The organism is Paenibacillus sp. 32352, assembly GCF_002042965.1.
GTDB classification, from domain to species: domain Bacteria; phylum Bacillota; class Bacilli; order Paenibacillales; family NBRC-103111; genus Paenibacillus_S; species Paenibacillus_S vulneris.
Window position 1 is genome coordinate 1 of record NZ_MZNT01000004.1, and the last position, 115343, is coordinate 115343.

General features: G+C 46.9%; 116 protein-coding genes, 1 rRNA gene and 1 pseudogene (1 of these 118 running past the window's edge). 3 read left to right on the plus strand and 115 right to left on the minus strand.

Annotated features, from left to right (window positions below):
- The 5 genes from B1728_RS10540 to B1728_RS10565 form a co-directional block, all read right to left on the minus strand.
- Window positions 1-81, minus strand: a 16S ribosomal RNA gene (locus tag B1728_RS10540); the annotation flags it as partial.
- A gap of 713 nt (window positions 82-794) precedes the next feature.
- Window positions 795-1214: a spore germination protein GerPE gene (locus B1728_RS10545; protein ID WP_079910183.1), complete on the minus strand. Its 420-nt coding sequence runs from the start codon at window positions 1212-1214 to the stop codon at window positions 795-797.
- 172 nt (window positions 1215-1386) lie between these two features.
- The gene (gene gerPC, locus B1728_RS10555) at window positions 1387-2010 is read right to left on the minus strand and encodes a spore germination protein GerPC (RefSeq protein ID WP_079910185.1); all 624 of its coding nucleotides are present in this window, start codon (window positions 2008-2010) and stop codon (window positions 1387-1389) included.
- A 55-nt stretch (window positions 2011-2065) separates the two neighbouring features.
- Window positions 2066-2278 carry a spore germination protein GerPB gene (locus B1728_RS10560; protein WP_079910186.1) on the minus strand — a complete coding sequence of 71 codons (213 nt, stop codon included), beginning with the start codon at window positions 2276-2278 and terminating at the stop codon, window positions 2066-2068.
- Window positions 2278-2514 carry a spore germination protein gene (locus B1728_RS10565; protein WP_079910187.1) on the minus strand — a complete coding sequence of 79 codons (237 nt, stop codon included), beginning with the start codon at window positions 2512-2514 and terminating at the stop codon, window positions 2278-2280. Before B1728_RS10565 ends, B1728_RS10560 begins: the two co-directional genes overlap by 1 nt.
- A 146-nt stretch (window positions 2515-2660) precedes the next feature.
- Here B1728_RS10565 and B1728_RS10570 point away from each other — a divergent pair, with 146 nt between their 5' ends.
- Window positions 2661-3113 (plus strand): Hsp20/alpha crystallin family protein, encoded by a 453-nt coding sequence (locus tag B1728_RS10570; protein WP_079910188.1) that lies wholly within the window; start codon window positions 2661-2663, stop codon window positions 3111-3113.
- A 34-nt stretch (window positions 3114-3147) separates the two neighbouring features.
- Window positions 3148-3480, plus strand: coding sequence for a L,D-transpeptidase (locus tag B1728_RS10575; protein WP_079910189.1), 333 nt, complete (start codon window positions 3148-3150; stop codon window positions 3478-3480).
- 92 nt (window positions 3481-3572) lie between these two features.
- Here the strand turns inward: B1728_RS10575 and B1728_RS10580 are convergent, their stop codons facing one another.
- The 102 genes and pseudogenes from B1728_RS10580 to B1728_RS11085 form a co-directional block, all read right to left on the minus strand.
- Window positions 3573-3962 carry a YlbF/YmcA family competence regulator gene (locus tag B1728_RS10580; RefSeq protein WP_079910620.1) on the minus strand — a complete coding sequence of 130 codons (390 nt, stop codon included), beginning with the start codon at window positions 3960-3962 and terminating at the stop codon, window positions 3573-3575.
- 96 nt (window positions 3963-4058) lie between these two features.
- On the minus strand, window positions 4059-5534 hold the full coding sequence (gene miaB / locus B1728_RS10585; protein ID WP_079910190.1) for a tRNA (N6-isopentenyl adenosine(37)-C2)-methylthiotransferase MiaB: 1476 nt from the start codon (window positions 5532-5534) through the stop codon (window positions 4059-4061).
- A 91-nt stretch (window positions 5535-5625) separates the two neighbouring features.
- Window positions 5626-6195, minus strand: coding sequence for a phosphate propanoyltransferase (gene pduL, locus B1728_RS10590; protein WP_079910191.1), 570 nt, complete (start codon window positions 6193-6195; stop codon window positions 5626-5628).
- A 124-nt stretch (window positions 6196-6319) separates the two neighbouring features.
- Window positions 6320-7186 (minus strand): 2-oxoacid:ferredoxin oxidoreductase subunit beta, encoded by an 867-nt coding sequence (locus B1728_RS10595; RefSeq protein ID WP_079910192.1) that lies wholly within the window; start codon window positions 7184-7186, stop codon window positions 6320-6322.
- Window positions 7174-8925 carry a 2-oxoacid:acceptor oxidoreductase subunit alpha gene (locus B1728_RS10600; RefSeq protein ID WP_079910193.1) on the minus strand — a complete coding sequence of 584 codons (1752 nt, stop codon included), beginning with the start codon at window positions 8923-8925 and terminating at the stop codon, window positions 7174-7176. The genes B1728_RS10595 and B1728_RS10600 overlap by 13 nt, the downstream gene beginning before the upstream one ends.
- A gap of 228 nt (window positions 8926-9153) precedes the next feature.
- On the minus strand, window positions 9154-10098 hold the full coding sequence (locus B1728_RS10605; protein ID WP_079910194.1) for a dipeptidase: 945 nt from the start codon (window positions 10096-10098) through the stop codon (window positions 9154-9156).
- Window positions 10099-10368: 270 nt separating this feature from the next.
- Window positions 10369-10629 (minus strand): stage V sporulation protein S, encoded by a 261-nt coding sequence (locus B1728_RS10610; protein ID WP_006286829.1) that lies wholly within the window; start codon window positions 10627-10629, stop codon window positions 10369-10371.
- 119 nt (window positions 10630-10748) lie between these two features.
- Window positions 10749-11543, minus strand: a complete 795-nt coding sequence (locus B1728_RS10615; protein WP_079910195.1) for a TIGR00282 family metallophosphoesterase — start codon at window positions 11541-11543, stop codon at window positions 10749-10751.
- A gap of 89 nt (window positions 11544-11632) precedes the next feature.
- Entirely contained in the window at window positions 11633-13177 is a 1545-nt protein-coding gene (rny, locus tag B1728_RS10620; RefSeq protein WP_483310975.1) for a ribonuclease Y, read from the minus strand.
- 281 nt (window positions 13178-13458) lie between these two features.
- Window positions 13459-14172: a RecX family transcriptional regulator gene (locus B1728_RS10625; protein WP_256865327.1), complete on the minus strand. Its 714-nt coding sequence runs from the start codon at window positions 14170-14172 to the stop codon at window positions 13459-13461.
- A gap of 212 nt (window positions 14173-14384) precedes the next feature.
- Entirely contained in the window at window positions 14385-15437 is a 1053-nt protein-coding gene (gene recA, locus B1728_RS10630; protein ID WP_079910196.1) for a recombinase RecA, read from the minus strand.
- A gap of 212 nt (window positions 15438-15649) precedes the next feature.
- Entirely contained in the window at window positions 15650-16891 is a 1242-nt protein-coding gene (locus tag B1728_RS10635) for a competence/damage-inducible protein A (protein WP_079910197.1), read from the minus strand.
- A 143-nt stretch (window positions 16892-17034) separates the two neighbouring features.
- Entirely contained in the window at window positions 17035-17613 is a 579-nt protein-coding gene (pgsA, locus tag B1728_RS10640) for a CDP-diacylglycerol--glycerol-3-phosphate 3-phosphatidyltransferase (protein WP_079910198.1), read from the minus strand.
- Window positions 17610-18938 (minus strand): 30S ribosomal protein S12 methylthiotransferase RimO, encoded by a 1329-nt coding sequence (rimO, locus tag B1728_RS10645; RefSeq protein WP_079910199.1) that lies wholly within the window; start codon window positions 18936-18938, stop codon window positions 17610-17612. Before rimO ends, pgsA begins: the two co-directional genes overlap by 4 nt.
- A 125-nt stretch (window positions 18939-19063) precedes the next feature.
- Window positions 19064-19555, minus strand: a complete 492-nt coding sequence (locus tag B1728_RS10650; protein ID WP_079910200.1) for a YajQ family cyclic di-GMP-binding protein — start codon at window positions 19553-19555, stop codon at window positions 19064-19066.
- A gap of 148 nt (window positions 19556-19703) precedes the next feature.
- Window positions 19704-20564, minus strand: a complete 861-nt coding sequence (locus B1728_RS10655) for a helix-turn-helix domain-containing protein (protein WP_079910201.1) — start codon at window positions 20562-20564, stop codon at window positions 19704-19706.
- Between the two features lie 43 nt (window positions 20565-20607).
- The gene (locus B1728_RS10660; RefSeq protein WP_079910202.1) at window positions 20608-21372 is read right to left on the minus strand and encodes a DUF3388 domain-containing protein; all 765 of its coding nucleotides are present in this window, start codon (window positions 21370-21372) and stop codon (window positions 20608-20610) included.
- 109 nt (window positions 21373-21481) lie between these two features.
- Window positions 21482-22327: a hypothetical protein gene (locus tag B1728_RS10665; protein WP_079910203.1), complete on the minus strand. Its 846-nt coding sequence runs from the start codon at window positions 22325-22327 to the stop codon at window positions 21482-21484.
- A gap of 96 nt (window positions 22328-22423) precedes the next feature.
- Complete coding sequence (locus B1728_RS10670) at window positions 22424-22672, minus strand: DUF3243 domain-containing protein (protein WP_079910204.1); 249 nt, start codon at window positions 22670-22672, stop codon at window positions 22424-22426.
- A gap of 76 nt (window positions 22673-22748) precedes the next feature.
- Complete coding sequence (ymfI, locus tag B1728_RS10675) at window positions 22749-23507, minus strand: elongation factor P 5-aminopentanone reductase (RefSeq protein WP_079910205.1); 759 nt, start codon at window positions 23505-23507, stop codon at window positions 22749-22751.
- On the minus strand, window positions 23504-24790 hold the full coding sequence (gene yfmH, locus B1728_RS10680) for an EF-P 5-aminopentanol modification-associated protein YfmH (protein ID WP_079910206.1): 1287 nt from the start codon (window positions 24788-24790) through the stop codon (window positions 23504-23506). The genes ymfI and yfmH overlap by 4 nt, the downstream gene beginning before the upstream one ends.
- Window positions 24791-24792: 2 nt before the next feature.
- Complete coding sequence (yfmF, locus tag B1728_RS10685; RefSeq protein WP_079910207.1) at window positions 24793-26076, minus strand: EF-P 5-aminopentanol modification-associated protein YfmF; 1284 nt, start codon at window positions 26074-26076, stop codon at window positions 24793-24795.
- Between the two features lie 88 nt (window positions 26077-26164).
- A complete protein-coding gene (gene sleB / locus B1728_RS10690) occupies window positions 26165-26947 on the minus strand; it encodes a spore cortex-lytic enzyme (RefSeq protein WP_079910208.1) in 783 nt (260 codons plus the stop codon).
- A 151-nt stretch (window positions 26948-27098) separates the two neighbouring features.
- Window positions 27099-29636, minus strand: a complete 2538-nt coding sequence (locus B1728_RS10695; RefSeq protein WP_079910209.1) for an FtsK/SpoIIIE family DNA translocase — start codon at window positions 29634-29636, stop codon at window positions 27099-27101.
- A gap of 78 nt (window positions 29637-29714) precedes the next feature.
- On the minus strand, window positions 29715-29936 hold the full coding sequence (locus B1728_RS10700) for a YlzJ-like family protein (RefSeq protein WP_079910210.1): 222 nt from the start codon (window positions 29934-29936) through the stop codon (window positions 29715-29717).
- Window positions 29933-30667 carry a ClpP family protease gene (locus B1728_RS10705; RefSeq protein WP_079910211.1) on the minus strand — a complete coding sequence of 245 codons (735 nt, stop codon included), beginning with the start codon at window positions 30665-30667 and terminating at the stop codon, window positions 29933-29935. Before B1728_RS10705 ends, B1728_RS10700 begins: the two co-directional genes overlap by 4 nt.
- A 339-nt stretch (window positions 30668-31006) precedes the next feature.
- The gene (locus B1728_RS10710; RefSeq protein ID WP_079910212.1) at window positions 31007-32683 is read right to left on the minus strand and encodes a ribonuclease J; all 1677 of its coding nucleotides are present in this window, start codon (window positions 32681-32683) and stop codon (window positions 31007-31009) included.
- 188 nt (window positions 32684-32871) lie between these two features.
- A complete protein-coding gene (gene dapA / locus B1728_RS10715) occupies window positions 32872-33747 on the minus strand; it encodes a 4-hydroxy-tetrahydrodipicolinate synthase (protein WP_079910213.1) in 876 nt (291 codons plus the stop codon).
- A gap of 22 nt (window positions 33748-33769) precedes the next feature.
- Window positions 33770-34987, minus strand: a complete 1218-nt coding sequence (dapG, locus tag B1728_RS10720; protein ID WP_079910214.1) for an aspartate kinase — start codon at window positions 34985-34987, stop codon at window positions 33770-33772.
- A 234-nt stretch (window positions 34988-35221) separates the two neighbouring features.
- Window positions 35222-36262 carry an aspartate-semialdehyde dehydrogenase gene (locus B1728_RS10725; protein WP_079910215.1) on the minus strand — a complete coding sequence of 347 codons (1041 nt, stop codon included), beginning with the start codon at window positions 36260-36262 and terminating at the stop codon, window positions 35222-35224.
- Window positions 36263-36291: 29 nt separating this feature from the next.
- Window positions 36292-36888, minus strand: coding sequence for a dipicolinate synthase subunit B (locus B1728_RS10730; protein ID WP_079910216.1), 597 nt, complete (start codon window positions 36886-36888; stop codon window positions 36292-36294).
- Entirely contained in the window at window positions 36885-37784 is a 900-nt protein-coding gene (gene dpsA, locus B1728_RS10735; protein ID WP_079910217.1) for a dipicolinate synthase subunit DpsA, read from the minus strand. The genes B1728_RS10730 and dpsA overlap by 4 nt, the downstream gene beginning before the upstream one ends.
- 207 nt (window positions 37785-37991) lie before the next feature.
- On the minus strand, window positions 37992-38438 hold the full coding sequence (gene dut, locus B1728_RS10740; protein WP_079910218.1) for a dUTP diphosphatase: 447 nt from the start codon (window positions 38436-38438) through the stop codon (window positions 37992-37994).
- A complete protein-coding gene (locus tag B1728_RS10745; protein ID WP_079910219.1) occupies window positions 38431-39681 on the minus strand; it encodes a M16 family metallopeptidase in 1251 nt (416 codons plus the stop codon). Before B1728_RS10745 ends, dut begins: the two co-directional genes overlap by 8 nt.
- Before the next feature lie 61 nt (window positions 39682-39742).
- The gene (locus tag B1728_RS10750) at window positions 39743-40792 is read right to left on the minus strand and encodes a polysaccharide deacetylase family protein (protein WP_079910220.1); all 1050 of its coding nucleotides are present in this window, start codon (window positions 40790-40792) and stop codon (window positions 39743-39745) included.
- Between the two features lie 144 nt (window positions 40793-40936).
- Window positions 40937-43039 carry a polyribonucleotide nucleotidyltransferase gene (gene pnp / locus B1728_RS10755; RefSeq protein ID WP_079910221.1) on the minus strand — a complete coding sequence of 701 codons (2103 nt, stop codon included), beginning with the start codon at window positions 43037-43039 and terminating at the stop codon, window positions 40937-40939.
- Window positions 43040-43294: 255 nt separating this feature from the next.
- On the minus strand, window positions 43295-43564 hold the full coding sequence (gene rpsO, locus B1728_RS10760; RefSeq protein WP_079910222.1) for a 30S ribosomal protein S15: 270 nt from the start codon (window positions 43562-43564) through the stop codon (window positions 43295-43297).
- A gap of 155 nt (window positions 43565-43719) precedes the next feature.
- Entirely contained in the window at window positions 43720-44670 is a 951-nt protein-coding gene (locus B1728_RS10765; protein WP_079910223.1) for a bifunctional riboflavin kinase/FAD synthetase, read from the minus strand.
- 37 nt (window positions 44671-44707) lie between these two features.
- Window positions 44708-45634 (minus strand): tRNA pseudouridine(55) synthase TruB, encoded by a 927-nt coding sequence (gene truB, locus B1728_RS10770; protein ID WP_079910224.1) that lies wholly within the window; start codon window positions 45632-45634, stop codon window positions 44708-44710.
- Entirely contained in the window at window positions 45631-46635 is a 1005-nt protein-coding gene (locus tag B1728_RS10775) for a DHH family phosphoesterase (RefSeq protein WP_079910225.1), read from the minus strand. Before B1728_RS10775 ends, truB begins: the two co-directional genes overlap by 4 nt.
- Window positions 46632-46988: a 30S ribosome-binding factor RbfA gene (rbfA, locus tag B1728_RS10780; protein ID WP_079910226.1), complete on the minus strand. Its 357-nt coding sequence runs from the start codon at window positions 46986-46988 to the stop codon at window positions 46632-46634. The genes B1728_RS10775 and rbfA overlap by 4 nt, the downstream gene beginning before the upstream one ends.
- 5 nt (window positions 46989-46993) lie before the next feature.
- The gene (infB, locus tag B1728_RS10785) at window positions 46994-49765 is read right to left on the minus strand and encodes a translation initiation factor IF-2 (protein WP_079910227.1); all 2772 of its coding nucleotides are present in this window, start codon (window positions 49763-49765) and stop codon (window positions 46994-46996) included.
- The gene (locus B1728_RS10790) at window positions 49758-50120 is read right to left on the minus strand and encodes a YlxQ family RNA-binding protein (protein WP_079910228.1); all 363 of its coding nucleotides are present in this window, start codon (window positions 50118-50120) and stop codon (window positions 49758-49760) included. Before B1728_RS10790 ends, infB begins: the two co-directional genes overlap by 8 nt.
- On the minus strand, window positions 50077-50388 hold the full coding sequence (gene rnpM / locus B1728_RS10795; RefSeq protein WP_079910229.1) for an RNase P modulator RnpM: 312 nt from the start codon (window positions 50386-50388) through the stop codon (window positions 50077-50079). The genes B1728_RS10790 and rnpM overlap by 44 nt, the downstream gene beginning before the upstream one ends.
- Window positions 50389-50426: 38 nt before the next feature.
- Complete coding sequence (nusA, locus tag B1728_RS10800; RefSeq protein WP_079910230.1) at window positions 50427-51524, minus strand: transcription termination factor NusA; 1098 nt, start codon at window positions 51522-51524, stop codon at window positions 50427-50429.
- A gap of 39 nt (window positions 51525-51563) precedes the next feature.
- Window positions 51564-52022, minus strand: a complete 459-nt coding sequence (rimP, locus tag B1728_RS10805; protein WP_256865329.1) for a ribosome maturation factor RimP — start codon at window positions 52020-52022, stop codon at window positions 51564-51566.
- A gap of 183 nt (window positions 52023-52205) precedes the next feature.
- Window positions 52206-56510: a PolC-type DNA polymerase III gene (locus tag B1728_RS10810; RefSeq protein ID WP_079910232.1), complete on the minus strand. Its 4305-nt coding sequence runs from the start codon at window positions 56508-56510 to the stop codon at window positions 52206-52208.
- Window positions 56511-56587: 77 nt separating this feature from the next.
- Entirely contained in the window at window positions 56588-58036 is a 1449-nt protein-coding gene (gene proS, locus B1728_RS10815; protein ID WP_079910233.1) for a proline--tRNA ligase, read from the minus strand.
- Between the two features lie 185 nt (window positions 58037-58221).
- A complete protein-coding gene (rseP, locus tag B1728_RS10820) occupies window positions 58222-59475 on the minus strand; it encodes an RIP metalloprotease RseP (RefSeq protein ID WP_079910234.1) in 1254 nt (417 codons plus the stop codon).
- Window positions 59476-59643: 168 nt separating this feature from the next.
- A complete protein-coding gene (locus tag B1728_RS10825; protein WP_079910235.1) occupies window positions 59644-60786 on the minus strand; it encodes a 1-deoxy-D-xylulose-5-phosphate reductoisomerase in 1143 nt (380 codons plus the stop codon).
- A 21-nt stretch (window positions 60787-60807) separates the two neighbouring features.
- Window positions 60808-61605, minus strand: coding sequence for a phosphatidate cytidylyltransferase (locus B1728_RS10830; RefSeq protein WP_079910236.1), 798 nt, complete (start codon window positions 61603-61605; stop codon window positions 60808-60810).
- 20 nt (window positions 61606-61625) lie between these two features.
- Entirely contained in the window at window positions 61626-62393 is a 768-nt protein-coding gene (locus B1728_RS10835; protein ID WP_079910237.1) for an undecaprenyl pyrophosphate synthase, read from the minus strand.
- Between the two features lie 58 nt (window positions 62394-62451).
- A complete protein-coding gene (gene frr / locus B1728_RS10840; RefSeq protein WP_079910238.1) occupies window positions 62452-63006 on the minus strand; it encodes a ribosome recycling factor in 555 nt (184 codons plus the stop codon).
- A gap of 5 nt (window positions 63007-63011) precedes the next feature.
- The gene (gene pyrH, locus B1728_RS10845; protein ID WP_079910239.1) at window positions 63012-63737 is read right to left on the minus strand and encodes a UMP kinase; all 726 of its coding nucleotides are present in this window, start codon (window positions 63735-63737) and stop codon (window positions 63012-63014) included.
- Window positions 63738-63931: 194 nt separating this feature from the next.
- Complete coding sequence (gene tsf / locus B1728_RS10850; RefSeq protein ID WP_079910240.1) at window positions 63932-64582, minus strand: translation elongation factor Ts; 651 nt, start codon at window positions 64580-64582, stop codon at window positions 63932-63934.
- 90 nt (window positions 64583-64672) lie between these two features.
- The gene (rpsB, locus tag B1728_RS10855) at window positions 64673-65371 is read right to left on the minus strand and encodes a 30S ribosomal protein S2 (RefSeq protein ID WP_028550454.1); all 699 of its coding nucleotides are present in this window, start codon (window positions 65369-65371) and stop codon (window positions 64673-64675) included.
- 204 nt (window positions 65372-65575) lie between these two features.
- Window positions 65576-66076 (minus strand): hypothetical protein, encoded by a 501-nt coding sequence (locus B1728_RS10860; RefSeq protein ID WP_079910241.1) that lies wholly within the window; start codon window positions 66074-66076, stop codon window positions 65576-65578.
- On the minus strand, window positions 66063-66647 hold the full coding sequence (locus B1728_RS10865) for a DUF6115 domain-containing protein (RefSeq protein WP_079910242.1): 585 nt from the start codon (window positions 66645-66647) through the stop codon (window positions 66063-66065). The genes B1728_RS10860 and B1728_RS10865 overlap by 14 nt, the downstream gene beginning before the upstream one ends.
- A 42-nt stretch (window positions 66648-66689) precedes the next feature.
- Window positions 66690-67013, minus strand: a complete 324-nt coding sequence (locus B1728_RS10870) for a hypothetical protein (RefSeq protein ID WP_079910243.1) — start codon at window positions 67011-67013, stop codon at window positions 66690-66692.
- Window positions 67014-67042: 29 nt separating this feature from the next.
- Window positions 67043-68449 carry a flagellar assembly protein A gene (locus B1728_RS10875; RefSeq protein WP_079910244.1) on the minus strand — a complete coding sequence of 469 codons (1407 nt, stop codon included), beginning with the start codon at window positions 68447-68449 and terminating at the stop codon, window positions 67043-67045.
- 23 nt (window positions 68450-68472) lie between these two features.
- Window positions 68473-69258 (minus strand): FliA/WhiG family RNA polymerase sigma factor, encoded by a 786-nt coding sequence (locus tag B1728_RS10880; RefSeq protein ID WP_079910245.1) that lies wholly within the window; start codon window positions 69256-69258, stop codon window positions 68473-68475.
- A gap of 18 nt (window positions 69259-69276) precedes the next feature.
- The gene (locus B1728_RS10885; protein WP_079910246.1) at window positions 69277-69702 is read right to left on the minus strand and encodes a hypothetical protein; all 426 of its coding nucleotides are present in this window, start codon (window positions 69700-69702) and stop codon (window positions 69277-69279) included.
- A gap of 3 nt (window positions 69703-69705) precedes the next feature.
- Window positions 69706-70200 (minus strand): chemotaxis protein CheD, encoded by a 495-nt coding sequence (locus tag B1728_RS10890; RefSeq protein WP_079910247.1) that lies wholly within the window; start codon window positions 70198-70200, stop codon window positions 69706-69708.
- Window positions 70197-70784 (minus strand): chemotaxis protein CheC, encoded by a 588-nt coding sequence (locus B1728_RS10895; protein ID WP_144027850.1) that lies wholly within the window; start codon window positions 70782-70784, stop codon window positions 70197-70199. Before B1728_RS10895 ends, B1728_RS10890 begins: the two co-directional genes overlap by 4 nt.
- Before the next feature lie 37 nt (window positions 70785-70821).
- Entirely contained in the window at window positions 70822-71283 is a 462-nt protein-coding gene (locus B1728_RS10900; protein WP_079910249.1) for a chemotaxis protein CheW, read from the minus strand.
- 54 nt (window positions 71284-71337) lie between these two features.
- Window positions 71338-73398, minus strand: a complete 2061-nt coding sequence (locus tag B1728_RS10905; RefSeq protein ID WP_079910250.1) for a chemotaxis protein CheA — start codon at window positions 73396-73398, stop codon at window positions 71338-71340.
- Window positions 73399-73455: 57 nt separating this feature from the next.
- On the minus strand, window positions 73456-74580 hold the full coding sequence (locus B1728_RS10910; RefSeq protein WP_079910251.1) for a protein-glutamate methylesterase/protein-glutamine glutaminase: 1125 nt from the start codon (window positions 74578-74580) through the stop codon (window positions 73456-73458).
- Between the two features lie 51 nt (window positions 74581-74631).
- Window positions 74632-75513, minus strand: coding sequence for a MinD/ParA family protein (locus B1728_RS10915; protein ID WP_079910252.1), 882 nt, complete (start codon window positions 75511-75513; stop codon window positions 74632-74634).
- Window positions 75506-76819 carry a flagellar biosynthesis GTPase FlhF gene (gene flhF / locus B1728_RS10920; protein ID WP_079910253.1) on the minus strand — a complete coding sequence of 438 codons (1314 nt, stop codon included), beginning with the start codon at window positions 76817-76819 and terminating at the stop codon, window positions 75506-75508. Before flhF ends, B1728_RS10915 begins: the two co-directional genes overlap by 8 nt.
- Window positions 76816-78849 carry a flagellar biosynthesis protein FlhA gene (gene flhA / locus B1728_RS10925; protein ID WP_079910254.1) on the minus strand — a complete coding sequence of 678 codons (2034 nt, stop codon included), beginning with the start codon at window positions 78847-78849 and terminating at the stop codon, window positions 76816-76818. Before flhA ends, flhF begins: the two co-directional genes overlap by 4 nt.
- 23 nt (window positions 78850-78872) lie before the next feature.
- Window positions 78873-79964 carry a flagellar biosynthesis protein FlhB gene (gene flhB / locus B1728_RS10930; protein ID WP_144027838.1) on the minus strand — a complete coding sequence of 364 codons (1092 nt, stop codon included), beginning with the start codon at window positions 79962-79964 and terminating at the stop codon, window positions 78873-78875.
- A 19-nt stretch (window positions 79965-79983) separates the two neighbouring features.
- Entirely contained in the window at window positions 79984-80763 is a 780-nt protein-coding gene (gene fliR / locus B1728_RS10935; protein WP_079910255.1) for a flagellar biosynthetic protein FliR, read from the minus strand.
- An 11-nt stretch (window positions 80764-80774) separates the two neighbouring features.
- Window positions 80775-81044: a flagellar biosynthesis protein FliQ gene (gene fliQ / locus B1728_RS10940; RefSeq protein ID WP_079910256.1), complete on the minus strand. Its 270-nt coding sequence runs from the start codon at window positions 81042-81044 to the stop codon at window positions 80775-80777.
- 34 nt (window positions 81045-81078) lie between these two features.
- Entirely contained in the window at window positions 81079-81810 is a 732-nt protein-coding gene (gene fliP, locus B1728_RS10945; RefSeq protein WP_377739254.1) for a flagellar type III secretion system pore protein FliP, read from the minus strand.
- A 26-nt stretch (window positions 81811-81836) separates the two neighbouring features.
- Complete coding sequence (locus tag B1728_RS10950; RefSeq protein ID WP_256865330.1) at window positions 81837-82478, minus strand: flagellar biosynthetic protein FliO; 642 nt, start codon at window positions 82476-82478, stop codon at window positions 81837-81839.
- A 43-nt stretch (window positions 82479-82521) separates the two neighbouring features.
- The gene (locus B1728_RS10955) at window positions 82522-82884 is read right to left on the minus strand and encodes a response regulator (protein ID WP_028550434.1); all 363 of its coding nucleotides are present in this window, start codon (window positions 82882-82884) and stop codon (window positions 82522-82524) included.
- Between the two features lie 29 nt (window positions 82885-82913).
- Complete coding sequence (gene fliY / locus B1728_RS10960) at window positions 82914-84191, minus strand: flagellar motor switch phosphatase FliY (RefSeq protein ID WP_079910258.1); 1278 nt, start codon at window positions 84189-84191, stop codon at window positions 82914-82916.
- A pseudogene (gene fliM / locus B1728_RS10965) lies at window positions 84181-85180 on the minus strand (flagellar motor switch protein FliM). Before fliM ends, fliY begins: the two are co-directional and overlap by 11 nt.
- 37 nt (window positions 85181-85217) lie before the next feature.
- Entirely contained in the window at window positions 85218-85691 is a 474-nt protein-coding gene (locus tag B1728_RS10970; RefSeq protein WP_079910259.1) for a flagellar basal body-associated FliL family protein, read from the minus strand.
- On the minus strand, window positions 85692-85913 hold the full coding sequence (locus tag B1728_RS10975; RefSeq protein WP_079910260.1) for a flagellar FlbD family protein: 222 nt from the start codon (window positions 85911-85913) through the stop codon (window positions 85692-85694). It lies immediately after the preceding gene.
- Between the two features lie 66 nt (window positions 85914-85979).
- Window positions 85980-86801 (minus strand): flagellar basal body rod protein FlgG, encoded by an 822-nt coding sequence (gene flgG, locus B1728_RS10980; protein ID WP_079910261.1) that lies wholly within the window; start codon window positions 86799-86801, stop codon window positions 85980-85982.
- A gap of 89 nt (window positions 86802-86890) precedes the next feature.
- Window positions 86891-87268, minus strand: a complete 378-nt coding sequence (locus B1728_RS10985) for a TIGR02530 family flagellar biosynthesis protein (RefSeq protein WP_079910262.1) — start codon at window positions 87266-87268, stop codon at window positions 86891-86893.
- Window positions 87265-87714: a flagellar hook capping FlgD N-terminal domain-containing protein gene (locus B1728_RS10990; protein WP_079910263.1), complete on the minus strand. Its 450-nt coding sequence runs from the start codon at window positions 87712-87714 to the stop codon at window positions 87265-87267. Before B1728_RS10990 ends, B1728_RS10985 begins: the two co-directional genes overlap by 4 nt.
- 33 nt (window positions 87715-87747) lie before the next feature.
- A complete protein-coding gene (locus B1728_RS10995) occupies window positions 87748-89226 on the minus strand; it encodes a flagellar hook-length control protein FliK (RefSeq protein WP_079910264.1) in 1479 nt (492 codons plus the stop codon).
- Window positions 89227-89253: 27 nt separating this feature from the next.
- On the minus strand, window positions 89254-90177 hold the full coding sequence (locus tag B1728_RS11000; protein ID WP_079910265.1) for a MotE family protein: 924 nt from the start codon (window positions 90175-90177) through the stop codon (window positions 89254-89256).
- A 24-nt stretch (window positions 90178-90201) separates the two neighbouring features.
- Entirely contained in the window at window positions 90202-90642 is a 441-nt protein-coding gene (fliJ, locus tag B1728_RS11005; RefSeq protein WP_079910266.1) for a flagellar export protein FliJ, read from the minus strand.
- 9 nt (window positions 90643-90651) lie between these two features.
- Window positions 90652-91974, minus strand: a complete 1323-nt coding sequence (gene fliI / locus B1728_RS11010; RefSeq protein WP_079910267.1) for a flagellar protein export ATPase FliI — start codon at window positions 91972-91974, stop codon at window positions 90652-90654.
- Entirely contained in the window at window positions 91975-92793 is an 819-nt protein-coding gene (locus B1728_RS11015) for a FliH/SctL family protein (RefSeq protein WP_079910268.1), read from the minus strand.
- A complete protein-coding gene (gene fliG / locus B1728_RS11020) occupies window positions 92786-93802 on the minus strand; it encodes a flagellar motor switch protein FliG (RefSeq protein WP_079910269.1) in 1017 nt (338 codons plus the stop codon). The genes B1728_RS11015 and fliG overlap by 8 nt, the downstream gene beginning before the upstream one ends.
- An 11-nt stretch (window positions 93803-93813) precedes the next feature.
- Window positions 93814-95406, minus strand: coding sequence for a flagellar basal-body MS-ring/collar protein FliF (gene fliF, locus B1728_RS11025; RefSeq protein ID WP_079910270.1), 1593 nt, complete (start codon window positions 95404-95406; stop codon window positions 93814-93816).
- Window positions 95407-95443: 37 nt separating this feature from the next.
- The gene (gene fliE / locus B1728_RS11030) at window positions 95444-95743 is read right to left on the minus strand and encodes a flagellar hook-basal body complex protein FliE (RefSeq protein ID WP_079910271.1); all 300 of its coding nucleotides are present in this window, start codon (window positions 95741-95743) and stop codon (window positions 95444-95446) included.
- Between the two features lie 32 nt (window positions 95744-95775).
- Window positions 95776-96222 carry a flagellar basal body rod protein FlgC gene (gene flgC, locus B1728_RS11035; protein WP_079910272.1) on the minus strand — a complete coding sequence of 149 codons (447 nt, stop codon included), beginning with the start codon at window positions 96220-96222 and terminating at the stop codon, window positions 95776-95778.
- 3 nt (window positions 96223-96225) lie between these two features.
- A complete protein-coding gene (gene flgB, locus B1728_RS11040; RefSeq protein WP_079910273.1) occupies window positions 96226-96630 on the minus strand; it encodes a flagellar basal body rod protein FlgB in 405 nt (134 codons plus the stop codon).
- Between the two features lie 216 nt (window positions 96631-96846).
- Window positions 96847-97620 carry a GTP-sensing pleiotropic transcriptional regulator CodY gene (gene codY, locus B1728_RS11045; protein ID WP_079910274.1) on the minus strand — a complete coding sequence of 258 codons (774 nt, stop codon included), beginning with the start codon at window positions 97618-97620 and terminating at the stop codon, window positions 96847-96849.
- 52 nt (window positions 97621-97672) lie between these two features.
- Window positions 97673-99067, minus strand: a complete 1395-nt coding sequence (gene hslU / locus B1728_RS11050; RefSeq protein ID WP_079910275.1) for an ATP-dependent protease ATPase subunit HslU — start codon at window positions 99065-99067, stop codon at window positions 97673-97675.
- A 24-nt stretch (window positions 99068-99091) separates the two neighbouring features.
- A complete protein-coding gene (gene hslV, locus B1728_RS11055) occupies window positions 99092-99634 on the minus strand; it encodes an ATP-dependent protease subunit HslV (protein WP_079910276.1) in 543 nt (180 codons plus the stop codon).
- Window positions 99635-99847: 213 nt separating this feature from the next.
- Entirely contained in the window at window positions 99848-101176 is a 1329-nt protein-coding gene (gene trmFO, locus B1728_RS11060; protein ID WP_079910277.1) for an FADH(2)-oxidizing methylenetetrahydrofolate--tRNA-(uracil(54)-C(5))-methyltransferase TrmFO, read from the minus strand.
- Between the two features lie 32 nt (window positions 101177-101208).
- Window positions 101209-103293 (minus strand): type I DNA topoisomerase, encoded by a 2085-nt coding sequence (topA, locus tag B1728_RS11065; protein ID WP_079910278.1) that lies wholly within the window; start codon window positions 103291-103293, stop codon window positions 101209-101211.
- A 43-nt stretch (window positions 103294-103336) separates the two neighbouring features.
- Window positions 103337-104440, minus strand: coding sequence for a DNA-processing protein DprA (dprA, locus tag B1728_RS11070; protein WP_079910279.1), 1104 nt, complete (start codon window positions 104438-104440; stop codon window positions 103337-103339).
- Window positions 104441-104554: 114 nt separating this feature from the next.
- Complete coding sequence (gene sucD, locus B1728_RS11075) at window positions 104555-105487, minus strand: succinate--CoA ligase subunit alpha (protein ID WP_079910280.1); 933 nt, start codon at window positions 105485-105487, stop codon at window positions 104555-104557.
- Window positions 105488-105550: 63 nt separating this feature from the next.
- Complete coding sequence (gene sucC, locus B1728_RS11080) at window positions 105551-106711, minus strand: ADP-forming succinate--CoA ligase subunit beta (RefSeq protein ID WP_079910281.1); 1161 nt, start codon at window positions 106709-106711, stop codon at window positions 105551-105553.
- 345 nt (window positions 106712-107056) lie between these two features.
- A complete protein-coding gene (locus B1728_RS11085) occupies window positions 107057-107317 on the minus strand; it encodes a hypothetical protein (protein WP_079910282.1) in 261 nt (86 codons plus the stop codon).
- 166 nt (window positions 107318-107483) lie between these two features.
- Here B1728_RS11085 and B1728_RS11090 point away from each other — a divergent pair, with 166 nt between their 5' ends.
- Window positions 107484-109034, plus strand: a complete 1551-nt coding sequence (locus tag B1728_RS11090) for a YifB family Mg chelatase-like AAA ATPase (protein WP_079910283.1) — start codon at window positions 107484-107486, stop codon at window positions 109032-109034.
- Window positions 109035-109138: 104 nt separating this feature from the next.
- Here the strand turns inward: B1728_RS11090 and B1728_RS11095 are convergent, their stop codons facing one another.
- From B1728_RS11095 to trmD, 8 genes are all read right to left on the minus strand, one after another.
- Window positions 109139-109513 (minus strand): YraN family protein, encoded by a 375-nt coding sequence (locus B1728_RS11095; RefSeq protein ID WP_079910284.1) that lies wholly within the window; start codon window positions 109511-109513, stop codon window positions 109139-109141.
- Window positions 109506-109835, minus strand: coding sequence for an EscU/YscU/HrcU family type III secretion system export apparatus switch protein (locus B1728_RS11100; RefSeq protein WP_079910285.1), 330 nt, complete (start codon window positions 109833-109835; stop codon window positions 109506-109508). The genes B1728_RS11095 and B1728_RS11100 overlap by 8 nt, the downstream gene beginning before the upstream one ends.
- Window positions 109832-111931, minus strand: a complete 2100-nt coding sequence (locus B1728_RS11105) for a hypothetical protein (protein ID WP_079910286.1) — start codon at window positions 111929-111931, stop codon at window positions 109832-109834. The genes B1728_RS11100 and B1728_RS11105 overlap by 4 nt, the downstream gene beginning before the upstream one ends.
- A gap of 104 nt (window positions 111932-112035) precedes the next feature.
- On the minus strand, window positions 112036-112644 hold the full coding sequence (locus tag B1728_RS11110) for a ribonuclease HII (protein WP_079910625.1): 609 nt from the start codon (window positions 112642-112644) through the stop codon (window positions 112036-112038).
- 104 nt (window positions 112645-112748) lie between these two features.
- On the minus strand, window positions 112749-113636 hold the full coding sequence (ylqF, locus tag B1728_RS11115; RefSeq protein ID WP_079910287.1) for a ribosome biogenesis GTPase YlqF: 888 nt from the start codon (window positions 113634-113636) through the stop codon (window positions 112749-112751).
- A 36-nt stretch (window positions 113637-113672) separates the two neighbouring features.
- The gene (gene lepB, locus B1728_RS11120) at window positions 113673-114245 is read right to left on the minus strand and encodes a signal peptidase I (RefSeq protein WP_079910288.1); all 573 of its coding nucleotides are present in this window, start codon (window positions 114243-114245) and stop codon (window positions 113673-113675) included.
- An 85-nt stretch (window positions 114246-114330) separates the two neighbouring features.
- A complete protein-coding gene (gene rplS / locus B1728_RS11125; RefSeq protein WP_028550401.1) occupies window positions 114331-114672 on the minus strand; it encodes a 50S ribosomal protein L19 in 342 nt (113 codons plus the stop codon).
- Window positions 114673-114843: 171 nt separating this feature from the next.
- Window positions 114844-115343 carry the 3' portion of a tRNA (guanosine(37)-N1)-methyltransferase TrmD gene (gene trmD / locus B1728_RS11130; RefSeq protein WP_079910289.1) on the minus strand. Its footprint extends 259 nt past the window's final position, so the window shows 500 of its 759 coding nt (coding positions 260-759); the start codon falls outside the window, past its right edge — the gene reads right to left on this strand; the stop codon is at window positions 114844-114846.

Below are 115343 nucleotides of genomic sequence, written 5' to 3' on the forward strand. Positions count from 1 at the left end.
TCCCCGAAGGGACCGCTCGACTTGCATGTATTAGGCACGCCGCCAGCGTTCGTCCTGAGCCAGGATCAAACTCTCCAATAAAGTGTTCCTCCCCAAAAAGTGAAGCGAAGCTGCCGAAGCATATTCCGTCCGCATCAAGCCTTAGCTTGATCGGCGTCTAAACATTCTGTGAATTATATCAGTGTGTTTAGACATTACTTTTCGGGGACCCCATAACGACTATGAGGCAAATTATCAGAGCTTGTCTTAAGCTCAAAATTCAATGCTAGCGAGAATTTTCATTCTCATTAAAACATTCACTCGTTGTTCAGTTTTCAAAGGACAATTTTCCTGTTCCAATCGTGTTTTTCCTTTCAACGACCGGAATTTAAATATATCACATTTGCCTACACAATTGCAAGCTTTTATTAAAGCCAAAATTATGAAATCAAATCGTTTGAAAAATAATGTTACAAAGACATTTACACAATATATCACGAATCAAATAGTATAGCAAAGGAATTTATTACAAACCAATCATTCATACCATCTCAGGATGAACTGTATAGTTTGGGTCACAATATTAATAAAAACGGAGGTATCTTAATTGATGAACTCACAATTTTCAGTAGCACATTTAACACCTGAGGTGTTAACCCAGATTCAGCAATTAGAAAAAAAGCTTCGTACTGACGTTAACAAGAACATTGTGCTGATAGCCTATACGGATCACAACTCGGGGAATCCAAAACCCGCTTCGGCCCCAAACCCATAAAAATAGAAAGGTTGTCACCCGTTGACAACCTTTTTATTCTTTACTCTAATGTATCGTTATCCGGCTGTCCCTCTTCTTCAGTAGCCTTGGGACGAGCTCTTGTAATGAACTGGCGAAATTCCTTGACTCGTGCTTCCGACTCGATAATTTCATTCCTTCCGGCCTGAAAAACCGACGACCCGGCAATACCGATGATTCTTACAGAGCGTACTTTAATTACGCTACAATCATTGTTTACTTTCATAGAGAGCGAATCCCCGTTAGCTGGTAAAGGGATAGGCCTTGAGTAAACCGGATAATTCGTAAAATTACCTTCGTTCCCCAGATATGTGGGAACTTGTCTTACCACGGTCATGACTTTTGATACAGGATTAATGCTTCGATTATCTCCGGCTTGCAGTATGGATGCTTCCGATAAATTATATACATCGATAAAACCAACTACGGACCATCTGCTCATGCTTCGGCAGCTAATGGAAGAAGCGGCCCAACCGTAACCGATTCCGGAGGAGAGTCCGAAATAGATGAAAGAATAATTTGTTCCGTATCCCCAATCAAAAAGACCGATGACACGGATACCCCTGTTACTTTGATATCACCAACACACAATTCGTGATTAGTAACCTGAAAATTCATTTTTTACTCACATCCTTCTTCTTTAGTTTATTGAAATAAAGATCTACTGCTTTTTGAATATCTGTTTTCGTTCTAAACAAAACGGAGTCTTGAATAGAAGACAATTGATCCTTGGTAGCTCCTGGTTCCATTTGTTGAAAGTAGTACATCATTCTTTCTCTCATCTGTCTTTTTAAATCATCCAAAATCAGCATTCGATGCCAAGGGTCTAATTGGAATTCCGAGTCTTGCTCGAACTGATCTATTTGCTGTGGAACGTCTTTATCGAGATACTGCTCTAGCTCCCTCTGTACGGATTCCTGTAGTTCAGAAGTCGGTTGCGCCGGTACCTCCGACGGCTCATCCATTTGCTGATCTGAATTATTGCCTACAGCCATCTCATCTAATGATTGGGGAGTAATACCGATGTTTAAAGTACCGTCCAGCTTTTCAACTTTTAACTGATCAAATTTATATTCAATTCTATCGATATGAACCCTTTTCTGATCCTTTAAGGCGTTTAGTTCCTGCTTCACCGATTCAAGCGTTTTTTCCAACTCTGCCACTTTCTCGGCGTGAGCCAGGACATAATGATGCAAATTTTGAAAGTACTGGCTCCATTGCCACCCATTATACATCATACCAACACCTCCTTCCTCATTGTATGCAAAGGATAGGAGATGGGTGTTAGCCCAGCTAATGAGGACTTGGTAATGGAACAAGGGATGGGGTCATTTCCTCCTCTGGTTTAACAGGAGGCTCTCCTTCCTCCTTAAATCCTCCCGTATTATACTGATTGGATAATGATTTGATCATTCCCGAGCTTCCGATTTGAAGAACAGATGAATTCGTCACATTGTTCACTCGCAATTGATGGATGACAATATTTTGGTTAATGGTTAAATTCATCAGACGACACCCCTGTTCCCCAAATTCGTTTGAGTAGAATCAGCCACATCATTATCATTTGTATTCGTACTGCTAATGCCAACTCCGGTTACTGGAAAATCACCTGTATTGAATGACCCTCCCCCGGCAAACGTTTTAGAATTGCTTTCCGGCGCTAACTGAACCGCATCCCCTATATGCACAATCGAGCCGTTGTCAATGGATAATATTTTTATATTACCAACAATGGAAGGCATAGGCGTACTCCTTTGTTCTTCTTGCTACATAGTATGATGATAAGTGCCCAGTGGTACATAAGGATTGAATAGTTCTTTAGTGTATCATGACGGCCCGGGATTTCATATAATGTGTTGAACTTCTAGGCGAAAGGAGGAGATTCCAGATGAGCCGCACCAATAACAACCAATCCCGCTGGGAAGCCATTGAATCCTTACTTGGAATGAAGCTGCCTGGTTTGCCTTCTGATAAGCATTTGGAGATGTGGAAAGATACTTCTTGGGTAGAGGATTACGTTAAGCAAATATTGGAGAAAAGTCTTCCGAAGACGAGCACGTTGAAAAAAGCAGCCAATAACCCATCTGAAATATTCGAAACGCATCATTTTATCATTGTAAAAATGAAAATGGCGGACAACGCCAACCCTATTGTCAAAATCAGAACAGATCAAGTGAAGGTAGACGGGATCTCAGGTAATAATCCTCAAATCATCCGTCTCCCATGTCATATTGATCCGCGTGGCAGCAGAGCTTCCTATAAAGATGGGATTTTACAAATCAAAATGCGCAAGAAGAAAATAGATCAGACTTATCGCGAAATTTCTGTAAGATACTTATAGTACGGTCGCGAGAAAGCTTAGGGAGTTATGCCTGATGTACCAAATTGTAATTGTGTTATCGGAACGCAAGCTTCATCTATTGAAGGATAACATTGTCATTCACAGCTACCCTATAGGTATCGGTAAGGAATTGACCAAGACACCGGAAGGAATTTATACGATAATAAATAAAGCCCCCAATCCGGGCGGGCCTTTCGGCGCTTTCTGGATGGGTTTGTCCCGCCCGCATTACGGTATACATGGCACTAACGACCCATCCTCTATAGGACACGAAGAATCTCATGGCTGTGTAAGGATGTATAATCAGGATGTGCTCGCCCTTGCAGCTGTTGTTCCTATTGGGACGCGAGTCATTATTCGAAAGTGACCGTACGGACAGCACCCAACTTATCGAAATATATTTCATAATACAAAAAACCACCTTGCCGCGTTGAAAGCAAAGTGGTTCTTCATTCTAACTTATTTACCGGACTCTACGGTAATTTTGTCTGATACCGTATCCCGAATAACGGACATTACCAGCTGCAGCAAGTAATTGATGTCTTCCTGAGACTGGCGGAACTCGCTTACAATCGGAATGTTATCCAGCTGGTCCTGCAGCTCCTCAATTTCTTTCTCGATTTTTTCAACCATCTTTTTGTTCTCGAACGATTCAAACGCTACAATTTCTTTTTGTTTTTTCTTAATAGCGCTGATTAAGGTTTGAATATGATCATTGGAGGAAATTTGTTCTTCTGCTTTTTGGAAAAACTGAACCTCATTGGATGTCGAAATCAATTCAGCCAGCTCTTTGGCTTTGGCCAGAATATCTTCACGAACGATCATTTCCGTATTGGTATAGCACTCCATTTGACTGCATTGCATATGATTGTGATCATGGTCATGATCGTGATGATGTTGTCCCGACATTGCCGGTCACGCCCCTCAACATGTATATTTACTTTTTTATTGCGCAATAGCTTCCGGTACCCATTCCCCTTTGATATACCAGGTTTGAGCATCCGTAATTTTGACAGGTACAATCTTACCTATCAGTTCCTTCGGTCCTGCCAAATGAACCAGCTTGTTCGTCCGTGTACGACCGGCAAGCACTTCCGCATTATTTTTACTTTCGCCTTCAACGAGAACATCCAGAAGCTGCCCCTTCATGCTTTCGTTGCTTTCCCTGCTGAACTCTGCCAATACGGCATTCAATCGGTACAACCGCTCTTTCTTAACCTGCATCGGTACATCATCCGCCATGTCAGCGGCAGGGGTACCTTCGCGCGGCGAATAAATAAACGTATAGGCGCTATCATATTTCACTCGTTTAACCAGGTCGAGCGTTTCCTCGAACTGTTCATCCGTCTCACCCGGAAAGCCGACAATAATATCTGTCGTTAAGCTTACATCAGGAATAGCGGCTTTGATTTTGTCCACCAGGTTCAAATAGTGCTCACGAGTATACTTGCGGCTCATGCGCTTCAATATCTCATTGCTGCCCGATTGTACCGGCAAATGGATCTGTTCTACCAAATTCCCTTTTTTCGCAAGAACTTCGATCAAATGATCGTCAAAATCACGAGGATGCGACGTCGTAAACCGAACGCGCGGGATGTCTATCTTGGAAATATCGTTCATCAAATCGCCGAAGCGATACTCGATATCGTCAAAATCCTTGCCATATGCATTCACGTTTTGCCCAAGCAGCATAATCTCCTGGAAGCCCTGTCTTGCCAGATCACGAACCTCAGCCAATACATCCTCCGGTCTGCGGCTCCGCTCTTTCCCGCGAGTGTAGGGAACAATGCAGTACGTACAGAATTTGTCACAGCCATACATGATATTAACCCATGCTTTAATGCCTTCGCGCTTTTTAGGAAGATTCTCGACGATATCGCCTTCCTTGGACCATACCTCGATAACCATTTCTTTACTGAAAAAAGCTTCCTTCAGCAAATGCGGCAAACGATGGATGTTGTGAGTACCAAAAATCAGATCGACGAAAGCGTGCTTTTGCAAAATGCGGTTGACAACAGCCTCTTCCTGAGACATACAGCCGCATACTCCAAGGACTAGTGACGGCTTCTCAGCCTTAAGGTGCTTAAGGTGACCAAGCTCCCCGAATACTTTGTCTTCCGCGTTTTCACGTATGGCGCAAGTATTCAATAAGATAACGTCCGCCTGTCTGCGGTCAACCGTTGCTTTGTATCCCATTTGCTCGAGTAAACCCATAATGGTTTCAGTATCATGCTCGTTCATTTGACATCCGTAGGTTTGGATCAAATAATATTTATCTTGCCCAAACTGCTTCATGTCTTCGGGGATATCAAAGTTATAATGAACCTTGATCTCTTCCTTCCCTCTTTTTTTCGCATCGGTCAAAGAAGGAGGTTGAAAATATATAGAATAATCTTTATCAGATTTGTTCTTCGTTGTCATTGCACGTTCCTCCTGAAATAAGCTGCAAACATCATACCTTTTATTATATCATTATTGCAGCATCAATTTCAAAGAGAAAATCCTCTATCTGCTAGGACAATAGGGTGGCCATATCTCCCGTTTTTACACCGGCCGCATTAGCCTCATCCGTATCGATGTGCATATCTAACGCATATTGATCGGAAACCCGCGCCAATACATTTTCGAAAATAAGCGAACGCTCTCCTTCCACTCTAACCGTTAGCAGCTGCTTGTCCTTAATCCCCCAGTTTGCCGCATCGTCCGTATGGAAATGAATGTGGCGCGCAGCAACGATGACGCCTTCCGGAATATCAACTTGTCCGGCCGGACCGATAACGGTAATCCCCGGGGTTCCAGTAATGTTACCCGATTCCCTTACAGGAGGATTCAGACCCAATACAAAAGCGTCTGAACGCGATACCTCCAGCTGTGTCTTGCCTCTGGCAGGGCCTAATATTCTTACTTTATCAAATCTGCCCTTAGGACCAGCAACAGCCACCGTTTCAACCGCGGCATATTGTCCAGTCTGAGACAAATCTTTCAAAATGTTTAACTGATACCCTTTTCCGAACAATTGTTCGATATGTTCAACCGACAAGTGAATATGTCTTGCCGAAACGCCAATAGGTACTTGTTTCATAGCAATAACCCCCATTGATTGGACTTATGTACGTATTCATTATTTGCTAACTCACCCTGATTATAACGTACAGTAGTAAAAAAAGCATACGGCGATGCCGCATGCTTTCTTAAAGTTCATAAAATTATTTAAATTCTGCCATCAATTTCTCGAAATCTGCTTCCGAGATTTTGAGGTCTTGTTTAGCCAAAGCTTCTTGTTTAAAGCCAGAAACCAAGTTCTCATAGCTGTCTTTGCTTGTGTTTTGATAGATCAAGCCAGTAAGCAAGCCGTTGGTTTCCATGATTTTGGTCATAGCCATAACACGGTTGCTTGGATCGTAGTCAGGAGTTTCTTCCAGATCCACGATGTTTTCTTTGAACCAGTCATAAGTGTTCACTTTGTTAAAAGTAACACATGGGCTGAATACGTTGATAAAGGAGAAGCCTTTATGCTTCATACCTGCTTCGATCAAAGAAGTCAGCTGCTTCAAGTTGCTGGGGAACGATTGTGCAACAAAGGTTGCGCCAGCAGCCAAAGCTACTTCCAGCGGAGACAAGGCAGATTCGATGGAACCTGCAGGCGTACTTTTCGTTTTGAAGCCTTCAGCGCTTCGCGGCGAAGTTTGCCCTTTTGTCAAACCGTAGATTTGGTTATCCATAACGATGTAAGTAATGTCGATGTTACGACGGATAGCATGTACGGTATGACCCATACCGATCGCGAAGCCGTCGCCGTCACCGCCTGCAGCGATAACCGTCAATTCACGGTTGGCCATTTTCAGACCTTGTGCGATTGGGAGGGAACGACCGTGTACACCGTGGAAGCCATAGGCATTGATGTAACCGGAGATACGTCCGGAACAGCCGATACCGGAAACAACGCCCAATTGCTCAGGCTCCAACCCTACATTGGCAGCAGCTCTTTGGATAGCCGCTTGGATGGAGAAGTCTCCACACCCCGGACACCAGTTAGGTTTAATATTATTGCGAAAATCTTTTAACGTTGCCATACTGGACTCAACTCCTGACAAAATGTAGTGATTTCTGCCGGCAAGAATGGGTTACCGTTATATTTCAACAGACTCTTAATTTTTTCTGGGGAACCAACGTTCAATTTGATCAAGGAAGCCAATTGAGCCGTTGCATTGTTTTCGATAACAACAACGGTTTTTGCTTTTGCCATTTGAGCCTTCAGCTCTTCAGCAGGGAAAGGATGCAGCAAGCGAACCGTTACGTGATTTGTTTTGATACCTTGCTTCTCCAAACGCGTTCTTGCTTCGTCGATAGTTCCACCAGTGGAACCCATACCGATAAGCAGCAGATCCGCTTCTTCGTGAGGAGCGTCTACAAGGATCGGGTTCGTTACTTTCACGTGTTTCAATTTCTCCATACGCTTATCCATCATTTTCTTGCGGTTATCCGTGCCTTCGGATGGACGGCCTTCTTGGTCATGCTCTACGCCTGTTACGTGGTGCAAGCCGTATTTTTGACCAGGAATCGATCTTGGAGAAACGCCGTCTTCAGTAAACTCATAACGCTTGAACAGCTTGTTTTCTTCCGTCGGAGGCAATTCGCCTTGAACCAAGCGGCCGCGGTCGATAACGATTTTATTGTAATCCAACAATTCACTGGATTGTTTACCCAGGGAAAGTTGAAGGTCAGTCAACAGGATAACCGGCACTTGATATTTCTCTGCCAGGTTGAACGCCTCAATCGTATCATAGAAGCACTCTTCGATTGTGGATGGAGACAGCACGATTTTCGGAATTTCACCGTGTGTTCCGTAGATCATGGCGAACACGTCGGATTGCTCTTGTTTGGTTGGAAGACCTGTACTTGGACCACCGCGTTGTGTATCAACGATAACAACAGGAGTTTCCGTCATACCAGCAAGACCGATAGCTTCCATCATCAAGGAAAGACCAGGACCTGCGGATGCAGTCATTGTACGCACACCGCCGTAGTTACCGCCGATAGCCATAGTTACCGCTGCGATCTCGTCTTCTGTTTGAATAACGGTACCGCCAAATTTAGGCAAGGTTTTGATTAAGTACTCCATGATCTCCGATGCTGGTGTAATCGGATATGCAGGCATGAAACGGCAGCCGGCAGCTACAGCACCCAAACCGATAGCATCGTTACCGATGATGAACAGCTTTTGTTTGCCGTCAGCAGGCTCTAACTGGAACTCAGGCAATGGACCGCCGTTCATTTCGAGAATGAACTCAGCCGCTTTGCGAACCGCTTCGATATTTTTCTCTACAACTGCCGGACCTTTGCGTCCGAACTCTTCCTCAACCGCTTTATTAAACACTTCCAGTGGCAAACCAAGCAGGGCCCAAGATGCGCCGGAAGCAGCCATGTTCTTAAATAGGGATGTTCCAAGCTCTTCAGCAATCGCTGTAATAGGCACAGGGAACAAACGTGCTTTGATGCCTTCAGGCACAACAGGATTAAATTTGGCGTCTGCTACGATAACGCCATTCTCACGAAGCTCATGCGCATTCAAATCGATGGTTTCTTGGTCAAATGCAACAAGGATATCCAAATCATCGGAAATAGCACGAATCGGTTTCGTACTGATTCTGATTTTGTTGTTGGTGTGTCCCCCCTTAATACGAGAGGAGAAATGACGGTACCCGTACAAATAATATCCCAGACGATTCAATGCCGTCGAGAAGATTTTGTCGGTACTTTCAACACCTTCCCCTTGTTGTCCTCCGATCTTCCAAGATAATTGGCTAATCACCGTTGTCCACTCCTTTTAATGTCACTGACACTGCAATAGATCAACTTAAGCTTAAAAGAAATTTTACATATGGATAAAAAATTTCTTTCAGTTGTCATCCAAATCATATGACTTTACCAAGTAAAAAGCAAGTAGTTTGGTCCAAATTGAAAGATAGTATTTTTAGATGATATCCATACCGAAAAGAGATCAGTCTGCACGGCATATATCTAGATACAAGATAAAAGCTTACCGAGCCGGCAATTGCCGCTGCAAATATCGGTACCAATTTCGAAAAAAGAAGTCTTTAAGCCAGTCGTCCTTGTAGTATTTGCTTAAAAATTGCGCCAGATCGTCAAACTTCCCTGTATGCTCAAGACCCGGGATCCATTTGCTGATGCCGTCAAAGTCGGAGCCGATCACCAGATGCTTTTCGCCGCCTAACGAGCATATGTGGTCAATATGCTTTGTTAAATCGCTGAGCGAGGCGGTTCCTTGCTCGGTAACAAACCAAGGGACGAACGTGATGCCGATCCTTCCCTGCTTTTGGATTATAGCCTTGATCTGACTATCGTCCAGGTTGCGCGGATGGCTGCAGATGGCTTTGGCGTTGGAATGGGTGGCAACAAAAGGCTTCTCCGACATCATCGCAAGATCCCAGAACGATTTCTCCGACAGATGCGATACATCCATCATTATACCCAAATCGTTGCACTCTTTAATAAATCTAAGCCCTTTTCTTGAAAATCCTCCTTGTCTCGGTTCCAAAACCCCGTCCGCCGCCCAATTCCCATAATTCCAGGTAACTCCGATCAATCGAATTCCGAGATGGAACAAGGTCTGGGTAAACAAGGGGTTATCCTGAATCGCATCCGCTCCCTCCAATGTCAGAATCGCTCCCTTCTGGGGTCCGCTCATAACCTCCAGCAAGTCCGTCTGATTTTTAATCAGTCTGATTCTGGGGTCTGAAATGATTTTTTGATAAAAAATATTTATGTACTCTAAATAATGTTCAAAATATGGTTGTCGGATACTATCCGATAAAAAAATAGCAAAAAACTGGATCTTCACCCCTGCTTGCACCATTCTTTGGTAGGTTACATCCAATCCAGACACGGTCGGGTTAAAAAAATCCAGTCCCCTGTTTTCGTACATTTTGTATAGTACATCGCAATGCCCGTCAATAATTGTCATTGTTCTTCACGCTCCTCGACATGATTAATCACATGAATGCCTTTTCAAGAGAGGAATTGCCACGTTTACCTCTTTCTGGAGTAATGAAGTTAGTAAATAAAAAACCTCTAACCGGTCTTTTCCCAAAAGAATCGACCACGATTAGAGGTTCATAAATGAAAGAGCAAGGAACTACTGTTCATTGTCATGTCCGTATTGAAAAGGCACGGTAAAAAAACCTGTCTACTAAGTAAACAGGCGTTCGGTAATTATGAAGTATAGTGCTGTACTCTACCTGGGTTCCACAATGAGTTTTATAGCCGTACGATCTTCTCCGTCGATAACGATATCCGTAAATGCTGGTATGCAAATCAAATCAACCCCGCTTGGAGCCACAAATCCTCGTGCAATCGCTACTGCTTTTATCGCTTGGTTGAGAGCTCCAGCCCCGATTGCCTGCAGCTCAGCTGCACCACGTTCACGCAATACACCCGCTAACGCGCCGGCTACGGAGTTAGGATTGGACTTTGCTGAAACTTTTAATACTTCCATGAAAAGTACCTCCTCGGGAATGATGGATTGCTTCCAGTACTAATCATATTCTAGGAATTTTGCAATAATTCCTTCTTCCCGAAGATCGTATTAACTAATAATTTAGAATTATCTGATAATTATTCTATAATAAACTGATCCTCTTCCATACGGATCAATTGGATCTTCTTCCCTAGGCCTGTAGCAGGATCGAGATCTATACAAACCGCGTGGAAATGCCATTTGCCTTCGTCCACTACGAATCGAACAGGAAGCTGCGTTTTAAACTTCTGCAGTACAGCTCCTCTCTCCATGCCTAGAATACCGTCTCGCGGACCGACCATCCCAACATCGGTTACGTAAGCGGTCCCTTGAGGCAGGATACGCTCATCATGCGTCTGTACATGAGTATGAGTACCCACGACAGCGGAAACCTTGCCATCCAGATGCCAGCCCATTGCGAGCTTCTCTGAAGTAGCTTCAGCGTGAAAATCTACAAGGATGTATTTGTTCCGCTTTTTAACACCATCCAGTATCGTATCTACTTTGTCAAAAGGACAGTCCAGCGGCGGCAAAAATGTGCGCCCTTGGACGTTAATAATAACCAGTTCCTGGTCCTTTACCTTGATGGTTGTAAAGCCTCTGCCAGGTGTCCCTTTAGGGAAGTTCGCAGGACGAACCATACGTTCTTCGTCGTCAATAAAGTCAAAGATTTCCTTTTGGTCCCAGGTGTGATTTCCCATCGTTATGCCATGAATGCCCATTTCGAACAGTTCCTTGGCGATGTTGGAAGTAATCCCTCTCCCGGCTGCCGCGTTTTCCCCATTCGCTATAATAAAGGTCGGATTTAATTTGTTTTTGAGTCCGGGCAAACAGGCTTTTACCGCCTTTCTTCCGACGGACCCAACAATATCACCGATAAATAAGATTCTCATTTCTGTGCTCCCTTTCTATGTATGAACCTTTTAAGCGGAAAAGAAAAGTGGCTTATTCAGCCACTTTTCTCCTTAGTGTATGCAATTTGCTATTTCGCGTATTCTACGGCACGAGTTTCGCGGATAACCGTTACCTTGATGTGGCCCGGATAATCCAGCTCGCTCTCGATTTTTTTGGTTATATCACGTGCAAGACGGAAAGCTTCCGTATCATCGATCTTCTCAGGCTGCACCATAACACGAACTTCGCGTCCCGCTTGAATAGCGTACGACTTCTCTACGCCTTCGAACGATTCGGAAATGTCTTCAAGCTTCTCTAGACGCTTGATGTAGGTTTCCAGCGTTTCACGTCGTGCTCCAGGTCGTGCGGCCGACAATGCATCCGCGGCTCCAACGAGCATTGCGATAACGGATGTGGCTTCGCAATCTCCATGGTGAGAAGCAATACTGTTAATGACAATAGGATGCTCCTTGTACTTCTTGGCAATTTCTACGCCAATCTCAACGTGGGAGCCTTCCACTTCGTGGTCTAAAGCTTTACCGATGTCATGCAGGAGACCGGCACGTTTCGCCAATGTCACGTCTTCCCCGAGTTCCCCAGCCATCAAACCGGTTAGATAGGCCACTTCCATTGAATGCTTCAACACATTTTGCCCATAGCTTGTTCTAAATTTCAATCGGCCCAAAATTTTGATCAGGTCCGGGTGCAGTCCGTGAACGCCAGTTTCAAAAGTTGCCTGTTCACCGTATTCACGAATGCGTTCATCCACTTCCTTACGGGACTTCTCGACCATTTCTTCGATCCGGGCAGGATGAATACGTCCGTCTGCAACCAGCTTCTCAAGTGAAGTACGGGCAATCTCCCGTCGAATAGGATCAAAACCGGACAGAATCACTGCTTCAGGTGTATCGTCGATGATAAGATCGATTCCCGTCAATGTTTCCAGTGCACGGATATTTCTTCCTTCGCGACCGATAATGCGCCCTTTCATCTCTTCATTCGGCAGGGAAACGACCGAAACGGTAGTTTCTGCCACATGATCTGCAGCGCATCTCTGGATAGCAAGCGTAATAAGTTCGCGAGCCTTCTTGTCGCCTTCTTCTTTAGCCTGTTGTTCAATCTCTTTAATTAATTGAGCTGTTTCATGACGAACTTCCTGCTCAACATTCGTAAGGATGATGTTCTTGGCATCGTCCATCGTGAGCGCTGAGATTCGTTCCAGCTCCGCAACTTGATTTTTATAAATCTCATCAATTTGCGATTGTGTTTCTTCGATTCTTTTCTCTTTGTTGGCGACCTGCTCTTCTTTTTTCTCCAGAGATTCTAATTTTTTATCCAGCGACTCCTCTTTTTGCAACAATCGTCTCTCTAATCGTTGAGTTTCATTTCGACGATCACGAATGTCCTTTTCAGCTTCGGATCTGAGCTTGTGAATCTCATCCTTAGCTTCCAGAACCGCTTCTTTCTTAAGTGCCTCCGCTTCTTTCTTCGCATTTTCTTTAATCTGCTCAGCGGCTTGTTCGGCACTAGAAATTTTCGCTTCTGCAATGGACTTGCGGATAATATAACCAATCCCTAAGCAAATCACACCAACAAAGAGGATAATTAAGATCCAGATGGCCGGATTCAGCATCCAGTTCACCTCCTCGTTGTTTCTCCAAGGGGTAAGCTTGGGACAGTATGGTTTTTAATCCGTTTCACAAACGTAAGATAAAGTAAAAATTGGCGATTTTACTTTGAGACTCTTCCCGGGCGAAGTACAGCAGGAAGATTCTGTGTATAAAATTATACATGATTATTTTATCTTTTGTCGAAGAAGCTTGTCAAGGTGTCCAAGGCAGAAATGATTCATTGAACCCTGAAGTACATTCATCCATTGCAGGTATATCAAGCCGTTTGAGTCCGATAATGTCATTAATAGTCTTCAAATTCTCCAACACCAAATTCCAATTCATCGGCATTCGCAGCTCCAAATGCCTTGACCAGGTCTCGCATCACTCTCGATACCAGACTTGATGAATAGCCTCTTCTCGCCAAAAACCCCATAGCCTTGCGCCTGGCTTTCAATGAATCCTCCGCAAATTCTATGCGATATTTTTTATAGGCGAGATCAAAAGCGTGGCGATACTCTGTCTCTTCATCAACCTGGCCGAGCGCATGCACAATATGCTCCGGCTGGAGACCCTTATGCTGCAGCTCTTGCTTGACCCAATTGCGCCCCTTCTTCTGGGACCGAATCCGCTGCATCGTGAGCTGCTCGGCGAACAATCCGTCGTCAACATACCGTTCCTGCCTGAGCCTTTCAATAGTGATCGTTCTAATCGCAGGTTCATATCCTTTTTGCTTAAGACGTGCTGCAAGCTCATGCTCGGAACGAAGACGGGACGATAAGAGCCGAATGGCGTAAAGATAGGCTTGCTGCTTCTCTTGGGCATACAGTATCGCCTTGAACTCCTCGACACTGATAACCGAGCCCTTGACAAGCCTATACTTAATCAATATATCCTCATGAACCGAGAACGTATACTGTTCATCGATATACAGGTTATATCTGTCCTTGACCCGTTTTTGCCGCTCTACCTTGGTAATCGTCCCGCTGTGCATCCCTTCTTCGGTTTCTTTATCCAATCCTAAACACCTCAAACATAAAATAACCTCATAAAGCGGGAACCTCGAACCGAAGCTGATTCAGGTACTTTATGGGGAAGCATAAAATTGATAAATGCTAACATGTTAAGAAATAGAAACCTCTATTCTGGACCTTTTGTAGCTGTTCCTATATGGTAGAAAAGGCACCTTATACTTGAAGTAAAGGTGCCTTGCACTATAGTCACTCCGATTTATTCTTCAAATGCCAGCAGATCGTCCTCTTCCTCGTCTTGATCATGAAGATCAGAACCGTTGGCAATGATCAGATTGCTGTTCTCGCGAATCTTCTTCTCGATGATATCAGCAATTTGCGGATTTTCTTTCAGGAATTGCTTAGCATTCTCACGGCCCTGACCGAGTCGATCGTTGTTGAAAGAATACCATGCGCCGCTCTTCTGGATAATGTCCATTTCGCTTCCGATATCAATAATGCTGCCTTCTTTGGAAATGCCCTCTCCGTACATAATATCAATATCCGCTTGCTTGAATGGAGGTGCCACTTTATTCTTAACGACTTTAATCCGGGTACGGTTACCCACCATGTCGTTGCCTTGCTTGATTGTCTCTACGCGGCGAACATCCAGCCGAATTGTGGAATAGAACTTCAATGCGCGTCCGCCCGGCGTTGTTTCCGGATTTCCGAACATTACCCCTACCTTTTCACGAAGCTGGTTAATGAAGATGGCAATAACCTTGGATTTGTTAATAGCACCCGACAGCTTACGCAATGCCTGAGACATAAGTCTTGCCTGCAAACCGACATGGGAATCTCCCATCTCGCCTTCGATCTCTGCCTTCGGCACCAGTGCTGCAACGGAGTCGATGACGATAATATCGACAGCGCCGCTTCGAACGAGAGCTTCGGCGATTTCCAACGCTTGCTCTCCCGTATCCGGCTGTGACAGGAGTAAATCATCGATATTGATTCCCAGCTTGCTTGCATACAGTGGATCCAACGCGTGCTCCGCATCGATGAAGGCAGCTTGTCCGCCGGCCTTTTGCACTTCAGCAATCGCATGAAGGGCTACTGTCGTTTTACCGGAGGATTCCGGTCCGTATACTTCTATAATTCTACCGCGCGGAAAGCCGCCGATACCAAGGGCGATATCGAGAGCCAACGAACCGCTTGGGATAGTTTCAACTTGCATATGGGTGGATTCACCCAGTTTCATGATAGAGCCTTTACCAAACTGCTTTTCGATTTGACGGAGTGCATTCTCCAATGCTGCGCGACGATCTGACACAATGGTCACTTCCTTTTCTCTCTTATAATTACTTCCATGATAACTTGTTTTCACTCTATTGCCAAGCATTTTTTGCGAACATACATTCGATTGATAGTCAAAATAAAAACCGCAACAAGATATATGCATTGTTACGGTTCTTCCGTTAAACCTATTATATTACAACTTACGAATAAATTACAAGCACTATTTTTATAATCATCCCGAAGCTTTTATAGAAGCTTCCACAGCTGATACAGCGCGCTTTTGGCTGCGCGAAGCTTAATCAATTCGCGGTTTCCTGCAAGCTGAAGCTGCTTAATGACGGTCTCTCCCCGCTTTTGCGCAACGCCAATATAAACGAGGCCAACCGGCTTGCCTTCGGACTCTCCCGGACCCGCTACTCCCGTAATGGCAATGGCATAATCCGTATCCGACTGCTTAAGCAGGTTTTCCGCCAATAGCCGGGCCGTAACATCGCTGATCGCCCCGGGTGCGCCCGTTCCTTCCAGAACGTCCAGAGGGACGCTCAGGAGCCTGTTCTTCCACTCGTTGGTGTAAACGACTATGCCGCCCTGAAACACCGCAGAACTGCCCGGAACAGCCGTTAGAAGATCGCTGACGAGTCCGCCCGTGCAGCTTTCCGCAACGGCCAATTTCAGCTGTTCATTCTGCATAAGACGAATGATCTCTTCTTCGAGGGGGATATCCTCGTTAGAATAAATATACTGACCTAATCTGCTTCGAATTTCTGATTCAACGGGTGCCAATGCTTTCTCCGCCTCCGCCTCGGATGAGGCTCTTGTCGTCAAGCGAACCGCCACTTCACCTTCCTTGGCATAGGTGGCAATGGTCGGATCCGTTTGGTCCTGAATCAAGTCGATCAGTTCATGCTCCAGCAGCGATTCGCCAATGCCCGCAAATTTAAGCATTCGCGAATATAACGGCCGAACCTCCCCCATCTTGGCGGAAATCCAAACAGACGCATAGCGTTCAAACATGGGTTTCATTTCTTTCGGCGGGCCGGGTAAAAGAATAAAATGCGTCTGTTCGTGAGTCAGAGCCACACCGACCGCCATACCAGTATCGTTAGGCAGCGGATCGCTGCCTTCAAGCATCAAGGCCTGGCGCCTGTTGCTCTCTACCATATGGGCGCCGCGATTTCGGAAGAACGCCTCGATCTTGTCCATCGACGGTTGGTGGATATGTAATTTCTGTCCTGTATAAGCCGCTAACACGTCCTTTGTCAAATCATCCTGCGTCGGACCTAATCCGCCGGTACAAATGACCAGATCAGCTCGGCTGGAGGCGATTCGAATCGCTTCAGTCAAACGGCTCTCGTTGTCTCCTACAACCGTTTGAAAATAGACGCTTACGCCAAGATCAGCACATGCGCGGGACAAAAATTGGGCATTCGTATTAACGATCTGCCCGAGCAGCAATTCGGTTCCTACGGCAATGATTTCCGCTTTCATAGCAACAACTCCTCATAATAAAAATAACCCCACAAAGTGGGGCCTTGGATGCGAGGCGGATTCAGGTACTTTGCGGGGCGCCCTGAAATTTATATATAAGCAATAACGTGAAATAAAAAACAATAGGATACTCCTACTGTCTCTTATTCGTTAAAGTTTAAAACATGTTTATTTTTGATAAAGTAATCAAAGCCGGAGTAAAGGGTAATAATGGCAGCAACCCAGCTCGCCAGCGTATCAAAACGGAAATTGATAAATGCGAACGGAAAATTATTGATGAGCAAGGCGATAATCGCCGTAATTTGCGTCGCCGTTTTCCATTTTCCCCACTTGCTTGCCGCAATGACATGACCTTCTAGCAGCGCAATCTGCCGCAATCCGGTAACTGCGAATTCACGGCTAATAATGACAATAGCAATCCAAGCCCCTACTTTGCCCATCTCCACGAGAGAGATGAGCACTGCAGAAACCAATAATTTATCCGCAAGCGGATCAAGCAGTTTCCCCAGATTCGTCACTAATTTACGTTTGCGCGCAATATAACCGTCCAAGCTATCGGTGCTTGCCGCAACAATAAAAATAAGAGCCGCAATAATCTGGTTATAGGTGATGACGAATTGTTCTATTCGGATATGAGGAAACTTCACGTTCACCAATAAAAAAAACATGATGATGGGGACTAAAAAGATCCTCGCCAAAGTGATTTTATTGGCCAGGTTCATGCCACAACCTCCCCGGATAGATCAAACTCGAATGAGTGGGTAATACGAACCTTGGCAACTTCGCCAATTTTCAGCTGCGAACCGGTGACGAACACTTCCCCGTCAATTTCGGGCGCATCATATTGTGAGCGGCCTACATATACATCGCTGCGGCCGTCGTATTTCTCAATTAATACATCGACGATCTGACCAATCCGGCTGCCGTTACGATGATTCGAGATTTCCCGCTGAATCTCCATCAATGTATTGGCACGGAATTCCTTCACGTCATCCGGAATTTGATCCGGCAGGCGGGAAGCCGGCGTATCTTGCTCTTGCGAATAAGCGAATACACCAAGACGGTCGAATTCGACGTCCTTAATAAAGGATTTCAGATTCTCAAAGTCCTGCTCAGTCTCGCCAGGGAAGCCTACAATCAGCGAGGTTCTGAGAGAAACGTTCGGGATACGCTCGCGGATCTTTGCAATCAAGGCTCTGGCATCCTGCTGTCTGCCTGGTCTTCTCATCCGTTTCAGAATGCTGTCTTCACTGTGCTGCAGCGGCATATCGACGTATTTGCACACTTTAGGGTTGTTGGCAATAGTATCAATCAATTCATCCGTGAAAAATCCCGGATACGCATAATGGAGACGTACCCACTCAATGCCAGCGACTTCACTCACTTTATTCAAAAGAGCAGGCAGCATAAAGCCATCGTACAGGTCTGTGCCGTAATTCGTGGAGTCCTGTGCAATGAGACTGATTTCTTTGACACCCTGCGAAGCCAGCTGTTCAACCTCAGCAATAATCGATTCTATGCTGCGGCTGCGGAATTTACCCCGCATGATCGGAATGCTGCAGAAGGTACAGGCGTTATCGCAGCCCTCGGCAATTTTCACATAAGCGGTATAACGAGGCGTGGTTACTCTTCTAGGCAGAGAAGCCTCGTAGTTGAATACAGGGTTTCCTATCAAAATCGGTTTTTTGCCGGCCAATGCCTCATCCACAATATCATTGATCTTATGGAAATCCCCGGTACCGACAATACCGTCAATCTCCGGCATTTCCTTCATCAGCTCTTCCTTGTATCTTTGGGTTAAACACCCGGATACGATCAGAGCCTTCAGATTCGCTGTTTGTTTCAGATCAGCCATATCCAAAATCGTATTAACCGACTCTTCCTTGGCCGCATCAATAAAACCGCATGTATTGACAATGATCACGGTTGCTTCTTCTTTATCGTCAACGAGCTCGTAGCCACGTCCATGAATTAAACCTGACATGATCTCGGAATCAACGAGATTCTTCTCGCATCCGAGCGTAACTACCTTCACTTTCTCTGTCATGTAATATCCTCCAATGTTCAAGCCTTACTATATTAGTTTCAAGTATAATACATGGCAATGAAGCGTGTCAAAAGAGAAGCCTTGCCACTAAAGGCTCTCGACATCATAATTAGCTCACGGTAGCTTTACCGGAAATTCATGAATTGAAGCTCGAGCGGCAAGTCCGCTTTGCGAAGCAGCTGAATAATTTGTTGGAGATCATCCTTGCTCTTGCCGGTAACCCGAATTTGATCACCTTGAATCTGGCTTTTTACCTTAAGCTTGGAATCGCGGATCAGAATGTTAATTTTCTTGGCGTTATCTTGATCGATGCCTTGCTTCAGCTTGATTTTTTGGCGCACGGTTGCTGCGGATGCACCTTCAATCTTACCGTATTCGAGGTTCTTTAAGGAGATTCCGCGCTTAGCCATTTTGGAATGCAATATATCCAGTACGTTTTGCAGCTTAAATTCATCGTCCGATACGACGACCAGCTCTTCTTTTTCGAGAGATATTTTACTTTTGCTGTTTTTAAAGTCAAAGCGGTTGGCAATCTCCTTCTCCGCTTGGTTAATGGCATTGTTCAATTCCTGCATATCCATTTTGGATACGATATCGAATGAACTTTCACTGCTCATGTACGACACACCCTTCTTTATCCTATATTTTCCCTATATCGAAGAATAACATAAAAAGACACCTTCGGCTATCGCTTCCGTGGTGTCTTGATCGGCATTTCCTAACCTTACCCCAGCATAACCTTAATTCACGAAACGTAAACAGAAGCTACATTTTAACTAGATCAAGCTGGATTCTTTTGGCGTTCGGCGCATCCCCCAAAGCAATGGAAGTTCCGTTTACCGTTAGCTCCACGGCATTAGCTCTTCCAAATACTAGAAACGCAGAGCTGTCCAAATCCCACTTAGGGTTATTTCCATTTTTGTAGGTGCCTTCATCTATTGTTTTTTTGGGCTGTCCGAGCGAATCCACTTGTACCCAGCAAGCCTCCCCGGTTACTTTCATGTCGATATTCAGCTTTTCTGTATTGGAAACCGAGTAATAATCGATGCCTCCTTGGCTTTTCACCAATTTCACTTCTACGGCTGGAGCCGGTGGCGGAGTCGGCGTCGGAGTTACCGTTGCCGCTGCTTTATTATCGTTTAACGTGATTCCGTACGTATCATTGCTCACTGTAGGAGCTGGAACACTTTTATCCGTAACCCGGCTCGGCTCGCTATTAGGATTCGCTTCATTCTGGCCGCTATTGTAGTTCATATTGAGATAGTAGTAAATAATCCCAAGAATGAGCACAACGAAGGAAACCATCATCGCAGTAGATGCATACTTCCCGATTCTCTCCGTATTTCTCGTGGTTCTCTTTGCCCGAATCGGCTCAACATGCTCAGGCTCAGGAGTCGGAATTACATTCTGGTACATGCGGAGAACCTCATTTGGGTCCATGCCTACCGCTTCAGCATAGCTTTTTATAAAAGCTCTGACATAAAAGTTGCCAGGCAGCACTTTATAGTTTCCTTCTTCGATCGCTTCCAAATACCGCTTTCGAATTTTCGTCGTTTCTTCAAGCTGCTCAAGAGAAATCTTCTTCTCCATTCTCGCTTTTCGGAGCAGCTGTCCAAGATCTGACATGTTTTCACCCCTCTTCTGTAAATGTCCTTAGTTGCAAAATAGCTTAGTACTCGTCAAATCCGGTTGTAAAGCTCTCATAGGATATTTCTTCATCCGGCGTATTTCGAAGCTCGATAATATAATTGAAATCATCATAGGTATACTCGGATTCCCGAATGAATATATCCGGATGCTCAATGACTTTGGTCGATGGCATGCTCATTATTTCTTGCAAAAGCATATGATGCTTTTCATTAGAACGCAATGTAGAAACAATACCATCGATAATAAACACGTTGTTCGCGTTCATCTCGTCTTCGGATAATTGGCTTCTTACCGTTTGACGCAGCAGCGTGGACGATACGAAGGTCCATCGCTTGTTAGAACACACGCTTCCGGCAATGATGGATTCCGTCTTGCCGACGCGAGGCATCCCTCTAAGACCTACAACCTGATTTCCTTCCTGCTTGAAAATTTCGCCCAGGAAATCAACTAGCAAACCAAGCTCGTCACGAGTAAAGCGGAAGGTCTTCCGATCATCGGAATCCCTTTCAATATAACGTCCGTGTCTTACGGCCAGTATATCAACAAGCTTCGGCTCCCTTAATGCCGTTACAGTTATATTATCCACTTTTTTCAACATTTTACCCATTAAGGCAATTTTTTCATCATCATTAGTCTGAAGAAGCATGCCGCGCGTACGATCTTCCACACCGTTAATGGTTACAATATTTATGTCCAGCATCCCCATCAAGGAGGCAACATCGCCCAACAAGCCGGGACGGTTTTTGAAAATTCGATATTCCATGTACCATTGTTTCATTTCCATTTGCTCACACCTCTAACCGATGTCAAGAGACCATCTATTCATATTTTGTAACATCTTACGAAAATATTCTACAAATTTCGCATAATTCCTTCTGCATCAAGCAAAAAGTTTACTGCGGCTTTGTTACCTGCACTTCTTGCTGGGTAAAAGGGGCAATTCCCGCTTTCCATTGCTTGGATTGCATTTGAGCCAAAACGGCTTGAAGGACGGTATCCCAGTTCACATCGATGGAGGTGGAGGCCATATTGATGATGGGGACCTGTAAATTTTTCATACGCTGCAATACACTAGCCTCTAAAGGAGAATATACGGCAAGCCAATCCGGACCATGCTGCTTTACTTGAAGCTGAAATTGAGGATACCAGCCTTCTGCGTCGGACAGGGATATTCGCTCTGCTTCTTCCGAAGGGGCCCAGGCCGATGGGATAGGATTCGTGGAAACCGTCACCCATTCAAATGATTTGCCTATGGCCTGCTGCTGCCTGACCCATTCGCCCCATTGAGTTTCCATAAAGCCGGGTCCTGTCTGTTTCCATTGGATGTTGGAGGCCGAAACCTCCGCTTGGGATTGACTTATGGAATCATCGATAAAGATCCACTTTTTGTCGGGAATTGTCGATGCAAAAGACTGGAGCTGCCGATTCAATTCATTACCGGCCACTATTATGTAATCATAAGGTACCGTTTGTATTTTCCGGGACTGATCTTCCGAAATACCCGTTACATCCGAGATCCATTCAAAGGCGACGTTTTGTGTATCTCGCCAGGATAATAATGTTTTGGAGAACGCGGTTTTCGCAGGCTCTTTTAAGTTTGGCGCCGTTATGACCAGCACCGACACTTTATTTTGAAGAACTGCCGGATCAATTGCGGGGATGTTTTTGCCGCAGCCACTTATAATAAGGAATGTGCATATAAGAATTGTTATGCCTTTTGCCCATCTCAGAATACTCAAAACTAACCTTGCCGCCTTTCTGCAACATACTTTAATTAAGTATATCATGAATAGCACGGAAAAGCCTCCCATGAAGGAGGCCGCTAAAAAATCATTTTATTTATTAACAAGCTTTACCATCAGGCGAGCCATTGTCTTGCGCTCCGTCTCATCAGCTACATCCCAAAGATCCTTCAATACTCTTTCTTCATTGTTTTCCGGATCAATTTTATCAGCCAAAAATTCACCGATTTGGAATGCAATCTTGCTGATCGTTTCGTCGCTCATACCGGATTTTTGCGCTTGGTCTACGCGCTCGCCCAAAAATTCCTTCCAACGTTCAAAAACCTTCAACGCTGTTGCCATTTGAAATAGCCTCCTTTAAGTAAAAGTATCACTACGACTACTAATGTTCGCAAAAGGAGGTCTAAATATTCAGCAATCAGGTCAGCCAGCCGCCATTAGGGCTTATGATTTGTCCGGTAATATACCCTGATTCCGGAAGCGCCAAAAAATATACCAATGAAGCGATCTCATCTGGCTGCGCAAAGCGTCCTACCGGGATTTCATTCTCTAAAGCCGCTTTCTCGTCCATATCGAAATTGGCCATCATCATCGTATCTACCGCACCAGGAGCAACGGCATTAACGGTTACACCCGAAGGAGCGAGTTCTTTGGCTAATGCCTTCGTGAAAGCATTTATGCCTCCTTTAGCGGTAGAATAGATCACTTCACAGGATGCACCCGAAATCCCCCATATGGAGGATACATTGATTATTCTTCCATATTTTTGGCTTATCATCGGTTTCATGAACTGCTGAGTTGCCAAAAATACGCCCTTCAAATTGATGTCCATCACTTCATCCCACATCTCTTCCGTAACATCGGACAAAAGACCGTAGTGGGAGATCCCTGCGTTATTGACCAAAATATCCGGCATCATGTTATGATGCTCCAGTTTTTCCTGCAAGCGCAATATTTGCTCTCTGCTTCGTAAATCGGCAGCTGCTGTAAGCACCTTGGCGCCGTGCTTCATGCAGCTACGGGCTGTTTCGTTGGCAGCCTCATGAGACTGTAAATAATGAATGACGACATTCATTCCAACGGAAGAAAACCGTTCAGCAATAGCCGCCCCAATCCCTCTGCTGGCACCCGTAACAAGTACGGTCTGTTCGGTAAAGGGGCGAGGTGATGTACTCAATGTTGTTCGCTTCTTACGATGGAAACCGCCAATTGATTCCAGTCAAAATGCTGCCGCAGCCTATCATTCACTTGGGCTAACGTCAATTGCTCATAAGCCGGCAATATGTCAAAAAGATCAATTCCTTTGAACCGGTATTTCGTAAATTCATTGGCGATCGCCTCAGGTGAGTTGAGCAGCCTCATGAAACCGCCAATTTTTTTCTTGCGGCTTCTCTCGAAGCTTGCCTCCGGAATTCCCGTCGTCTTAACCTTATCGATCTCCTCTTGAACTCTTGCAATAAGACGGTCAGGGTCCTTCGTATCACCGCCGATGACTGTAAAGGCGTAGTTTTCGCCTATGTTATATTCGCTTCCAAAGTTATCGGAAATCAGCTGCTCGTCATACAGCTTTTGATAAATGTCGGAGCTAGGGCTTAACAGGACGTCCAACAGGATCTTCATCGAAAGCTCGCGCTCAAGCAGCTCCTTGCCCGCGGCGGTCTGTTCAGGCTCCTTGCAGCCGAACAAGCATTTGGGAAGCGATACAGGCAGAACCGTAACCTTCTCCTTTTGCCTTACCGACGATGGCTCGTTCTCAAAAAAGCGTTCGATTTTCCCTTGCGGCTTATAATCCTTGCCTGCCTGATTATTGCGGATCAGCTCCATAATTTCCTCCGGCTTGATCCCGCCGACGACAAACAGACTCATATTGCTCGGATGATAGAACGTATAGTAGCAATCGTACAGCAGCTCTTTGGTTATATGAGAAATGGATTCAACTGTTCCTGCAATGTCAATATGAACAGGATGCTTGTGGTACATCGCTTCGATCAAGCCAAAATAGGATCGCCAATCCGGATTATCCTCATACATTTTAATTTCCTGGCCGATGATTCCTTTTTCCTTCTCCACATTCTCATCCGTAAAGTATGGATGTTGCACAAAGTCGATTAATGTGGAGATATTTTCACGAATATGCTCCGTCGCCGAAAACAAATAAGCGGTTTTATCGAAGCTTGTAAAGGCGTTGGCGGATGCGCCGTTAGAAGCGAACACTGCAAATATATCCCCGGTAGGCTCCTCAAACATCTTATGCTCCAAAAAATGCGCGATGCCGTCAGGAACCCGCTTCTCCTCTCCGCCCAACACCTTAAAGTGATTATCGATGGAGCCATATTTAGTGGAGAAAGTAGCATAAGTCTTCTGAAAGCCTTCCTTCGGCAGAAGAAATACCGACAATCCGTTAGGAAGCTGCTCTACATATAATGTTTCATTCACATGAGGATAAGGAATTGCCTTCATGCTTATTCTCCTCCCTTCCGGTCTCGCAAAAAGTAAATCGTATCGAGCTTGACCTGATTGGCCACCTCTTGAATATCTTGTTTATCCACTGACAGCACATCCTGGATTAAAGATGGCACTGATCTCTCTACGCCCGATAATATATTGTTAAAATCAAACGCAATTAACTCGAAAGCAGAATCCTGCATTTCTCGCAAATGCCCGGTGATCATGGCCCTGGTCTGCTGAAGCTCCGTCTCGCTAATATCCCCTTTGGCCATTGCCTCCAGCTGCTGACGAATGATCGAAACGGCTTTTTCATAATTTTGAATTTCGATCCCCGATTGAATCGTAAGGATTCCTTTATGACCGTCCAGCCGCGAGGATGCGTAATAGGCAAGACTCGCTTTTTCCCGCACATTCGTAAATAGCTTGGAGTGAGGATAACCGCCCAAAATACCGTTATACATCAACATAGTCGGGTATGTAGAATCCGCATAAGTGGTGTAGGCTCTTAAGCCCATATTGAGCTTTCCTTGGTTCACATCGAGCCGTTCAACGACTTCCTTCACCTGCTCCACCTGGCGATGGCCCGGCTTGTTCGCATAGCTGCCGGTTTGAGTCCGGTCTACCGCGAAGCTTTGCTCAATCAGCGGCAGAACCTCCTGCAAATTCGTTTTACCCACTACATAAATATCTATAACCGAGTTTCTCAGCCACTGCTGGTAATAGGCGTATAACGATTCAGGATTCAGACCCGCCAGCTGTTCGATGCTGCCAAGCGGATGCAACCGGTAAGGCTCCTGGCTGCACATTTCAGCAATACAACGCTCTGCTGCGTATTTTATTTTGTCATTAACGATAGCTTCGATTCTTTTTTGCAGTGTGACTTTCTCCGAATCGACATATTTGCTGACGAACCGGCCGTTCTCAAGCGCAGGCTTAGTAAGGGACTCACCGAGAAACTGAATCCCATTCTTCAATAACGATTCCGGGCTGCTCACATAATGATCCTGAATTACATCCATACGGAATTGAACCATCTGGTAATCCCCGCGCTTGTAAATATCAAATCCGAAGCCCGCCCCGTACAGATCATCCAATCGTTCACGGAATTGTTTGGTTTCCGGATAAGCTTGGGTACCGCGGCGCAGTACAAAGGGAGTAAAGGCCGTCGGGGTCACAGATTGCTCCTCCAGTGGAGTTCCGATATATACCGATAAAGCGTAGGTTTTGAACTGTTCTGTAGGCAGCACATGCACGCGAATATTCCTTATGGTGCCACGCTCAAATTGAATGTTTTTCAACGGGACATTGCTCCTTTCGTTGGCTTTATACCATTATATTCCTTCATAAACAGAAGAAGCAACCACAAGGGTTACTTCTTGCAATCCATCACATGCAAAAGATATGCTTGCCGATTTGCTTGACTTGCGGACGGGTCCATATCCATTTGGAGGTTGCTGTTTCCGGGTTAAAATAATATATGCATCCGCCGCTCGGATCATTTCCGTTTAAAGCGTCTCTGACGGCTTTTTTCGCCGTTTCGTTAGGCGTCAGCCAGATTTGACCATCGGCTACCGCCGTAAAAGCACCCGGCTGAAAAATAACTCCTGAGACGGTATTCGGAAAGCTAGGCGATTTCACACGGTTCAGGATGACGGCCGCAACAGCCACTTGACCTATGTAGGGTTCGCCTCTCGACTCGCCGTACACGGCGTTTGCCATCAAATTCAGGTCCTGCTCGGACAAGCCCAGGTGATTAGTAGCCGGCAAATTCGCGTTCTCCCCCCCGCCTTCGCTTGTACCTGCTCCTGCATTACCTGTTTGGCTGGATGGAGGGAGCTCCTCCGCCGTAGGGCGATAGTGCTTGGTTGCTTCCCACAGCTTCAATTTGGTTTTGGAGCCAGCAATTCCGTCAACATTCAATCCGAACTCCGATTGGAACCATTTCAGAGACCGCAAGGTGTTGTACCCAAAATCACCATCCACAGCTCCGTTATAAAATCCTAGCAGCTTGAGTCTCCCTTGAAGCTCATAAACATCTTTGCCAGTAGCTCCATAGTGAATATCGGTTTTACTGAACGTTTGCTTGACCTCAAGCCGGTGCTTGACTTGATAGCCTGCAAACAAAACAAAAACCAAGCAGAACGTAATAAAAACAAGACGTTTGTTCATCAACTACTCACCTTTCCCACATTCATTTTGGCAACCTTTTTAAGGTTATTATGAGAAAGGAAGTAAGCTTCTATTCAGATAAAACAGGAAAGTAATGGGATGAACGCAAAGGAAAAGAGCATGCCTGAAATGGCACGCTCTCTTTAGATTCTTATGACGAAAGACGGCTTTGGTACTGCTCCAGAGATACGAGCACTTCCCTTGGCTTGCTGCCCTCATAGGGACCGACAATGCCTTTGGCCTCCATGGAATCGATCAACCGGGCCGCCCGGGTATACCCCACTCTCATACGCCGCTGAAGCAACGATACAGAGGCCTGCTTCGCTTCCAGTATGATTTGCACAGCTTGATCGTACAGCTCGTCTTCCATCTGATCAGGCACTTCCGACTGCTCCTCAACCTGTGGTACCATATCCTCCACATAATTGGCCTGACCTTGGGTTCTGACAAAGTTAACGACGGCCTCTACTTCGCTATCCGATAAGAACGCTCCTTGTACCCGTACAGGCTTGGAAGCCCCCATCGGCAGGTAGAGCATATCACCCCGGCCGAGCAATTTCTCCGCCCCCGCCATATCAAGTATCGTTCGGGAATCGACTTGTGAGGATACCCCGAAGGCAATCCGGGAAGGAATATTGGCCTTGATGACACCTGTAATGACGTCGACGGATGGTCTTTGCGTAGCAATAATCAAGTGAATTCCTGCCGCACGCGCCATTTGCGCCAATCGGCATATCGCATCCTCGACATCATTGGCCGCTACCATCATGAGGTCCGCCAACTCGTCGACAATAACAACGATATAAGGCAGTGGAGCGCCTGTCTGGGTCTCTATAAGCATATTGTTATAGCCCTCGATATTTCGCGTACCGCTCTTGGAGAAAAGCTCGTAGCGTTTTTCCATCTCAACGACGACTTTCTTCAATGCCAGTGAGGCCCGGCGCGGATCCGTAACAACCGGAGCCAGCAGATGCGGGATTCCGTTGTACACGTTTAGCTCAACCATCTTAGGGTCAATCATGAGAAATTTCACTTCATCCGGCTTGGCTTTATACAAAATACTGGTAATGATTCCGTTAATACAAACGGATTTACCTGAACCGGTTGCACCTGCCACGAGCATGTGCGGCATGCGGGCCAGATTGCCGACGATCGGCTGACCGGAGATATCCCGCCCAAAAGTAATGGACAGCTTCGAGCTGGACTCCTGAAAGGCCGTTGTCTCCATAACCTCTCTCATGGTTACGATCGATACTTCCGTATTAGGTACCTCGATCCCTATAGCGGATTTCCCTGGGATAGGTGCTTCCATCCGGATATCCTTGGCTGCCAGGGCCAACGCGATATCGTCGGTCAAGCCCACGATGCGGCTTACCTTGACGCCCACATCCGGCTGAATTTCATACCGGGTTACGGAAGGACCTCTAACCACCTCAAGCACCTTGGCTCTTACGCCAAAGCTTTCGAGAGTTGCTTCCAGCTTGCGGGCTACCGCCTTGTAATCCAGCGATTCCGCTCCCTTGGAAAGATTAGGCTTGGCTAACAGCTGGAAGGACGGAAGCTCATACGGAACCTCCAAAGGCTTATTATGAATATCAAAATCTTCCGGAGCCGGAACATCATCATCCGATGCACCCGGTTCCTGCTTCGTCTTGGCAGCTGCCGGAGCCGCTTGAGGCGGTTCATTCTCAGGCTGTAGAGCCTCTTGCTTCACATGCTCCTGGAAGTCGCGTATGACAGGAATAAACGGCTCTTGCTCGGGTTCGTCCAATTCATCCCCGCCGTGATAAACCACTTGCTCTTTTTTAGTCTTCACAGACTCTCTGTCCTGCTCCGTCTCTTCCAAGTCCTCTTCATGGCCGTTTAATTGCTGCTCAACCGGCTCCGATTTGGACTTAGGCTGTATCAGATCAAAGAATAAGGAGCGTTTCTTACCGCTCTTCTTCTCTTTGCGCTCCGGCTTCAAAGTCTCCTCGTCAAACTCGTTATCCTCCGGAATGTACGGGATGACGGCGGCCTTTTTCTTAACAGCTGCCGGGGCAGGCTTATGCTTGCGGGCTGATAATTTCTGTAATATGTATTGTCCAAGCAGCGTGTCCTCGAACTTCCGGCGGCCCTTGACCTTCTGAATGATGTCGCCGATGGACAATCGGGTTACCAGCAGAATCCCTATCAGGATCATCATGTATTGGATCAGCTTTGCTCCCAAATTTGCGAACAAAAAGAATAACAAGCTGTACAGGCTGGCACCAAGGATGCCCCCTCCGACTTCCCTGTCAAGGGCTGCTCGTCCCTTATCTGAGGCCTCCATCGCCGTCATCAGGCTGGACCAGGACTGCGACATAATCATCCCTGCAGTGATTTTCCCCTTCGGGTACATATCGTCAAAGAGCGTGATATGGCTCATAAGGATAAATGCCAAAATAATCAGCAAAATCCCGGCCTTGCGAGTGGTTCTCCATACGGGCCAAGCTCTTTTTACCATCACGTACAATCCAAGATAGATAAACACAAGCGGAATAACAAATTCCATCGATCCGATCAAAAACCGGAACAAATACTTAAACGATCGGGCTACTGGACCTTCTTGGGATATCGCAATGACAGACAGCGTCAAGATGACAATGCCGTACAGCTCATATTTCAAATTCGTTTTCATAACCTTGCTTCTTTTCTTTGGCCTTGCCAACGCGGCTCACCCCCAAGTACAAATTATACCATACTTTGGATAGAACCTTAATATGATGGCAAAAATCAGACCTTGGAACTAGATTTTCGGTTGAAACTCAATTACGCGGCCAGGGGTATACTGCGGATTCAAATAATCCTGCGGATTGCCGCTGATTAACCGGACAATGGTCGCTTGATTGGAGTTGAGAGGCTGAACCTGCATGGTGATCCCGTTCAGAACGATCTCCATAGAGTTATCCTTCAATTCCTCAATGCCTTCCATCACCACATCCAACGGCATTATAGTATAATGGATCATTGCACCATGCCCCCTGTTTGGGCGGTACGCTTCTCTTCAATTCTGCGATTCAATTCACGAATGGCATCGCCGACACCGCCGATCGCGTTGATCAAGCCGTACTTAACCGCATCCGGCCCGATAACGGTGGTTCCAATGTCTCTCGTTAATTCGCCGGTCTTAAACATCAGTTCCTTCAGCTTTTCTTCGGTTATCCTGGAGTGGCTCGTAATGAAACGATTGACCCGCTCCTGCATTTTATCCAAATATTCAAAAGTCTGAGGCACTCCAATAACCAGTCCATTCAATCGGATCGGATGTATGGTCATCGTCGCGGTTTCTGCAATAATAGAATGATTGGAAGAAACTGCGATCGGTACGCCGATCGAATGTCCCCCGCCCAGCACCAGAGTTACGGTCGGCTTAGACAACGTCGATATCATTTCGGCGATAGCAAGACCAGCTTCGACATCCCCGCCAACCGTATTCAAAATGATTAGAACCCCTTCGATTTTCGAGTTCTGTTCTGCTGCAACCAGCTGGGGGATCAGATGCTCATACTTTGTCGTTTTATTTTGCGGCGGAAGCACAATATGTCCCTCTACCTGACCGATGATCGTCATACAAAAAATATTGGAGTCGGTCCCAGGCGTAGCCGTTTGACCTAGCTGCTGAATATTTTCAACCGCCGGATTTTTTCTGGCTTCGTCATTCGGCTGCTGGGGCTGTGTCTCTTGAGTGAAATTGTTCATAAAGGAAATTCCTCCCTAGTCTATGGTCACATCATCTCCCATAGTATGGATCGAGAGGGGAAAAATATGCGGCATTGGCAAAGGAACACCGTAAATATGACAAGTATCTACAAATGCTTTTCAATGCTGGGCGATCTTAAGGTTTGCTTTAGTACAACTCGGCTTCGACAGCAAAGTTGATTTTATCTCCACATGAATTTTACATCATCGGAATCTGATAAATTCTTTTAGATAAAAAAAGACCACATAGAGAATATCTCTATGCGGTCTCTTTGCAGTGATCGATTGCAAACACCTGTATGAATGAACGGTTTCAAGCTATTGACTGGTGGTTTTTGATCATACTTCCATAATAATTGGAAGGATCATAGGTCTTCTTCTGGTTTGTTCGTACAAAAATCGTCCTAGAGCATCTTTAACATGAGTCTTTAAGGAAGCCCATTCATTTACATTTTCATTCATTAAACGATTCAGTGTGCTTGTTACGATCCGGTTTGCTTCATCCAGCAAGCCTTCCGATTCTCTAACATACACGAAACCTCGGGATATAATATCAGGCCCGGATAAAATGGCACCGTCTTGTTTGCTAAGCGTAACAACTACGACAAGAATACCATCTTGCGAGAGCAGCTTCCGATCGCGAAGAACAATATTCCCAACGTCGCCGACTCCGAGTCCATCGATTAAAATATTCCCCGCCGTTACTTTAGAACCTTTGCGGGCAACACCGTCTTGAATCTCTATCGTTTCACCATTGTCCACGATAAAAATATCTTCTTTGGCGATACCAACAGACTCGGCCAGAGCGCCGTGTTGACGAAGCATACGGTATTCACCGTGGATCGGAATAAAGTATTTAGGCTTCATGATATTCAGCATGAGCTTTAATTCTTCTTGGCTTCCGTGTCCGGAAACGTGAACTCCTGTAACGGAACCTGGACCATAAATAACATGGGCTCCAATACGCATCAATTCGTCGACGGTTCTGCCGACATAACGTTCGTTGCCCGGGATTGGCGTTGCAGCAATAATAACGGTATCCCCCGGTAAAATATCCACTTTGCGGTGCGTGGATCTCGCCATGCGAGTAAGCGCCGACATCGGTTCTCCTTGGCTGCCTGTAGACAGGATGGCCACGCGATCTGCAGCCAGCTTGTTCACTTCCTCCGGCTCAATCAGCATGCCATCTGGAATACGCAAATAACCAAGCTCATGTGCGATACCTACAACGTTGACCATGCTCCGTCCAATGACGGTTAATTTTCTGCGGGTAGCTTCACAAGCATCGACAACCTGCTGAATTCTGTGAATATTCGAAGCAAAGGTGGCGATGATAACCCTCTGCTTGGCTTTGCGGAATACTTCCTCGATTTGAATGCCTACGCTTCTTTCCGAGCCCGTATATCCTGGTCGCTCTGCATTGGTACTATCCGAAAGGAGAGCCAATACGCCCCTTTTTCCGATAGCCGCCATACTGTGCAAATCAGCATATTGGTCATTAACAGGAGTTTGATCAAATTTAAAGTCTCCTGTATGAACAACGTTCCCCTCCGGGGTTTCAAGACATACACCGACGGAGTCAGGAATACTATGGTTGGTCTTAAAGAATGTAGCGGTAATGGTTCCGAGCTTCAGTTCGCTGTCCGAGTTAATGAGAATTCGTTTGGTTTCACCCAACAAATTCGCTTCTTTAAGCTTTGTTTCGATTAACCCGAGCGTTAGTCTGGTACCGTATACAGGAACATTCAAATGCTTCAGAACGTAAGGCAAGCCGCCAATATGGTCTTCGTGCCCGTGCGTTATAATAATTCCTCTGACTTTCTCACGGTTTTCCGTTAAATACGTGATATCCGGAATGACAATATCAATACCGAGCATGTCCTCCTCAGGGAACTTTAAACCACAATCGACGACCACAATATCATTGGCATACTGAATGACATACATATTTTTTCCGATTTCGCCCACGCCGCCCAGAGCAAAGATCGAAAGCTTATCCATATTTTTCTTTGACAAAGAAATACCTCCTAATTAAAATTGACGACGAATTTTTGTAAGAACCAAAAACCAAAAACCGCACCAGTCACTTGCCACCATTATACATGAAGAAAAACTGCAATTACAAGTTCACCCTTTTTTACTGCCTATTGTTACCTAAAAAAATAAAACCGATGCTAAAAAACGCACCGATTTTCTAAGACATCTCACTCAAATAGCGAAGCAATGAATCGTCCTTCTTCTTCGGTTACATTTATTAACGGTAAACGAACTCCTCCAACTTCAATCCCCTTGCGGTTCAAAGCGAACTTCACAGGAGCCGGGTTTGGAACTCGATGAGGACATGCGAATAATCCTTTGAAAATCGGATGAAGTTTGGCATGGATCTGGCTTGCTTCACGAACATCTCCCTGCAAATAACAGTTTATCATATTCTTCATATCTTTTCCAATCACATGGCTCGCTACGCTGATAATACCGTAAGCGCCAACGGACAGAGCCGGCAGTGTCATGTTATCTTCGCCGCTGTACACAACAAAACCCGGAGCGGCACCATGAGCAATTTGCGTAATCTGGTCGAGATCGGCGCAATCTTTGGTAGCTACAATATTTGGAATATGAGACAACCGGATGGTAGTATCTACATTAATGTTAACGCCGGTTCGACTTGGCACATTATATAGGATACAAGGCAGGGAAACCGCCTCGGCAATAGCTTTGAAATGCTGGAACAATCCTTCCTGAGAAGGTCGGTTATAATAAGGAGCTACCAGGAGCAGCGCATCGACGCCGAGCTTCTCGGCTTCCTTGGATAAATGGATGGAATGAGCCGTGTCGTTGCTTCCTGTACCGGCAATAATTTTGCAGCGTCCCTTAGCATGTTTTACTGTAAATTGAAATAATTGCAGCTTCTCTTCATCGGTCAAGGTTGGCGACTCACCGGTTGTACCATTAATCACCAAGCTGTCGCTTTCCTGTTCTTCAATCAAGTAGTCCATCAGTTTGGCCACCTGATCCCAATCAATTTGCAAATTAGCATCAAATGGCGTTACCATTGCCGTAATTAGTCTACCGAAATCCACTGCGTTTTCCCCCTACAGTCTTTTATCGATGTAACTCAAATTTTCGGTGCAATGCCCGGACCGCTTTGACCATGTCGATGCCCTGGACAAGCACCCATATGGTCGTATTCGAATCCGCCGATTGCAGAATGCTTATATCTTCTTCCGTCAATGCCTCTACAATTTGCGCCATAATCCCAGGCACACCATTCATTCCTCCGCCAATAATAGATACTTTGGCACAGTTTGAGGTGCATTGCGGCTTATATCCTAGTTCATTTAAAATACGGACAGCACGGTCCAGCTCATGATCGTAAACCGTATAGACGACTCCAGACGGATTCACGTTGATGAAATCGACACTGATATGATGCTGAGCCATGGCTTTGAATACTTGCAGCTGTAAGTCATAAACTCCTTCACCTGCTGCCACTTGAATTTGAGAAGTATTCGAAAAGCTTGCGATTCCCGTTACGAAGCGGTCCTGTATCACATTTCGGTCCTGACTAATCGCGTCTGGATGCGTAACCAAAGTTCCCGGGTCCTTGCTGAAGGTAGATCGTACCCGTATCGGAATACTGGCGTTCATGGCCACTTCTACCGCCCTAGGATGGATCACCTTGGCACCATGATGAGCCATATTGCAAATCTCTGAATAGGAGACGACCGAAAGGCGTCTCGCATCCTCGACAATTCGCGGATCAGCCGTCAAAATGCCGTCCACATCGGTAAAAATATCGACGATTTCCGCCTTCAAGGCAGCTCCTAAAGCTGTTGCCGTAGTGTCACTGCCGCCTCTGCCCAAGGTCGTATAGTCATTCGTTTTCGTTTGACCTTGAAAGCCTGTTACGATAACAACCTGACCCGCCTCTAGCAATTCAAGGATTCTCACCGGTTTAATAGAAACGATTTGGGCATTGCCAAAATCATTATTTGTAATTATCCCTGCCTGAGCTCCGGTCAGAACGCTGGCGGGAATTCCTTTTGCGCACAGTAAGCTGCATAAGGTTGCGGCCGAAATGATTTCTCCGCAGCACATTAGCATGTCTTTCTCGCGTGGCGGCAACTGATTGCCGTTCTGATGAATAAAATCCAATAACGTATCCGTTGCATAGGGCTCGCCTTTTCTCCCCATTGCCGATACGACGACGACTAGCTTGTATTCTTGTTCTATAGCAGCTTCGATATGTTCTATGACTTGTGCTCTTGCCTCGGCGTTGGAAAGGGACGTGCCTCCGAATTTCTGAACCAGAATTTTCATGAGGTCCCTCCTACAGGCTTTCTTTAGAAAGCCATCTTCGTAAGCATCTACTAGGTTTTCATAAGAAAACCATCTTCGTAAGCATTGACTTGGCTTTCTTTAGAAAGCCATCTTCGTAAGCATTTCATACCGCTCTCAAGTACAAGCTGACAGCAAAATCATGCTGCCTTCCTCTTTTTGAAAACGGTTCATTATAAAAGAAAAGCTAGGCTTCCGTTAGGAAGCCTGCCTCGATTACTCCTGCTCGATAGCGATGTACTCTGCGATTTGTACGGCGTTCCAGGCAGCGCCTTTAAGCAGATTGTCCGAAACAATCCACATATTCAAAGCACGCGAATTGCTCAGGTCACGACGCACACGACCAACGAATGTATCCAGCTTACCTGCGGCATCCGTAGCAAGAGGGTACTGCTGCTCCGCAGGATTATCCAAAAGCACGATGCCTGGAGCATCAGAGATCAGTTGTTTTGCTTCCTCTATATCAAAAGCTTCCTTCAGCTCGACATAGACCGATTCCGAGTGTCCATAAACTACAGGAATACGCACGCAAGTTGCTGTAACTTCAAGCGTGTCGTCTCCCAATATTTTTTTCGTTTCATTGATCATTTTCATTTCTTCGTAAGTAAAGCCATTATCCATAAATTTATCGATTTGCGGAATTGCATTGAATGCAATCTGATGTTTGACTGGTAATGCCCCGACCGGCAAAATTTGCGGTTCGACCGGGTTCCCGGCCAAAATTTCTCGTGATTGTCGCAGCATTTCATCAATGGCGCGGGATCCTGCGCCGGATACCGCTTGGTAAGTAGAAACGATGATTCGGGAAATGCCATACCGATCATACAATGGTTTTAGTGCAGCTACCAATTGAATTGTAGAGCAGTTCGGATTCGCAATGATCCCTTTGTGCTCATTAATCTTGTCGATGTTCACTTCCGGAACAATCAATGGCGTTTCCTCATCCATACGATATGCGCTCGTATTATCGATACATACCGCTCCATGGCGAACCGCATGCGGTATCAATTCGAGACTCACACTGCCTCCAGCACTAAATAAAGCGATATCTACGCCTTGAAAGCTATCGGCTGTCGCTTCTTCAACGGTTAGTTCCTGTCCTTTGAATTTCAGCTTGGTCCCAGCGGAACGGGCCGATGACAACAGCCTCAATTCTTGAATAGGGAAGTTGCGTTCTTCCAACAAACGAAGAATTTGTTCTCCGACCGCTCCTGTTGCTCCGACTACCGCAACGTTGAATAATTTTTGGTTCGACATCTTGTTCGTCTCTCCCTATGCAAAAATCATTATTGGTAATTGAACCGTTCAATGATCATCGGCTGAAGCTGTTTTCCCTCTAAAGCCGCTTCGCAGGTTTCCATAATCTGATCCATGCGGGCGACGAGCGAATTAGGCTTCGCCATTGGAGCATCCTGACCGAACGGGACAAAGTAAATGTTTTTGGTAATCAGCAGCTTACTGATATTCATAGAATTAAGACCAAGTCCATCATTCGTGGAAATAGCCAAAACAACAGGCCGTTGATTGCGCATTTGCGCCTTCGCGGCCATCAAGACAGGACTTTCTGTCATTGCATTAGCGAGCTTGCTGGTCGTATTCCCTGTGCAAGGCGCGATGACGAGCACATCAAGTAATTTGGATGGCCCCAGTGGTTCCGCATCTACAATCGAGGCAATAATATCATTGCCCGTAATTTCCTTCAACTGCTTCTGCCAATTTTCAGACGTTCCAAACCGGGTGTCTGTCGTAAGTATCGTGAACGAAACAATCGGAACCACTTTGGCTCCGGCATCCACAAACCGTTGAATTTGCGGCATTACTTCAGCAAACGTACAATGCGACCCTGTTAAAGCAAAGCCTACGGTCTTTCCCTGCCAATTCATTCCACATTCCTCCTCTGTCCTGCATCCTCAAGGATAATTCGGCTCAAGGTGTCGGCAATGATGCGGCCGGCTGTCTTCGGCGCAACAATTCCAGGGAGTCCTGGCGCAAGCAAAGCCTTGATCCCCCGCTTCTCGGCAAAACGAAAATCAGTTCCGCCGGGCTTGGAGGCCAAGTCAATGATCACTGCACGATGTGGAATATTGGCAATTATTTGTGCTGTGACTATCATAGACGGAATTGTGTTAAAAAGCAAGTCAATATTCGCCACCTGAGTATACAAATCCTGCGTATAAAAAGGGATAAAGCCCATTTCCCAAGCCCTTGCATAGTACTCTGGCTTGTTGACGCCAACCTTCACTTTAGCCCCCAGCCCCTGCAAAGTTCTGGCTAAAGTGATGCCGGTTCTGCCAAATCCGAGCACCATCGAATTGGAGCCGTGAATCGTAAAATCCGTATTCTGAATGGCCATCATTAAGGCGCCTTCGGCGGTTGGAATGGAGTTGTAAATGGCAACATCATCCCTATCGAACAATTCGACTAGTCTGATGGAGTACTGTGAGCACAGTTTCCGTAAATAAGGCTTCGCCATTCCCGTAAATACTCTTGCATGCTTGGGTAAAGCTTTGAAATGTTCTTCCGTAAGCCTCAATTCGGATGTAGAAAAGATACTTTCCACATTTCCGTGATCATCGGTTCCAACAGCAGGTAGTATGATTGCATCCACTGCCTCAAGGGCTTCGGGGCTCAGCTCTGTTTTGGTGATGCCGCTGAATTGATTTTGTAAATTATCAAAACCGATCAGCACGATGGAAGCATCAAGCTCAGAGCATTTATGAATAACTTCAAGCTGGCGTGCATCACCACCGATGAGAGCCACTTGAATTCCTGTTAGCATTCAATCTCACCTCTTTCTAAGTCGCTTTCGATAACTCATCTTATGCGGCCGCCCAAGGATGGGTTACAGACACGAGATTGATGCCTATTAAGAACCCCCCGCATAGTTCGACATTGATTTTGAAGCCCCTTATCCTCTGAACGGGATCCCTGAAAATGATATAATGACAAGAAAAAAAACACCCTCCTGCGAAGGAAGGTGTTTCTGTTATTTGGTCCCGGTATGGCCGAAGCCTCCGGCGCCGCGCACGGTTTCCGACAGCTCGTCTACCTCTGTTAATTGAATGGCAGGTACAACCTGAAATACCATTTGGGCTATTCGTTCATTTCTTTGTATGGTAAAGGGCTCCTTGCCGTGATTGATTAGAAGCACCTTGACTTCCCCTCGATAATCCGCATCAATAGTACCCGGCGAGTTTAAAGTTGTGATTCCATTCTTGTAAGCAAGCCCGCTCCGCGGTCTAATTTGCGCTTCCAGCTCATCCGGCATAGCCAGGGCGAATCCGGTCGGGATCAGCATCCGGTCGCCAGGCTGCAAAGTAACCGGCTCACTGACGGCGGCATGCAGATCAAAGCCGCTTGCCAATGCCGACATCTTCTGAGGAAGCTGAATATCCTCATTGCCCGGAAGTCTCTTGATTTGTACGTTATACAAGCTGATCCCTCCTGAAGCCGTCGATGACATCATCCTTCTGTCCGACCATAGCCAGCGCGAACGGCACGGACATCATATGATTGGCCATGTCTTGAATGTCGGACAGCTGAACGCTTTCGATCCGTTCAATGATTTCGTCCATCGTGTTATGCTTACCCAGCATAAGCTCATTTTTACCCAAACGGTTCATTCTGCTGCTTGTGCTTTCCAGGCTCAGGATCAAGCTGCCTTTCATTTGTTCCTTCCCTTTCTTCAGCTCTGCGGCAGTGAGCCCCTTCTGCTTGATCTCGCTCATGAGCTCCATCGTAACCTTCAAAACATCGGCTGTCTGCTTCGGTGCCGTTCCAGTGTATATCGTAAACATTCCGCCATCCTGATAGGAGGTGTGATACGAATAAACAGAATAAGCCATGCCTCTTTTTTCACGAATTTCCTGGAACAATCTGGAGCTCATTCCCCCGCCGATAGCATTATTTAATAGAACCATGGCATATAGGCGGTCATCCTTGGCGGATAAGCCCGGGAAGGAGAGACAGATATGGTTTTGCTCGGACTTTTTCTCATGAAACATCAAATTTCCGCCAAAGGACGGGGTGACTAACGTTTGCTCTGCTCCCGTATTTTGGAATTCGCCAAAATGCTTTTCTATCAAGGCCATCAGGCTGTCGTCCACATTGCCGGCAATAGCAATAACGGTGCGATCGATGGAATATTGATCTTTCATGTAATGGCGAAGCGTATTCGAATCCATCGCCGAGAGATTCTCTTCCGTTCCTATGATGGTGTAGCCTAATGAATGCTCTTCGAAAGCCGCCTTCGCAATTAAATCATGAACCATATCGTCCGGAGTATCTTCATACATGGAGATTTCTTCGAAAATAACGTTCTTTTCTTTCTCCAGCTCCTCCGGATCGAACGAAGAACGGAAAAACATATCAGCCAGAACTTCAACTGCTATAGGTAAATGCTCATCGAGCACTTTGGCGTAGTAGCATGTATATTCTTTGGAAGTGAACGCATTCACGTTCCCGCCAATTCCATCAAAGATTTCAGCAATATCCTTGGCGGAATATCGATCTGTTCCTTTGAACAGCATATGCTCGATAAAATGGGAGATTCCGTTGTTCTGCACATGTTCATTGCGCGAACCTGTCTTCACCCAAATTCCGAAAGATACGGAGCGGCACGTAGGAATCGGTTCCACGATGACCCGCAGCCCATTGTTTAATACGTATTTATTCAATGAATGGAGCCTCCTCGGAAAATCTCTGTATGTATCTTTATGTATCTTAATGATATTACCATTAATGCGGAGCAGACTCAACTTCGGGAACGCGATTTGATGAAATTAACTCGCTGACTGTCCCCAGTACAAGCCCCTTACTTTTTATGATCTTGATCATTTGCTGCAAAGCGCTGCTGGAAGACGCTGTAGGATGCATCAAGATCAAAGAGCCCGGCTCTACTTTTGTCGATATTTTACGGATGATGGTAGCCGGCTCGGGCTTCATCCAATCTACCGTATCCAAAGTCCACAGGATCGTCTGCAGCTTAAGCGAATGCGCTATATTGACCGTTTCTTGATCGAAATCACCGGATGGAGGTGCAAACAGCCTGTTCTGCACCCCCAATTCTTTTTCAAGAAGAAGCTGGGTCTTCGTGATTTCCTCGGTAGCTTTAGCGCTAGAAAGCTCACTCATGTTTTTGTGGGAATAGGCGTGGTTGGACAATTCATGTCCTTTTTCCTTGATTTTGAGTGCCGTAGGGATATTATTTTTCAACCAGCTCCCGTCAAAGAAGAACGTCGCATGGACCTGCTCCTTCTCCAATACGTCCAGCATCTTATCCAGATACTCGTTCCCCCAGGCCACATTGATCATCAACGATACCATAGGCTTGTTCGGATTTCCCTTATAGATCGGCTGAGGCCCGAGCTGTTCCAAGCCGATGGCAGGCTTAATCTCTTTGGTTACGATTTTCAGGTTGTCCGTATTCGGCTGCTGTTCGGTTAGCGCAAGGGATTGCTCGATATCCACCTCAAGCCCGTTATAGCCGGGGATGGCTTTCCATACTCGGTCCACTTTGGCATTAATAGGAGCTATGTATCGCCTCTGTGCTTCCTGTTGTATTCTTTGCTTCAATGCCTCGCGTCGATCCTGCTCCAGCCGGTTCATTCCTCCCCATACAGAAGCCGCGGCTGAAGAAATAGTCCACTGAACCGGCGATGATGCTGCGGAAATGGATTGACGGAGCTTGGCTTCTTGTACAAATGCCTGCAGGCTTTTTGACTGCTGAATACCGAAGAATGCAGCTGCGAAAATACCGGACAATACTAACACCTGAACTCGTTTCATAACCTTGCTCCTGTCGTTAGATCGTTTGTCCCATTCATATGCGCCTCGGGACAAGATTATGACTCGGGCATCCGTTTTCAGGCAAAACAAAAAGAGACAGACGACTCTGACTCTTTCTCGTTCTTGCTATAGATGGCTGATATTTTATGATTGGGCAGGTACTTGCGCCGTCAATACTGCTTTACGTGACAAATTCACACGGCCCTGCTGATCGATTTCAGTCACTTTAACGGTAATGGTATCTCCGACAGCCACAACGTCCTCAACCTTGGCTACACGCTCTGTAGACAGCTGAGAAATATGGACCAAGCCTTCCTTGCCAGGCAATATTTCTACGAATGCGCCGAATTTTTCAACGCGCTTAACGGTACCCAGGTAGGTTTCACCAACAACGACTTCCTTCACGATGCCCTCGATAATTAGACGGGCTTTTTCGTTCATTTGCTCGTTGGAGGAAGCGATAAATACGCGGCCGTCTTGCTCGATATCGATTTTTACGCCGGTTTCTTCAATAATTTTGTTGATGACTTTACCGCCTGCACCGATGACATCGCGGATTTTATCCGGATTGATCTGCATAGTAACAATTTTTGGCGCGTATGGCGACAATTGAGGCTTAGGCTGTTGAATGCGCTCCAGCATTTTGCCCAGAATGTGCATCCGGCCTTTTTTAGCTTGTTCCAATGCCTGTGTCAAAATGGCCCGGTCGATACCGTCAATTTTAATGTCCATTTGAAGTGCCGTTACCCCGCTTGCAGTGCCAGCTACTTTAAAGTCCATATCCCCGAGATGATCCTCCATGCCTTGAATGTCGGTCAAGATCGAGAAATGATCCCCATCCTTAATAAGACCCATGGCAACGCCCGCTACAGGAGCTTTGATAGGAACGCCAGCGTCCATCATAGCCAAGGTGCTTGCGCAAATACTTGCTTGGGAAGTGGAACCATTGGACTCCAATACTTCAGATACGAGACGAATCGTATAAGGGAAGTCGGTTTCCGATGGAATAACCGGCTCAAGTGCCCGTTCACCCAATGCTCCGTGACCAATCTCGCGGCGGCCTGGAGGACGAAGCGGTCTGGCTTCCCCGACACTGAACGGAGGGAAATTGTAATGATGCATGAAACGCTTGGTTTCTTCCAAGTCCAAACCGTCAAGAATTTGTACGTCACCCAATGCTCCCAAGGTACAAACGCTCAACGCTTGAGTCTGACCGCGTGTGAATAAACCGGAGCCATGTGTGCGCGGCAGCAGATTAATGTCACATTCAATCGGGCGAATTTCATCCAAGGCACGTCCATCCGGTCTTACCTTGTCGTGAGTGATAAGACGGCGAACCTCTTCTTTGACGATATCGTACAGTGTTTCCTTCACATCGGCCAATTTCTCAGGCGTTTCTTCGTATTGGGCTGTGAAGTGCTCTACCGTCTCGGCATTGATGGCGTCGATCGCATCTTGTCTTGCATGCTTCTCGGCAATTTTAACCGCTTCAACCAATCGTTCTTGTGCATAGGCGCGCACTTCGCGATTTACGGTCTCATCAACGCTGTGCAGCTTAACTTCCATTTTCGGCTTTCCGGCAACTTGCACCAATTCCTCTTGGGCTGCTACAATTTTGCGGATTTCATCATGACCGAACATGATCGCTTCCAGCATGACTTCTTCAGGCACTTCATCGGCGCCCGCTTCTACCATCATAATAGCATCTTTGGTGCCTGCTACTACGAGATGAATATCGCTCTTCTCCGCTTGCTCCAAAGTAGGGTTGATGACGAATTGTCCGTCAACACGGCCTACGATAACGCCGCCAACAGGTCCGTTGAATGGAACATCGGAGATGCTGAGCGCAGCGGAAACCCCGATCATGGCTGCAATTTCCGGAGAACATTCCTGATCCACGCTCATAACGATGGCTACGACTTGTACGTCGTTACGGAAGCCTTCTGGGAAAAGCGGACGGATCGGACGGTCTGTCAAACGGCTTGCGAGAATCGCCTTTTCGCTCGGACGGCCTTCACGTTTGATGAACCCGCCAGGAATTTTACCTACGGAATACAGACGCTCCTCATAATTCACGGTTAACGGAAAGAAATCAAGATCCTTCGGTTCGGCGGAAGCCGTCACCGTACAAAGCACCACGGTGTCTCCGTAACGTGCTGTTACGGCAGCATTCGCTTGCTTGGCTAGACGACCCGTTTCAAGAATGAGCGGGCGCCCGCCTAAATCCATTTGTACTCTTTTTTCCATAAAATCCTCCTAAGAGTTTCTGCTAAGAAACTTTCTACGTAAGCGACAGCTTCCGGTCAAGAAACTTTCTTCCTACACGATGCTGAATGGTTCTACTAACACTTCTTCATAATGCCTAGTATTTCCTTCTTTTTCGAAATAAATCTCGCTTCGGCTAAAAGAAACATACGAAAAAGCAACCGCGCTGCCCCTGTCCGAGCCCAAAACGGACCCAAACAGCAGACAACCGTGGTTGCTCCTTTGAAATCAATCTGATTATCGACGAAGACCAAGCTTTTCGATAAGGGCGCTGTAACGTTTAACGTCTTTGTTTTTCAAATAAGTTAACAGCTTACGGCGTTGACCTACCATCTTCAAAAGACCGCGACGAGAGTGGTGGTCTTTCTTGTGTGTTTTCAAATGGTTTGTCAGGTTCACAATATTTTCAGTAAGAATTGCGATTTGCACTTCAGGAGATCCTGTATCGGATTCATGAGTTTTATGCGTTTGGATCAATTCTTGCTTACGTTCTTGTGTCAATGCCATCGTTCATTCACCTCCATAATTGAATATCCCCAATGGCCCAGAGAGCGCCGGAGTAGTCGAATCTCCATGCCATGGTTCATGCCGGACCCTATTGGTTCGACAACGTTTTATAGTATAGCACAGATGCAGGATAAATGTAAAATAAAGAAATGAAATTATGAATATTTTTCTGCCAAAATCGTCCGCGCCCTATCCACATCCGAGCGGATTTGGGTAATTAGTTCATCCACGGAACCGAATTTGCGCTCAGGCCGCAGAAAAGAAATAAACTCTACCGTGACAGAGCTTCCGTAGATCGAGCGTGAGAAGTCAAATAAATGAGCCTCCAAAGTGGGCTTATCCAAATGTTCAACGAAGGTCGGCTTTTTCCCGACATTCATGACCGCATGATGTACCTCTCCGTCCACATTCACTTTAGCCGCATACACGCCAAGCGTCGGAATGACAAAGGATTCGGACATTTCTATATTCGCTGTCGGAAAACCGATCGTGCGCCCCCGCCCGTCCCCTGTCACAACGGTGCCGGTAATAGTGTAAGGACGGCCTAACAAGAGGTTTGCCTCCTCCAGCTGTCCGCTTTGCAAATATTCGCGCACCAGCGTGCTGCTTACCTTGCTGCCGTTCAGCAAAAACGGCCGTATCACCTCAACGGCAAAGCGTCCCGCTGCGAGCTCGCAGAGCGTATCCGGCGTACCTGCACCCCGGAAGCCAAAGGTAAAATCGAAGCCCACGATCACCGTATTCACATTCATAGGAATCAGCATATTCTCCACAAACTGTTCCGGGGTTACTTTCATAAACTCCGAATCAAAAGCAACCAAATAGCTGTTATCCAAGCCCATCCCGGCAAGTATTCGTTCCTTTTCGTTGGCAGGCGTGAGCAGTTGGGTATATTTATGCTGCCCCAGCACCTCTTTGGGATGAGGATGAAAGGTCATGATCGATGCAGGAATATGCATGTTCTTCGCCGTCTGCAGCGCCCGCTTGATCACTTCCTGATGACCGAGATGAATGCCGTCAAATTCCCCGATGGCCAATACCTGGGGTACTGTAGCTATCGAATCTTTACCTTCGACTATTGGGTAATTTAAATGTATAGATTGCATCGAATATGTCACCTGCATTCTTTTCAGACGAAGCTTGCTACGAAAATACTTTAACTGGCTGCAGTTCCTCTTTATCGCGATTCCATAGAAAAATCCCTATAAATCGGGAGCTTTCGCTATAAACCGCGTAATTAAGCCCTTCAGCGTCTGTTAAAGCCGTCTGCTCCGAAGGAGTCAAGGTCAGTTTTTGCCCAAGCAGCGCCTTGCGAGTCTGCCTTTCACTCAAACGCACCTTGGGCATATGAGCTAAAGCTATTTCGGCCGGTATCAGCTTGTCCGATAAACCGCCCTGCTGTTGAAGCAGCTCCAGCTGCTCCAAGGTAAGACATTGCTCCCGTCCGATGCTGCCCGAGGAAGTACGGACAAGCTCCGACATTACCGCCGGGTATCCGAGTGCTTTCCCGATGTCCACACATAACGTGCGGATATAGGTTCCTTTGGAGCAGCGGACACGGAAGCGAATTTCCGGGTGATGCATATCAAGATTCATTTGTAATATCTCAATTTGATAAATTGAGACTTTACGCGACTTGCGCTCTACTTCAACCCCCTGGCGAGCCAATTCATACAGCCGCTTGCCATCGACTTTAACCGCCGAGTACATAGGGGGAACTTGCTCGATTTCGCCTACGAATGAATGCAGCGTCTCACGCACCTGTTGTTCTGTCAAGGTGACTTGGTCCGCTTGCTCGATGATTTGACCGCTTGCATCCTCCGTATCGGTAGCAAGACCGATTTTTAAAGTTGCTTCATATTCCTTGGGAAGCTCCTGGATATATTCTACCAGACGGGTAGCACGGCCAATGCAAAGCGGCAGCACACCGGTCACTTGAGGATCCAGCGTTCCTGTATGGCCGATCCTTTTTATCCTTAGAATACGTCTCGCTTTGGCAACCACATCATGTGATGTAAATCCGGCCGGCTTCCAAATCGGAAGTATTCCTTCTAACGTTTCGTTCGTCATCCCAGCGCCAAACCTACTTCCTTAACCACCCGTTCGATGGCTTCGTCCAGCGTCCCTTCGACAGCACATCCTGCCGCGCGGACATGTCCGCCGCCGCCGAAGGCTTTGGCAACCTGTGCCACATCCACCTTGCCGTTGGAGCGTAAACTCACCTTCACCATGTCTTTCCGTTCTTTGAACAAAATGCCTACCTCCACGCCTTCAACGCTTCTCGGGTAGTTGACCAATCCGTCCAAATCCTCGTTACTGGCGCCGCTTTGCTCAAGCTCGTCTAATGTGACCGAAAGCCAGGCTACTTGGTTGCCGTGAGCGAATTTCAAGGAAGACAGGCTGCTTTTGATGAGTGCGATCTGCGGGTAGGACAGCTTTTCCAGCAAATGCTCGGCAAGCTCATGCCCTTTTACCCCTCGCTCAAGCATATCCGCAGCAATCCGCATTACCTTCGGCGTAGTGTTCGAGTACCGGAAGCCGCCTGTATCGGTTAACAGCCCCGAATACAGGCAAACATTAAGCTCATGCGAAAATGGAATGTTCATCGTCATGCATAGATCATACAGAACCTCGACGGTTGCAGCGGCTGTATCCACCACTAGATTATAGCTGCCAAAACGGTCATTCGTTGCATGATGATCGATATTTAATAGCTTTACATCCGGAGATAAAAGCTGACTTACACTGCCCATCCTGGAAAAGTCCGCGCAATCCACGCAAATGACGCGGGTAAACGACGCTTCCATCGATCCTGCCGAAGCTTCGTAATCGATCACTGTCTGTTGCCCGGCACCCATGTACCTGAACTTCTCAGGCATGTTCCCCTCGTTGATAAGGGTATACTGCTTGCCCAAAGCGGTCAGCATCCATGCTACGGCATATGTAGACCCGGCGGCATCCCCATCCGGATGAATATGGGATACCACCAGAAAATGATCGTTCTCACGAATGAATTGCGCAGCAGCCTCCAAATGAGCGGCATACTCGTCCTGCCGGGATAGTGCCGTCATGGCTGCGCATTCTCCCCGTTAATCTGGTTCAGCAGCTTCTCGATATGACTGCCGTAATCGATAGATGCATCGAAACGGAAGATCAGATCCGGAATTTTACGCAGCCGGATTCTTTTGCCGAGCTCCGAACGGATAAATCCGCTGCCGCGGCCCAGCGCTTTTAACGTTTCTTCCTTTTGTTCGTCAGTACCGAGGACACTTAAGAACACTTTGGCTTGAGACAAATCATTCGTTACCTCGACGCCTGTTACGGTAATAAATCCGATACGAGGGTCTTTCAGCTCCGATTGGATGATTTGGCTAAGCTCCTTCTTAATTTGTTCTCCGACTCTTCCTACGCGAATACGCGCCATTCAAATCACCTCTCAACTGTCTCCATTACGAAGGCTTCGATAATATCCCCTTCTTTAATATCGTTGTATTTATCCAGAGATATACCGCATTCGTAACCTTGAGCAACTTCCTTCGCATCGTCCTTGAAGCGTTTGAGGGAGTCAATGTTACCTTCGTACACAACGATTCCGCTGCGGATCAAGCGCATTTGAGCATTACGGGAGATTTTACCGGAAATGACCATACATCCCGCAATCACGCCGATTTTGGAAACCTTGAATATGTTGCGGACTTCCGCTTGCCCGATAACAACCTCTTTATATACAGGATCCAGCATCCCTTTCATGGCCTGCTCGATTTCCTCAATGACTTTGTAGATGATGCTGTGCAGACGAATGTCCACTTTTTCTTGGTCAGCCGTATTCTTCGCTTGCGGCTCAGGGCGAACATTAAAGCCGATAACGATAGCATTAGATGCTGAAGCCAAGATTACGTCGGATTCAGTAATCGCACCTACGCCGTTATGCAATATTTTAACGCGAACGCCTTCGATATCAATCTTCTCAAGCGATCCGCGCAGCGCTTCAACCGATCCTTGAACGTCCCCTTTGATGATTACGTTCAGATCTTTGATTTCGCCGTCTTTAATATGTTTGTACAGATCGTCCAAGGTTACACGAACATTCGCTCCCATTTCCGATTGTCTCAACGTAATAGCACGTTTCTCGGCAATGGCTCTTGCTTTACGCTCATCTTCGAAGCAGATAAACGGATCGCCTGCTTGTGGTACTTCGGTTAAGCCGGTAATTTCTACAGGAGTGGACGGACCCGCTTCCTTCAGCTTTTTACCTTTGTCATTGACCATAGCGCGAACGCGGCCAAAGCATACGCCGGCTACGAAGCTGTCTCCGACTTTAAGCGTACCATGCTGAATAAGAACGCGAGCAACCGGACCTTTACCTTTATCCAGCTCGGCCTCAATAACAGTACCTCTAGCGCGTTTATTCGGGTTGGCTTTCAGTTCTTGAACTTCAGCGACCAGCAGAATCATATCGAGAAGATTTTCAAGACCGATACGCTGTTTAGCGGAAATGTTGCAGAAGATCGTGTCTCCGCCCCACTCTTCCGGTACAAGTTCATACTCTGTTAGCTCTTGCTTGATTTTATCTGGATTAGAGTCTGGTTTATCTACCTTGTTAACCGCTACGATAATAGGCACTTTTGCCGCTTTAGCATGGTTGATCGCTTCAACAGTTTGAGGCATAACACCGTCATCTGCTGCTACTACGATGATCGTGATGTCCGTTACTTGCGCGCCGCGGGCACGCATCGATGTGAACGCTTCGTGACCCGGAGTATCCAGGAATGTAATTTTCTTATTATGGATTTCGACCTGGTACGCACCGATATGCTGGGTAATTCCCCCTGCTTCGCCCTCGGTTACGCTTGTTTTACGGATAGCATCCAACAAGGTCGTTTTACCGTGGTCGACGTGACCCATAATGGTGACTACCGGTGGACGCTCCAGCAGATCTGCTTCGTCATCCTTCTCTTCGAACTGCTCAAACTTATCTTCCTCAACCGGAATTTTCAGTTCGACTTCAACATTATAGTCACTTGCAAGCAGTTGAATGGCATCCAGATCAAGCTCTTGGTTAATGGTTGCCATAATGCCCAGGAACAACAATTTCTTGATAACTTCCGAAGCATCCTTATGCAGAGCTTTAGCCAACTCGCCAACCGTCATCGTACCACGAACGATAATTTTTTTAGGGGTATTATCCACTTTTTCCTTCTTCACAGGTTCTTGCTGGAATCTCCCCTTCTGATTGCGGTTGTTACCCCGATTGTTTTGCGGGCCTCTGGAAGTACTTACTTTATTATCGTCAAAACGCTTCTGGTTCGGTTTGGTCTTCTTCGTTGTCTTGCCTTTGCTAGCTGCATCCTCTTGATCTACATCAACGGGTAAGCTAGCTCTTGAAGGGCCCGCACCAATAGATTTGTTGAAGGAGTTGGAGGCTCCTTGACCTGCGCCACGTTGATCAGACGATGGCCTGCGTTGATCGAATCCGCCCTGCGGACGACCGGAACGCTGGTCACCAGAACGGCTGCCGTTGCCGCCGCCAGGTGCACCGCTGCGGTTGCCTTGACCTTGATTGTATCCGCCGCTTGGACGGTTTTGGCTTTGGCCTCCGCCTTGCTGGCTGCCGCGGTTCTGATTGTAGCCTCCGCCTTGTTGGCCGCCGCCACGGTTCGGATTGCTGCCGCCCTGCTGGTTGCCGCTGCGCTGTTGGTTGTTGTAACCGCCTTGGGAGCCTTGACCTTGAGGTCTACGATCTCCATACTGCCCGCGGTTGCCCCCACCTTGACCTTGCTGGCCGGAACGCGGTCCGCTATGGTCGCGGTTGGATTGGCCTTGGCCTCCGCCGGTTCTTTGCTGATTGCTTGGCGTATTGCCTGTTTGGGCTTGAGGAGCCTGAGGCTTAGTGTCTGTCTTAGGTTGTTGAGCTTGTGCTTGTGCGTTTGCGTCTGTGTTCACTGTGTTCGTGCTATTCGTACTGATAGAAGCATTCCCCGTTTCGTTAGTTCCTCGTTTGGCTGCTGCATTGGCTTTTACTTCTTTAAAAAATTTTTCCACACTCTCCACTGTATCGTTCTCCATTACACTCATATGATTGTTAACTGGAATACTAAGTCTTTTAAGAATTGTAATAATCTCTTTGCTGCTCATATTCAAAGACTTCGCATACTCATATACTCTAAGCTTATTATCTTTATTATTGTCTTGTTTACTCAATACTGTCCACCTCCGTACGATTTTCCAGACTTTTCTTCAGCATTTTCGCAAATCCAGCATCGGTTATGGCTAGAACAACGCGTGTTTCCTTTCCGATACTTGCTCCTAACTGCTCACGGCTGCCGTACTGATGTAGGGGAACCTGATAGGTACTGCATTTATCGTTCACTTTTTTCAAAGTGTTGGGGGAGGAATCTTCTGCAACAATGACCATCTTGGCCTCGCCCTTACGAACTGCGTCTATGACGGCATCTTCTCCCGTAATGACTTTACCCGCTCTCATGGCCAATCCCAAGTTATTAAACCATTTATTATTCATCATCCACCGCCGCTTCTTTGCCGGCAATGAATTCATCCTCTACTTTAATAAAATCCTGTTCCAAAGCATCGTAAATGTCCGCGCTGACCGATTGCTTTAGAGCGCGATCCAATGCTCGGCTCTTTTTAGCCAATCTGAAGCAAGACAGCTTTCCGCACAAATAAGCTCCGCGTCCCGCTTTTTTACCCGTCAGATCAATGATGATGTCGTCATTTGGCGTTTTTACGACGCGAATCAGTTCTTTTTTGGGCATCATTTGCTGGCATGCTACGCATTTGCGAAGAGGGATTTTCTTTTGCTTCATCTTAGATCACCTTCTACTTGTCAGCTGCTTATTTGAAATTAGTCGATACTGACGGAATCCTGGTGCATTTCCTCAGTGAATGTTTTAGGCCGGCCGTATTCCTGCTCCGCTTGCGTTTCGCTCTTGATATCGATCTTCCAGCCCGTCAGCTTGGCAGCCAATCTAGCGTTTTGCCCTTTAATGCCGATAGCAAGGGATAGCTGATAATCAGGTACGATAACACGGGCCATTTTCTCGTTCTCAAACACGTTCACTTCAAGCACCTTGGAAGGACTGAGCGCGTTAGCCACGTATTCGTCCACATTCTCAACCCAGCGTACAATATCGATCTTCTCGCCTTTCAGCTCGTTAACGATCGTTTGGACGCGCATTCCTTTAGGACCGACACAGGAGCCCACAGGATCGACTTCGGGATTGCGTGAATAAACGGCAATTTTGGAACGGAAGCCCGCTTCACGCGCGACGGAACGAATCTCCACGACGCCGTCAAAAATTTCGGGAACTTCCAGCTCGAATAAACGTTTTAAAAGACCCGGATGCGTACGAGATAAAATAATTTGCGGGCCTTTAGTCGTATTTTCCACTTTCGTAATATAAGCCTTAACGCGGTCGCCCTGCTTAAATTTATCTGTCGGCATAAGCTCGGTCAACGGCAGCGCAGCCTCAATTTTGCCCAAATCGATATAAATATTGCGCAGGTCCTGTCTTTGTACAATACCGGTCACAATATCCTCTTCTTTGTCGACGAAAGCATTATAAATCAAACCGCGCTCCGCTTCGCGTATCCGCTGGGTAACAACCTGCTTGGCAGTCTGCGCTGCGATACGGCCGAAATCTCTTGGAGTTACCTCGATCTCGACGATATCGTTCAATTGATAGTTCTGATTCAATTCACGCGCAGCATATAGAGAAATTTCCATACGGGGATCCAATACATCCTCAACCACCGTTTTGCGGGCGTATACTTTGATCAATCCGGTGTGACGGTTAATGTCTACACGCACGTTTTGCGCGGTATTAAAATTACGTTTATAGCTGGAAATCAGTGCCGCTTCAATAGCATCGATCAGCACTTCCTTGGCGATTCCTTTTTCCCTTTCAATTTCCAATAATGCTTCAATAAAATCCATGTTCATTTGAACGGAGCTCCCCCTCTCATAAAATCCACCACTGTTTTAGAACACGATCGCCAGTCTTGCGCTTGCTACTTTGTTGAAAGGAATTTCGTGTTTTTTCTTTCCGATTTCAACGACGACGGTCTGCTCATCAAAGGACAGAAGCGTTCCTTCGAATTCCTTCAACCCATCAACCGGCTCATATGTCGTCACAAATACATGCTGGCCCACTGCCTTATGATAGTCCTGCGTCTTTTTCAAAGGACGCTCGGCACCCGGCGAGGATACTTCCAGGAAGTAAGCGGTAGGAATCGGATCCTTTTCATCCAATTTTTCACTTAAAAATTCGCTGATACGGCCGCAATCGTCAATATCGATGCCGCCTTCCTTGTCCACATATACTCGTAGAAACCAATTGCTGCCTTCTTTAACATACTCAACATCGACTAATTCAAAGTTGTTCTCATCCAAAAAAGGCTGAAGAAGTGATTCAACTATAGGTTTAATTTGCGAAATCAACCTGCAACCTCCTATCATCAAATGGAAAGCCAGACGCTTTCATCTCTGTAACAAAATGTAAAGAGTGGGTTTCCCCACTCTCTAAGATCCGAACTTATAAACGGTTGTTACCAAAGAAGATTATACCATAAGCCTTATAGGTATGCAATATGAAGACGGCTTGCTTCATTGAAAGAGGAGTGCCTAGAATAGTGACAGCTGGTTGGATTCCGGCAAGCCGCGGAAGCAGCCCATCGAGCCGAGCAGCTCAACGATCGTTTTGGACGCCTTACTGCGTGTTTGGAAATCCTCAATCGACAGGAACGGCCCGTCATCCTTGGCAGCGGCAATATTTTTGGCGGCGTTCACCCCGATCCCCGCTAAAGCAGAGAAAGGAGGGATTAAGGAATCTCCGTCAACCAAAAACTTCGTCGCATCGGATTTATACAGATCGATTCCTTTGAAGGAAAAGCCTCTGGCAGTCATTTCGAGTGCCATTTCCAGTATGGATACCATCGCCTTCTCTTTTGGCGTAGCCTGGAATGCTTTCTCTTCAATCTCAATCAGTCTGCGCAAAATAGCGTCATAGCCTTGGCAAAGCAGATCAAGCTCGAAATCCTCGGCACGCACCGTGAAGTAAGTCGCGTAAAATGCAATCGGATGGTACAGTTTGAAATAAGCGGTACGAACCGCAGAGATAACGTAAGCGGCAGCATGCGCCTTCGGAAACATATACTCGATCCGTTCGCAGGATTCGATATACCACGCGGGCACGTTGTGCTTCTTCATATCTTCCTTCCACTCAGGCGTCAAACCTTTACCCTTACGAACGCTCTCTGTTATTTTAAAGGCGAGTCCTGCGTCCATTCCCGCCTTATAGATCAAGTACAGCATAATCTCGTCACGACAACCGATAACGGTCTTGATCGTACAAGTGCCTTTCTTGATCAGCTCCTGGGCGTTGCCAAGCCAAACTCCCGTTCCGTGTGACAAACCGGAAATTTGAAGCAAGTCGGCAAACGATGAAGGCTGCGTTTCCTCCAGCATTTGACGTACGAATTTCGTCCCCATCTCTGGAACGCCGTAAGTTGCTACCGTGCTTCGGATTTGCTCGGGTGTGACTCCTATGGCCTTGGTCGAGTTAAACATGCTCATGACTTTAGGATCATTCATAGGAATGGTCGTAGGGTCGACTCCGGTCAAGTCCTGCAGCATCCTCATCATGGTCGGATCATCGTGCCCGAGAATATCGAGCTTCAGCAGATTCGCGTCAAAGGCATGGTAGTCAAAGTGCGTCGTCATCCATTCAGCACTTGTATCATCCGCTGGAAACTGGACTGGTGTAATGTCATTCACATCAATGTAATCCGGAACAACTACGATACCGCCAGGATGCTGGCCCGTACTTCGCTTGACCCCGGTACAGCCGGAGGCTAGTCTGCTGACCTCGGCTCCGCGCCATTTCTTCCCCTGCTCCTCTTCAAACTTTTTCACGTAACCGAAGGCGGTTTTTTCCGCAATGGTACCGATCGTACCCGCACGGAATACACTTTTCTCACCGAAGAGCACCCTCGTATAGTTATGGGCAACCGGCTGATATTCCCCGGAGAAGTTCAAGTCGATATCGGGGACCTTGTCCCCTTTGAAGCCAAGGAACGTCTCAAACGGAATGTCCTGCCCTTCACCTTTAAGCTTTGCTCCGCATTTAGGACATTCCTTATCCGGGAGGTCAAATCCGCTTGGCACGCTTCCATCCAAAAACCATTCATTATATTGGCAGGATAGACAAACGTAATGCGGGGGCAGTGGATTAACCTCGGATATACCCAGGAATGTAGCTACGACAGATGAACCTACCGATCCCCGAGACCCTACCAAATATCCGTCCTGGTTAGACTTCTTAACGAGCCGCTCCGATACAAGATAGTTCGCAGAGAACTCGTATTTGATAATCGGCACTAGTTCCTTCTCCAGCCGTGCGACAACGACTTCCGGCAGCGGCTCGCCATAGAGACGTTTGGCCGTATCATAGCACTTGGTCCGAATTTCTTCATCCGCACCTTCGATGATCGGAGCAAACAGTTTATCCGGAAACAGCTGAAGCTCCTCGAATTGGTCTGCCAGATCACTCGTATTCCGCACGACGACATCGAAAGCAGTCTCTTCACCGAGGAATTGAAACTCTGCCAGCATTTCTTTGGTTGTTCTGAAGTGAACATCCGGCTTCTTCATATCCTTTAATGGACTGAAGCCGGTAATCCCGTTAATCGTAATATCGCGGCATATTTTATCGCGTGGATGCAAGTAATGGACATTACCGGTGGCAATGACCGGCTTGTTGAATTTACGCCCGATATCAATGATTCTACGGGTTGTATCCTCCAGCTGCTCCTTGCTGCCAACCAGGCCCTTGTCCACCAGATGCATATTAACGCAAGTAGGCTGAATTTCCAGCACATCATAGAATTGCGCAACTTCCTCTGCCTCTTCTATGGACTTATTCAGCACCGTTTCAAAAAACTCGCCCTTCTCACAGCCTGATGAAATAATAAGGCCTTCTCTCATGCTTTGGAGCAAGCTCTTAGGAATACACGCGACTCTATGAAAATATTCGGTATGAGACAAAGAAACCAGCGTGTAAAGGTTTTTCTTGCCGACCATGTTCTTTGCATAGATGCAGCAGTGAAACGGTCTTGTGTTTTTCAAGCTTTTGCCGACATCGTCGTTCAACCGCTCCAGATCGGTTATGCCGCGGTCATTGGCTTCTTTTATAAGATGAAATAAGATATAGCCCAACGCCACGGAGTCGTCAATCGCGCGGTGGTGATTATCCAGGCTGACCTTGAATTTATCGGCCAGCGTGTTCAGACGATGATTTTTCATCGTAGGGAACAACAGCCTTGCCATCTCCAGCGTGTCGAGAGAAGGATTCGTAACCGGCGGCAGACCTAATTGCTTACAGTTCGCCTGAATAAAGCCCATATCAAACCGGGCATTATGAGCGACAAGCACGCAGTCCCCTACAAACTCGAGAAACTTGGGAAGCATGTCTGACAGCTCAGGAGCGTCCCTGACCATATCATCCGTAATATTAGTCAGTTGCTGAATGTTATACGGGATTCTTTCATGAGGGTTAATGAACGTGGCAAAACGGTCGATCTCCTTGCCATCCTTCATCTTCACTCCGGCGATTTCTATAATCTTGTTATGGACGATAGATAAGCCGGTGGTCTCAATATCGAAAATGACGTACTCGGTATCTTTCAAATCCATCGAACGTGCGTTCTCTACCACAGGAACCCCGTCATCCACAACGTTCGCCTCAACACCATAGATCATCTTGATGCCATGCTTCTTAGCCGCTTTATTGGCCTCCGGAAAGCTTTGTACACCGCTGTGATCCGTAACAGCTATAGCTTTGTGGCCCCATTTGGCTGCCGTTTTGATATATTGGTCGATCGGAGTAATTCCGTCCATTGTACTCATGGTTGAATGCAGATGGAATTCGACCCGCTTCTCCGCAGCATCGTCCTTGCGGTCCGGCGGCGGCATCACTTCATTGACATCATTTGGGATGAGGACCAGCTCAGGAATTTGCATAAAGCGGTCATATTCCACTTTTCCGCGTACCTTTACCCAAGTGCCGTTCTGAATCAGGCTGTAGATTTTAACGTCTTCCTTCGTTTTGGCAAAGGCCTTGATCATCATGGAATCGGTGAAATCCGTTATGTTAAATGTAAACAGGGTGCTGCCGTTTCTAAGCTCCTTCACTTCCAAGCCGAACACGGCGCCCTGCAGCGTCACTTTCTTCTCTTCATCCTGAACCATCTGAATCGGTACCGGAGGATCTTTAATCTCGTAGCCTACCATCAGCTTTAACTCCGCTTCAGGGAGAGACTCGGCTTCCTCCACTTCAATAGATGTCATGATCTCTTGGGTGACGATCTTTTCTTCTTCTTCAATTTTTTTGGCGAATTTCTCAAACTCCGCTTCGCGGTTCTCATCCATAGCATAACGAACATGGAAGTCAACGCCAAAGAAATCAGAGAAATACGTCTGCACCCACTGTCCGATATTTTTCTTTTTGGCAAGCTCCAGCCCAATGGAATCCAGTAAAATCAGCGTAAGCTGATGCCCCTGAACCTCTATCTTAGCCCGGGCCATCCAACCGTTGACGGAGGTAGCCTCCCGCTGCACCCACTCAATAAACATTCCCCAATATTCACGAGCCACTAATTCCGGTTCTACATCCTCCGTATACTTCAGCATAAATCGGATTGCTGCAATATGGGCGAATTTGTCACGGATCATCTTGCAAAAGGAACGGTAAACGTCATTGGGAACAATGGTGCTTTTTACGATATAAAACGTCCATTCTCTGTTTTTGCGCGTTGTTTCAACTCTATCAATATACCCGTCCTGAAAAAAAGAGTTCACTACATCCACAGGCACATGGGCCTGCTGCATCAGCATCTCAAAGCGTTCTCTCTTCACTGCCGTACTGCTCATGAACTTCCTCCCCCGTAAAACATACAAAGGGCAAACAGGAGATGTTGCTTTCCGATTTGCCCTTGATATCCTTGCAATTAATAAGCTTTACCGAACACGACGGTATGCTTGGAAGCTTCTCCGCATACTAGACATGTTGATTTGTGTTCACCCGGCTCAAACGGGATGTTACGGCTTGTTGCGCCTGTCTCTTCCTTAACCTGAGCTTCACAAGCATCGGATCCGCACCAGCCTGCCAAGGCGAAGCCGCGCTTCTGCTCCAGGAACAACTTGAATTCATCCAGCGTATCCACCGAAGTGAAATTCTCATCGCGGAACTGCTTAGCTCTATCATACATTTGTTGATGGATTTCTTCCAGCATTTTTTGCACTTCTTCGACAAAATGATCCTGCTGGACTACGCGTTTTTCCCCGGAAATTCTCGAAACAAGCACCACTTGTCCGTTTTCCATATCACGAGGTCCCAGCTCTACACGAATCGGTACGCCGCGCATCTCGTATTCATTGAACTTCCAGCCGGGACTTTGATCCGGACGGTCGTCTACCTTTACACGAACCCCGGCTTGTTTCAGCTGAGCGTACAGCTCATCAACACGGGCTACTACTTGCTCCCTTGTTTTCGGAGGACCGATAGGAATCATGATGACTTGTGTAGGAGCAACCTTAGGCGGCAGAACCAATCCTCTGTCGTCTCCGTGAACCATAATCAACGCACCGATAAGACGCGTGCTTACACCCCAGGATGTCGTATGACAGAAGGTATGCTGATTCTCGCGGTCCAAGTATTTAATATCAAAGGCTACAGCGAAATTAGTGCCCAAGTAATGGGAGGTTCCCGCTTGAACCGCCTTGCCGTCTTTCATCATCGCTTCGATGGAATAGGTATCTACGGCGCCGGCAAACTTCTCCGAAGGGGTCTTCTGTCCGACGATAACCGGTATCGCCAGGAAGTTTTCCGCGAAATCGCGGTAGATTTCTAGCATTTGCATCGTTTCACGACGTGCATCCTCTTCATTCTCGTGCGCTGTATGTCCTTCCTGCCACAAAAACTCGCTCGTCCGCAGGAACGGCTGCGTCCGCTTCTCCCAACGAACCACGTTCGCCCATTGATTGATCAGCAGCGGCAAGTCTCTATACGAATTAATCCATTCGGAATACATATGTCCGATCATAGTCTCTGATGTAGGGCGAATGGCAAGGCGCTCCTCCAGCTTTTCTCCGCCTGCTTCCGTTACCCATGGCAGTTCGGGGTTAAAGCCTTCGACATGCTCCTTCTCTTTTTGGAAAAAGCTTTCCGGAATAAAGATAGGGAAATATGCATTGCGGTGACCTGTTTCTTTGAATCTTGCATCCAGTTCACGTTGGATGTTCTCCCAGATTTCATAGCTGTCCGGCTTAAACACGATGCAACCGCGCACCGGCGAATAGCTCATCAGGTCTGCCTTTTTAATAACATCGATATACCATCTGGAGAAATCCTCGCTTTGAGGTGTAATCTCCTTAACAAACTGCTTTTCTTTGGACATTGGGGGTTCTCCTCCTACAAACTATCATGAGAAAACCTCATATAGAGGCCTTTCATAGATGAGCGAGCGTGTTCAATTGTCACATCCGACGGAAGGGGCCTTAACTCATGAAGCATGCCCTAACCTTCCTATGTAGTAAACAAAAGCATAGCCCTGCATCAGCAAGGCTATGACTTAGGGATAAACTAGCCTTTAATCAGTCGTAAAATATCGTTATAGGTTACCGCAATCATGAGAAGCATCAGCATCGCAAAGCCGACAAAATGGACGAGGCTCTCTCTGCTTGGGTCAACAGGCTTCCCGCGAAGCGCTTCAAAGCCCAGGAACACTAAGCGGCTTCCATCCAAGGCAGGGAACGGCAGAAGGTTGAACATCCCCAGATATAAGCTCATGATGGCCGCCCAGAAGGTGTACTGGGGCAAACCGGCACTGGCTTGTTCGCTGGTGAACTCAACAATGCGGACTGGTCCGCCTAGATCGTCCATTTTGACCTGTAACGTAACGAGCTTGCCGAAGCTGTCCAAGATGGAGACGGCAGCTTGTGACATGCTGCTCCACCCGTTGCTGGCTGCATCGGTAAAGGAAGCTTTCCGGTTCTCCGAAATCAGGCTGACACCGACTAAGCCGCCGCCTTTCTCTTCCGGGGTTACTTCTTTACGAATTTGTTCCTTATTGCGTTCAATAATCCAGATCATCGGTTGGTTGACGGACTGCTTGATCATCTTCGTCAGCTTGTTACGGTCAGCACCAATAGGCTCATTATTGACCGAAATAATAATATCATTCGCCATAAGTCCCGCTTTTTCTGCAGGCGAGCCCGCAACGGTACTTTGAATTTTCACTTTATCCGGTACACCGGCCATAAAGGCAACCGTAATGAACAATATGAACGCGAGAATAAAGTTCATCATCGGTCCTGCAAATATAGACATAGCCCGCTGGCCGACGGTTTTGCTGCCAAATTGGCGATCCCACGGCGCGATCTGGGTTTCCTTGTCTTTGCTTACCATCATCGCTTGGGGATGAACGGAGAACTGCTTGAGCTCGCCATCCATATCGAGCTTGATAAACAGGCGGCGCTCCAAATCGATATCTTCGACAACACCGACCACGGAATCGGAACGATCATCCAGGTCATTCAAATAAATATGGGTCACTTCATTGCCTTTCAATGCCAGAGCAATACGCTGACCGGGGTTAATCTGAACAATCTCTGGATCTTCGCCAGCCATGCGCACAAATCCGCCGATAGGCAGCAGACGAAGGGTATATCGGGTTTCGCCTTTCTTAAAAGAAAGCAGCTTCGGACCGAAGCCGATCGCAAACTCTCTGACCAGAATCCCGGCCCGCTTGGCGAAATAAAAATGTCCCCACTCATGTATCGTCACCAGAACAAAAAATAGCAGAACAATTTGAAACGCAATTTGCAATGTAGCCAATCGAACGTCCTCCCTTTAAGCATCGCGATTAGTCAAAGACCAGTTCCATGGTCGGGCTCATTCTTTTCATTAAGATTAACATTATTTGCGATATGAATACAAGCCGAGCCATGTTATGAACATATTATCTTGTCGATGAAATGATGCTAGGGAATTTACCTGTTCCAATTAACTTCCCATTCTTGCTGTCTGTCTTGCCCATGTATCCGCGGCTGTGATTTGTTCCAAATCCGGATGCGCAACCGGATCATGCCGTTCCAGAGCGCTTGCAATAATATCTTCAATTTGTAAAAATCCGATTTCACCCTTCAAGAAGCGTTCAACGGCTACTTCGTTCGCAGCATTGTATACCGTTGGCGTTGTCCCGCCCGCTCTGCCGCTGTCGAAAGCCATTTTCAGGCAGGGAAAGCGGACATAGTCCATCTCGCGAAAGGTCAATTTGCCCATAGCGGCCAAATTCAACGGTTGAGACGGTGTAGCTATACGATTCGGATAAGTGAGGGCGTACTGGATAGGGACCCTCATATCCGGATTGCCAAGCTGAGCAATAATGCTGCAGTCCATAAACTCCACATAGGAGTGAATGATGCTTTCAGGATGTATCAGTACCTCAATCTGATCATAAGGCAGCCCGAACAACCAATGGGCTTCGATAACCTCTAGCCCCTTGTTAACCATAGTGGCCGAATCGATGGTGATTTTGGCTCCCATCGACCAATTCGGATGTTTTAACGCCTGCTCCACTGTCACATCTTTGAGTTGCTCGCGGGAATACTCTCTGAAGGAACCTCCTGAGGCAGTCAGCATTATTTTTTTGATGTCTTTCCTGGACTCGCCGTTCAGACATTGGAAAATGGCAGAATGCTCGCTGTCGATCGGAATCAGCTTGACGCCGTGACGTTCGGCTTCGGCCGTAACCAGATGGCCCGCACTGACCAAGGTTTCTTTGTTCGCCAGACCGATATGCTTTCCCGCCCGAATGGCTGCGAGGGTAGGCTCCAGGCCTTGACTCCCTACGACCGCTGTTACTACATCGGAAGCATCGGTACCTGCTGCAATTTCAATAAGACCTTGATTCCCGTAAAAAATTTGGGTACCTGCGGGAACATGCATCTTCATTTGATCAGCAAGCTCCTTCGTTGCGACGGAAACCTTGGCGGGACGAAATTGATGTACCTGATCCAGCAGGAGCTTCACATTATGGCCGCCTGCCAGGCCCACAATTTTAAACTGTTCCGGGTGATGGGAAATAACGTCCAATGTTTGTGTACCGATAGAACCGGTTGATCCAAGTATGGAAATGTGCTTCATGTTTCACCTCGAACAATCGAATTAGGTATGGGGAAGTAACGAAAGCAGATGAACAACCGGAAACACGATCAGCCAGCTATCCACCCGGTCTAGTACACCGCCGTGCCCTGGAAGGATGGCCCCCGTATCCTTAATGCCCTTGACCCGCTTATAAGCAGATTGGATTAAATCCCCCATTTGTCCGACTATAGCGATGATGACACCGAGAAGCAAAGCCTGTTTCCAAGAAAGCAGTTCAGGGGAAGCCAATGAAAAACAGATAGCCACAATGATGGAAAGAACAACTCCTCCTGCGGCGCCTTCAATCGATTTCTTAGGACTAATAGTCGGCCACAAGGGATGCTTGCCAATTGCTGACCCTGTGAAGTACGCGCCGGAGTCCGTAGCCCAAATGCAGAAGAAAACCAGAAGCGTCCAGAACATCCCGTTCTCCATAGCACGAGTCTCGATCATGTAATGAAAACCGATACCCACGTACACCATCCCTAAGAACATCATGACCACGTGATCAATGGTTACCTTATTCTTGGAAACGACGGTAGCGCATAATAAAATGAACATAAACAACCATATCATACGGTCCATGGATCCAACCGACGCAAGTTGAAGCGTATTCCACGGTATCGTTAAGCATGCTGTACCTATGTATCCGAAAAGGGCTGTAATACGATATGGCGTCAGCCCATTCATTCGTAAAAACTCATTAAAACCGATCAGGGACAGAATGACAATCAATCCGGCAAACCAGTATGCGCCTAGATACAATAGAATCATGAAGCCTAAACCGGCAATGACCCCAGTGATGATTCGCTGCTTCAAATTCATTCCTCCAATTACTGCTACAATCCTCCGTAACGCCGAGCTCTTCGTTGATACTCCTGGATTGCCTCATAGAAATGCCGCTCCGTGAAGTCAGGCCAGCACAAATCCGTAAACCATAACTCCGAATAAGCCAGCTGCCACATCAAAAAATTACTGATACGAAGCTCGCCGCTCGTACGGATCAACAGATCCGGATCAGGAAGCGGGTAGGTCAATAAGTATTGGCCAAATTTCGATTCATCCACTTCATCCAATGTAACTTTACCGGATGCCACATCCTCTGCCAGCTTTTTAACACCAGATAGCATTTCTCGGCGGCTTCCGTAATTCAAAGCAAAATTTAAAATAAGTCCCGTATTGTTCTTGGTTTGCTCAATCGCTTTCTGAATCGCCTCTAGTGTATAGTTTGGCAGACCTTCCTGCCATCCAGTCATACGAATCTGCACGTTGTTGGCGATAAGCTCATCAATCTCTTTTGGAAAAAATTCTAGAGGAAGCTTCATTAAATACTCGACTTCTTCCTTGGGTCTTTTCCAGTTTTCGGTTGAAAATGCATACATGGTCAGCACATTAATGCCGATAGCATTCGCAGCCATAGTAATCTTTTTTACGTTTTTCATACCTGAATGGTGCCCCGCAATACGCGGCAAGCCGCGCTTCTGAGCCCATCGCCCATTGCCATCCATGATAACCGCAACATGGTTCGGAATATTATCGGCATCGATCCGTTCTACCCACTCGTCATTCTGAGCCTTGCTTCCAAACCATTTCTTGAAAGGCATCATTTCTTTTTCCTCCAATAAGGAAAGTGTAAAAGCCCCCTCGAAAGGGGGTCTTCTATCATTATACTTCCATAATTTCCTTTTCTTTAGCTGCTAACACTTTCTCTACTTCACCGATATATTTATCAGTAAACTTCTGGATGTCTTCTTGATGCTTGCGGGATTCGTCCTCAGAGATGCCCGACTTTTCCAGCTTCTTGATCTCATCGTTTGCGTCGCGGCGAATGTTACGGATAGCAACCTTAGCTTCTTCACCGAATTTGCGAGTCATTTTCACCAGCTCGGTACGACGCTCTTCCGTAAGGGCCGGAATCACAATGCGGATCATCGATCCATCGTTGGAAGGAGTCAATCCCAGATCGGATTTCATAATAGCCTTCTCAATAGCGGCGACGGAGCTTTTATCCCATGGCTGAATCATAAGGGTACGGGAGTCCGGTGTATTAATGTTGGCTAATTGATTAATAGGCGTCATAGCCCCGTAATATTCCACTTGAATGCGATCAAGCAAAGACGGAGTCGCTCTGCCTGCCCGAAGGCTGGCCAACTCTCTCTTCAACGAACCGATTGCTTTTTCCATGCGGTCTTCCGCATTCTTTTTAATCGATTGTGGCATAATCGTTAAACACTCCCTTTTACAATCGTACCTATTTTTTCTCCGAGAACAACCTTCTTAATGTTGCCGCTCTCGGTTATGGAAAACACGATTAACGGAATATTATTGTCCATGCAGAGAGAAGAAGCCGTTGAATCCATTACGCCCAGATTATTGCTTAACACTTCCATATAGGTTAGCGTCTCGAACTTCTGTGCATTGGCATCCTTGAACGGATCTGCGGAATAAACCCCGTCCACTTTATTTTTGGCCATAAGAATGACCTCCGCCTCGATCTCAGCCGCTCTTAATGCAGCTGTCGTATCAGTTGAGAAATAAGGATTCCCTGTACCGGCTGCAAAGATGACAACCCGGCCTTTTTCCAAGTGGCGAATCGCTCTTCTGCGAATATAAGGCTCTGCCACCTGCTGCATGGTTATGGACGTTTGCACGCGTGTCGGCACTCCGATCGTCTCCAAGGCATCCTGAAGCGCCAAGGAATTCATGACTGTCGCGAGCATCCCCATATAATCCGCAGTGGCACGGTCAATCCCCTTCGCACTGCCGGCAATACCTCTCCAGATGTTCCCGCCTCCTACAACAACGGCAACCTCTACATTCAAATCGACAACCTCTTTGACTTGCGCTGCGATCGAGGAAATCATATCGGAATCGATTCCGTATCCCTGCTGACCTGCCAGTGCTTCTCCGCTCAGTTTCAATATGACTCTTTTAAAGATTGGCTGTACCAAGCTTCACTACCCCCGTTCGTCAATCAGCTGTCATGCTCGTTTATGTTTAAAAAAGAAGGAACACTAAGTGTTCCCACGTTTTACTTTTCCGTATTTATGTACGGTAAATGATAAATTTCCGTTTCAGCAGCAACTTATCATTTACCGTAAGTATATCCAAATAAGTTAAGATAGGTTCTTACGAACTTCTCTTATTATTTTTTCACTTGAGCCATAACTTCTTCAGCAAAGTTCTCTTGTTTTTTCTCCAAGCCTTCGCCCAATTCAAAACGAACGAAACGACGGATTGTGATGTTCTCACCGATTGTTGCTACTTTTTCGTTGACCAGTTGTCCGATAGTTTTGTCTGGATCTTTAACGAATGGTTGCTCCATCAAGCAGTACTCTTCATAGTATTTGCCAAGACGGCCTTCTACCATTTTTTGAACGATGTTAGCTGGTTTGCCTTCGTTCAAAGCTTGTGCAGTCAAGATTTCGCGTTCTTTATCCAATGCATCTTGAGGAACTTCTTCACGACGAACATACAATGGGCTCGAAGCCGCGATATGCATAGCAACGTCTTTAACAAATTCACGGAATTGATCTGTTTTACCAACGAAGTCGGTTTCGCAGTTAACTTCTACCAATACGCCAATACGGCCACCAGCGTGGATATAGGATTCTACAGTGCCTTCAGTAGCAATACGGCCTGCTTTGTTAGCTGCTGCAGACAACCCTTTCTCACGAAGGATATCAGCTGCTTTGGACAAATCGCCGTTAGCCTCTTCCAACGCTTTTTTACAATCGAGCATACCTGCTCCTGTTCTTTCGCGCAATTCTTTAACCGATGCTGCATTAACTGCCATGGTTTGGCCTCCTTATATTTTGTCTATGACCCTAAAAAAAGGGCGGTGAAAGGATTTTGCACCTTTGAACCACCCTTTCCTATTCAGCCATTAAGCTGTTGTTTGTTCACCTTGATGTGCTTCGATAACTGCATCAGCAATTTTAGCTGTCAGCAATTTCACGGCACGGATCGCATCGTCGTTACCAGGGATAACATAATCGATTTCGTCCGGATCGCAGTTAGTATCAACGATACCAACGATTGGGATACCCAATTTGCGAGCTTCCGCAACCGCGATACGCTCTTTACGAGGATCGATTACGAACAATGCGCTTGGAAGACCCTTCATATTCTTAATTCCGCCAAGGAATTTCTCCAAACGATCTTTTTCCTTGCGAAGAATAATAACTTCTTTCTTAGGAAGCACTTCGAAAGTACCGTCTTCTTCCCATTTCTCAAGCTGTTTCAAGCGATCGATACGCTTTTGAATGGTTTGGAAGTTGGTCAACGTACCACCCAACCAGCGTTGGTTGATGTAGTACATTCCGCAACGCTCTGCTTCTTCCGCAACGGAATCTTGAGCTTGCTTCTTAGTACCTACGAACAAAATCGTGCCGTTCTCATCAGCAACAGATTTTACGAAGTTGTAAGCTTCTTCCACTTTCTTGACCGTTTTTTGCAGGTCGATAATGTAAATACCGTTTCTTTCAGTGAAGATGTAACGATCCATTTTAGGATTCCAACGACGGGTTTGATGACCGAAGTGTACCCCAGCTTCCAAAAGCTGTTTCATGGAGATTACTGCCATCTTCACACACCTCCTCTAAATTGGTTTTTTGGGTCTCCTCCGCAAGTCGCATCTTCGACATAAAACTACCGGAATCGGCAGCACCATTATGCGAATTAACCTGCGTGCGTTTTAACACCGTCAATAAATATACCACAACTGAATATCGTATGCAACATCTTCTATTATTAGAACAAAAGCCTAACCTCATTCAAGGTCAGACTCTTATTGTGACGTTAAATTCGTAAGAACCTGTGTCAGATCCTGCGGACCCTTAAAGACGTGCACGCCCGCAACGATCTTATCATTCAGCTGCTGCTTGTACATCGCATCCTCGAACGCTTTACGATCGCTGATAACCCCGCTCTGCTGCAGCAAGTCGGCTACGTTCCCCGCGGTAAGCCCCTTGGATATGAAGATATAAGTTTCCTTGGCAGGCTCCTTCGCAGCTTGGGCAGGCGCGTTTGCCGCTTGCTTCTCCTTCTCTTCCTTAAGCTTCTGCTGTACCAAAGCATCCGCCTGCGCTTGATTATACAATTTCTGATCCAACTCATTCACTTGAAAATATTTGGAGGCTGCTTCCTTCAGCTTTTGCTTATCAAGCTCCTGGAGCTCCAATCCATTAGCCTGCTGAGGGGATACCGCAATATTCATAACCTGCAGCAATAAGGCCCCGGCTATAAGGCCTAAGCCCAACCCGAATAAAAGCGATCTATTTTTGAGCATTCAACTGTTCCTCCTGCTTGGCTAATTGAAGGATCAGGTTGACCTCACCTTTGTTCATGTTTAATTTTTTCGCAATGTGGTCCGTCGATTTCCCTTGCTCATGGAGCTCGAATAATTCCGCATATCGGTTTCTGATATTCATTCCTTCCGGTTCACTCTGGGGCTCGGAATGATCTGTGCCCTGCAGCTGGTCGATCTCTAGCTGAGCAGCCGCCGCTTCAGCAAAATCGATGCGTCCTACAGGTTGATCAAGTTGCTTCTGAAGATCCGCGTAAGCCGCACCAAGCTTCAGCAATTCCTGGTTGGAATGAGCGAATTGATGTTCCAAGCTTTCCAATCTGGACGACAGCTTGGCTTGATGAATTTCATGATCCTTCTTGAGCTCTGCCAGTTGACGAATCAATGCCTCATTCTGCTCCTCCAGCTCACCGGCAAAATGCTCCATGGTTTGTTCAATTTCGTTGATGCTGGGCGATGACTTCCCATTGGACGTGTTTGTCTTCGGTACAAGTGTGGCATACACAATAAACACCAAGCCAACGAGTACAATATATACCCAAGGTTGATACAATCTTATCACCTTTTTCTGCTAGTCACGTACCTTCTGCGATGATTACAGGGATAAATCGATGTGCCTTCCTTTGAAGGGATGCTCATTCATCTCCATGGAAGCAGGGTTGGAATCCGCATCCCCTTTTTTCCTTGGAGATTTTTTAGAGCGGCTCTCGGATTTTTCCTTCTCTTTATCGAAAAGGGCTGCTTTATGCGCATGCTCGCTTTTTCCCGCCAGCTGCCGTTCTTTCTCCGTATGCTTCAAGGTATCATCGGCAAGCAAAGCCTGGTCCTGAACCGGCTTTTGATTCAACTGGTTTTGCTTCAATCCGGCTTCATCGTTCTTGTGCAAAACAAACTGCAGCTCCACAGGCCTCAAGCTCATCGCAATCCCTCCCTAAGCTGGTTTATGCTCTATGTAATGGGAATCATGGCAATGTCCCCATTCGCCAATTGAAACTTAACGTGGGAAACGTGATCTTTTATAAATTTCGTATACCTGCCTATTACAATTTTGACTCCACTATATATAGTAGAAACAACTTCAACTTTGGCTTTATCCGAATCTTCCAGCGAACGCTCAATTTCAAATATACGTTCCTTGTACCCGGCCTGCTCTTCAGCAATTTGCTTCTTGGTATGGTTAAGCTTGATTCTCATCGAAACTTTATCCGGTCCAAGCTGCCCTGCTGCCGCTAATTGATCCAGTAATGCTAGCGCTTTCTCGGTTTTGTCGAAGTTCTCGTTAACCGACTTCAGCTGCGAACGAAGCTGAACCAGCTCATTTCGCAATTCAGGCAGTACGCCGACCTCAATGACCGTTGCCGTTGACATGGAATTACCTATCGTTCTGGCTACAACGTTCTCACCCGATTGAATGACTCCACCGACTATTAAGCCTTTGGTGCCTTTACAAATGACATTTTTGGACGCGCGAATATTGGAATGCATAATACTTTGGGTTACAAAGATTTCTTCGGCTATAACCGTCGCATCCTGAATAAAGGAGCTTTTCACTCTTTTTCCCGCTCGAATCATAGCTTTATTATGGCCAAGAATTCCGCCGTTGATTTCGATAGAGCCTTCTGCCTCGAGATCTGCTCCCTCTACGCTTCCGGTAATCCGGAGATCTCCCGCAGCCTTGATTTTAAACCCGCTCAAAACATTGCCCCGGATCACGACGGAACCGACAAAATCGATATTTCCAACGTTATAATCAACGTCTCCATTGACCTCAAAGATCGGGAATACATTAATTTTGTCGCGCTCCGTTGTCACAATCATTCCATCAATAGCCGCGTAAAGCGCTTTTTGCTCGGGATCGGCAACTACGTTTTTGCCGATTTTCAAGCGGGCTTCCTTCCCATCCTTAGGAGGAAGAACTTCACCGGTAACCGCTTTGCCTGGAGTACCTGCGGTTGCCGGCATTTTTTGGGCAAGCAATTGGCCTTTGCGAACATTGCTAATGGTCGTTATTTCTCTATAATCGACTTTGCCGCTCTCCAGCTCGGCTGGCTTCTTTGCATCACTTGCTACCTCATAAGCAAGCTTAATGTAACCATCTTTGCCCGGAATGGGTGAAGTGCCGCTCGCAACCAGTGTTTTGGATTGAAAGTAAGCTTTAGGATTGCGGGCAATCGAGGTAAGCATATCTAAATCAATGCCATGTACAATATGATAGGAATGGAGCAACTCTTCCAACTGAGTTAACGTTACCTCCAAGCCCTCCTCCGGCTGCTTAAACTGAAGAAAGGCTTGGGCCTTGTCGTCCGACAATGTGATCTCGGCATAATAACTTAGCGGAATCGAAGATTCACTCATTATTCTCCCCCACTTTCTTCCGATCAAGTTTCTTGAAACAGCTGCGTCTTAAAGCGGCTCAATGAGCCACGAAGACGTAAAATCGCTTTGGAATGAAGTTGTGAGATTCTAGATGGCGATAAGCTCATGACTTCCGCTATTTCACTTAGCGATAGCTCCTCATAATAAAATAAGGAGACTACGGTTCGTTCCTTATCCGTTAGACGCTCTATAGCCTTTGCCAGCGTTTCTTTCAAATAAAACTCATTCACCTTATATTCAGGGTTTTTGGCCTTCTCGTCAATTAACAGAGATAGCCGCGTCTCGGAATCTTCTTCTCGGATAGGATCATCAATGGAGCAAACGGTAGTAATTGCAATTTCCTGAACCATCTGCTGAAACTCGTTCTCGCTGACTTGTAAATAGGAACTGATTTCCGCATCCGTCACGGAACGCAAGTACTGCTGCTCCAGCAATTGATATGCTTCTTCGATTTTTTTGGACTTTTCCCTGATCGAACGCGGTACCCAGTCTCCCTGGCGCAGCCCGTCGATAATAGCGCCCCGAATCCGCCAGGAAGCATAGGTTTCAAACTGAAGACCGCGTTCATAATCAAACTTCTCTATAGCATCGATAAGACCCATGACACCATAGCTTGCCAAATCATCTTTCGATACATTTTTGGGCAGACCGATAGACAGACGGTTCGATACATATTCGACCAGTGGCAAATAGTTCTCAATCAGTGACTGTTTAGCTTCAATTACACCGAATTCCTTCCACTGCTTCCACACATCGATATTCGGTAAATGCGATTTTTGTTGAATCATAACCGGTTGTCACCACCCTTATTCTTCCGCCATACGACGTACCGCTTGCGCCATCTCTCCTGGTTCCATGCTATTAGTCTTGCTGGACAGCTTCGGTGGATTTAACGGAGCGAATCCTGAATCCATCGAGGGTGCTTTCGGATCAAGAGAATCCTTTAACATTTGATGGAGGGAAGCATCGTCCTCCGGAGTTTGCAAATCCAGAGCCGCTCCCTTTCCCTCTTCATCCGATACGCCATCTTTCAAATCGGTATTCAACTGATTAAGACCGGCTATTGTGCCGAGAATCCACCTGAATAAAAAAATCACAATAAATACGATAGCAAAGCTGTATACGCTTCTTAACAAGCTCGTTGTCCAAACATTCGTTGAAATTGAGCTTATGAACGTAATTACTAATGAAATAAGGCCGATAATCAGGTTCCATCGAACTGTTCCAATCATTAGCTAAAGCTCCTTTACTCCATTTTGAACGCTGCGAATGACCAGGGTGCCCGTCTCACAATCAAATTCAATTGTTCTTCCGTAATTGCCGCCCGTGTCTTCAGCCTTCAAAGGGATCAAATAACGCTTTAACATTTCCTTGCAAGACTCTACGTTTCTCGGTCCGATTCTCATGGTGTCCGAATTACCGCCGAAAGCGAACATTTGGGAGCCTCCAGCCATCTTGGCTTCCATTCTGCTTATGGATGCGCCCAAGCTCTCCATACGCTGAATCATTTCAGGAACTGCCGTATCCGCATACTTTGCAATGTTAAGCGTTCCTTCTCTGGCAATTTCCGAAGTCGGCAGCATCACGTGCGCCATCCCGGCAACCTTCGCTTTAGCGTCATATAACGTAAGCCCTACGCAGGACCCTAAACCCGTCGTCTTCAACACTCCGGTCAAGTGAGCAACATTCAGGTCCGCCATGCCTACCTTGATGAACTTATCCTGGATCATAGAGAATCTACTCCCAGGGCTTTAAAAATTTTATCGAACGATTCTGGATCAGGAATTAAGAAGAAGTGGCCCTTGACTTCCTCATTCCCGTCCAAAAACTTCGTATCAATTAACAATGCGTGATCGCCCATTTGACCGAATTGTAGGAGACCAAAGCTGAGAATCGCTCCCGCCATATCAATGGCTATGGAAGGTACGGTTGGCGACATGGCCAATTGCGTGAAATCTGCAAGGGAGGACAAATAAGATCCAGCCAAAATATTGCCAATCTCACTCAAAGCAGAAAGTTCCATCTCTGTATAATTTTCGTCATGAGTCGCCATAATTCCTACCAAACTGCGCAACAATTTTTTGGCTGACTCCAATGTTAAGATAAAAAATAGATTCCCGGGCGTTTCTCCCTCAACCCGAAGGAAAATCGCGATGACGACTTCTTCCGCACCGCCTACACTGTCTGCGATTTCTTCAAACGCAACAACACGCACCTTGGGTACCAGCATGTCAACGGGCTTATCCAAAAGCTTGGATAAGCCCGTTGCCGCATGACCTGCGCCTATGTTGCCGACTTCCTTAAGCACATCCATTTGAAAATCTGCTAGTCGGTTGAATAATTCCACGCGATTACTCCTCTAGGTTTTCTAATTGGACAATTTCACTTTTATTCAGCACTTCTTGCAGGTTCAGAAGAATCAGCAGTCTGTCGTCGCTTACCTTCGCAATGCCGCGCAAATATTTGGCTTTAATGCCTCCTACAATTTCCGGCGGATCTTCAATGCTATCTGTGTCCACATCAATGACATCGTTAGCCGAATCAACAATAAGTCCCACTTCAATATCATTCACGCCTACAATGATAATACGTGAACTGTCCGTAAACTCGGTTTCCTTAAAGCCGAATCTTCCGCGAAGATCGATTACCGGAGTAACGACACCACGCAGATTAATAACCCCTCTTACAAATTCCGGAGTTTTGGGTACCCGTGTCATGGGCTGCATTCGTTCGATGGTGCGTACCTTTTCTACCTCAACACCGTATTCCTCATTCTCCAGGGCAAATACAATGACTTTGATCTCTTCTCCCATGTTCCTTGCCTCCCTCAAAATGTATAACGTACTAAGCATCGCTGTGACGGATGATTACTTGATTAATGCATTAGTATCTATAATAAGTGCCACTTGACCGTCTCCAAGAATCGTAGCTCCGGAAATGGCGAACAAATTCGTCAAATATTTTCCCAGTGATTTCAAAACTATTTCCTGCTGCCCGATGAATTCGTCGACAATAAGTGCAGCAAGCTTCTCCCCTTTGCGGATCACGACAATTTGCGTTTCGCCTTCCTTTACGTCCGCTGTGTTAGGAACATCGAACAGCTTACCCAGGGAAACTAACGGAATCACGCTGTTGCGGTAATTAATCATTTTATTGCCGTGTACGATGCGGATTTGATCCTGCTTGATAGCAGCCGTTTCAACAATCGAAGACAACGGTATGGCATACTTCTCTTCGCTCAGGCGGATCAGCATGGCAGAGATGATGGATAAAGTAAGCGGCAGCTGTACAGAGAACTTGGAGCCTTTGCCCCACTTGGATTCAACCTGAACGGTTCCTCCCAAGCTCTCAATCTTGGTCTTAACAACGTCCAATCCTACTCCGCGTCCGGAAATATCAGAGATTTTATCCGCGGTACTGAAGCCCGATGCAAACAAAAGCATGTAGACTTCTTCGTCCGTCATTTTCGCCGCTTGTTCTTGCGGAATGACGCCGTTTTTAACCGCAATGCTCAACACTTTCTCGCGGTTTATCCCACGGCCGTCATCCTCGATTTCAATAAAGACATGATTGCCGCTGTGGAATGCACGCAGGTTAATGGTCCCTGTTTCCGGCTTGCCGGCACTAATCCGGTCACTGACCGGCTCAACGCCGTGGTCTACGGAGTTTCTCAGCAAGTGAACCAACGGATCGCCGATTTCATCAATCACGGTACGATCCAGCTCGGTTTCTGCCCCTGTAATGATGAGGTCCACTTTTTTGTCCAAGGTTTTGGCCACATCGCGAATCATGCGGGGGAAACGGTTGAACACCGTATCAATGGGAACCATGCGAAGCTTCAAAACAATATTTTGCAAATCGCTGCTTACCCGGCTCATATGCTCTACGGTCTCGGTCAAATCACTTCTCTTGACTTCGCTCGCCAGCTGCTCCAAACGAACGCGGTCGATCAGAAGCTCGCTGAATAAATTCATTAACGTATCCAGTCGTTCGATATCCACGCGAATGGTTCTGTTCGCTACCGGAGCATTGGCTGCCGCAGGACGCTTCTTGGTGTCTGCAGGTGCTGCCGCAGCCGGAGAAGCTGACGGCTCTGCCGTTGCAGACGCAGCCGCAACCTCCAATTGCGCTTGCTGTACCGCAGGCGGCTTCATCAGTTCATCCAGCTTGGCTTGGTCCAATAGGGTAACGGCTGCCTTCTCGATTTCCGAGACGCTTGCCACCTGCTTTTCGAGGCTATCCCTATCAATATGGGAAATAAAAAATACGGAGAAGGAATTATCGAATCGCTCCTGTTCAATGTCTTCAACGGACGGAGTGCATTTGATGACTTCCCCGTTCTGTTCCAAAATGTTGAACACCATATAGGCACGCGCCGCTTTAAGAACGCAGTCCTCCCGTACGGATACTTCAACATGACATACAGATAATCCGGCTTCTATCGATTGCTGGATAATAGATAATTGAAATTCATCAAGCGCCGGTTCTTGTGACGAAGAATCCGGCTTGGCTGCGGCCGAAGCGGAGGCTGATCCGGATTTGAGATAATCACCGCTGACGATCGATTTAAGGGACGCCACAATCTGTTGTACATCGAGCTTGCCTGTACCGCCTTGGATAATATCCTCAACCATGGCTTCCAAAGCATCCAGGCTTTTGAAGGTGCAATCAAAAATGAACGAATCCATCTTTAACTTATGATTGCGGACCAAGTCCAAAACGTTCTCCATTTCATGGGTCAAGGACGCCAAGTCCTCGAAGCCCATCGTTGCCGACATCCCTTTAAGCGTATGGGCCGAACGAAAAATGTTATGTACAATGCTTACATCCTCGGGGCTTGCTTCCAAGCTCAGCAAATTGTCGTTCATAGCCTGCAGATGTTCTCTGGATTCATCAATAAACATCGATAAGTATTGATTTAATTCCATAACCACACACCTCCGTCAATTTAGTCCAACCCTATATGTACACCCATGGAACCAAGGCTAGCGAATTACGGCCTGGGTTAACTGATGGGCTATTTCCTGTTGAGGCAATATATGTGTAACGCATTGAAGCTCTACCGCAGCCCGGGGCATGCCATAGACAATGCAGGTTTCTTCCGACTCAGCAATCGTGGTTACGGCTCCCGCCTGTTTTAAAGACAGCATGCCTTTGGCTCCATCCGATCCCATTCCTGTCATGATTACAGCATGACGCTTCAATTCCTTTAATGGCAGAAGCGATTCGAACAATACATCCACTGAAGGGCGATGCCCGTTTCTCGGATCTTCCTTGCTTAAATAAATCCTGTACATTCCCGGACCATTGCGGGCAACCATCATATGATAACCGCCTGGAGCGATATAGGCCCATCCGTTGGTTAAGGCCATGCCATTCTCCGCTTCCACCACATGCAGCTCAGAGATGGAATCCAGTCTTTGAGCCAACGATTTGGTGAAGTTCGGAGGCATATGCTGAACGATAACGACCGGCGCCGGAAAGTCAGCTGGTATACTAGAGATGACCTGGTGCAGCGCGCGGGGACCACCGGTTGAAGTCCCTATGGCAACCAGCTGCGTTACTTGTGCAGACGTTGAGGAAATCTGCGATTGAGGCTTAGGAGGCTCTACGGCAGCAGCCGTTTCCTGCTTCGCAATAAGCTCCTTCGCTGCCTTGAGTTTGTCAAAAATAGTTGTCCTGAGAGGATTGACTGCGAACTTAGCCGCATTGGTCTTCACGGCAATGTGCAGCTTTTCAAGCAGTGAAGCTTTCACTTTATGAAGATCAAGCGATATAGAGCCCGAAGGCTTGCCGACAAAATCGACGGCTCCTCTTTCAAGAGCAATTATCGTTTCCCTTGCCCCTTCTTGTGTCAAGCTGCTTAACATAATGACCGGCGTCGGATGCTCCGACATAATTTTCTTTAAGGCATCGAGACCGTTCATCACCGGCATTTCAATGTCCAAAGTAACGGCATCCGGCTTATGCATCTTCACCAATTCCACTGCCTCTAAGCCGTTCTTGGCAGTCGCCACAACCTGGAACTGAGGATCCTCCGAGATGAGATCCGTAATGATTTTTCTCATAAAAATCGAATCGTCGACTACAAGTACGTTATAGGTTTTCATAAGAAGTTACTCCTCCCCGCAGATTGTCTGATTTGTTGGTTAGAGGATGTGCTACTGTCTCAAATATTTCATCATTTTTGACATAAAGCTTTTTACAGCACCCTCTTGCTGCGCTGACGGCAATTGCCTGGAGATATAATCATCTGCCAATCTGCTGATGGATTGCGATGCAGCACAGGAAGGATATTGTATCGTAAAAGGAACCTGCTTCTTGACAGCTTTGGATACGCTGTTATCGTCATACACATAACCGATGGCTGGGATATCCAGTTTTAGAAACTGCTTTGCCACCATGCTGATCTTATCCGCTGTCTGCCTTCCTTCCTTCCAATCAGCTACGCGGTTCACTACCAATTTGAATGGAACCGACGGTTCCATCGAATGGACCATTTTGATAATGGCATAGGCGTCCGTAATAGACGTAGGTTCCGGTGTTGTAACAACGATCGTTTCTTCTGCCGACAAAATAAATTTCAAGGTTTCTTTGGACAAGCCCGCTCCCGTATCAAAAATAATAAAATCAACCGTACCATTGAGCTGCATCACTTGTTCTGCGAAATAATCAAGCTGCTGCTCCGTCAAGCGGATAAGATCCTGAAAGCCGGAGCCCCCTGCGATAAATTGCAGACCGTACGGCCCCTGCTCAATGATATCCCAAATCGTTTTTTCTCTCGTTAATAAGTGGTAGAGGCTGTGTTTGGCTGTGACACCCATCAATACGTCAATGTTCGCCAGGCCGATGTCAGCGTCAAAGACGAGAACCTTGTATCCTTTTTTCTGTAGAGTTAGCGCAAAATTCAGCGTGAAATTCGATTTGCCGACCCCGCCTTTCCCGCTTGTAACCGTCAGTATACGGGTAGCGATAGCTTCTCGATGCTTCTGCTGATGCTGCTTAAGGATAAGATTCCGGAGCCCTTGAGCCTGATCATTCATACGGGACGCCCCCCAGCACCAGATCAATGATCCGCTGCTCATCCAGTTCCGTTATATCCTCGGGAACGCTTTGACCGTGAGTCACGTAGGACATCTGCAGCTGAAACTCATGTGCGAGATTAATAATGGACCCGTAAGTCTCCGTTTCGTCCATTTTGGTTAACAATAGCTTGTCCAGCTTGAATTTGGTAAAGTTGTCGGCTATAGCCTTCATGTCTTTATACTTGGTTGTCAAGCTGAGTACAAGAAACGTTTCACTTTTCCCTTCTGTTTGCAGCAGGGCGTTAAGCTCCGAAACATACATTTCATTGCGGAAATTGCGGCCCGCCGTATCCATGAAAATGATATCGCGATCCTTCATTTGTTCAAAAGCTCTCGGCAAATCCTGCGGAGAAAAGACAACTTCCAAAGGAACATTAAGAATAGTACCGTATGTCTTCAATTGCTCTACTGCAGCTATCCGGTACGTGTCGGATGTAATAAAACCAACTTTGCGATGGTATTTCAATACTTGCTCCGCTGCCAGTTTGGCTATCGTTGTTGTTTTCCCTACACCCGTAGGGCCTACAAAGTGAGCGACCTTCGTTTCGGGGTCCAGCCGTTTGTTCGTACCCTGTACGAATAATTCATGCAGCTGTCTTTCCAGGGAACGGCGAACCTCTCTTTCCGTAATAGGGCTCCCGTCAGCAGATGCTTCTTCAGCCGCTCTAGTCATCAGCTGCTCCACAAGCTCCGGATCGATCTCCTGCTCCAGCAAGCGCTGCTGCATTTGCTCAAGAACCGGATCCATCGGTACCCCCTGGGTTCCGTGAACGGATAATTGCTGCATATACTGCTTCATCTGCTTGATTTCCTGAAGCAGTACATCATCTCTGGAGTGCGGCGCATGCATTTGTACGGGTTGTTGAACGGCAGGCTGATGAACCGGCTTCGTTTCATGCCGCTGCTCGGGTACAAGCACATCCGGAACCTCCGGAAAGGACAAGCTCTCGTTTACATCGGGCTCAGTATTCATTTTCAAGGGTGTCGGTCTAGTATAAGTGATCTTCTCCGTAATTATCGGAGCTGCCGGCTTCGAAAGCGGCACGACAGGCTGTCCCGATCCTTTGGAGATAGACGGTGCGGCGGCTGCCGCCGCAGAATCCGTCGCTGCTATGACTTCAATCTTTTTTTTGGAGAACATGCCTAGAAATCCGCCGGAGCGAATTTCTTTGGTGTTCAGTATGACAGCGTCCTTGCCGAGGTCAGTCCGTATCTTTTGCAGCGCATCCGGCATCGAATCCACAACATAACGTTTCACTCTCATAGATTAACGACCCCCATGCTTTGAATTTCTACGTTAGGCTCGAGTTCGCTGTAGGACAATACTGGAATGTCCTGCATTGTTCTTTCAAGCAGCTGTCTTAAATACATTCGGATCGTTGGTGAGGTCAAAACGATAGGCTGTTGACCCGCCTGAATAAGTCTTGTCACTTGATCCGTCATTCGTTGATAGATCATTTGAGTGGAGGATGGGTCGAGCGCCAAGTAACTTCCTTGATCGGATTGCTGAACGGACTCGGCAATTTTTTTCTCCAAGGAAGGCCCTACAGTAATCACCTTCAAGGAATCGCTTCCTGTTGCATATTGCTGTGTAATTTGTCTTGAGAGAGACTGTCTTACATATTCTGTCAAGATTTCAGGGTCTTTCGTATAAGTACCGTAATCGGCCAAGGTTTCCAGAATCGTGACCAGGTCGCGAATGGAGATTTTTTCACGAAGCAGCTTGACCAGTACCTTTTGTACGTCCCCGATGGACAATACATTCGGAATTAAATCGTCCACGAGAGCCGAATAGCTTTCTCTGACATTCTCGATAAGCGCTTTGGTTTCCTGACGTCCCAGAAGCTCGTGCGCATGCTTCTTAATCACTTCCGTCAGATGCGTCGCTACTACCGAAGGAGGGTCAACCACGGTATAGCCCGACAGCTCGGCACGTTCCTTCATGACTTCGTCGATCCATAAGGCCGGCAAGCCGAAAGCAGGCTCGAGCGTCTCGATACCGGTGATGGAATCATCATCAATCCCCGGGCTCATAGCCAGGTAGTGATTAAGCAGCAGCTCTCCTCGAGCAACGGTGTTACCTTTAATTTTGATCACATATTCATTAGGCTTTAATTGAATATTGTCGCGAATCCGGATCACGGGAACGACAAGTCCCAATTCCAAGGCACACTGTCTTCGAATCAATATGATACGGTCCAGCAGGTCTCCGCCTTGCTGCGTGTCTGCAAGCGGGATTAGCCCGTAGCCAAACTCGAATTCAATGGGATCAACCTGTAGCAAGCTGATAACACTTTCGGGACTGCGCACCTCTTCGATCTGCTGTTCCTCGACCAACTGATCCTCCTGTGCCTGCTTCATCTCCAAATTGCGCTGCATTTTGGTGGCGGCAAAGGCAAGAAGTGCAGCAATCGGCAATGTAGTCCACAAGTGGATCGGTGTAAAAATACCGAGCAAAGTAATCGTTCCGGCAACGATATACAACAGCTTTGGATACGACAAGATCTGTGTAGTCAGATCATGGGCCAGGTTTCCTTCAGATGACGCGCGAGTAACGATCAGACCCGCTGCGGTGGAGATAAGCAAGGCCGGGATCTGACTGACCAGCCCGTCCCCGATCGTTAAGATCGAATAGATGGATCCGGCTTCCTTGATATCCATCCCTTTCATAGTCATCCCTATGATCAGTCCGCCCAGGATGTTAATGATCAGAATGATGATCCCCGCGATCGCATCCCCTTTGACAAATTTACTGGCACCATCCATCGCTCCGTAAAAATCCGCCTCGCGGGAGATCTTCTCACGGCGTTCCTTGGCTTGCTGTTCGTTGATCAAGCCGGCGTTCAAATCCGCGTCGATACTCATTTGCTTACCGGGCATTGCATCCAGGGTAAAACGTGCAGCTACCTCGGCAACGCGCTCAGAACCTTTGGTAATAACGATAAACTGGACAAGCACAAGGATGATAAATACGACGAAGCCTACAACGATGTTCCCTTGGGCAACGAAGGAACCAAAGGTTTTGACCACATTACCGGCCTCGGCATTCGCAAGAATATTACGGGTTGTCGAGACGTTCAACGCCAATCGGAACAGCGTGGTAATGAGCAGTAAAGAAGGAAAAATTGAAAACTGCAGCGCGTCCCGAGTATTCATTCCTACCAGAATAATCATTAGCGCAATCGAGATGTTAATGATCAGCAGGACATCTAACAACCATATGGGAACAGGTACAACCATCATAAGGATGATACCGATGATGCCAATCAATACGACCAAATCTTTCACTTTCATTGCAGATGCCCTCCTTTCCTCCATTAATTAGCCTTGCCTTTAACCTTATACACATATGCTAATACTTCGGCCACAGCCTGGAATAAATCCGCTGGAATGCTTTCTCCGATTTCTACCTGAGCATACAGCGCTCTGGCCAAAGGCTTATTTTCCATCGTAATAATTTGATGCTCCTTAGCCACTTGTTTAATTTTTAATGCGATGTAATCCGTTCCTTTCGCTATGACTGTAGGGGCTTGCATATTTTTGGCATCGTAGCGCAGCGCTACCGCAAAGTGAGTCGGGTTCGTAATAATGACGTCTGCTTTGGGAACATCCTGCATCATACGCTGCAGCGCCATTCTTCTTTGCTTTTCACGAATCTTCCCTTTAATTAATGGGTCACCCTCGGTTTTCTTGTACTCATCCTTAATGTCTTGCTTGGACATGCGGATGCTTTTTTCAAATTCGTACTTCTGATACATATAATCGAGCAGAGCCAGCACGATGAGAACCAGCCCGATTTTGATGCCCAATTTCAAGGTAACGGAAGAAGTAAACAAGATGACATTTTCCAATGGCAGTCTTGCCAAATCCATCAACTGGCCTTTTTCCGCCCATAACGTAGAGTAGACAACATATCCGATGATCGACATTTTCAGGATCGATTTCACGAAGTCGACCAGGGCCCGCAGAGCGAACAAACGTTTGGCGCCTTCAATCGGATTAATTTTGTTTAATTTCATCATCAGCGGCTCTCCGGTTAACAAAAAGCCGACTTGCAAGTAGTTCGTAAAAATCGCAATGACTACCGAAACCAACAAAATGGGAATAATGATCAGCATACTCTGCATAAACAGCTGCCTGAACAGAACCCAGACATTCTCCATCGTGATGTCCCACGTCAAGTAGTCATAGAAGATGGAGCGGAACACATGCACAAGCTGCTCTTTCATATAACCGCCAAATAGATAAAAGGAAAGAAAGGCAAAGAACAAAATAAATGCAGCAGGCAATTCCATGCTTTTGGCAACTTGCCCTTTTTGCTTGGATTCCTGCCGCTTTTTCGGGGTGGCCGGCTCCGTTTTTTCTTGGGAAAACATTTGTAAATCCAGCTTCAAACGAAAAGTTTCCAAGTCGTTCCAGTCCTCCCGATTATCCTGAAAGCAAACCAATGAATTTTTGTATGGAATCCAGCATCGAAGTAAACATATCCGTATATACGTAACGATAGGCCGGGAACAGCAGGGCTAACAAGATAAAGCCAACGGTGATCTTGATCGGCATCCCCACAACAAAAATATTGAACTGGGGAGCTACCCTTGCCAGAAACCCAAGTCCCACATCCGTAAGAAAGATGGATACCACTAGCGGTGCCGCCATTTGAAAGCTGATGCTGAACACGCTGCTGAACGTCTGAACCATGAATTTGGCTATATCGCCGCTGTACATTTTGGCAAATAGTGGGTTAGACAGCGGAATCCAGTCATAGCTCTCCATAATCGCTTTTAGCAGCAAATGATGACCGTTAAAGGACAGGAACAGCAAAATCGCTATCATATATTTCAGATTCCCCATAACTGGGCTTTGCGCGCCCGTCATAGGATCGATCACGTTAGCAATACCGAATCCCATCTGAATATCGATGAAGGCTCCGGCTATTAAAAGGATCTGAAAGAACATATAAGCGATAAATCCTAATAAAAGACCGACTAAGATCTCTCTAATCACAGAAAGCAAGTATAGAGAGTCAAAGGTTGCCGGATCTTTCATCCCAAATAGGGTGTAAGCCATCAATGCTATGAAAAAAGCAATTCCGATCTTAAAATGCTGTGGTACGTTCCTGGCCGAAAAGATAGGTACCACGACAAAAAACGAGGCAATACGACAAAAATAGAGCAGAAAACCAGGTAAATACTGTGTCACCCATTCCATTTACTCACAGCCTAGCCGATAAATTTATATAAGTTATTCAACAGGTTATAAGTAAAATCAACCAGCGTTGTAAGAATCCAAGGTCCAAAAATCAAAAATGATACCAGCACCGCAACGATTTTCGGTACGAAAGCCAGCGTCTGCTCTTGAATTTGTGTGGTTGCCTGAAAAATACTGATGATCAAACCTACGACCAAACCGATTAACAGCATGGGGGCACTGGCTTTCAAGACCGTATACACAGCCTCACCGGCCAATCGAATGACAAACTCGGAACTCACGTTACTTTTCCTCCTGCACGGCCGAATGTAGTGATCATGTATTGTAGCTAATCAGCAAGGACCTTACAACAAGATACCAGCCATCAACCAAGATGAAGAGCAAGATTTTAAACGGCAGCGAGATCATGACCGGCGGCAGCATCATCATCCCCATGGCCATCAAAGTACTTGATACGACCATGTCAATAACCAAAAACGGGATAAAGATCATAAAGCCCATCTGAAACGCCGTCTTCAGCTCGCTTATGGCATAGGCGGGAACCAATGCTGTTAATGGAGTATCCTCTACTCCGGTAGGCGGCGCTGCCTTGGAATAATCCAGAAACAGCTTCAAATCCTTTTGTCTCGTATATTGAAACATAAATTTTTTCATAGCTACAGACGCTTTATCCAATGCGGCGGTTTGCGAGATTTCTCCCTTCATGTACGGCTGTAATGCATTCTGATTCACATCGCCGAGCGTCGGCGCCATAATGAAAAAGGTCAGAAACAAGGCCAAGCCCACAAGCACCTGGTTGGGAGGCATTTGCTGCGTTCCAAGCGATGTTCGAACGAAGCCGAGCACGATAATAATTCTTGTGAAGCTGGTCATTAGAATAAGAATTGCAGGCGCTATACTCAGTACCGTCAGCAGCAAAATGATATTGATGGTATTGGAAGCCCCCGAACTGCTGTTGGAGCTCCCAATATCAATATTGATTCCCGGAATCGGATCTGCCGCATAAGCCTGGGAAGACCACATAACGGTAACGGCCAACAAGGTCATGATAGTAAATGCCAATGCTTTATATTTCATGGTTTATCATTCAACCGATCTTTGTTATTATCATCCATCAGCAGCTCATCGACCCTCTTCTTCCGATCGGATAGGTGCTGCATCTTATCATGGAACACTTGCTGGAAGGATGCCGTTATATCTTCACCTTCACTAGGCTCCTGTTTGTTCCTAAGCTTATTCCACCATCCGCTTAGCGATTCAAAAGTAGGAGTACTGATGGCATGATTCGTCAACATGCTTGTTATGTAAGCAACTTCTTCCTCATCATCGATCTTCTCGATTAGCTGGACGTTGTCTCCGACACCGACAATATATATAGAATGTCCGATTTCAACGACTTGAATCGATTTGTTTTGTCCTAACGGTACTCCTCCGAGCGAACGCAGGGACCGTCCGAACAAAGTTTTATTTTTTTGAGAAAGAAACTTCACAATTACAAAAAAGATTCCGATAATAACAATAAGGAAAAAAACAACCTTAACTACCATCCACAGCGTACTCGCCGTATCCGTACCCGGATACGCAAAATCAGGTGTGTCTTTTGACAACGGCTCTGAAGGAGTGCCGGGTTCCCCGTAACAAAAGCTCGAGAAACCGGCCAGTTGAATGATCCCCATAATGATGAACGACGTGAATCCGGTCAAGAGTCTGTTCAAGTTTCACATTCCTTTCGGCTGTAAGACTCTCCCCTATGTACTATTATCCCAGCGTCTTTTTGATAGCTTCGATAACACGGTCCGCTTGGAAAGGTTTTACGATAAAATCTTTGGCTCCCGCTTGAATAGCGTCGATAACCATAGCTTGTTGGCCCATCGCGGAGCACATGATGACTTTAGCGTTAGCATCGATCTTTTTAATTTCCTTCAAAGCTGCGATTCCGTCCATTTCCGGCATGGTGATGTCCATAGTGATCAAGTCAGGACGCAATTCTTTAAATTTCTCAATGGCTTGAGCGCCATCGTTTGCTTCTCCTACTACCTCGTATCCGTTCTTTGACAAAATGTCTCGGATCATCATTCTCATAAATGCTGCGTCGTCTACGATTAGAATTCGGTTTGCCATGGGTGAACAGTCCTCCTAAAGTATGTTTGTTATTGTAATTTTTGAATGCGGTCCCACTGATTCACAATGTCTGTTACACGAACCCCGAAGTTTTCATCTATGACTACAACTTCACCTTTAGCAATAAGCTTGTTGTTCACTAAAATATCGACAGGTTCGCCGGCCAGCTTATCCAACTCGATAATCGATCCTTGCGAGAGCTCGAGAATGTCTTTAATGACCTTGTGGGTTCTTCCCAGCTCTACGGTTACCTTGAGCGGAATGTCCAGAAGCAGGTTCAGGTTGGCATCCTCAGCAGGCGACAGATTCATCGGTGTAAAGTTGGAAAATTGCGCTGGTTGTACATTCACATTGCGAGCAGGTCCTGTGCCATATGCAGCAGGCGGTTGTTGGTACATAGGCTGCTGCGGCGGTGCCATAGGCTGCTGGTACATCGGTTGCTGCGGCTGCATAGTCGGCTGCTGGTACATAGGCTGCGCATAGGGATCCTGAACCGGCGGCGCCGCATGCTGCTGTTGAGGAGCAGGGGCCGGAGCAGGTTCCAGCACCGGTGGTGCAGGAATTGGCGCAGGCTCTACCGCAGATGCTGCTGCTGATTCTTCTTGGCTGTCTCCCCCTCCCATCAATATTGAAACCATATCCCTCGCGAAGTGTACCGGAAGCAACTGCATAATCGTGGAGTCGATTAAGTCCCCGATTGTCAAACGGAAGGAGATTTTGATAAATACATCTTCGGGAGGAAGTGTCGAAGTTCCTCCTTCTTCCGCTAAATTTAGTATATCAATGCCCGGAGGTGAAATGTTCACGAAACGGTTAAATATTGTTGACATTGATGTCGCAGACGACCCCATCATCTGATTCATCGCTTCTTGAACGGCGCTGATATGGATTTCGGTCAAATCCGCTTCGCCCACTGTGCCTTCTCCGCCCATCATGAGGTCAGCGATGACTTGAGCATCACGCGTTTTAATAACCAACAGATTGATGCCATGGAAGCCATCAACATAATTGACATGGACTGCAACATGCGGCTTGGGGAATTCATCTATCAACGCTTCCTTCGCAACAATCGACACTTTCGGCGTTGTAATATCGACTTTTTTCCCCAAGAGCGTCGACAAAGCCGTCGCTGCGCTGCCGAAAGTAATATTCCCTATCTCTCCGAGCGCATCCTGTTCCAGCGACGATAAATAATCTTCCACATACACCTCGGTAGTGCTCGGACTGCCTGAACTGTCACCGCCGGAGGATTGTCTTAACAATGCGTCTATTTCCTCTTGAGACAAATAATCTTTGCTATTCGTCATTTTCTTCCGCTCCTTCATCGACAATATCGGTTATTTGCAAGGCCAGTTTTCCACGAGTCGTTCCCGGCGTACCGTAAAACTTCAGCTTTTCACCTATACGAATTTTCAGCAATTCATCCACCGGCTTTTGCAAAGAAATCACATCGCCTACGTTTAAGTTCAGGAATTCTCCAACGGAAATTTGCGACTCGCCTAGTTCCGCTATAATAGGAAGCTTAGCTCTATGAAGTCTGGATTGTAGGGCCATGACTTCCTCAGGTGCGCTTGTTTTCTTCTGGGATACGAACCAATGATGAACCGATAGTCTTGGCATGATAGGCTCGATAACGACGTGAGGAATACACAGGTTAATCATCCCCGTTGTATCGCCTATTTTGGTACTTAACGAGATCAGCGCAATCGTCTCATTAGGGGAAACAATTTGCATAAATTGCGGATTCGTTTCCAAGGCTTCCATTCGTGGCGACAGGTCGACCACCGTTTTCCACGCCTCCTGCAGACTCTCGAAAGCTCTGCTGAAGATACGTTCCATAACGATCGTTTCTATTTCCGTCAGGGCATTAATTTTTGACGGTGTCGTGCCAGCCCCTCCCCAAGAGACGATCCAGCATAGCAAATGCTACGTTGGGATGGACCTCGAGGACCATTCTGCCTTCTAATGGCTCAGCCTCAAAGATATTGAGGATGGTCATTTTCGGAATGGAACGGATGAATTCATCATACGGCAGCTGCTCCACCTGCACTACGTTAATCTGAACGAAGGTCCTGAGCTGCGCCGAGAAGTAGGTTGTTAAATAGCGGGCAAAGTTCTCATGAATTCTTGTTAAGCTGCGAATATGATCCTTCGAAAAACGTACGGCTCTTTTAAAATCATAAGCGCGGACCTTCTTCTGCGTCTCTTCCTTCTTAAGTTCTTCCGCATCCATCTCACCCGAGGATAACGCAGCCAATAAGGCGTCAATTTCATTTTGTGAAAGTACATCAACCATAAGCGTCACCTCCTGTACGAGTGTCTATTGCCTCCAATTATTGAAGCACATGTTCCGTGATCCAAATTTGTTTGATTTTACCGGAGGATAGTAGTGGATTCATTTTATTCATAAGGACCGAAGTCAGATTATCGAAGCCTTTACTTCCCTGAACCTGCTCAGGCGTCATGTCGGCTAGCGTTTGCACGATAATGGCCTTCATTTTGAAATCCAGCTTCTCAAACTCTTCCTTGGCCTTCTTATTTTCCATCTCAAAGGCAAAGCTCGCTTTTACAAATCGGTTGTTCGCAGCGAGGTTTGTCAAAATATCTTTCATGATCACTGTGTTTTCTTTGGTTTCATCTGGCGACACCTTTTTGCTCTGTACTTGATTAGCTGAGCTAATCGCTTGGTCTTGCGAGGTTTGATTCGCTTTATCCATATAATTCCACAAAATGAAAGCAGCCGTTAAAATTAAGGTTATAGCTATAAGGATGGCAACGATTAACAGGAAAATTCGACTTTTTAACAACTACAACCCCTCCGAATCCAAACTCTTGATGGTTCCAACAATCGATCCTATGGACTGCATATACTGCGTCGCAAGCTGGACGACATCGGTAACAGGCTCCAACACGGTTATTTTTTTGCCGGTGGTTAAGGTAATCATGGTGTCCGGCGTTTCTTCAATACTTTCAATCAAGATGGCATTAACAATTATGTGTTTGCCATTAAGACGAGTCAGTCGAATCATAAACAGCCTCCGATAGAAAAATTAGGGGGAGTGAAACCACCCCGCAGCGCTCCCCCCTTTAAATAATTATCGTTTGAGGTTAACAACCTCTTGCAGAATCTCATCGGATGTCGTAATGATTCTGGAGTTCGATTGGAATCCGCGTTGAGCTACGATCATTTCGGTAAACTCGGACGTCAGGTCCACGTTGGACATTTCCAATTGTCCGGCAATAATTGCCCCTGTTCCAGTTGCAGGATCGTTAGGAACTGAAGTGGCCAAGTCGATATCTTCAACGTTGGAGTTCGCGGTCGTACGGTATAAGTTGCCGCCCACTTTTTCCAAGCCTGCCGGATTCGGCACCTTAGCTACCGCAATGACGTTGGCTGCACCGGTTGTACCGTCCGCTTTTGTCGTAATGACTTCACCGTTTTGCGAAATGGAGAACGCAGTATCATCAGCTTCCAGCGCAATAATTCCGCCCTGAGTATTCAAAACAAACATACCGTCGGCCGTAACCAACTGACGATTCGCATCAACAGTAAAGTTACCAGCGCGTGTTAAGAACATGTCATCAGTCGAGCCGGTCGGTGATACTGCAAAAAATCCGTCTCCGTCAATACGCAAGTCCGTAGGTACATTGGTAGTCATCGCGCTTCCCGGCGTATGTACAGTATCGATAGCGCTGATAGCGACGCCCAGACCGATTTGCTTCGCGTTAACGCCGCCCTTGGCTCCGGCTTCAGGAGCCGTTACGCCGGCAACGGATTGGCTGAGAATGTCCTTAAACATAACGCGACCCGCTTTAAATCCGATCGTGTTAACGTTAGCAATATTGTTACCAATGACGTCCAGCTTGGTTTGAAATCCTCTCATACCGGAAACGCCTGAGTAAAGAGATCTTAACATGAACCATTGCCTCCCAAATTGTTGGTTAGTTGTTCCGGTTGCTTCGATCGTTCCACAACCGTGGGCCCCCTGTCGGTCCAGCCCGTTAGTTAAGAAATAATGACTGCACTATCGATTTGGGTAAATAAGTTATCCTTCATCGAAGCGCCATCGACGGCAGTGACCACAGTTCTGTTCTTGATGTTGACGATCAAAGCCGTGTCGTTAATCAGCATCAATGAATCCTTGGCGCCTTTGGCTGCCGCTTTATCAATTGCTGATTGGATCTTGGCCAGCTGCTCGGGTTTGAACTCAATACCGCGCTGCTGAAGCCTCTCCTCCGCATGATGACTGAATCGAAGGAGCTGGTTTTGCAATACCGATTGAAACGAATTCGCTGGCTGGGCCGGCTGATGTTCCGTTCTTTGGAGCCTGGACGTTCTTATGCTACCTGGATACAATTGTCCGACAGATATTCGATCGGTCATTTGGTCTCCTCCGGTATAGCGATTTGCGTGACTTGATCCAGTGCGATTTTATCTTTTCCAACAACAGCGAACTGGGCGCCATCCTTAACAACGATTGACTCTACGACTCCCGTCTTCGGAACTGTTTCTCCTTTTTCGTTCGTCGTATTCCATGTAATCGATTTGCCGATGAGTCCGGATGCAAAACCTAACGACTGTCGAAGCAGCTTCATTTCGTTGCTCATATTCGTCAATTGTTCAACCGATGTAAACTGAGCCATCTGAGCAATAAATTCTTTATCCTGCAATGGTTGGGATGGATCCTGGTTTTTCAATTGAGCGATCAAAATTTTTAAAAATTCGTCTTTTCCCAGGTCATTCTTTTTGTTTTCCTTAGCCACATTGCTAACGTTTGTTTTTGCATAGTAGGGCCATACATTTTTAGTGCTTACGGACGAATCCGACACGGTTTCACCTCCCGGACATTCACATTGCTTTCCTTATGCCGTTACGTCGATAGAAGTCCGTCCCATCATGGATGAGATCTTGGCTGCCATAGACTCTTTCTCTGCCTCTAATTCTTCTTCTAGAGAAACCGCTTTGTTCGTGTTGCCATTATTTTTTTGCTGTTTGGCAAATTGCTGCTGCTGTTGCCTTTGCTCTTGGAACAGCCCTGATTGCAAGGATTGGCTCTGGGTAACCTCCAGTTTTTCAACCTGTATCCCCTGGCTTTGAAGCGTTGCTCTGAGCTGGGACATTTGGCTTTCCAGCATTTCTTTGCCCTGCATATTCTCTGCCACAAATTGGGCGATTAATTGCCCGTTATGCATGGTCAGCTTGACGTCCACATGCCCGAGATGCTGCGGATACAGCGACAGCTTGGCTTCGCTAATTCCTTCGGCAATGGCATTAACGGTGAACGACTTCATCACGAATTGACTCATCTCTTCCGTAAACGTCGGTGCCTGCATCAGGAGAACCGGAGCCTTGGCAACAGGATTACCGGTGGACACTTGCTTAAGAAATTCATGCATTGGAACGGCAGGACTATCCGTACCGGCTTCCGCAAAATCAACCAAAGGTTCAAACAAAGGCCCATCGTTGGTCGCTTTAGGAACTTCCACTTTTAACGGTGTTGATTTGGCGGCCAAATACTCTAGATTTGTTTGCACCGTAGGTGCTGCTGCCGATTGTTGAGCTTGAGCATCCTGTACCGTCTGCACTGCCACATTATGATGGTTTACAATGTTTTTCAAACCGTTAATGACATGCTGGATAGGTTGAGCAGTGGCTTTAGCTTGACTTGCGTTCTGATCCTTGCCGGATTCCAGCAGCTGCTTAAGATCATTTAGAATATCCTTGGCTTCCTGCTTGGAAATAGGCTTGAGCAGTTGTTCAATGGCTGCTGCCGGCTGTTCTTCTGCCACGGCTTCCATATCCAATGGAACAAATAGCTCTTGCAGCGCTGGATTTTGTTTACCGGCGTCACCGCCGTCATTGAGCGAAGGATCAACCGCAAGCAAGCTAACCAAGTCATTTCCGCTATCCGACGGCTGAACAGCTGCTGTTTGAGGCTGAGCCTGTTGAAGCAGCATCGCCTGAATCTCGGCCAACCAGGCTTGAACATCCGGATTTTGCAGCAGTGAAGCTGCATTCTCGGAATTAGAATCCAGCAGCTGGATTAAGGCATCGAGCTGTTTAAGAGAATCTGGACTCACTTGCTGCTGCGTACCATCAACCTGCAAGCTTCCAAGCTGTTGGATTAAAGCATTCAATCCAGGCGCTTGAGCTTGAGCTGCCCCACCATCCGAAGCAGGCGTTCCGCCAATCATTCCGATCAAAGCAGCGGAGAATCCGCCCGATGCCTGGCCAGAAGTTGAATTCGATAACCCTGTGCCTGCTGCTGCGGCCCCTCCCGTACCGGAAGTACCCGTGCCGGAACCTGTTACTGTAACTGGCATTTGAGCTTGAATTTCCATAGTTTCTTTTTCACCTCCCTTCCTTATTTATTGAACGAGTCGAGCGGAGATTAATGCCGCTGTTTCTTTATTTGCTTCCGAGATTGCCGTCAATACCTTGGAACGTCCTGCACTATCCATCGAGCTTAGAATGGAGATCACTTTATCCGGATTGGAATTTTGCATTTCCAATAATACCGTTGCCGCACTTTTCGGCGTCATGTTGGAGAAGGTGCTGCCCAGATCGTCCTTGCTGATTTTTTGCGCAGCTTTGGGATCCGAAACTGCCGTTTGCTTCAATCTGTCCTGCAGAGCTGCGATTTCGCGGTCTTTAACCGTCGTCTGGTCTTTAAGTAGAATGGATGCATCCGCTGCTTTTTTCGGATCCATTTTCTCCAAAACCTTCACCCTGTCGTCCGTCTTCATCATGCTTAATACAAGCACGAGCTCGGAATTGGTCAGCTGCTCCATAATGGGAGCTGCCTTAGAGGGGGTCATCTTGGCATACATAGTTGCTAACTGTTGAATTTGATTCGCATATTCCTCATCGGTCAACGCTTTACTTTTTACTTGTTCCTCCAGCGTACTATTCTTCAACTGAAGATCTTTGATCGTTTGATCTTTTTGAGCCAACAGGTCGTTCGTTTTGCTGATCTCCTGATCCTTCTCATTCAGCTTGGCATTCAGGGCTTGAATGATATCGTCCTGGGATTGCTTGGCTGCAGTATCCTGCCCTGCGGAACCGGCAGCGGCTTTGTTATCTGCAGTCTTGCTTTTAGGCTCCGGAACTATGCTGCTAATGACAGGAATTTTGTTCGCTGTGCGCAGCACGTTGTTCATCACATCATAATCGAAGATGGTAAGCAGTACTCCCAACAGCACAGCCGTAAAAACAAAAGGAATCAAAAACCAGATGAGAAACCGTTCCATAGCCCCATACGAAGAGGTATTTTCCACATCCATATCTGACATTATCCTCACCTCCATGTTATTGGGTTATGACAATCTCCGGAACCGGTTCGTTGCCATTTCGTCCAACTGATCCTGCTCTTTCTTCAGCACGTTCATTGCAAATCGCTGATAAGCCTTTTCCTTGGCTTTACTCCAAACCTTTTCTTCAAGAACCCTGCCTGCCAAAACGTCCTGCTTCACATGGACCACCCGTTTGGCTTCCTGGAGATCCTGATTTTTCAATTCGATTTGTTGGTCAATGTGCTCAACATATTGATGAAACATCATCATTTGGGAAATCGTTGCCTTTTGGGCGGATACTTCATGAAGCTGTTCATATACTCCGTCCTTGGCTGCATGCAGTTCGGATAAGCTGGACTCTTCCTCGCGCATTTTGCCGATGGCTTGTGACAATAACCATTCCGCTTGCGTCTTTTCATTCGTTTTCAAATCGACGATCTTCTGAAATGCATAACGGAAACGCATAGTTTATGTTCACCCTTTGTTAAATTCTAAAATCAATCTTTCCTGAGCCTCGCTAAATGTCAGCTTCTCATCGACTCTTTGTTTTGTGTAGTCCCATATGGAGTGAATATACTCCAAGGATGTATCAATTTCCGGATTGGATCCTTTTTGGTACGCCCCTATATTTATCAAATCTTCCGAATCTTTATAAATAGATAAGAGACGCTTCAAATTTTCCGCTGCCAGCTGATGCTCTTTGGAAACAATTTCCTTCATGACACGGCTGACGCTGGAAAGAACATCAATGGCTGGATAATGCCCCCGGTTCGCAATGTTCCGGTCAAGCACAATGTGCCCGTCCAATATCCCGCGAACTGCATCGGCAATCGGCTCATTCATGTCGTCACCATCGACCAGCACCGTATAAAATGCGGTAATGGAGCCTCTAGGGCCGGTACCGGAGCGTTCGAGAAGCTTGGGCAATGTAGCAAATACGGATGGAGTATATCCGCGTGTTGCCGGCGGTTCTCCTACTGCCAGACCAACTTCGCGCTGCGCCATGGCATAGCGGGTGACGGAATCCATCATCAACATGACATTCAATCCGCGGTCTCTGAAATATTCAGCGATGCTGGTTGCAATTAAGGCGCCTTTAATCCGTATTAACGCCGGTTGATCAGATGTAGCTACAATGACAACCGATCGGGCAAGTCCTTCAGGACCAAGATCGCGTTCGATGAAATCCAGTACTTCCCTGCCCCGTTCACCTATGAGTGCAATGACGTTGACATCAGCGGAAGTATTCCTTGCAATCATTCCCATCAGCGTACTCTTACCAACACCAGAACCTGCAAAAATACCTACACGCTGACCTTTTCCGATCGTTAGCAATCCATCGATACAGCGAACACCGACGCTGATCGGTTCCAGCACACGCGGTCGCTTCAAGGGATTGCTCGGAGCATTGTGCGTCGAGTATTGTGCCATCCGCGATGACAAGAAGGTACCGTCCAAGGGCTGGCCCAGGCCATCTAGCACCTTGCCGAGCAACTCATGTCCAACCTGTACGGTGAGCGGCTTCCCGGTCCCTACTACATCGCAGCCGGGTCCGATCGAATGAAGCTCTCCGAGAGGCATGAGCAGAACTTTATTGTTCTTAAAGCCTACGACTTCAGCCTTCAAGGGCACATCCGATTTTAACGGATAAATGTAGCAGACATCGCCGATGCTGGCGTCGGGTCCTTCCGACTCTACAGTCAATCCGATGACTTGCGTGACCTTACCGTTCACTCTGACGGGATCAATTTGTCTCAGATGTTCGATATACTTAAACACGTCCGGCACCTGATTCATCTACACTCCCTCATTTCTGACGGCAAGATGCTGAAGCGCGTTTTTGATTTCCTTTAGCTGTGTATCTATCTTGGCATCGATGCTGCCAAAGTTGGAACGTACCACACATCCATGATCATGAACCGACGGATCCGGAATGATTTGAAGCTCCGCTTGAGAATCAATATGAAGCAGCAGCTCCTCACGCGCATCCTGAATATAGGCGAAATGTGCCGGAGCTACGCAGAGCGTAATAATTCCTTTTTCTCTCCTGCGGGATAGAATCGATTGAATCAGCTCTATGATCCATTGCGGCTCTAATGTCAGCTGCCTGTCAATGATTTTTTCTGCAATAGCGCAGCTGAGCTGGATCAAAAAAGGCTCTGCCTCTTGAATAATCTGCTGCTTCAGGTGATAAGCTTGCTCCAATATTTGGGATGCTTCCTGCAGCATGTCGTTATACTGCTCGCGGAGATGCTCTTCCGACTCTTTCAAGCCATTTTCATAGCCTTGACGGAAGCCTTCTTCCTTTAATTCATTACGCAGTTGCTCATCGCTCTCGCGCTTCTCGTTCCACCATTGTTCAATTTCCGTTATAGCATGTTCTCGTGCAGCCGCCGCTTCTTCCATGGCCAACCGAACTTGCTCTTCGGCGAACATTTGGGCATCCTGCAGGATTTGATCTTTCATTTCATGAAGTTCGTTAAGTTCTTGCTGCTGTTCTTCCGTCAGGCCATCGGCTGTACCGGAATCTTCATACATTTTATATTTTTGCGCAACTTCAACGACCTTTTTATCGTCTAACGATATGTACTGGGTATACTTGATGACATTAGACAATAATATCATCTCCTCCACCGCGGGCTATGATGATTTCACCAGCTTCTTCTAGGCGGCGTATGGTTGCAACGATACGTGTTTGGGCTTCTTCGACATCACGCAAACGAACAGGTCCCATAAATTCCATTTCTTCCTTGAAGGTTTCGGCCATTCGTTTGGACATGTTTTTGAAGATGGCATCTCGTACTTCCTCGCTGGCCACTTTAAGCGCAAGCTGCAGATCGGCATTTTCGATATCCCGGATAATTCTTTGAATAGAGCGGTTGTCGATATTGACGATATCTTCGAAGACGAACATTCTTTTCTTGATCTCTTCGGCCAGCTCTGGATCTTGAATCTCCAAGGAATCGAGTATAGTTCTTTCGGTACCGCGGTCAACCCCGTTCAATATTTGTACGATGGCTGCAATACCGCCCGCATTGGTGTAATCCTGAGTGACGGTCGCGGAAAGCTTCTGCTCCAGTACACGTTCAACCTGGCTGATAACTTCAGGTGAGGTACTGTCCATCAAAGCAATGCGTTTGGCAACATCCGCTTGCTTGTCCTGCGGCAAAGAAGACAAAATGATCGATGATTGCTCGGGCTGTAAGTAAGCAAGAACTAAAGCAATAGTTTGAGAATTTTCATTTTGGATAAAATTTAATATTTGGGCAGGATCCGCTTTTCTTGCGAAATCAAACGGCCGAACCTGCAAGGTTGCAGTTAACCGGTTAATGATATCGAGCGCTTTTTGAGATCCGAGCGCCTTCTCCAAAATGTCTTTTGCATATGCAATACCGCCCTGAGAGATGAATTCCTGTGCCAAGCATATTTGGTGAAACTCGGCTAAAATCGATTCTTTCTCAATACTGTCGACCTTTCGGACGTTCGCGATCTCTAAAGTTAACTGCTCAATCTCTTCATCCCGCAGATGCTTAAAGATCTGAGCCGACACTTCCGGACCAAGGCTGATCAACAGAATGGCAGCTTTTTGACGCCCTGTTAAAACTTGCTGCTGCACTTTAGCCAACCATCACACCTCTATTCATCTACTAACCAGGTACGAAGCAGATTGACGAATTCCTCCGGTTTTCGTTTTGCCAAGGTTTCCAACTGCTTGCGAACCTGATTTTCATTAGTCACATTGTCAATATCAATTGTAGGGAATTCCAGCTTAGCCGGTTCTGCTTCAAGCTCATCCAGAGCTTCTTCCTTCGCTTTGCGGCGTTTCATCCAAATGAATGCCCCTGCTGCCAGAAGCGCTAATGCGAGCCCGCCCAAGCCGCCGTATAGAAGCAATGAATTATTGCTGCTCAATTGATTTTGGGAAGTACGTGCAAACGAATGAGGGAAGACCGATACTTTTTGTAATAAATCCGCCTCAGTCAATGTTTGCTTATTATCGGCTAACGCCGCTCTTACCACGTTGACCAGAATACGCTGAACTGCATCACGCGTTTCCTGCGTTAAGGAATTCGGATCATCCGGGTTAGGTGGTTCAATACCTACGTTAATGGTTAAATCTTTAACAACATAGGGTGTTGAGATAATATCGTTCGTAATCCGATTGACCTCAGAGTTGACGGTTCGTTGTAATTCTTCGGACTGAGCCTTGCCGTTACTGTTGCTGCCCGGATATCCCGGAACATCGGTTTGTCCTGTACCCGGTACCCCGCCATTAGCAGCCGTTCCGTCGCTCGTATAGTTTTTCTGGATTTCCTGAACCGATATTTCCAAGCCTTTTTGATCGACTGTGTTAGGAGCCGTAACCAATTGCTGATGGCTGTTCATTTGGTCAAAGTTCATAGTCGAGAACACTTGTACGATGACCTTATCCTTACCAAGAATGGCTGCCAGCATTTGCTGAACGTTTTTCTGAATATCGTTCTTGAATTGATTGTTAATTTCAAAATTTTGAAGTGCAGCGTTCGCGCTGTTTAATTTATTGTTGCCTTTAGAATATTCCAGAGGCTCGCCGTTCTGATCGGAGATGGTGATATTCTCTATCGGCAATCCTTTAACACTGTGGGATACCAGGTTATACATCGTATCGATCTTTGCTTGATCCAGCTGATAGCCTGGCTTCACATTTACGACGACGGATGCGGATGCCTTCTCTTTATCAGCACCTTTAGGAAGAAAGACACTCTCCTCAGGAATATTGATTAATACTTTGGAACTACTGACTGCGGTGTTGGAGTTAATCAGCTGCTGCAGCTCGCCTTGAACCGCATTGATGTACTTCACATTGAATTCCTTGTCTGTCGTACCGAAAGTACTGCTTTTCCCGAATTCTCCGTAACCGATGTTCCCGTTTTTATTAAGTCCTTGAGATTCAACCGCAAGCTTTACATTAGCAACTTCGCTGCGGGGAACCCCGATGTTTTTGCCGTCCTCGCTTAACTGGTAAGGAATTTTGGCACTATCGAGATACCCTTTAATAGCTGCCGCGTCGCTTGGTTGGAGATTGGTATATGCAAGCGCGTATTCAGTCTTCGAAAAATTGTAGCTGATAATTCCAAGTGTTAATATGACCAGGATCACTGTCGCTGAAAACGTTATTTTCTGAGCTTTACTGAATTGGTTCCAGTATTGCGTGACACGATTCCAATACTGGGTAATATTCTCGTTCACTATTTCACCCCATCTGAATGACTGCTAGGTGTACACCTTATACTTGCGTTCTCATGATCTCTTGATACGCTTCAATGACTTTATTTCGCACCTGAACCGTTAGCTCTAAACCTAAAGCCGCCTTCTCCGAAGCGATCATAATTTGATGTACATCTGAAGTTTGACCTTTGGCAAACTGATCATTCAGCTTATCGACTTCCGCCTGCTGTTCTTTTAACTTGTTCATCGCATCCCCGAGGAATTGACTGAACTGCTCCGAAACTTCAGCTGCGCTAGTACTTTTGGGAATAGATTGAGAGGCCGCTTGCAGCGGTTGCATACCCAATTTTTCAATCATGTCAGTATCTCCTTCATTTAATTAATGGTTTCTTATTTACCAATTTCCAAAGCTTTGGTGATGAATGATTTGGATGCGTTCAAAGCCGTTACGTTAGCTTCATAAGACCGTGTTGCAGATATCATATCCACCATTTCTTTAAGCACGTCAACATTCGGCATCATGACATATCCATTCTCGTCTGCATCCGGATGAGTCGGATTGTAAACCTGCTTAAAGGGAGAAGTATCTTCAATGATTCTGGTTACTTTAACTCCTTCACCAACCGAACCCGATTGCGCATTTTGCAGCGCTTGTTCGAAGGAAGGCTGTTTAGGCTCAATAGTCACTAGCTTTCTTTGATAAGGAACCCATTTCCCGTTAACCATTCTCGCTCTAGTGGAGTCGGCATTGGCTATATTGGATGAGATCACATCCATTCGGAAGCGCTGTGCCGTTAATGCCGAAGAACTAATGTCAAAACCGTTTGTCAGCTTCATCTATTAAACCCGCCCCCCGATAGCCGTTCTTGCTTTTTTGATTTCACTGCTGACTTCTTGAATCATGACGTTATATCTGAGCTGATTTTTTGCCAAGAGAGACATTTCGTAATCCACATCGACATTGTTAAGGTTATTGTTAATGGCCGATGAGTTGTCTCTAACAATCTGCGGCTCCGGTACCGCAGCACGTCCAATATAGAAGTGGCGCGGATCTGTTCTGTAACCCTGAAGCGGGGAGGTGCCGTTCAGTTCATTTTGCAGTAGTTCCTCAAACCGCACATCGGACCTTTTGAAGAGTGGTGTATCCACATTGGCGACATTGTCCGCAATGACACGTTGACGCATTGAAGCGGCATCAAGAGTACGTTCCAGCTGATTAAATGACGGCTTGTTCAAAATATTCATACACGTTCCTACCTTCACGGTGATGTTAGTTTGTAGTATTCAACAGGTCGACATCATTTTCCTCCTTCCTTCGACATATTCTTCAAAAAATAATATGTATAAATGGAAGGAAATGTAGTCGCCCAGAACTATATCTATAATGAAGATATTAGCATTTTATTACAATATGAAAAAAGCCCTATATTTGAGCTATAGGGCTTAGAACCTGCATATTTACTATATTTTTAAACTGTGAATTCCCTGGATTAATTGATCGTTCAGGACTCGAATATAGGTCCCTTTCATACCTAACGAGCGGGTTTCGATCACGCCGGCGCTTTCCAATTTTCTTAAAGCATTGACAATAACCGACCTTGTAATTCCGACACGATCCGCTATTTTACTTGCAACAAGCAATCCTTCCGAGCCTTCCAATTGCTCGAAAATATGCTCAACGGCTTCCAGCTCGCTGAACGATAAAGAGCCTACGGCTACCTGAACCACCGCCTTGCTTCTCGCTTCTACCTCCGCCTGCTCGGCTTTCTCCCGAAGGATCTCCATAGCAACCACCGTCGAACCATATTCCGCCACGATCAGATCGTCGTCAATAAAGCCTCCGGATCTCCTTGTCAGAATCAGGGTTCCTAACCGGTCGCCGCCGCCTATTACCGGCACTATCGTTATGTAGATGCCGTCCTCCGGCACTCTTTCCCCGAACACATTATAATCGCTCAGCGCGGTCAAATTGGAAGAGGTCTCCTCAATCTTCAGCAGCAATTGGTTATACTCCTGAGGAAAACGGTTTTCATACAGCAGGGTTTCGTTCACGTTTTCTCCCGATTCCGGATCCGTCAGAGCCTTGCCTAACACCTTCCCTTTACGGCTCACCACGAATATATCCGCCTGCAGGATATCACCGAGCACCTCGGCCATGTTCATAAAGCTGACCGGGTTCCCCGCTTCCTTCTGAAGCAATTTATTTAATCTTCTTGTCTTCGTCAACAATGTCATTGTACTGCCTCCCAGGCGACTAGCATTTAAGTGCCGCGCACGCCTTATTCATTTACAAAATATACTGGCTCAAGTCGCGGTTCTGTACGATGTCCGTCAGCTTCTCACGAACGTATTCCGGTGTAATAACGATCTGTTCTAATGTTATTTCCGGAGCCTCGTACGATAAGTCCTCCAGCAGCTTTTCTAGTATCGTATGAAGTCTTCTTGCACCGATATTATCCGTATTTTGATTGACTTCCGCAGCAATTTTAGCAATTTCCTCAATAGCCTCGTCGGAAAATTGGACCTGGATCCCTTCCGTTTCCAACAATGCCGTATATTGCTTGGTCAGTGCATGCTTTGGCTCCTTCAGAATAAGCACAAAGTCCTGTTGCGTCAAGCTGCTTAGTTCTACACGTATAGGAAAACGTCCTTGAAGCTCAGGAATTAGGTCTGAAGGCTTAGATACATGGAACGCCCCTGCAGCAATGAACAGAATGTAATCGGTCTGAATCGGACCGTATTTGGTCATAATAGTCGAGCCTTCCACAATAGGCAGAATGTCGCGCTGGACGCCTTCTCTCGATACGTCAGGTCCCCCGCTGCGGCCGCTGCTGCATATTTTATCAATCTCATCAATAAAAATAATTCCGTGCTGTTCAGCGCGAGTCACTGCATCCTGAATCACTTCATCCATATCTAAAAGCTTTTGCGCTTCCTCCTGGATCAGCAGCTTGCGCGCCTCCTTGATGGGGAGCTTACGCTTCTTCGTTTTTTTCGGCATAAAGCTGCCAAAAAGCTCCTGCATATTCATTCCGGCCTGTTCATTGCCTTGGCCTGATAGCATATCCAGCATGGATGGCGAGTTATCCTCGATTTCAATCTCGATGATTTGCTGCTCCAGCTCTCCCTTGTTCAGCTTCTCTCTCACTTCCTGCCTGCGGGACTGTACATGCTGATCCGCTTCAGGCTCATGAGTTTCTGTCTGATTTTGGTTGCCAAACAGCATTTCAAGGGGGTTACGCTGCGTCTTGGATTTGGAGGAGCCGGGAACGAGGATGGTTACGATTCTATCGTTGGCCATTTGCTCCGCCTTGTCTTTCAGCTTCTCGGTCCGCTCCAGCTTCACCATACGAATGGACGTTTCCACCAAATCTCTGACCATGGCTTCAACATCGCGGCCAACGTAACCGACTTCCGTAAATTTGGTCGCTTCTACTTTAATGAAGGGAGCGTTCACCAGTTTGGCAAGTCTGCGTGCAATTTCCGTTTTTCCCACACCAGTTGGTCCGATCATCAAAATGTTTTTAGGCACAATTTCGTTGCGAAGCGTTTCATCCAGCAGACTTCGGCGGTACCGGTTACGCAGAGCTACTGCCACCGATTTCTTCGCTTTTTTTTGGCCTACGATATATTTGTCCAGCTGAGCGACAATCTCTTTTGGCGTCAATGCAGTATGTTTCAATGGAGTCCCTCCTTATATGGTCGTCTACTCGATTTCTTCCACGATGATATTATGGTTCGTAAACACACAGATTTCAGCAGCCATCGTTAACGCGGCATGGGCGATTTCCTTGGCACTCATATGCGGCGCATAGCGATGTAGCGCTCTTCCCGCGGCCAATGCGAAGCTTCCCCCTGACCCAATGGCCAAAATACCGTCATCCGGTTCGATAATTTCTCCGTTCCCCGATATGAGAAGGACACCGCTAGCATCCATAACGATCATCATCGCTTCCAGACGTCTCAATACACGGTCAGAGCGCCATTCTTTGGCGAGCTCTACAGCCGAGCGCTGCAAATTTCCGTGATGCTCTTCAAGCTTCGCCTCAAACTTTTCAAACAAAGTAATAGCATCGGCAACCGAGCCTGCAAATCCGGCAATCACCTTGCCGCGATAAAGCCTGCGAACCTTTTTGGCCGAACCCTTCATGATCATGCTGTTACCGAATGTTACTTGACCGTCTCCGGCAATAGCGCTTTTTCCGTTATGACGGATAGCGAATATCGTGGTCGCATGAAATTGTTCCATAATAAATACCTCCGTAAGAAAACCGTTCTACAACGTGTTTTCATTGATGAGTCCCCAATTAGTCCTATATTCAGGTATTCAATAGAAAAACCTCGTTCGAGGACGCACAAAGTGAGCAGCCGCGATGCAGAGGTTCGTAAAAATAAAGTATCTTATTCCATACTTATTGGTAATGAATTTCAAAAACAACTTTATAGTATCATAGTAAAGCTTTTACTTACAAGTGGAATTGTATTCGTTTCGGGAAAAATTCTGAATTTTCTCAATTGCACGTAAAGCTATTTTCTCATACCGTTCTTTCTTCACTTTGATCTTTACATCCAGCGGCGGAAGCAGCCCGAAATTCGCATTCATCGGCTGGAAATGCTTGAAATCGGCCGTTGTAATATAATGCGCCATACTTCCCAGTGTCGTATCAGCAGGCAGGACCAGACAATCCAGTCCTAACGCAAAACGAGCAGCGTTCATGCCAGCAAGCAATCCGGATGCGGCCGATTCGACATAGCCTTCGACACCGGTCATTTGTCCGGCAAAAAACAGGTTGTCCCGCTTCTTGAACTGATAGGTCGGCTTCAAAAGCTTGGGTGAGTTGATAAATGTATTTCTATGCATCACGCCGTAGCGGACGAACTCGGCATTTTCAAGCCCGGGAATCAGCGAAAATACTCTTTTTTGTTCTCCCCACTTCAAATGAGTCTGGAAGCCTACCAGATTATATAACGTTCCTGCCGCGTTATCCTGGCGGAGCTGAACTACTGCATAAGGAAGCTCATTGGTATGTGGATTCACAAGCCCTACAGGCTTCATAGGACCATATAGCGCAGTTTGTTTGCCTCTCTTGGCCATGACTTCGATCGGCATGCAGCCCTCGAAATAAATCTCCTTCTCGAATTCTTTGATAGGAGCAACCTCGGCAGAAATAAGAGCATCGTAGAACGTGTTAAACTCTTCCTCCGTCATCGGGCAGTTTAGATAAGCTGCCTCCCCTTTGTCATAACGGGAAGCGAGATACACCTTGCTCATATCGATGGAATCCTTCTCGACGATCGGTGCAGCCGCATCATAAAAATACAGATACTCCTCGCCCATCAAGGCTTGGAGATGAGCGGACAATGACGGAGATGTCAGCGGGCCAGTAGCCACAACAGTGATGCCGTCTGGCAGCTCTTGAAGCTCCTCATTGCGCACTTCAATAAGCGGATGGCTGCGCAGGATGGATGTAACCTCTGCGGAGAACCCTTCCCTGTCCACTGCTAAAGCACCGCCTGCAGGTACAGCGTGCTTGTCCGCACAGCGCAAAATGAGGGAGTTCAAGATTCGCATTTCTTCCTTGAGCACGCCTACCGCATTGGTTAGGCCGTTAGCGCGAAGGGAGTTACTGCATACCAGCTCGGCGAATTGATCTGATATATGTGCCGGTGTTTTCCTAACCGGACGCATTTCATATAAGATAACGGGCACGCCCTGACTGGCAATTTGCCAAGCGGCTTCGCTGCCAGCCAGTCCGGCTCCGATGACGGTTACTTTCGGTGTCTCTGACAAGATGTTACCCTCCTGAAAATCTCAAGCTAGAATCATTCTTTTTCCTGTACTTCTTCTTTGAAATCGCATTGAATGCATTGGTGAAACACACCGTTCTTGTTGCGTTTCTCCACCACTAACGATCCGCACTTAGGGCAAGGCTTTTCCACCGGCTTATCCCACGAAACGAATTCGCATTCCGGATAGCGGTCGCAGCCATAAAATACGCGCCCTTTCTTGCTACGCCGTTCGATAATGTGGCCTTCCTTACAGCTCGGACAGGTTACACCGATATCCTTAATAATCGGCTTGGTGTTGCGGCATTCCGGAAATCCGGAACAAGCAAGGAATTTTCCGAACCGCCCCATCTTGTATACCAGATGCTTGCCGCATTTCTCACATATCTCATCCGATACCTCGTCCTGAATTTCAATCTTTTCCATCTCTTCTTCGGCAACTTCCAGGCGCTTCTCCAACGATTGATAGAAGGAGCTCAATACTTTGACCCAATCCTCTTTACCCTCTTCAACTTGGTCCAATTCCTCTTCCATATGAGCCGTAAATTCTACGTCCAATATTTCCGGGAAAAACTCGATCATTTGTTGAATAACCAGCTCACCAAGCTCGGTCGGGACAAACTTTTTCTCTTCAATCGCCACGTAGCCGCGTCTTTGAATCGTTTCCAGCGTAGGTGCATACGTACTCGGGCGGCCGATTCCCATTTCTTCCAATGCTCTAACCAGCCGGGCTTCGGTATAGCGTGGAGGCGGTTGCGTAAAATGCTGCTTTGGATCGATCTGCTTTTTCTTTACTTTTTCCCCCTGCTTTAACGGAGGCAGCAGCTTATCTTCTTCGGTCGTTCCGTCATCGTTACCCTCTACATAGACCTTCATAAAGCCAGGGAATTTCATTTTTGAGCCCACGGCTCTAAAGATGTTATCACCTGCAGCGATATCGACGGTCATCGTGTCCAGAATTGCCGACGCCATTTGGCTTGCGACAAACCTTTCCCAGACAAGCTTATATAGACGGAACTGATCCCGGCTCAAATATTCCTTTATCTGATCCGGCTCACGCAGCACGGAGCTCGGACGTATCGCTTCGTGCGCATCTTGCGCGTTAGCCGCTTTTTTCACATAAACTCGCGGAGTTTCCGGATAGTAGGCGTCTCCGAACTTTGTAAGAATGAACTCCTTGGCTTCTTCCTGAGCGACCGGAGAAATCCGGGTGGAATCGGTACGCATGTAAGTAATCAGACCGACGGTTCCCTCGCTTCCCAGATCGATACCTTCATAGAGCTGCTGTGCGACGGACATCGTCTTGGAAGCCCGAAAGTTCAGCTTTCGTGCAGCTTCCTGCTGCAAGGAGCTCGTTATAAACGGCGGAGAAGGATTGCGCAGGCGTTCCTTTTCTTTGATCTCTTGAATAATGAAATCAGCCTTATTCAGCGACGCCAAAACTTCATTAACTTCCTGCTCGTTCTTAAGCTCCTTCTTCTCCCCGTTCACACTGTGAAACTTGGCTTCGAATTCGGAGGTGCCGGACAAAAGTCTAGCGGTGATGGACCAATATTCCTCAGGAACGAAGGACTTGATCTCATTTTCCCGATCGTAAATCAGCTTTACGGCAACCGATTGTACGCGGCCCGCCGATAAACCTTTCTTTACTTTTTTCCAAAGCAGCGGACTGATCTTGTAACCAACCAGCCGGTCAAGAATTCTTCTCGCCTGCTGCGCATTGACCAAGTCCAGATTGATTTTCCGAGGCGTTTTAAACGCATCCTTAACGGCTTGCTTCGTTATTTCATTAAATACAACCCGGCAGGCTTCCGTTTCTTCAAGCTCGAGATAATGAGCCAGATGCCAGGCAATAGCTTCCCCTTCGCGATCAGGGTCAGCCGCCAGATACACTTTTTTTACTTTTTTCCGGGCGTCCTTCAGTTCCTTCAATACAGAACCTTTTCCCCGGATCGTAATGTATTTGGGCTCAAAATTTTTCTTTATCTCAACACCCATCTGGCTTTTCGGAAGATCGCGGATGTGGCCCATGGATGCTTTGACTATAAACTTGCTGCCTAAATATTTACCGATGGTTTTTGCTTTTGCGGGTGACTCCACAATGACTAAGGAATCTGCCATAGGCGTCCTTCCCCCTTCATTTATAAAATAGACTCGATTATCGTTAACAGATTGTGTATACAGAACCTGGTAATTGCTCCACTCGTTTAGTCAATAGTAAATTTAACAGAACTGAGTGCAAATGTCCAAAGGTAAATTGACTATGAGCGAGCAGCTCATCGAAGGTCATCGGCTGTTTGTGCAAAAGATCGACGATCGCTTGTTCATCCTTGGAGAGCGCAGGTTGAGATGGAGAGTTAGATTTAATGTGTGTCAATGTGTCCAAGGATATCCAATGAGGGTATTCTTCCAATATATCTTCCGCACAGGTAACCAGTTTGGCCCCCTGCTTGATTAAGGCGAGTGCGCCTTGGCTTTTTGGTGAGGTGATCGGTCCGGGAAGCGCAAACACATCCCTGGACTCCTCCAGCGCCTGATCCGCCGTAATAAGCGATCCGCTCTTCAAGGCGGCTTCCACCACAAGAATGCCTGAGCTCAATCCGGCTATAATCCGATTTCTCTGAGGAAATAAACCGGGATGGGACTTGGTATGGAGAGGATATTCGCTTAAGATCAAGCCCTGCTCGGCAATTCGCTGATATAACAGCTTATTCTCCGGAGGATATACTTGATCAATACTGCAGCCTAGAACAGCCGCCGTGCTTCCCGCTCCCTTCAAAGCCCCTTCATGAGCCGCACTATCTATACCTCTTGCCAGTCCGCTCACGATACATACTTGCGCTCCGGAGAGTGACTCGGATAACTGCTCAGCCGCTCTTCGCCCATACGCAGTAGGAGTTCTCGTACCCACAATGCCTATGCACAGACGGTTCAATATAGCAGTAGAACCCTTATAGTATATTACCCAAGGCGGCTGGGCAATTTGCTTTAAAAGGGAAGGATACTCTTCATCATATATCGTCATGATACCGATACCTTTGGAGCTGTATTCGTCCAGTATCGCTGCTATCCTCCCGGGGTCCAGCCTGTTCAATGCGTCTGCCAGCACAGATGCACGAGATCCTGTAATCCCAAGCTCCCGCCAATCATTCCCGTCAAGTTGAGCTGCATCGGATAAGCGGGGAAAGCAATTCGTAAGGCGTTGAATGGTTTTCCAGCCAATCCCTTCCAGTTGGTGAAGCGCAATTAAAATGGTTCTATTGTTCATCTAGTATATATCACTCCTTCGTCAAGAACAACTTTTGTGAAATCGGGGCCTTAAAAATGAAAAAAGCCCCCCACTCCCGCAACGGGAATGGAAGGCTGCTTGCCTGTCCGTTTCTTACTTTTTAGTGATGCATTTTTCAAGCAAACCTTTTTCTTCCAAAACGCTAACCAAAGTGGAGCCCATTTCAGAAGGTGTAGGAGCTACTTTAATACCGCAGCGTTCCATAGTAGCAACTTTCTCAGCTGCAGTACCTTTACCGCCGGAAATGATGGCGCCTGCGTGGCCCATACGTTTTCCTGGAGGCGCTGTTTGACCGCCGATGAAGCCTACAACCGGTTTGGTCATGTTAGCTGCGATCCATTCAGCCGCTTCTTCTTCCGCCGTACCGCCGATTTCACCAATCATGATAACAGCGTAAGTGTCAGGATCTTCGTTGAACAATTTCAAAATATCGATGAACTCGGAGCCTTTAACAGGGTCCCCGCCGATACCTACTGCAGAGGATTGTCCGATGTTACGAGTAGTCAGCTGATGAACAGCTTCATAAGTCAAGGTTCCGCTTCGGGAAACTACGCCGACATGACCAGGAGTATGGATGTATCCAGGCATGATACCGATTTTGCATTCGCCAGGTGTAATAACGCCTGGGCAGTTTGGTCCGATCAAGCGGGTTTTCTTGCCTTCCATGTAACGGGCCACTTTAACCATGTCCAGTACAGGGATACCTTCCGTGATACAAATAGTCAGATCCAATTCAGCGTCAACAGCTTCCATAATAGCATCCGCTGCGAAAGCAGGCGGTACATAGATAACGGAAACCGTAGCGCCAGTTGCAGCTTTAGCTTCTGCTACTGTGTTAAATACAGGAAGAGATTTAACCGAACCGTCTTCCAAAGTGATGTCGATGTTCGTACCGCCTTTACCAGGAGTTACGCCGCCTACCATTTGCGTACCGTAGTCAAGACCGCCTTTTGTGTGGAACATACCTACGGAACCTGTAATACCTTGTGTGATAACTCTTGTATCTTTATTCACTAAAATACTCATTTGTATAGTTCACATCCCTTGAATTATTTGAAGAGGATTTCGCACGGCTGCTCCGAACGGAAATTACTTAACAAGAGCAACGATTTTTTGAGCGCCGTCTGCCATCGAGTCAGCTGCTACGATGTTCAAGCCGGATTCGTTCAAAATTTTCTTACCAAGCTCCACGTTCGTACCTTCCAGACGAACTACAAGCGGACGAGTAAGGCCAAGCTCTTTTGCTGCAGCTACAACGCCCTCTGCAATAATGTCGCACTTCATGATGCCGCCGAAAATATTGACGAAGATACCTTTTACTTTTTCGTCGGATAGGATGATTTTGAAAGCTTCGGTAACTTTCTCTTTCGTTGCACCGCCCCCTACATCAAGGAAGTTTGCAGGGTCCCCGCCGTAGTATTTGATGATATCCATGGTCGCCATTGCAAGGCCTGCGCCGTTAACCATGCAGCCGATGTTGCCATCAAGTGCTATGTAGCTCAAGTCGAATTTGGACGCTTGGATTTCTTTTTCATCTTCCTCTTCAAGGTCGCGAAGAGCTTGAATGTCTTTGTGACGGTACAAAGCGTTGGAGTCGAAGTTCAATTTCGCATCCAAGGCCATAACGTCGCCGCTGCCAGTAACAACCAAAGGATTGATTTCCGCGATGGAGCAATCTTTGTCTACGAACGCAGCATAAAGAGCCAGCATGAACTTAACCGCTTTGTTTACAAGCTCGGTAGGAATGTTGATGGCATAAGCCAATTTACGAGCTTGGAACGCTTGCAAGCCAACAGCTGGATCGACAACTTCTTTGAAAATTTTCTCAGGCGTATGAGCCGCTACTTCTTCGATTTCTGTACCGCCTTCTTCGGACGCCATCATAACGACACGGCCCGTTCCACGGTCAACAACTACACCAACATAGTACTCTTTCTTAATATCGCAGCCTTGCTCGATCAGAAGGCGCTTCACTTCTTTACCTTCCGGACCGGTTTGGTGAGTAACCAATACCTTGCCCAAAATTTGTTCAGCGTAAGTGCGAACTTCATCCAAGTTCTTAGCAACTTTTACGCCGCCAGCTTTACCGCGACCGCCAGCATGGATTTGCGCTTTAACTACAACAACGGAAGTTCCGAGCTGTTTTGCCGCTTCGACTGCTTCATCAACCGTGAAAGCGACTTTTCCTTCAGGTACGGCAACACCATACTGTTTCAGCACTTCTTTGCCTTGGTACTCATGAATATTCATTTAGCAAAATCCTCCTATCAGTGATAGCTTTCTATATGAGCCAGAGCCTGACGTTTTTGGCACGCCCAGCCCCGCATCAAACGAAAAAGAGTTCGATATGATGCATGATATTTCCTGCTTGCTGCGCTTATCTCAACAAACACTCACTATTGTACCACTTTTTTTCGACACTTTCCTTATATTTTCGGTTAATGCCTCCTTTTTTCAATCAAACTTTTTTATGCCTCTGAAAAATTTCCCGTATTATATCATTCCCAAGCGATTAGAAAGCAAACAAAAAGACGCATCTTTTCCTTTTTATTCAAGAAAAAGTGCGTCCCATTGGAATATACTCCATACCTTAGATTACATATAGGTTGGATTAGTAGGCGTCATTGCACGAGGTTCCCGCTCCGCCTGCTTGATGAATCGCAATTCATTTCCGGTAAAGTTGCAGACAAGGCATTGAATCATAGGTTCCGAATCCTGAATTTGCTGCGGATCATTCATTTCTTGAACCGTTCCGGAGATGGCATCCTTCAAAAACCGTTGTGAGTAGCTGGAAATCACACTGAATTTGATTCGGTTGGAACGGCAGTTCGGACAAAAGTAAGGTTTTTCCTGCATTGCTTTCACCCCCTTACCTTGTATATCCAATTTCCACTATGTTTATCCATTCCTGGTCGCACATTGCCAACACGTGTTATTGCTTGTACAATGAAAGGAAAGGGTCAATAAGGAAGCACCTTTTACCCAACGATCGATAGAATCCAAGGGGAAGGTGTTTTTTGTCATGTATGGAAAAGTTATAAGCGCTTGTTTACACGGAGTGGAAGGCAAGCTCGTCGAGGTGGAGGTCGATTTAAGCAACGGCCTGCCTCAAATGAATATCGTCGGATTGCCGGATAGCGCCGTCAAAGAGTCCATGGAACGGGTTAGAGCCGCCATCAAAAACTGCGGATTTACGTTCCCGCTTCAACGGATTACGGTCAATCTGGCTCCCGCCGATATTCGCAAGGAAGGCTCCGCCTTCGATTTGGCTATTGCTGTGGGCATATTGGCAACAAGCGGCCAACTGAGGCTGGAACAGCAGGAGGCAACATTGATCCTCGGTGAATTAGCTTTGGACGGATCGATCCGTCCTGTTCCCGGTGTCCTCTCCATGCTGGCTACTGCCAAAGACAATGGGATTTCCAGAGCCATCGTACCCATTCATAATGAAAAAGAAGCTGTCTTGATCGGAGATATGACTATCGGTACATTGGCTCATCTCAGTCACCTGAAAGCCGATACCGAATCGGTTTTCCAACCTGCCGGGCAGCGGGCTTCTCATGAGGCTAATGCATCGCAGGCATTGAAGTCCGGCCTGGCCGACAATTTCAGCGATGTTCACGGTCAGCTTCATGCCAAACGAGCGCTCATGATCTGTGCCGCCGGGATGCATAATATCCTTCTCTTGGGTCCGCCGGGAACCGGCAAAACGATGCTGGTCAAAAGACTGCCGACGATTCTGCCGGATATGTCGGAAAAAGAAGCGCTCGATGTGACAAAAATCTACAGCGCCTCAGGAAAATTCGCGGACCGCAGCAGCTTGATCAGCGAAAGGCCATTTCGGATGCCGCATCATTCTGTCTCGGCTGCGGGGCTTGTTGGCGGCGGCACGATACCTAAGCCCGGGGAAATCAGCCTTGCCCATCGCGGCGTCTTGTTTTTAGACGAGCTTCCGGAGTTTTCACGAGCCGTGCTGGAGGTTCTTCGTCAGCCATTGGAGGACCGGTTCGTAACCATAGGCAGGGCCAGAGCAGTTTACCGCTTCCCTTCCCATTTCATCCTTGCCGCTTCTATGAACCCCTGCCCGTGCGGATATTATGGTGCAGAGTCGTCCTCCCATCCTTGCACCTGCAGCCCATTAAAAATCGAACATTACCGGTCCAAGATCTCCGGACCGCTTCTGGACAGGATCGATCTGCAGGTCGAGGTACCGCGAATCGATTACAGTCAGATCATGGATGCAATGCCCCAGCTTTCCTCGGAGGAAATGAAGGAACGCGTCGATCAAGCTAGACAAATCCAATTGGAGCGTTATGCCGACAGCGGCATTATGTTTAACAGCGAGCTGCATGGCAAGCTGCTGCGCCAGCACTGCAAGCTTCAGCCCGATGCAGAGTCAATGCTTAGAAGGTCATTCGAAGTATTGGGACTCAGCGTCAGAGCCTATGACCGGATCCTCAAGATTGCCCGTACAATCGCCGATTTGGAAGGCCATGCCCGAATCGAAGCACCGCACTTGGCTGAGGCACTTCAGTATCGGAGCTTGGACAAAAAAACGCTGGCGTCTGGTTAAGCCATGAGAAGCAAGCCTCCTTGACCTTACTGGTTCAGGAGGCTTTGTTGGGCTTAGGGAGGAATACATGGCAAACAAAAAACGCATCCGCGGGGGATAGCCCGTCAAAATGCGTTTGGTACATGATCCAAAGAAATCAAATTCCCTGTTTTATCGGTCAAAACAGACACGACATCAAAACGAATCTGATGGTCTTGATAACGATGGGTGTGCAAATAGATTTGAGCAGTTTCCATCACCTGGGCACATTTTTTATAATCAACTGATTCCAACGGTGTCCCGAACCGCTGTGTGCTGCTCCGTGTACGGACCTCAACGAAAACTAAAATAGCTCCGTCCCATGCTATGACATCCAACTCACCGGTTCGGCAGCGCCAGTTTTGACCGGCAATACGGTAGCCTTGGGCTTGCAAATGCTCCATAGCATACTGCTCGCCCATTGCACCAAGCTGCTTCCGGCTTATTCCCTGCTTATCCATACGAATTCTCCTTGATTTGCTTGGCCCGTTGATCCGAGCGATAAATAAAGCTCAGGATTTCTGCTACTAAATTATACAGCTCGGGAGGTATCTCCTGATCCAAATCCAGCTTGGACAGCACCTCCACCAGCGATGAATCCTCTTGAACAGGGATTCCGTTATCCATGGCCTTCTTCAGTATGGCTTCCGCAATATGTCCTTTCCCTTTAGCAATCAGAACGGGTGCCTTCCCCTGATCCGGGGCGTATTTAAGGGCAACCGCCTTTTTGATCGTGGGCTGAACGGAAGCTTGCTCCGACGGATTCTCTCTTTCCCGACTCATACCTTTACGTCCATTCCCTTGTATTGTTTATTTCCATAGAGGTCAAGTAGTCTGCCTGACAAGGCTGCGTCCTGAGCCTTGGCCGAAGTGGAGGCTTGTTCCTCACTTGATCCTTTTGCCGGGTAAGGGCTGCATTTTAATGAAATAAACTGATACCCGATGCCGGAAAGGCTCGAGGCAATTTCCACCCTGTATGAATCCAGCAATCCCTGCACAAACGGTTGATCGTTCATAACCTGAAGACTCACAATTTTATCGACTACCTTCACGTCGACCAAGGTATCTCCCAGCGCCTTCATACGCAGATCAAAGAGCAATCGGCAATTTTGCGCATCGATTTCTCCGCGTTTTCCCTTGCGTGACTGAATATGAACAGCTGCCGTCTGTTCTCCGTTGGCGTTCAATATCGGAACAAACAAGGTAACATGAGTAAACATGGAGCTGCGGTCCGAGTTTAACATCAGCTGCTGCCCTGTAATCTGCTGTACAGCCTGCTGCACGGATTCTTTCATGGCAGGTGGAATGTCCTGGGACTGGCTCAGCTGCAGCAAAACGCTCTTTAATGAATCGGCCATTTTCTGCTGTTCATGAGTTAATCCTGCGGCCGCCGTACCCTGCTGCGGTAATACGGAGCTTCCTTCCAGACGTTGCATACCCTCGCTCCCCTTCATGTCGGGAAGCTTAAAGAGCTGATTCTCATGATCAACACCAAGAGCCTTGATCAGTTTAGGAATCCAATGCTCGGCAGGCTGATTGCCTTTCGGTGCGTCGGGAGTCATGCCTTCTCCTTCAGCCGACCTCCTCATAGCAGCATTCTCTACTGCCTCTTTAGTCTGTGGAGATGCGCCTGAGGGATTACCGGCAGAGTTCGCTGTCTCCGTTGCTTGTAAGCGGGGAGCAGCTGTTTCCGTCCTTCCTGATTCATGGGGCAGGGCAGACATTGATTCATTTCGATTAGAAGCGAACATTTGTTCCTTGTTGATAGATGGCCCGGTCGATATATCGTTCGCAGGAACGGGTTGACCGCTCCCTGCGGTCTTTGGCAATGCTTCCGGAGCTTCTTGCGCATTGGACGGAACCGCCGACGCGCTTGTCTGAGACTGCGGCTGCATTGGCTGCTGCAGGGCAGAAGCAGCGGGTTGGGTCTGTGCAGGCGGTGCCGCATTGCTTCCAAGCCTGTTTACTTGCTGCCCTGTCTGCTCTTCGCTATGGTTCAGCCTTGCGCCTTGTACAAGTTCATTTGCAGACTCTGCAGAAGCCTGAATGCCGGGTGCAGCTGAAGGTGCGGACGATGCTATACCCGACTTGCCATTAGTAGTCATATTAGTCAAGGTAGAAGCAGCTGCTTCTTTCCCTTCAAGGGCTTGCCCTTTTACAGAGCCTGAAGGCTGCCCTTCCGAATCCATTGACAAGGGCAACAGCTGGGCGGACATTTCTTTTACCGAGCTCATCACTTGCTTGAAGCCTTCGATGGCCGCTTTCGTTGCAGCAGACAAGTCCGGACGATCGGCGAGCAATTGGGTCAATTGTGTATCAAGCTTTTGCAGCGTTTCATGAAAGGCTGGTCCCGCTACAGCTTGTCTCACGGCTAGGACCGTGTCCGGAGTCAACGGAATGCCTTTTTGATGCGCGATGATTGCCGAAGGGAGCCAGTCCTCCTGGGACATGCCCGCAGGCATGTGTCCTTGCAGCTGCGCGAAGGCTTGTACCGTTTCTTTATTTAATGATACGCCACCCTGATGAAGAGCTTGAATCAGCTGCCGATTGCCGATTGTGTCCGGCAGGCCGACGTTTTTCAGGATTTCGCCAAGGGATCCGTCGGTAATCTGAATAGCCGATGAATCCAGCGGCTTAAGCACGACTTGACCTGATGCCGATTCCGGCTGGACTTGAAGCAAGGTTACCTCGCCTTGTTTTAACGGCGTTTCCAGCTTGGCTCTAACCTGAACCCCGCCAATATTCAGAATAGCCTCCTGGTCGGAGAGCTTTTGCATGACCATACCTTTCACGACTTCTCCCGTTTTCAGCTCGAGCGTCTTAGGTTCGGATGCCTGAGCATCTCCGAGAAAATTTTTGATGAGACCGCTTATGTTCACAGCTCTCCGCCTCCCGGGTCTTAATTACAAGCGTTTGTGGATATCAACTATATCGGCATCTATGTCACGCCTTTACAGTCTGAATTTGCTGCGTATGTACTTCGTTAAAATAGCTCCTGCTGCTGCACCAGAATATTTTTCAAAAAGCTTTTGCGATGCAGCGGCGTCGCACCGTACTCTATTATGCGCTCTCTGTGCAGCTTGGTTGCATAGCCCTTATGAAGTGCAATGCCATACTCCGGAAACTCTACATCCCAGTGCAGGCACATGCGGTCCCGTGTGACCTTGGCAATAATGGAAGCCGCGGCAATCGACTGGCTTATTGCGTCTCCATGAATAAGAGCCATCTGAGGCAGGCAAAGATCCACCTTCTCCGCATCCACGAGCAAATACTCCGGTCCCGGATTCAGCTGCTCAACCGCTTGCTTCATAGCCAGTCTTGCAGCTTGCTTTATATTAATGGCCTCTATGGTTTTAACATCGACAATACCGACTCCGATAGCGATTGCTTCCTTGTGGATCACCTCGTACAGTTCCTCACGCTTCTTATGACTTAATTTCTTCGAATCATTCACTTCCTCCAACACTAAACCGGGAGGCAAAATGACAGCGGCCGCCACTACGTCACCGAACAGGCAGCCTCTGCCTACCTCGTCAACTCCAGCAATATATTGAACGCCCTCATTCCAGAGCGCTTGTTCATGTTCCAACAGCATATGTATGAATTCCCTTCTAGTCTAGTACTCGTATTCTTCATTATACTAGAAACAAGCGGAGACGGATACGCGCAGAGCAAAGAAAAACAGCCACCCTTCAGCTAGAGTGGCTGTTCTGCTTGATAATCATCTGGAGTTTCCAGACTGATTCGTCCCAATTTCCCTGCACGCAGCTCCCGCAAGATCGTTAAGGAGGCTTTCTCCAAATCCACGCGGCCGCCGCTCATTAAAGCGCCTCTTTTGCGCCCTATGGCTTCCATAACCTCGACGATGGCATCCGTATCGGACGGATCGTCAGGCAGCTTCTCAATGCCAAAGCGCTCCTGTAGACCTGCTCCATAGTGGGTAACCAGGTAACGAACGGTGTAAAATGCAATATCGACCGTATTCAGAATTTCTTCCTTTATCGCCCCGGTAGCAGCGAGCCGTATCCCGACCTGCTGGTCCTCGAATTTCGGCCACAAAATGCCCGGAGTATCGAGCAGCTCCATTTCGGTTCCTACCTTGATCCACTGCTGACCTTTGGTTACCCCCGGCTTATCTCCGGTAGCCGCTATTTTACGTCCTGCCAAGCGATTAATTAACGTTGATTTGCCTACGTTCGGAATCCCGACAATCAACGCGCGTATTGCCCTCGGCTTGATGCCCTTACGAAGCTGTGCCTCGATTTTGGCAGACAGCAGCTGCTTGGAGCGGGCCATAATTTCTTTCATCTGATTCCCGTTAGCCGCATCGAACGGCAGAGCTTCAAGCCCCTGCTCCGCGAAGTAGGCAACCCAGGACGCCGTTGCTTCCGGATCAGCCAAATCATGTTTATTCAGCAGCACGAGCCGCGGCTTGTTTTGCAAAATTTCATCAATCATCGGATTTCTGCTGGATATTGGAATTCGTGCGTCCAACAGCTCAATCACAACGTCGATCAGCTTCAGCTTATCCTGAATTTGACGACGCGCCCTTGTCATGTGACCTGGAAACCATTGAATCGTCATACGGTCACCTCAACTTCTTTTCCATAGCTTGTTTTTTTAGAAATGCACCAGGCTGATTTTGTCAAACGGCCAGAATATTAAATCCGCGCGTCCGACAATTTGCTCGAACTTGACAGGACCGATATCCCGGCTGTCCGAGCTATTCGAGCGATTATCCCCCATCACAAAGACCGTTCCTTCCGGAATCACTAGTTCAGAGAAATTTCTTGAATTATAGGGTATCCCTTTTTTCGCAGCGTCATCCAATGCCCTCTGCAAATAAGGCTCGTCTAACACTTTGTTGTTAACATACACCTTATCGCCTTCCACCTTTACGGTCTCGCCAGGCAGCGCGATAACTCTCTTTATGTAATCTTTTTCTTTGGTGGCATGAAATACGACCACCTCGCCTCTTTCAGGCTTACGTATGGAATAAATGATCTTATTGACAATCAAGCGTTCACCGGTATAAAAGTTAGGCTCCATGGACGGGCCTTCTACAATAAACGGGGCAAAAATCAACCAGCGTATAAAAAAGACGAGAGCTGCGGCGATGAGCAGCGCTTTAACCCATTCCCAAACTTCGCTTTTGACTGGATTCGGTTTGTCTACGGTTTGTTCTTGCTCCATAAAGACCTGCCCTTTCCTCCGTTAATTTCGGTCTTCGAAAAAAACGAAAAGGAGCTTGGTAAACAAGCCCCCGTTTGTTTTCGTCTTAACGAATTTCTTGAATTCTTGCCGCTTTACCGCGAAGACCACGCAAGTAGTATAGCTTCGCGCGACGAACTTTACCACGGCGAGCCACCTCAAGCTTATCAATCTTCGGCGAATGTACCGGGAACGTTCTTTCAACGCCAACACCGTAAGAAATTTTTCTAACGGTAAAGGTTTCGCTGATTCCGCCGCCGCGGCGTTTAATTACAACACCTTCAAACAGCTGAATACGCTCGCGGGAACCCTCGATAACTTTCACGTGCACTTTTACAGTGTCACCTGGACGAAAGCTTGGCAAATCTTGGCGCAGTTGTTCCTTAGTAATCTCCTGGATCAGACTCATGGTTGACTCCCTCCTTCCACACAGGTGTTCATTCCGCCTCTGATGTCGAATCTCGTGTTGTTATGCGTAGAGGACCACCGTAATCGGGCAAAATGCCACAACGTTGTATATAATACCATAATTGTGAACCAAACACAACTTGAAATTCTATCAATTCGAAAGAAAATAGAATTAGTCGGTTTCCTCTTTCGTTCTCTCCGATTCTTGCTGAATCTCCTTCAACCAGACCTGCTCCTCTTTCGTTAACGGGTACGATTTCAGCAGATCGGGTCTTTTGTGCCATGTACGTCTGATAGACTCGCGTTTGCGCCATTTCTCGATATGGGCATGATGACCGGACAATAGAATGTCAGGAACGGTCCATTCTCGAAACTGGACAGGACGCGTATAATGCGGATATTCGAGCAAGCCGGTACTGAACGAATCTGTTACGGCTGACGTTTCATTGCCGAGAACACCGGGAAGAAGCCTCGCCACGCTATCAATAACGACCATCGCGGGAAGCTCTCCTCCCGTCAGCACATAATCGCCAATCGACAGCTCATCGGTGACCAAATGCTCACGGATCCGTTCATCGTAGCCTTCGTAATGCCCGCATATAAAAATCAGATGGTCTTCCTTAGCCAATTCCTCCGCTTTACGCTGCGTAAACGGCTTCCCTTGCGGGCACA

Bases quoted from the DNA above. Each gene is read 5' to 3' on its own strand.
- sucC (WP_079910281.1), bottom strand. From the start codon at position 106,711: ATGAATATTCATGAGTACCAAGGCAAAGAAGTGCTGAAACAGTATGGT.
- B1728_RS10605 (WP_079910194.1), bottom strand. From the start codon at position 10,098: ATGACAATTATTGACGGGCATTGCGATGTACTATACAAAATGTACGAA.
- B1728_RS10565 (WP_079910187.1), bottom strand. From the start codon at position 2,514: ATGCCTTCCATTGTTGGTAATATAAAAATATTATCCATTGACAACGGC.
- codY (WP_079910274.1), bottom strand. From the start codon at position 97,620: ATGACATTGTTGACGAAGACAAGAAGATTAAATAAATTGCTTCAGAAG.
- B1728_RS10975 (WP_079910260.1), bottom strand. From the start codon at position 85,913: ATGATTCGACTGACTCGTCTTAATGGCAAACACATAATTGTTAATGCC.
- nusA (WP_079910230.1), bottom strand. From the start codon at position 51,524: ATGAACATGGATTTTATTGAAGCATTATTGGAAATTGAAAGGGAAAAA.
- B1728_RS10875 (WP_079910244.1), bottom strand. From the start codon at position 68,449: ATGAGTGAATCTTCGATTCCGCTAAGTTATTATGCCGAGATCACATTG.
- rbfA (WP_079910226.1), bottom strand. From the start codon at position 46,988: ATGGCGCGTATTCGCGTAGGAAGAGTCGGAGAACAAATTAAGAAGGAG.
- B1728_RS10870 (WP_079910243.1), bottom strand. From the start codon at position 67,013: ATGAGCTTGAGGCCTGTGGAGCTGCAGTTTGTTTTGCACAAGAACGAT.
- gerPC (WP_079910185.1), bottom strand. From the start codon at position 2,010: ATGATGTATAATGGGTGGCAATGGAGCCAGTACTTTCAAAATTTGCAT.
- B1728_RS10750 (WP_079910220.1), bottom strand. From the start codon at position 40,792: ATGAAACGAGTTCAGGTGTTAGTATTGTCCGGTATTTTCGCAGCTGCA.
- B1728_RS10655 (WP_079910201.1), bottom strand. From the start codon at position 20,564: ATGTCAGATCTTGGACAGCTGCTCCGAAAAGCGAGAATGGAGAAGAAG.
- B1728_RS10905 (WP_079910250.1), bottom strand. From the start codon at position 73,398: ATGGAATTAAATCAATACTTATCGATGTTTATTGATGAATCCAGAGAA.
- rny (WP_483310975.1), bottom strand. From the start codon at position 13,177: ATGCTGAATCCGGCCATCTGGATCTTAATTATCCTCTTTGTTGGTGTG.
- B1728_RS11095 (WP_079910284.1), bottom strand. From the start codon at position 109,513: ATGGATAAGCAGGGAATAAGCCGGAAGCAGCTTGGTGCAATGGGCGAG.
- yfmH (WP_079910206.1), bottom strand. From the start codon at position 24,790: ATGAAGGCAATTCCTTATCCTCATGTGAATGAAACATTATATGTAGAG.
- pduL (WP_079910191.1), bottom strand. From the start codon at position 6,195: ATGAAACAAGTACCTATTGGCGTTTCGGCAAGACATATTCACTTGTCG.
- B1728_RS10790 (WP_079910228.1), bottom strand. From the start codon at position 50,120: ATGAATTCATTGCCGGCAAAGAAGCGGCGGTGGATGATGAATAATAAA.
- sucD (WP_079910280.1), bottom strand. From the start codon at position 105,487: ATGAGTATTTTAGTGAATAAAGATACAAGAGTTATCACACAAGGTATT.
- lepB (WP_079910288.1), bottom strand. From the start codon at position 114,245: ATGGAGCAAGAACAAACCGTAGACAAACCGAATCCAGTCAAAAGCGAA.
- B1728_RS10915 (WP_079910252.1), bottom strand. From the start codon at position 75,513: ATGAATGATCAGGCTCAAGGGCTCCGGAATCTTATCCTTAAGCAGCAT.
- flhA (WP_079910254.1), bottom strand. From the start codon at position 78,849: ATGAAAGTGAAAGATTTGGTCGTATTGATTGGCATCATCGGTATCATC.
- dprA (WP_079910279.1), bottom strand. From the start codon at position 104,440: ATGAACAATAGAACCATTTTAATTGCGCTTCACCAACTGGAAGGGATT.
- B1728_RS10835 (WP_079910237.1), bottom strand. From the start codon at position 62,393: ATGATGCCTTTCAAGAAATGGTTTGGAAGCAAGGCTCAGAATGACGAG.
- rpsO (WP_079910222.1), bottom strand. From the start codon at position 43,564: ATGGCATTGACACAAGAACGTAAGCAAGAATTGATCCAAACGCATAAA.
- B1728_RS10880 (WP_079910245.1), bottom strand. From the start codon at position 69,258: ATGATTCAACAAAAATCGCATTTACCGAATATCGATGTGTGGAAGCAG.
- B1728_RS10775 (WP_079910225.1), bottom strand. From the start codon at position 46,635: ATGACGGCACTATCCCGGCAGGACGAGTATGCCGCTCATTTGGAGGCT.
- fliJ (WP_079910266.1), bottom strand. From the start codon at position 90,642: ATGCGTTTCCGTTATGCATTTCAGAAGATCGTCGATTTGAAAACGAAT.
- B1728_RS10635 (WP_079910197.1), bottom strand. From the start codon at position 16,891: ATGAAAGCGGAAATCATTGCCGTAGGAACCGAATTGCTGCTCGGGCAG.
- hslV (WP_079910276.1), bottom strand. From the start codon at position 99,634: ATGGAACAATTTCATGCGACCACGATATTCGCTATCCGTCATAACGGA.
- B1728_RS10825 (WP_079910235.1), bottom strand. From the start codon at position 60,786: ATGAAGCACATTTCCATACTTGGATCAACCGGTTCTATCGGTACACAA.
- B1728_RS10900 (WP_079910249.1), bottom strand. From the start codon at position 71,283: ATGGGAGAAGAGATCAAAGTCATTGTATTTGCCCTGGAGAATGAGGAA.
- flgG (WP_079910261.1), bottom strand. From the start codon at position 86,801: ATGTTAAGATCTCTTTACTCAGGCGTTTCCGGTATGAGAGGATTTCAA.
- B1728_RS11100 (WP_079910285.1), bottom strand. From the start codon at position 109,835: ATGAGTCGGGAAAGAGAGAATCCGTCGGAGCAAGCTTCCGTTCAGCCC.
- B1728_RS11085 (WP_079910282.1), bottom strand. From the start codon at position 107,317: ATGCAGGAAAAACCTTACTTTTGTCCGAACTGCCGTTCCAACCGAATC.
- flgB (WP_079910273.1), bottom strand. From the start codon at position 96,630: ATGAATATTTTGAACAAGCCGTCATTTAATCAGCTGGAACGTACTCTT.
- dpsA (WP_079910217.1), bottom strand. From the start codon at position 37,784: ATGCTAACAGGAATTCAAGTGGCTCTCATCGGTGGTGATGCACGCCAG.
- B1728_RS10545 (WP_079910183.1), bottom strand. From the start codon at position 1,214: ATGAGCAGATGGTCCGTAGTTGGTTTTATCGATGTATATAATTTATCG.
- flhF (WP_079910253.1), bottom strand. From the start codon at position 76,819: ATGAGAGTGAAACGTTATGTTGTGGATTCGATGCCGGATGCGCTGCAA.
- miaB (WP_079910190.1), bottom strand. From the start codon at position 5,534: ATGACAACGAAGAACAAATCTGATAAAGATTATTCTATATATTTTCAA.
- pgsA (WP_079910198.1), bottom strand. From the start codon at position 17,613: ATGAACCTGGCCAATAAAATCACTTTGGCGAGGATCTTTTTAGTCCCC.
- topA (WP_079910278.1), bottom strand. From the start codon at position 103,293: ATGGCAGATTCCTTAGTCATTGTGGAGTCACCCGCAAAAGCAAAAACC.
- fliP (WP_377739254.1), bottom strand. From the start codon at position 81,810: ATGACCTTGTTGGCCGTTACCGTTATGTGGTCTTCCCAGGCTTATGCG.
- B1728_RS10810 (WP_079910232.1), bottom strand. From the start codon at position 56,510: ATGAGCAGTACGGCAGTGAAGAGAGAACGCTTTGAGATGCTGATGCAG.
- B1728_RS10860 (WP_079910241.1), bottom strand. From the start codon at position 66,076: ATGCTCAAAAATAGATCGCTTTTATTCGGGTTGGGCTTAGGCCTTATA.
- ylqF (WP_079910287.1), bottom strand. From the start codon at position 113,636: ATGACGATTCAATGGTTTCCAGGTCACATGACAAGGGCGCGTCGTCAA.
- B1728_RS10995 (WP_079910264.1), bottom strand. From the start codon at position 89,226: ATGGAAATTCAAGCTCAAATGCCAGTTACAGTAACAGGTTCCGGCACG.
- B1728_RS10615 (WP_079910195.1), bottom strand. From the start codon at position 11,543: ATGAGAATCTTATTTATCGGTGATATTGTTGGGTCCGTCGGAAGAAAG.
- tsf (WP_079910240.1), bottom strand. From the start codon at position 64,582: ATGGCAGTTAATGCAGCATCGGTTAAAGAATTGCGCGAAAGAACAGGA.
- B1728_RS10955 (WP_028550434.1), bottom strand. From the start codon at position 82,884: ATGGCAAACCGAATTCTAATCGTAGACGACGCAGCATTTATGAGAATG.
- rpsB (WP_028550454.1), bottom strand. From the start codon at position 65,371: ATGGCAGTAATCTCCATGAAACAGCTTTTGGAAGCTGGGGTACACTTC.
- rimO (WP_079910199.1), bottom strand. From the start codon at position 18,938: ATGACAGAGAAAGTGAAGGTAGTTACGCTCGGATGCGAGAAGAATCTC.
- B1728_RS10660 (WP_079910202.1), bottom strand. From the start codon at position 21,372: ATGGAAATGAAACAATGGTACATGGAATATCGAATTTTCAAAAACCGT.
- B1728_RS10650 (WP_079910200.1), bottom strand. From the start codon at position 19,555: ATGAGCAGTGAAAGTTCATTCGATATCGTATCCAAAATGGATATGCAG.
- B1728_RS10700 (WP_079910210.1), bottom strand. From the start codon at position 29,936: ATGATCCATTATACTATAATGCCGTTGGATGTGGTGATGGAAGGCATT.
- rnpM (WP_079910229.1), bottom strand. From the start codon at position 50,388: ATGAAGCAAAAGAAAATCCCTCTTCGCAAATGCGTAGCATGCCAGCAA.
- B1728_RS10730 (WP_079910216.1), bottom strand. From the start codon at position 36,888: ATGAATTGGCAGGGAAAGACCGTAGGCTTTGCTTTAACAGGGTCGCAT.
- B1728_RS10610 (WP_006286829.1), bottom strand. From the start codon at position 10,629: ATGGAAGTATTAAAAGTTTCAGCAAAGTCCAATCCTAACTCCGTAGCC.
- B1728_RS10985 (WP_079910262.1), bottom strand. From the start codon at position 87,268: ATGACCGATCGAATATCTGTCGGACAATTGTATCCAGGTAGCATAAGA.
- fliI (WP_079910267.1), bottom strand. From the start codon at position 91,974: ATGAATCAGGTGCCGGACGTGTTTAAGTATATCGAACATCTGAGACAA.
- B1728_RS10595 (WP_079910192.1), bottom strand. From the start codon at position 7,186: ATGGCAACGTTAAAAGATTTTCGCAATAATATTAAACCTAACTGGTGT.
- frr (WP_079910238.1), bottom strand. From the start codon at position 63,006: ATGCCACAATCGATTAAAAAGAATGCGGAAGACCGCATGGAAAAAGCA.
- flgC (WP_079910272.1), bottom strand. From the start codon at position 96,222: ATGAAGCTGACAAACGGTTTTGACATTAGTTCTTCGGCATTAACGGCA.
- B1728_RS10910 (WP_079910251.1), bottom strand. From the start codon at position 74,580: ATGAAAACCTATAACGTACTTGTAGTCGACGATTCGATTTTTATGAGA.
- fliR (WP_079910255.1), bottom strand. From the start codon at position 80,763: ATGGAATGGGTGACACAGTATTTACCTGGTTTTCTGCTCTATTTTTGT.
- B1728_RS10890 (WP_079910247.1), bottom strand. From the start codon at position 70,200: ATGATCCAGGATAAGTTCATCAAGGTAGGCATGGCGGACCTGAATGTT.
- B1728_RS10885 (WP_079910246.1), bottom strand. From the start codon at position 69,702: ATGATTGGAACAGTTCGATGGAACCTGATTATCGGCCTTATTTCATTA.
- truB (WP_079910224.1), bottom strand. From the start codon at position 45,634: ATGACGAACGAAACGTTAGAAGGAATACTTCCGATTTGGAAGCCGGCC.
- B1728_RS10705 (WP_079910211.1), bottom strand. From the start codon at position 30,667: ATGAACAATTTCACTCAAGAGACACAGCCCCAGCAGCCGAATGACGAA.
- B1728_RS10560 (WP_079910186.1), bottom strand. From the start codon at position 2,278: ATGAATTTAACCATTAACCAAAATATTGTCATCCATCAATTGCGAGTG.
- B1728_RS10570 (WP_079910188.1), top strand. From the start codon at position 2,661: ATGAGCCGCACCAATAACAACCAATCCCGCTGGGAAGCCATTGAATCC.
- sleB (WP_079910208.1), bottom strand. From the start codon at position 26,947: ATGAACAAACGTCTTGTTTTTATTACGTTCTGCTTGGTTTTTGTTTTG.
- B1728_RS10580 (WP_079910620.1), bottom strand. From the start codon at position 3,962: ATGGAGTGCTATACCAATACGGAAATGATCGTTCGTGAAGATATTCTG.
- B1728_RS10895 (WP_144027850.1), bottom strand. From the start codon at position 70,784: ATGGATGTGCTTAAGGAAGTCGGCAACATAGGCGCAGGTCATGCGGCA.
- B1728_RS11090 (WP_079910283.1), top strand. From the start codon at position 107,484: ATGTATGGAAAAGTTATAAGCGCTTGTTTACACGGAGTGGAAGGCAAG.
- B1728_RS10670 (WP_079910204.1), bottom strand. From the start codon at position 22,672: ATGGCAACAGCGTTGAAGGTTTTTGAACGTTGGAAGGAATTTTTGGGC.
- proS (WP_079910233.1), bottom strand. From the start codon at position 58,036: ATGTCCAAAGAAAAGCAGTTTGTTAAGGAGATTACACCTCAAAGCGAG.
- B1728_RS10575 (WP_079910189.1), top strand. From the start codon at position 3,148: ATGTACCAAATTGTAATTGTGTTATCGGAACGCAAGCTTCATCTATTG.
- B1728_RS10725 (WP_079910215.1), bottom strand. From the start codon at position 36,262: ATGTCGAACCAAAAATTATTCAACGTTGCGGTAGTCGGAGCAACAGGA.
- dapG (WP_079910214.1), bottom strand. From the start codon at position 34,987: ATGAAAATTCTGGTTCAGAAATTCGGAGGCACGTCCCTTTCCAACGCC.
- B1728_RS10765 (WP_079910223.1), bottom strand. From the start codon at position 44,670: ATGCAATCTATACATTTAAATTACCCAATAGTCGAAGGTAAAGATTCG.
- B1728_RS11000 (WP_079910265.1), bottom strand. From the start codon at position 90,177: ATGTCAGATATGGATGTGGAAAATACCTCTTCGTATGGGGCTATGGAA.
- pnp (WP_079910221.1), bottom strand. From the start codon at position 43,039: ATGGAAAAAAGAGTACAAATGGATTTAGGCGGGCGCCCGCTCATTCTT.
- rplS (WP_028550401.1), bottom strand. From the start codon at position 114,672: ATGAGTCTGATCCAGGAGATTACTAAGGAACAACTGCGCCAAGATTTG.
- fliY (WP_079910258.1), bottom strand. From the start codon at position 84,191: ATGACGAATAGCAAAGATTATTTGTCTCAAGAGGAAATAGACGCATTG.
- fliE (WP_079910271.1), bottom strand. From the start codon at position 95,743: ATGATTGAAAAATTGGGTATGCAACCGCTGCAAGCGGCCTCTCAATCT.